This window comes from Marinomonas profundimaris (assembly GCF_000508165.1).
GTDB classification, from domain to species: domain Bacteria; phylum Pseudomonadota; class Gammaproteobacteria; order Pseudomonadales; family Marinomonadaceae; genus Marinomonas; species Marinomonas profundimaris.
In genome coordinates this window covers 1-115,343 of the sequence record NZ_AYOZ01000012.1, presented here as the reverse complement: position 1 = coordinate 115,343, position 115,343 = coordinate 1, and the positions used below count along the sequence as shown (strand labels likewise).

Below are 115,343 nucleotides of genomic sequence, written 5' to 3'. Positions count from 1 at the left end.
AAGCTTAAGCTCAGTCCGGGCAGTACTCGTTTATGGCGAGGCCGGGTATCGGCTGCGCTTAAATGTGTTGCCATGTATTTGCCTATTATGGTCTCAAGAAAAGTGTGTCAAAGCGCGTGTGCCATTATCGTCGACATCCAGCAATAAACGGATTGCTCAGAGACAGAAAAGCCGGACACGCAAGCGTATCCGGCCAGTTGTTCTCTATTCTGATCTTAGCGGCGCTGAAGTTGGTCTAGTTTACCACCATTTTTAAAGATTTCTTTAGTCGCTTTTGGCCAGCCACCCGCAATCTCTTCTACGGTTAATAGCGTGACTTCAGGGAATTTATCCGCAAATTCGGCTTTAACAACATCGTTATGGATGCGGTAGTTAAAACCCGCAAGAAGACGCTGTGAATCTTCGCTGTACAAGTAATTCAAATATTCATGAGACACGGCTTCTGTACCGTGTTTCTTCGCGTTCTTAGCGACAACGGCAACTGGGAACTCGGCCAAGATAGACGTTTTTGGTACAACCACTTCGTATTTGTCGGCACCGTATTGATTACGGATGTTGTTTACTTCCGATTCAAAGGTAATCAACACATCACCAATGCCACGTTCAACGAACGTTGTTGTTGCACCACGGCCACCTGTATCAAATACAGAGACGTTTTTCAGGAAAGTGCCTAGAAAGTCATCGATCTTAGTTTGATTGTCTTTACCAAAGGTTTTTTGCGCATAACCTTGTGCCGCTAAATAAGTATAGCGACCGTTGCCCGAGGTTTTAGGGTTCGGGAAAACTAAGGCCACACCATCACGGGCTAAATCGCCCCAGTTTTGGATGTTTTTCGGGTTGCCTTTACGAACAAGAAACGCCGTTGTTGAATAATAAGGCGAACTTGCATTCGGAAATTCGTTTTTCCAATCCGCTGAAATCATTTTCGCTTTGTCATGCAAAACTTGAACATCGGTGACTTGGTTAAAAGTCACCACGTCTGCTTGCAAACCATTCATGATGGCATTGGCTTGTTTTGAAGAGCCAGCATGAGACTGTTTGATTTCGATGGTTTTACCGGTGGTTTCTAACCAGTGTTTTTCGAATGTTGGGTTGTAAGTGGCGAACAATTCACGAGCGATGTCGTAAGAGGTGTTCAGGATAGTTTGATCAGCAGCCGACGCTTGAACGGCTCCGCTCAACAATAAAGAGCCAACAACGGCTTTTAAAAAACGTGGTGTAGATTTCATAATATCCTCGGGTATTTTTAACAATCATTCTTAAAGGGTGCACAGATTAATTAAATGATTTAGTTATTACAATGACCGATATTAAACTTTTTTGGAATATAGATAAGGCTGTTTTTCAAAACAGATAGGTTTCAATCACTTGGCTAAAAGACGTTTATTTTTTCTGTGTTTCTGCCACGATGAGTTGCAGCCAATCCATGAACACAACCAAGCGTTTTGGTGGCTGTCGGCGTGATGGGTAAAGCAAAGAAACGGGCATGGGTTCGGCTTCGTATTGAGGCAAAATTGCAATAAGAGAGCCTTCTTTGATCAAACTTTCCACGCCAATGGCGGGGATTTGAGCAATGCCAAGTCCAAATAAACAGGCGTTCAAATACGCGTCGGTGCCATTCACGGCCAAGCTGCTCGGCATGGGTTCTTGTTTTACCTTTTCCCCTTCCATGTATTCAAATTGCGCATCGAGATTGCCCAGTGTGTGGGAATATTCGATCAGTTTATGATTCGCTAAGTCGCCAAGGGTGCGAGGAACGCCATGTTGCTCTGCATAGTGTGGCGATACGCAGTTGAGGCTTCGGTATTGCGTTAACGGTCGGGCGATTAAGCTACTGTCGTCCAGTTCACCCACTCGAATTACGCAATCGATACCTTCTTTTATCGGATCCACACGATAATCTGCGCTGCTGATTTTCAAGCGGATATTCGGGTAGTGCTCGATAAAATCGGCAAGATGAGGCATCACCACGGTGCTTGCAAAGCGGCTGGGCATGTCGATTCTGAGTACGCCACGAACATCATTTGGGTTGCGTTGAAACTGGCTTCCGACCGCGTCTAATTCTGCCAGTAGCGCTTGGCATTGTGGCAAGTAGGTTTCGCCGTCTTGCGTTAAGGTGATGCTGCGTGTGCTGCGATGAAAAAGCCGAGTACCGAGAGACTTTTCGAGCCCTTGTACCGCGCTGGAAATACTCGATTTTGGCAAACCCAGTGCGTCGGCGGCCTTGGTAAAACTGCCAGACTGAGCGACCAAAACAAAACGTTGCATGGCGTCGAATTTATCCATAATCCCCTCCTCTTTTTTTGTTCGTTTAATCCGAACAATGATATCACTTTATGTGTGTTTATTGATCATAATCTAACGCCTATTCTACACACACTGCAGAAGGCCAACGTGGCTTAGCAGCGACATCCTTCCGATAAAATAGTGTGGAGAAAATGATGAACAAGTTAGCAATCATTACCGGCGGCAGCCGTGGTTTAGGCAGAAGCAGCGCGTTGGCATTGGCGGATAAAGGCGTAGACGTATTATTCACTTATCACAGCAACAGTGGGGCGGCGCAAGAAGTGGTCGAAGCCATTCGACAAAAAGGTCAAAAAGCCTATGCAATGCCATTAGACACACGCGATGTGTCGGCATTTACAGCGTTTACCCAGCAGGTTAAAAGTATATTACAACGGGAATTCGGTCGAGAGGACTTCGATTACTTACTAAACAACGCCGGCACAGGATTGCACGCCAGCATAGAAGAAACCACGTACGCTGAGCTGGAAGACATGTTGGCGATTCACGTCAAAGGCCCATTCTTTTTAACGCAAGCCTTGTTGCCATTCATGAAAGACGGCGGTCATATTTTGAATGTGTCGTCGGGTTTGGCGCGTTTTAGCTTGCCGGGTTCCGCCGCCTACGCCATGGCAAAAGGCGCAGTCGAAGTGATGACGCGCTATATGGCGAAAGAGCTCGCCGCGCGACAAATTCGAGTGAATACCATTGCACCCGGTGCAATCGCAACGGATTTCCGTGATGGCAATATTCGCGACAATCAACAAATGAACCAAATGGTGTCATCGATTACGGCGTTGGGTCGTGTGGGTGAAGCGGAGGATATTGGCGGTGTGGTTGGGTTGTTCTTCAGTCAAGAAGCGGGCTGGATGACAGGACAACGAATCGAAGCGTCCGGCGGCATGTTCTTGTAACTACACGCTGCCTTCTTTTTCTATCACCAAAATGCGCGCCTCGCCAATGGGGTGCGCAACGTGTTCTGTACCAATTGCCGCGAAGAAAATATCGCCCACCGACATTCGTTGAACGTGCTCTGCATTGTCTTTTCGATAATGCATATTCACCTCGCCATCCAGCACCACAAACACTTCCTCACCATCATTGATATGCCATTTATATGGCTGATCCGTCCAATGCAAACGTGTTGTCACGCCATTCATATTGGCAATGTCCAACGCGCCCCAAGCGCGATCCGCCGTGAAGTTTTTGGCTTTGATGAAAATCATTGTTTTATTCCTGAATGATAGAGACACCACGAAGTTAGAATGTCATAGCAATGAAGACAAGGCGGTAGTATCGCTTAGGTTAAAATGGTGGCGATAAAAGTTAAAATACGGGCTGGATACGGCAAAATGTTGGAATGGTTAGAGGAGAGGCTTTTGGTAAAATCCAAACTTTAATTTTTATCACTTTATATGGTTGCTTACTCTTCTTAAATTCTATACTGTACTAGTACGTGAATACATAACGGTTTATCAGATAGAAGTGCCTATGAAAGACTTGGTCCAGTTTTTAACCGAAGCCGATGACAAAGCGGTGTTGGAGAAGCGTTTAAAAGCGCTGCTCACGCCGAATGAAATCAATGAGATGCAGCACAGGTTGCAAATATTTTCCCTGTTGGAACAAGGCGTGCCGCAGCGCGAAATTGCGAAGCAGTTGGGCGTAGGTATTGCCACGGTGACCCGTGGTTCCCGAGCATTTAAGGAATTAAAAGAAGCATGAGTCAATCCAATAAAAAGCCGGAGCGTATATCGCTACCGCGCAAACCTAAGTACGTTACCATCAGTTCTGACTGTGATTTTTTTGACTTGTTTAAGAAGGTCGAAAAGCGATTTGAGCACTGTTTTATGCTGGAATCCCTTGGCGAAGAGAGCTTTATTTCCCGCCATTCGATTATTGGTTTTGACCCTGAAAAACTCATCTGGGCGGAAGGCAAGCAGTTGTTTATCCAAGAGCGTGATGGCAGCACGGAATCTTACGAATCCGATAACCCTTATTACTTGCTGCGCAGCATTGTGCCACAGAATATTTTGTCTCGTGGTTTTGCGGGCGGTTTAACGGGTTATATCGGTTACGACAGTATGAACTATTTCGAGCCAAGTTTAGACCTTCAAGCCAGCGAGATGTTTGATGCGTTCCGTTTTGGTTTGTACAAAGATGGCCTAATTCTGGACAAAATGACGGGCGAAGTGACGTACTTCTACTATGAGGAGTCGGATGCTGGCGGCAATCGTTTAGACCTTGTGCAAGCCATGATGGCGGAACCAACGCCGGAAAATGGCGCCTTCGTTGTCACGCCAGCGGGTGAATCCATGAGTAAAATGGATCACGCGGATGCAGTGGCTAAAGTGAAGCAAGACATCGTCGAAGGTAAGATCTTCCAGTGCGAAGTCGGCTTCAAAAAATGGTTTGATATGGAAGGCGACACCATTAACTTGTACGAGCAATTACGCGAAGTGAATCCGTCACCGCAAATGTATTATATCAAGTTTGGCGAGCAAAAAGTCATCGGCGCGAGCCCAGAATTGTTGTTCCGCGTTCGCCAAGGGGAAATGGAAACCTTCCCGTTAGCGGGCACGGCGAAGCGTGGTGTAGACGAAAAAGAAGACACGGCGTTAGCGCGTGCGTTGTTGAATGATCCGAAAGAAATCGCTGAACATAATATGATTGTCGATTTGCATCGCAACGACATTGGTCGTGTGGCGCGTTTTGGTACGGTGAAAGTTCGCTCTTTGATGGACATTAAACGTTTCAGTCACGTTCAGCACATTTCCAGTGAAATTGTCGGCATCATGGCCGAAGATCACGATATGTTCTCGGCGTTGGCGAGTAACTTCCCTGCAGGAACCTTGACGGGCGCGCCAAAAATCGAAGCGATGAAAATCATCGATGATTTGGAAAACGACGGTCGTGGTCCTTATGGCGGCGCGGTGGGTCAGTTCTCGTTTAATGGCGATTGCATGTTTGCGATTCCGATTCGCACCGTGTTCGCCAATGGCAACAAAGCCTACGTACAAACCTGCGGCGGTAACGTATACGACTCAAACGCAGAAGACGAATACGAAGAAATCCAACGCAAATTTGCTGGCACCAAACGTGTGTTAGACAGCTTCGCGCCAGTATCCAAAGCGTAAGGGAATCAGACATGAAAGAAAGACAGATGAAAGTGTATATTATCGACAACTACGACTCCTTCACTTACAACTTGTATCAGTTTATTGGTGAAGTGTTGGAAACCGAGCAAAGCCGAGGTGAAATTGACGCTTTTGAGGTGATCGTAAAACGTAACGACGAAGTGACATTAGACGACATTCGTGCCGCCGCGCCAGATCGTATTATTATTTCCCCTGGGCCTGGTTCGCCTGACGACAAAGCGTATTTTGGTATTTGTGCTGATGTGATTCTGGCGTTCGGTAAAACCGTTCCTTTGATGGGCGTTTGCTTGGGAATGCAGGGAATTTGTCATGTGTTCGGCGGTAACGTCGTCAAGGCGCCCTTGCCGATGCACGGGAAAACTAGCCCGATTACGCACAACGGCGAAGGCATCTTCCACGACATTCCAGACCAGCTAGAAGTCATGCGTTATCACTCATTAATCGCCGAAGCGGAAAGTTTCCCCGATGTGCTAGAAGTCACGGCCTCGGTGGGGGATTTAAAAGAAGTCGACTTCAACGATATCGCGACGATTCACCAAGGCGGTAAGTTCGAACTCATGGGCATTCGTCATAAAGAATACCCGATTCAAGGGATTCAATTTCACCCAGAATCCTTCGCCACAGAAGGCGGCAAAGACCTGATTAAGAATTTTTTGTTTCAGGTTTGATTCATTAGGAATTCACTACCTTTAAAATATTAAAAAGCAGTGTCCAGTGATGGGTGCTGCTTTTTTTTATTGATAAAATAGGCTTAAGGCTATATAGTTTAAAAGCTATTATTTTATATAAAAGGGAATTTATGTGGAGTAAGAAACAACGGATGTTTTTGATGAATGGTTTGAAACTCTGGAAGACATTGATAAAGAAAACGTGTTGGCAACATTGCTTTTGCTACAGCAAAAAGGACCTCAATTATCTAGGCCTTATGCTGATGCTGTGAATGGCTCGAAGTTCAGCAATATGAAAGAGCTAAGAGTGCAAAGTAAGGGCAACCCTATCCGCTCGCTCTATGCATTCAATCCAAGCAGAACCGGTATTTTATTGTGTGCTGGGGAGAAAACAGGGAAAGATAAGCGATTTTATGAACAGATGATTCCAGTTGCAGATAGAGAATTTGAAAAGCATCTACTGAATCTAAAAAGTCGAGGTGAGTAATGGCTAGAACGCTTGATAAGTTAATTTCAGATCAGAAGCCTAAAATAGTAAAAAATGCCCGTAAAAAAGCGGCAGACATGGTGCTTGGCATTCATCTCGCCCAGTTACGTGAACGCATGCATATCACTCAAGAGGATATGGCAAACACGCTTGGCGTGAAACAACCAACGATTGCAGGCATGGAACGCAAAGGCCGTGATGTAAAGCTATCGACTTTGAAGCGTTATGTTGAAGGTGCTGGTGGCAAACTAACCGTGGATGTTGAATTGCCCGATGGCAGCCATTACGAGTTTAATTTATAAGGCAGTGTAACTATAAAAGCTTACTTTTAGCACAAATTTCCGCTTTAAAATCTGCCATCTGAGTATTGGCTTCTTCGTTTGATACAAATACAGCAAGGCCGTTTTCCATATTCTCGAAAGCGGTGTTTATTTGCTGTGTTAACCAAGTATCGTGAGATATTGGGTCATCTCTCTTATCCGCTTCAAATGTCATTTTAGATGTCATTGCTTACTCCTTAATCCATTGCCAAGTGCGCCCAAGCCATTCGTAAAAAGCGCGTTCGCTTTTGTAGCTGGCATTGGCGTTGAGTTGCCAATCGCTTTTTTCGGATCCTAAGTACATGGCGGGCGCGGGTATGGTGTTTATTCCCGCTTGCTTGAAGAAGATAGTAGCCCGTTTTAAATGTGATGCTTCGGTGACTAAAGCGACGCGTTTTCCTTTCAAGTAAGGTGCCATGCTATAGGCTTCGTCTTGGGTGTCTTTGGCGAGTGGGAAGGTGCGGATCTTATTCGGGCTCACGCCCAATTCTATTGCGGCGTTGCGCATGACGACGGCGTGGGATTCTGACATACCACCTGAATAACCAGAAACGAACAAGGTTGCGTTGGGGTTGGCGGATAAAATGCGTAATCCTTCCTCAAGACGAAACAGGGCGCTGCTTCCTAGCTTCATCACAGCAGGCGTGTTGTTTAAGTCTTTGTGTCCGCTGCCGAGCACTATAACGACGTCGACTGGTTTTTTGATATCAAAGATGTACATGTCTTTTTCAACGGTCGAAATAAGTCGATCTGCCATCGGATTCCAACTGGTTAATCCCAATAAAAGTATCCCGCAGAATAAGAAAAACTTGGCGGTTTTAGGGCGCTTTCTCATGAGTAATAATGACAAGCACATTATCAACAGTGTTAGCGGAATCGGCATTAACATCATGCCAACGGTTTTTTTGATGTAAAAAAGAATAATGCCCACTGTGCTATCTCTTTAATGATGTCGTTTTAGAGTGCAGAGATCATAAAGGAGTATGGTTTTGCCTTAAAGCTTAAAAGGGTTCTATTAAGCTTTGTTTTTCAGGTTGTTTTGTCGGTATTATTTTGACCATTAAGTTTTTAACGTTAAGGATGCGTCATGTTTTCCATTCGCCCTGCCGATTTCCCACAAGACAATGACAATGTGTTAGCTATTTTTCGTGAGTATATTGCGTCAGCTCCGGTGAGCTTGGACTACCAACAAAACGAACAAGAATTTATTGCTCTGGATGGTAAATACTCGCTTCCCAATGGTGTGGTGTTACTTATCTGGAAATATAGTGAAGTGGTTGGCTGTGGCGCCTTTCGTCGAGTTGATGCTGCTGTTTGTGAAATGAAGCGAGTTTATATTCGTCCAACTGAACGTGGTCATCGTTTGGGCGAGAAATTAGTCACTAAGCTTATGTCTTGTGCCAAGGGAAATGGCTATCAACGTATGTGTTTGGATGTGTTAGCGGATTTTGAAACCGCAAGACGCTTGTATATTCGCTTGGGGTTTGAGCCTTGTGATCCGGTAAGTTTCAACCCGATTCCAGGAACGCACTTTTTAGGACGTAATTTATGATGGAAAAGCCAATTAACCAGTCAAAGTGTTTATCGGTTACGCCAGCTCCACAAGACACGGTCTGGTGGTTGCCTCGCCATGAAGCAAAGCTCGCTGAAAAAAATACGATGGATCGTGTGGATCTGGTGTTTCTTGGGGATTCCATCACGCAAGCGTGGGAGAAAGAAGGCGCGGATGTGTGGGAGGCATTTTATCAACCAAGGCACGCACTGAATCTTGGCTTTAATGGAGATCGCACTGAGCATGTTTTATGGCGATTGGCTCATGGTGAAATCGACAATATTCAGCCTAAGTTATTGGTTTTATTAGTTGGAACCAATAACGCGGGTCATCGTATGGATAAAGCGGAAGACACTGCGTTGGGCATTAAGACAATATTAGATGTATTGGGCGAGAAGCTTCCGCGCACCAAAATATTGCTCTTGGCGGTCTTTCCTCGTAGCGCAAAGCCAACACAGAAACTGCGGGTGTTGAATGAGCAAGTGAATCAGATTATTCGCACTTATGCGGATGAAAAACGTGTGTTTTTTCTTGATATTAATCACCAGTTTTTGGATGAAAATGGTCGGCTGACCAGTGATGTGATGAATGATTTTCTTCATCCTAACGCTAACCAATATCGTGTCTTCGCCGAGGCCATTGAATCCCATTTACAGCGTCTATTGGCATCGCCTTTCTCTTAATTTAATTTCGCATTACTACGTAGTAATACGGAGCCCTGTAAGTGGTTTCCGCGTTTTTACTCGGTATTCGTACGAATTGTTTGCACTTTCTATACGCGCGATTATCCATCCTGCTTAACTATGTTTTATAAAAATAAATACAGAACAGGATGATAAAAACAATGAAATCCTTAAAAATCACGACTCTGGTTGCCGCCGCTGCGGTTGCTGTTAGTACTTTTTCCCTGCCTGCTTTTTCAGCGGAGAGAGTGTATAAATTGAAGATGGCAGAAACATGGTCGTCTAACTTCCCTATTTTCGGTGATGCCCCACGAAACATGGCGCGTATCGCTGACGAAATGTCCAACGGACGTTTGAAAATCACCATCGATTCTGCCAACAAACACAAAGCGCCTTTGGGTGTGTTTGATATGGTGCGTTCTGGTCAATACGACATGGGTCATTCCGCGTCTTATTACTGGAAAGGCAAAGTGCCTAACACTTTATATTTCACCACGATGCCATTCGGTATGATCACGCCAGAACAGTACGGCTGGTTCTACTACGGCGGCGGTATGGATTTGATGCAAAAAGTGTATCAACCGTTCGGTCTGTTGTCGTTCCCAGGTGGTAATACTGGTAACCAAATGGGTGGTTGGTTCCAAAAAGAAATCAATTCCCTTGATGACCTACAAGGTCTGAAAATGCGTATTCCAGGTTTTGCTGGTGAAGTCCTAGCGAAACTGGGTGCAAAACCAACCAATATCGCGTCTGGTGAACTTTACACCGCGCTTGAGCGTCGTACGATTGATGCGTTGGAATGGGTTGGACCGTCTCTTGATTTGCGTATGGGTTTCCACAAAATTGCGCCTTACTACTACACAGGTTGGCATGAGCCAGCAACGGAACTTCAGTTCCTTGTGAACGAGCGTACGTGGAAAAAATTACCAGACGATCTTCGTGAGATCCTTCGCACTTCTATGAAGCTTGCGTCTTACGACATGTACATTCAGTCTTACCATGAGAGCGCAGAAAACTGGGCGACCATGAAAACGGAATACCCGAATGTTCAAGTAAAAACCTTCCCGAAAGACGTGCTGATGGCGATGAAAAAAGCCAACCAAGAGCTTCTTGATGAAAAAGCAGCGGAAGATCCTTTAGCGAAAGAAATTTTGGATTCTCAAGCGAAATACCTGAAGAAGGTACGCGTTTGGACCAATATTTCTGATCGTGCCTACCTTGATAGCGTAGATAGCTTAGCAGAATAAAACCTCTAAACAGGGCGGGTGCTGAGCATCCGCTTTGTTTTGTCTAGGAGTTCGTCATGTTTTTAATTCACCTAGAACGAGGCATTGCGCGTTTTTCAAACGTGCTTGGTGTCGTCTCCACGGTCTTGTTTATCGCTCTGCTGTTCAATGTGTTTTACGACGTTTTGATGCGTTATGCCTTTAACGATGTGTCCATTGGTATGCAAGAGTTGGAATGGCATCTTTATGCGGCCATTTTCTTGTTGGGTATTCCTTATGGTATTCAGCATGGCGGGCATGTTCGTGTGGATCTAATTTATGAGAATTTGTCCATTCGAGGCAAAGCATGGATCGATTTATTTGGCTGCGTTTTTTTCCTAATGCCTTTTACCTTACTAGTCGGCTATTACGGCGTAGGGTTCTCATACGAAGCATTTTCTCTTGGTGAAACCAGCGGTGACCCAGGTGGTTTACCTTATCGTTGGATTATTAAAGCGGTTATCCCTTTTGCCTTTTTCTCTATGGCCATTAGTGGCTTAGGCATGATTATTCGCTGTATTAATGTGCTGCGTGGCGTGAGCGAAGACGGTTTCTCACATCCGCCTATTCAGCATTAATTCTTGTCACCATTTTAAACTTATAGGTTGTTTATGATTGGTATAATCATGTTTTTTGTTGCCTTAGTAATGCTATTACTGGGCTTCCCTGTTGCCTTCACTTTTGGCGGTATTGCCTTGATTTTCGGCGTGTTTGCCGAAGGTTTCGATATGTTTGCCTTCATGCCTTTCCGTATCCAAAGTTACATGGAAAATACGGTCATGATGGCGGTGCCTTTGTTTGTCTTTATGGGCATCGTGTTACAGAAAACCAGATTAGCCGAGCAGCTACTAGAAGCCATGGGGAAACTCTTTGGCGGCGTGCGAGGCGGTTTGGCCATTTCGACTATTTTAGTAGGCGCGCTATTGGCCGCGTCGACCGGTGTGGTTGGTGCCAGTGTGGTAGCAATGGGTCTTATCTCGCTGCCAGTGATGCTGAAATACAACTACAACAAGTCCTTAGCCTGCGGCACCATTTGTGCTTCTGGCACCCTGGGGCAAATCATTCCTCCGTCCATTATTTTGATTATTCTAGGCGACGTTTTAGGTATTCCAGTGGGCGATCTGTTCCAAGCCGCGCTTATGCCGGGCATGGTGTTGATTGGTTGTTACATTGTTTATATTTTGATCCTGACTTTTTTGAATCCTGAGATGGCGCCGGCCATGCCTCAAGACTTAGACAAGGAGACACGCGCGGAACAAATTCGCAGCGCGCTGAAAGCGATCATTCCTCCTTTGGCGCTTGTTTTAATCGTCTTGGGTTCTATCTTTACGGGTATTGCGACACCGACGGAATCGTCTGCATTAGGCGGTGTTGGCGCAATTATTTTGGCGCTGATTTACCGTCAATTCAGTTGGAAAATGCTTTACGACAGTGGTTTGGAAACAGTGAAAGTCACCGCGATGGTGTTTGCTATTTTGATGGGCGCTACGGCGTTTTCGATGGCATTCAGTTACACCGGTGGCGATTACATTGTTGAAGAAGCATTGCTGAGCTTACCGGGCGAAAAATGGGGCTTTATTATCTTGGCGATGATTGCCATTTTGATCTTGGGATTCTTCATCGATTTTGTTGAAATTGCTTTCATCATCGTGCCAATTTTAGCGCCAGTCGCGGAAGCCTTGGGCATTAATATGGTGTGGTTTGCGATCTTGATCGCGATGAACTTACAAACCTCGTTTCTCACGCCGCCCTTTGGATTTAGTCTATTCTATCTCAAAGGGGTTGCGCCTAGTTCGATCAGAACCACAGACATTTACAAAGGTGTGATGCCGTTTATTTTGATCCAGATCCTAGTTTTAGCCAGTATTATGGTCTTTCCGACTTGGTATGGCATGGGCTGATCAAAATAGTGTTATACAGGGAAAACGAAAAGCGGGTGGTTACCCGCTTTTTTTGCTGTTTTTTCTGAGTGGGAAAAAGCCCGCTGGTCGTGTGATGTCGGCAACATGAAAATAATAAAGAAGGTCTCTTCCGTGCGTTTAAAAAGTAAAATTATCTTACTTGCCATTGCACCCTTAATTGTTGCGACGGCGATTATTACTTATTTGGGGCTTCAGTCTGCCCGTGATCTTGCTTCGCAGGAATTGTCTATTTACGAATACAACTTGGTGAATGCCAAGAAACAAGCGCTGAAAAATCACGTCAATATTGCCATGTCGGCGATTCGTCCGGTGCTAGAGAACGAATCACTAAGCGAAGCGGAAGCGCAATTTCAAGTTAAAAAAATTCTCGCGAATTTAAGTTATGAAGACGACGGCTACTTTTTTGCGTATGAAATGTCAGGCGTTAATTTGGTGCATCCGACTCAGCCGGATTTTGTTGGTAAAAACCTGTGGGAATTTCAGGATCGTTCAGGCAATCACTTGATCCAAGGCTTAATCAAAGCGGCGCAAGCGGGTGGTGGTTATCATCGATACATTTGGGAAAAACCGCCATTAATGAAGCAAGAAGACAAGCTTGGTTACGTCATTTCCATTAATCGATGGAATTGGATGATGGGAACGGGCTTGTACTTAGATGATATTTACGCCGAATTAGCTAACACCCAAGCGACGATGAACGACAACATTCAACGCAGCTTTTTTAGTGTGATCGTGGTGGTGGTGATTACCGTGATCTTGGTGATTCTGCTGGGGTTGGCGATCAATCTTCATGAACATAAGTTGGCGGACTCGCGGCTCAAAGAATTGGCGCAGCGTTTCATGCGCTTGCAGGTGAATGAGCGTCGTGGCTTTTCGCGTGAATTGCACGACGGCATTAATCAATTGTTAGTGAGTTGTAAATTCCGTATTGAATTGGCGGGAAATAAGCTAAAACGTGAGCACGATGAAACCATTGTTCAATGCGAGTTAGACAAGGCCAGTGATTTGATTGGCCAAACCATCAAAGAGGTACGACAAATTTCCCATAATTTGCGACCCACGCTGCTGGACGATTTAGGTTTGGATACAGCAATTAAAGCGCTGATCGACCAATTTCTGGAACGCACAGGGATCGATGTGGTCTACCACTTTCAAGTTCAGAGTGTTATTCCTGATGAAATTGAAATTACGCTTTATCGCCTGACGCAAGAATCGTTAACGAACATTGAGAAACACGCACAGGCAAAGCACATCGAACTGCAAGTGTGGCAATCTGACCGACATATTGTGTTCGACTGCTTGGATGACGGCGTCGGTCTTTCGCATAAATCGGCCATGTCGTCCGGTATTGGTTTGATCAATATGCGGGAACGGCTTGAGTTAATTGGCGGTGATTTCATGCTGGAATCGCAACGTGGAAAAGGCACAAAAGTGCATGCACTTTTGCCCCTTGAGCAGCCGTATAAATAATCGAGAAAGAGCGAAAATAATGATAAAAAAAATTCGAGTTCTCTTAGTGGATGATCACATGTTGGTCTTGGATGGGCTTCAAGCCCGTTTGGAAATGGAAGACAACATCGACATTATTGCCACCGCGTCGAATGGCCAAGAAGCCTTGGAAAAAGCGGGTGAAACACAACCTGACCTTGTCCTTATGGACGTTTCTATGCCGGTATTAAATGGATTAGAAGCCACAAAACGATTTAAAGCCGAGCAACCGAATGTCAAAATCCTCATGCTCAGCATGCATCATGATAAAGAATACATTTTGTCGTTGATCCAATCGGGCGCAAATGGTTATGTGCTGAAAGACGTGTCTTCGGAAGAACTTGTTCAAGCGATTAACACTGTTCATCAAGGCGGCACGTATTTTAGTTCTGGCGCGTCGGACTCGTTGTTTTCTCAGGCGCCGTCACCCAAACAATGCGAAGAACTGACCAAGCGCGAAGTCGCCGTATTAAAAGAAGTGGCGGCAGGCTTGTCGAATAAAGAGATTGCTCAGTCGTTGAGTATTAGTGTTCGAACGGTTGAAACCCATCGTCAAAATGTCAAAAACAAACTGAACATTCATACCTCGGCTGGTTTGATAAAGTACGCACTGGAACATAGACTAATCGATTAAATGCCGCACCTTATCCAGTTGGAAGACGTTATTATCGACAGCGTAACCAGCATCAAAACGCTGGCGTTAACCATCGTACCAGGCTGTTTATGTGAAGGGGATTTGTAGGGAAAGACAGTTAATTCAGCTTAATTCCGCCACTTTTAAGCCTTTCCTGACATAACCGCGTAGAGTAGAGCCCACGACAAACCTTGTCGTGGGCTTTTTTGGCCTTTCAACGATATGGAGTCCACCATGCGCGTTTTACTCTTTCGACTCACGGCGTCGTGTTTGCTTCTTTTGTCTTTTCTTTCTCCTTTATATGCAGCGGATTGGTATCGTCCACCGGTTTCAGTGACGTGGCAGTGGCAACTTGATGGTGTCGTCAATGAAGGCTACGACGTGGATGTGTATGACATCGATTTATTTGATTCTCCCGCTGATCTTATCGAACGTTTGCATGCTTCTGGTAAAAAAGTCATTTGTTATTTTTCAGCGGGATCCTATGAAGATTGGCGGCCCGATGCCGCGGTGTTTGCCGCTAAAGATTTGGGCAAAACCCTGAGCGGTTGGGACAACGAGCGCTGGTTAGATATTCGCTCTCAGTCGGTGCGGGATGTCATGATTCGTCGCCTTGATCTCGCGGTTGAAAAAGGCTGTGATGGCGTTGAACCCGACAATGTTGACAGTTATCGCACTAATACGGGGTTTTATTTCCATCAAAATGACCAATTGAAATTCAATCGCTTTTTAGCGACACAAGCGCATCAACGGGGCTTGGCCATTGGTCTGAAAAACGACCCAGATCAAACGAGAGCCTTGGTTGATGAGTTTGATTTTTCTGTTGTTGAGCAGTGTTTCGAATATTCAGAGTGTCGTTCGTATTCGATTTTTATAAAAAACAACAAACCTGTATTAAGCGCGGAGTATCGTAAGATTTATGTGGATGATGTGTCGCAGAAAAATACGATGTGCAAGCAATCTTTAGCGCTCAAGTTCAGTACTTTAGTGTTGCCTTTGGAGCTGAATGATGCGTTTAGATTGAGCTGTTTACCGTAATGTCACTATACTCTGATGATGTTTTTCACTGACAGGACGCCTTGTGTTTCCTTATTGATAATGTGGCATTTATATAGTGTTGTATCGTTTAAATAGGAGTTTTTATGATTCGTCACGTATTGTTTATTCACTATAAAGATCAAGCCAAAGAAGACGATATTGCGACGTCATTGCGTAATTTCGAGCAGATAAAAAACAAAATAGACGGCATTGAAGCCGTTGAATGGGGATTGAACAATAGCCCTGAAGGGCGCAATAAAGACTATACCCATTGCGTCTTAATGACGTTTGTTGATGAAGCGGCTCGTGATGCTTATATTCCACATCCAGAGCACGACGTGCTAAAAGCACAGTTAGGGCCAATTTTAGAAGACATTACCGTCTTTGATTACAAAGTATAAACGCGTTTGGTTACGAGCGTGTTTTACCATTAAAAATCCCACCTTCGGACGTCATTACCAAGGTGGGATTTTGGGTTTATGGTCTTTATTTCTAAAACAAGGTGTTCAGTGATAAACATGGCGCTACCTTGTGAAGTGAAAATAATGTTTGATTGGCTGGATTGTTCGCTTTTTGTCCGGTTATGATGCGATAAATGAATCTATTTTATAGGGATGTCTCATGTTATATCGATTGGTGTTAAGTGTGTTCCTTGTGTTTTGTTTGTCGACTTCCATTGCAGCAACCTCGGCTTCAAAGGAGCAGCAAAAACTGGCGCAGACCGTTTTTGAGCTTGAGCGAAACGTAGCGATTTTACAAATGTCTACGCTGAGCTTAGAAGATTACCAAGTCATCGACGAAAAAATGGCACAAGTGCTTTCGTTAGAGTATCGCGTAAACTTTCTTGGCAACCTGACATTTTTATTGTGCATGGCGCTGGTGGTGTTCTTTTTTCAACTGCGTAAGCAAAACAAACGTTTATTAGCCCTCGAAAAAAGCAAAGGAAATACGGATGAATCATAACGCGGTCTTGATGATTATTGACATGCAGCAAGGTATGTCTTGGCCACAAGCTGGAGAACGAAATAACCCCAATGCGGAACATGAAATCGCGGAGTTGATTGCCCATTGGCGAGCGAGCCATGCGCCTATTGTTCATGTTCGACACATTTCCACAGAGCCTGAATCTTTGTTCTGGCCAGAACAAGATGGGGTTTTATTTCAGGATGCATTTCAGCCCCTTGAAGATGAAAAAGTCATCGAAAAATCCGTTCCGGATGCGTTTACCTATTCGGACTTAGAATCTTGGTTACGTGAGTTGGACACCAAAGCGCTTGTGGTCGCTGGTGTCAGTACCAATAATTCAGTGGAGTCGACGGTAAGAAGCGCTGGTAACTTAGGCTTTACGACATATGTGGTGGGCAGTGCTTGTTTTGCGTTTGAGAAAGAGGACTTTTTTGGTCAGTCGCGCAGTGCCGATGAAGTACACGCCATGTCATTGGCGAATTTGCATGGGGAATACGCCACGGTCATCACCCAAGACGAAGCGTTTGCCTTATTACCGAAAGAACACACCTCGCTACGCGATTAGATTTTTCCTCTTTTGTTTATCATAAAAAAAGCCAACGGAAATAATTCCGTTGGCCATCAAAAAGGGTTTCTTTGCTCTTTCTCGAGCTCGAATTAGAACTCAGTAGAAAGCGACAACTTGATCTCGCGTGGGTTACCTTGTGTTAGGTAGCCGCCAACCGCCGATGCCCAGTAACCTTCATTCATCAGGTTAGTGATGTTCAAGCGCCATGTTACATCCTGTTGAGCAATGCTTGATTCATAGCGTGCATTCAAATCTACTCGCGTCCAAGGATCCACTTCAAGCGTGTTGCTCGCATTTAAGTATTGCGGCCCACTGCGAATGATTTTTCCACCTAAGGTTAGTCCTTCAACAGTTCGTAGATCGTATTCACCACCAAGTGCCAAGCGATATTTAGCAACACCAACGGCATAATTTCCATCGTTTGTACCATTTTTGGTTTTCTCTAGCTTTGGATCTAACCAAGTCGCAGAAGTATTAATGCGAAGTCCGGTTAGAGGTTCTCCGAACAGGCTTAATTCCAGACCACGGTTACGTTGTTCACCGAAGTAGTCATAAAGACCACCTGACTCACCATAGGCTTCTGGCTTTGTTATTTCAAAAATGGCTATGCCAGCCCCTAATGTTCCGTCTTCAAATTTCATACCAATTTCATTCTGCTCAGAGCTATAAGGCTTTAAGACCTTTCCTCCATTAGAATAATTGTAAAAAGAGTGTTTGGAAACCAAGCCGCCTTGTTGTAATGCTTCAATGTGATTGGCGTATAGAGAAATCTTATCGGATGGCTTGTAAACGATGCCATAAATAGGCGATGTGATTGAGTCATTAGAAGCCGTATCGAAAGAGCCGTCGTAGTTGTAGTAGTCGACGTTAACCTCTTGATAGCGCAAGCCTACGGTAACTAGGAGTCTGTCGTCCATAAAGCCTAGAGTATCTGCGAAGGAAAGACCTTTTACATCGGTTTTAGACTGGATGTTAGGGTTGTCCATGTTTCCTTCACCAGAAGAACTAGATAAGTATTCGATGTCAGTGGGATTGTATATATTGGTGTTACTAATATTACCAGCACTAGTATCTGACATTGTATAGGCCGTGTAGGTTTTATTCACAAAACCCGAATAGGCTGCATTTAGTTGATGAGTGACTTGCCCCGTCGTAAGATCGCCTAATAGGCTCACAGAAGAAGCAATCGTGTTATATTCATAAGGAACCGAGATTCGATAAAGTGTAGAGTCACCATTCGCAGAATTAACTGTTGGTGAGCCATAATCGCCATATTCTTTGTTCTTGTTGGCACCAAGAGCGGCGTTTAATGTCCAGTTTTCATTCAGTTCATAATCGCCCCTCACCATCGCGAATACACTTTCTAGTTCGGATCCAGCCCAAGATGGCGCATAGTTAGTGGTGGCGTTAGGCGCTGTAGGCACTTCAGTTATGGTGCCAGAATATACCACGGAGCGACCAGCATCGATGGTTTGCTTTTGATATCCAACATCTGTTGAGACGTTGAATTTTTCAGCTTGGTAATCGACATCGACGCTGATTGAGGTTTCTTCACGATTTTCGTCATCGATGGCACTGTTGCCATCACGTTGTAAGGCATTTACACGTACACCCCATTGGTTTTTATCGCCAAAACGTCGAGCAACATCAGTACTGATACCTACTTGTCCTTCCGCCGTTGTGTCGAGTGTTAGCGCGGTAAGGTCTTTGTCAGCGCGTTTTGGCTCAAGGTTGATCGTGCCACCAACGCCAGAACTTCCTGGCGTTACGCCGTTTAGAAATGCGCTCGAACCTTTTAGTAATTGCACGCTTTCTACTGCATTAGTCGAAACGATTTGGCGAGGCAAAATACCATATAGGCCACCGTATGAAATGGCATCACTGTCTAGTGCAAAGCCACGAACCATGAACTTTTCCGCGTAGTTACCAAAGCCATGCCCAGCTTGAACAGTGGCGTCACTTGCAAGTACTTCGGCGATGCTTTCTAGTTGTTGGTCTTCAATGGCTCGGTTCGTGTAAGACACGACACTGAAAGGCACATTAGCGCTGTCTTGTTCGCCAAAGGTGCCTAAACGGCCGCCGGACTCAATTTGTCCGCCTTTGTATTCCGTTAGCACGCTGTCATCAATTTGCTCGGCAGAAACGGCCAAACCAGACATTGTGTAGTTACTTTGGTCCATGAGGCTGTAAGTGCCATCTGGGTTCGCCGTCATGATAAGCCCCGTGCCTTCAAGCAGCGCATCAATCAATTCAAGAGGCGAGAAATTACCCGAAACCGCGGTGTTTTTAAGGTCTTGTGTTAAAGCAGGATCAAATGACAATGCAATACGATGACGCACGGCAATATCAGTCAATGTTTTACCAAGGTTACCCGCAGCAACGGTAACTTGTTCACGGGTTTCTTGCTGTACTGTATTTTCAGCAAAAGCAAGAGAGCTGACACCGGCACTCACCACAAGGCCAGTACTAAAAATCGCGGCACTAATGGCGCGATGTAAACGAGTTTTCAAAAAGCGATTTTTCTGGGCAGCCACAGCTACCTCCTTATTTATAATCATAGGGTTATTTGTTATCTACTTAATAAGCCACGCGAAAATAAAAAAGGTATCAATAATAATGAAAATAATTGTCATTAACTTTTGTGGGGGGTGAATAGATCGTGTTTTGCAGGGGAGGGATTCTGCTTTACCTCTTTACTAAACGGCTTCAAGTGTGACCCAGTAACCGCCTAAATGTTGTGTCGCTTTAATGGGGTACGTGTGAGTGAGCATGGTCAAAATGGTGTCTGTATTAGACGTAGGGAAAGACCCTGATACCATTAAATTTTCCACATCAGGCGAGACACGTAAAAAGCCATGGCGATAACGAGAAACCTCTTGAGCAAATTCTTTCAGTGGCATTTTATTAGCGGCCAGCATTCGATCGATCCATGCATTGGTTTCTGGCGTAATTAACTGGCTTGATAAAAGCGCGTAGCTGGATAATTGTGCCTGATAGCCAGATTGGATAACCTTGTCATCCGTGGCGGTGGCGAGTCTAGGTGCGACGTGAACGTCGCCTTTTACAGCGGCAAGCTGAGTGGTTCCTTCACATTGTCGAATGGTTAATAAGCTGCCATGTGGTGACAATGTGCCTTCATGCGTTTGAATGCGCAGTGGGCCAAATTCATTGGCGTTTACAGACGCGGCTTGTAATCGTATTTCACCTTCTCTTAGCGTGATTAGGCGAGAGTGGCGATCAAAGTTCATATCAAACGCGGTCGCGGTATTCAGCTTTACTAAGGAGCCGTCAGGCAATGTGATGTCTTGAACTTCGCCCTTGGCGGTGCGGTAATCGGCGGTCCATTGCTGAGTTTCAACAGTTTTATAACTGCCCCAAATAACGGGGCCAGCGGCGAGTAACAGCGCAAGTTTACCGATGGCAACACGGCGAGCTTCATTGTCTGGGCGGTTAAGCACCGCCGCGGCGATGTCTTTTGGTAAGGTTTCTACCTGCCCCATGAGGCGCTGTGCGCGCAACCAGGCTCTGGTGTTGTCTGGACTGGCCGCTTGCCATTGTTCTAGTTGTGCTTGTTCTTCTGAGGACAGCGGTGCTTCTTCTGATTTCATTAGCCATTCGGCGGCTTTTTCAAGGCTATGCTTTGCGACAGTGGTGTTCACTTTATTCAAAAAAATCATCCTCCATTAAGGTTAAGCACTGTACATAGGCTTGTTTCATATAGCGTTTAATACTGATCAGGGAGAGGCCCATTTCATCGGCGATTTCTTGGTACTTTTTGCCTTCGATCTGAGACATCAAAAATACTTTTTTTACATTATGAGGTAAGTCATTGAGAAGTGTATCAACCTGTTCGAGGGTTTGTAATACGATGTGAGCGTGTTCTTGAGAGCGTGTCACAGGATCAGGAAGTAAGGCGACATACTCTAAATACGCGTCTTCTAGCGACTTTCGACGATAAAAGTGACTAATAATGCCTTTTGCAACGGTGACAAGGTAGGCGCGAGGCTCATGGATCTTGTCTGCTTCCTGCCGAGAGTGAATACGCATAAAGGTATCCTGAGTTAAATCTGCCGCATCGAATTGATTGTCTAAGCGCTTACGTATCCATGTATACAGCCAACTGTGGTTATCTGAATAGAGTGCGTGCATTGCATTTTGCTGCGCTCTTGGATCCGCATTTTGCGGCATGAAATCGCTCCTATAACGAAAATTATGAAACCTAAATGATAATGTGTCTCATTAGACTGTATTGTTGTTTTTTTGTCAATGTTGGGCGTTTTTATCGAAGGTGAAAGTGCGACAGGATAAGGTTTATTCCACCACGCACATTGGGGTTTTCGCGATAGGATCTTGATGGATTTGAGCGTTCAATGAAAAAACCGTCTTTAGCATGTCTCTTGTGAGAACAGAGTCAGGCGAACCTTGGGTAATGATTTCCCCTTCTTTCATGACAATTAAATGGTCGCAATAGCGTGCTGCTTGGTTGATATCGTGCAGCACCGTGATGATGGTTTTGCCTTGCTGGTTTAGCTTTCGCAACAAGTGCATGAGCTCGACTTGATGGCTGAGATCCATGTAGGTGGTGGGTTCGTCTAGCAATAAATACGGCGTATCTTGCGCCAATGTCATTGCCAGCCAAACACGCTGACGTTGTCCACCCGACAATTCACTCACGAGCTGATCCGCCAATTCTGTGACTTCTGTTTCTTGCATGACGCGATCTATAATGCGCTTATCTTCAGTATTTAGCCTTCCCCAAAAACCAGTGTAAGGGCTGCGGCCGTAGGCGATTAAATCGAATACTTTAATGCCTTCTGGAATCGGTTGGGTTTGCGGCAATAGTGCTAAGCTTTTCGCCAATTGGTTGGACGGAATCTTATGTAGGTTTTCGCCGTGCCAATGGACCTGCCCAGACAGGGGGGTCAAAATGCGTGCGATGGCTTTTAATAGTGTGGATTTACCGCAGCCATTTGGTCCAAGCAGTGCAATGAATTTGCCATCGGGAATGGACAAATTCACCTGTTTGACGATGGCTTTATCGTGATAGCCAACCGATAAGTCATGAGTGCTAAGAGACATAAATCATTTTGTCCTAAGGAGAAGCCAAAGAAAATACGGAGCGCCGAGAATGGCCGTCATCAATCCAGCGGGCAGTTCGATGGGCGGATCAATGGTTCGTGCAACCAAGTCCGCCAAGAGCAACAAAGTCATGCCGACGACAATGGCGCAAGGTAAGAGGATTTGATGACGTCCGCCGACCAAGCGTCGCGCCAAATGCGGTGCGACAAGTCCCAAAAAACCAATGGGCCCACAGATAGAAACACAAGCCGCTGTCATACCAACCGAAATAGCCAAGACAAATAAACGGGTAACGGGAATGGATACGCCTAAGCTGGTGGCAACGTCATCGCCTAATTGCACTAGGTTCATGCGTTTCGCCAGCCAGAAAGCCACAGGCACTAAGCTAAGCCAAGGCAAAATCATCGCGACCTGATCCCAGCCTCGTCCCCATAAACTGCCTGTTAACCAGAGTAAGGCGTTGTTTATTTCTAACGGTCGAGTCAGCATCAAAAAATCGACCACGCTGCTGTAAAGTGTGGCCATGGCGATCCCGGTAATCGCAAGCTTAATCGCACTGCTGTGAGAACCGCACAATAACCAAAGCAACAACGCGGCGCATAAACCACCGCACAGTGCCGCCCACGGTAGCCAATACACAGACACATGGGGAAACAATGTCATGAGAACCACAGCGGCCAACCCGGCGCCATGACTGACGCCCAGAATATCGGGTGAAGCCAATGGATTGCGAATCACACCTTGGACTAACGCGCCAGACAGCGCCATCATGCCGCCAACCAATACGGCCAATAGCGTTCGGGGGAGTCGATATTCATGAATGGTAAAATAGAATTCAGATGAGGGCGAAAAGCCGCTGATGATCTCATTCAGCGACAAGCTAACGGCGCCAAAAGACAGGCTCATCGCGACCAATACCAGTACCATGAGAAACAAAAGAAAAGACAGCGCCATTGGTTTCATGCGGTTCGAGTCCTGACCATGTAGATGAAAAATGGTGCACCAATAAGCGCAATAATCGCCCCAACGGGGGTTTCTGTTGGGTAAATAATGGCACGACTGAGAGTGTCGGCCATGACCACCAATGCCGCCCCCATGATGGCCGTGAGAGGCAAAATTTTCCGGTTGTCTTGCCCCACTAAGGCTTTCGACATATGAGGAACGAGCAAACCGATAAAAGCGATCGCGCCAGCAATGCTTAACGCACTGCCCACCAGAACTAAGACAAGAAGACTGCAAATAACCCGCGTCCAACCTAGTTTGGCGCCTAAGCTGCGAGCGTTGTCATCCCCTAAATTTAACAAGTTTAAGGTCGGACTCATCAGAAACGCACCGAGTAAACTCAACGACGCGATTGGCCAAAAATGCTGCCATTGATGCCAACTGGCACCAGCCACACTGCCAGCGAGCCAAGTCAACACGGCCGAAGCTTGATCTTCATGAAGGATGATCATGGCTTTCATTAGAGCCGCGCACAACGCCGAGACCGCCACGCCGGCCAACACCAAGCGACCATGCTCGTTGCCACCACGCCACGCGGTTCCTAATAACATGACGATTCCCCACGCGATGGCTCCGCCTAAAATGGCCGCCGTAGAAATGCCGAAAAAGCCAAGCCAAGGTGTTACGGTTGACACTGCCGCCATACCGAGCGCCGCGCCTGCATTCACACCCAATACAGAAGGCGATGCTAATGGATTGCGAGTAAGGCTTTGCATAATGGCTCCGGCAACGGCCAAGCAAGCTCCGACAAGGCCCGCGATCAAAACGCGCGGTAGACGAATGTCCAGTACGATATGATGCGCAATAATGGCGTCATCGGGGGCCATTATCGCCATCAAGGCTTGAGACGCACTCACTGGCACAATTGACCAAGTGAATAGCGACAGCCAGGCAAAGAGCAATAACACCAATAACAACACCACGCATTGTCTTAGATAAGATAAGTGTTTAAAACGCAGCATACGTTATGGGGTAAAAATCTTTGTTAGATCTTCCGCGATGCTTTCGGCCGCCATAATGCCTCGACAACGTGACCAGACATTACCATTCACTTTAAAGACATGTTGGTTACGAGCGACTTTAAGCACCGACCAAAGCGGTTCTTTTTCCCATTTATCGATAATGTTTGGCGACACATACGTACCAACAATAAGATAATCCGGGTTGATAGCGAGCAATTGTTCTAGACCAATTTGGCGACTGGACTGTTTGTCGTCTTTTTCTAAAGACGGGTTTTTCAATCCCAGTGCTTTGATCACACCGCCCGCGTACGAATTAGCAGGGTGCATGAAAAGATCGTCTGCTCTCGCCACGACGAATTGAACGCCGATGTCTTTGGGCAGTTGAGCTGCATAGTGTTTCATGATGTTCTTATGCTCGGCCAAACGTGCTGTCATTTCTTGGTCTTTGCCAACCACTTTGCCAATAACCGCGGCGGCTTTTAGGTTGTCTTCGTAGGTTTCACGACGCGATGGCAGAATGAGAGTCGGTGCGATTTTTTTCAAATCTTCGTACACGCCTTCATGGCGACCGATGTCCGCAATAATTAGGTCGGGCTTGAGTGACGAAATCACTTCAAGGCTGGGTTGTGAACGGGTGCCTACGGATTGCCATTTCCCAATGACATCCCGTACTTGTTTGAGCACGCGTTCAGGGTCTTTGTCGTCGGCAATCCCGATGGGGCTCACGTTCACCGATGCCAAGGCGTCAGCAAAGGAAAACTCTAAGACGACAATGCGTTGTGGAATGTAGTTAAGGGTGAAATTTCCTTTGCTGTCTTGTACGGTAACCGCTTGGGAAAGGGAGCAAAAACAGATGGAAAGGGCAGTGAATGCGAGGCAAAGCAAGCGCTTCATGAATAGCAGCCTTAGTCGATATCAGAAGTGATGGAAAGATTCCGCTAATGATAACACTTCTCAGTTTCATGAGAAGTGGTTTTGTTTTAAAAGGCCGTGTTTTGACGGTTTGCTTTGGCGTTTGCGGTTCCCTTAAATACTTTCACCCGGTTCGATCTGAAAGGGTAAGTTGATAATTTTCTGTGAAACAGGATTGCCTTGTAAGCGAGACAGTAAATGCTCTGCGGCTAAGCGCCCCATTTCTTCCCGTGGCGTGATCACGGTGGCTAAAAGCGGCACCATGACTCTGGCGATATTGTGACCATGAAAACCGGCGATGCCCATTTCTTCGGGGATTTTGATGCCCGCTTTTTGGCACGCGTAAAGCGCGCCGATGGCCAAGTCATCGTTGGTGCAGAAAATACCGTCGGTATCGGGCTGTTTGGCTAACGCTTCTTTCATGAATTGTTCACCCAGTGTAAACGATGACGCGCTGTCTGTACTGAGACACATCTCAGTTAAGCCGTTATCGTGCATGGCTGTTTGATAACCGCGTATTCGTTGCAACGTCCTTTGGTCCATTCTGGCCGCGAAATAGACAATTTTCCGATGCCCCTTTTGGATCATGCATTCGGTCATGGCGTACGCGGCGGCTTGGTTATCAATTCCGATGGCTTGTTCGATGGCGGGAGACACCGAATCCATAATTTCAATCACGGGAATACCGGCGACGCTGAGCATCTTACGCACACGTTCTGTGTGGTAGCTTTCGGAAATGATCAAACCGTCTACATTGTAAGACAATAAAGCCGCTATTCGCTTTTCTTCTGCTTCTTTGCTGTAACCATAGTGAGCCAGCATGGTTTGGTAACCTGCAGGTTCTAATACGGATTCAATACCACGAATCACTTCCGCGAAGACTTGGTTGGTTAACGATGGCACCAAGACACCAATGGCATGGCTTTTTGACTTGGATAAAATATCTGGCGCTCGGTTTGGAATGTAGCCGAGATGGTCTAATGCTTCGCCGATTTTGGTTTGCAATGGTGGTGAAACCTGATCGGGGTTTCTGAGATAGCGGCTGACCGTCATCTTAGTGACGCCAACTAAATCTGCAACGTCTTGTAGAGTGGGGCGTTTGTTTTTCATACCTGAGCTTTTCATATCAAGAGGCGTATCCATGAATTGTTACCTGTAACATTATCATAAGCGATTCATGGCTAGAAACAAAAAAACAGACAATAGTGATCAGGAAGTAAACAAAAATAGGAAGACTCATCGACAGTGAGTGTTTACTTATTGTCAAAAAAAGAGGCGCCACCTAATTGGGAGCGCCTCTTTTTTGGATTTTCTATCGGCAGCTATTCTGCGTCATTTGGTTATTGATTCGCTAACAACGCCAGCGCTTCGTTCAATACCGCATCCGGTTCTTGAGAAATATCAATCACCAGCGCTTCGTCTTCCGTTGGTTCTATCAAGGTGGCAAATTGGCTTTCTAACATGCCGCGACCATTAAAATAATGACCATCGCGCTTTTGGTGGCGCTGCCAAATTGTGTCGATGCTGCCTTTTAGATAAATCATGGTGACATTGTCCAAACCGCGACGCAGCATGGCGCGATATTCTGGTTTTAATCCAGAGCATGCAATGACGGCGGTTGGGTTGTCGATTAAGAGTGTGTTGAGCGTGGCAAGCCAGTCTTTACGGTCTTCATCGGTGAGTGGAATGCCTTGGCGCATTTTGTCGACATTGGCTTGACTGTGAAAGTCGTCGCCATCGAAAAAACGGTATCCCAGTTTGTCGGCAATGTTTTTGCCAATCAAAGATTTGCCTGACCCCGAAACACCTAATACTACAATTTTTTTTGTCATCTTCTTAAATCCTTGTCGCCTTGCTGTTATCAGCAAGGCTGTGTCGTTCAAAAAGCCGTGTTGAACGGCATGGTCTCAATGGATTATTTCCACCAAAGGGCCAGCTCAGGGAAGAATATGACCAAGGCGAGTACGGCAATTTGCATTCCGATAAAGGGAAGCAAAGAGCTGAATATCTCACCGAGACTGATGTCTTTTGGTGCCACGGATTTAAGATAAAATGCCGCAGGGCCAAAAGGCGGAGAGAGAAATGAAACCTGCATGTTCAAACAGAACACCACACCAAACCAAATCGGGTCTAAGCCCAGCCCGCTAATAATAGGAACGAAGATCGGCATAGTCAGTAATGCAACGCCCACCCAATCTAGGAACATGCCCAAGACAAGCAATATCAGCATCATGATCATGATGGTGCCCATCACGCTGCCACCGCTTAACGCCAGAATGGTTTCTTCGACAAAGTCGATGCCACCCATTAGGTTGTAAACACCGACCAACGCGGTTGCCCCGATGCCAATCCAGATGATCATGCCACAGGTGCTCATCGTCGCAGTGGCACTGTCTTTCAGCATCGAGAAGTTCAGTTCGCCACGAATCGCCGCACTGATAACAATACCCACAACACCCAGCGCAGACGCTTCCGTTACCGAGGCAACGCCAGTATAAATACTGCCCAATACCATCATGACCGTCAGCAATGGGAAAAGCAGTGCTTTAAAGTAGTTAACGTCTTCGTCTGCGGCGAGTTCTTCTTCCGTTGGCAATGGCGCGTATTCAGGATGAATACGGCAGATAATCAGCACGTAAGCCATGTAGGCGAACGCCAGTATAAACGCCGGTAAAAACGCGGCTTTGAACAGATCGCCAATGGAAACACTGGCGGTCAGGCCATAAATAATCAGTACAATGCTGGGTGGTAACATGGTGCCTAATGCGCCACCGGCACACGTGGTACCAATCGCCAGCTTGCGGTTGTAACCAAGGCGCAGCATTTGTGGCAAGGCTAAGATGCCAAGAAGCACGGTTTCGCCACCGATTACACCCGACATAGACGCCAGCACGATCGCAACCAATAGCGTTTGTACCGCGACGCCACCGCGTAATTTACGACCAAATACTTTCATCGCATCAAAGAGATCGCGAGCAATGCCGGATCGATCTAAGAGCGCGGCCATTAACACAAACATAGGCACAGCAAGGAAAACATAGCTGCCGACAAAACTGTATAATCGGCTAGTGATGAGTGGCAAAGCGCCAACACCAAACCAACCAACCGCAAACACCAGCGCCACTAACGCGGTAACGAACGCTAATTGCATTCCTGTTAGCAGTAATAAAATCATAGAGCCGAGCATCAGTAGGCTGCCGTAGCCTATGCCCATAGCGGATAAATCAAACATTGTCGCGTTTCCTTAAGCCATTCAATTCTTGTATTAGGTGCAAGGAGAACTGCACAAACATGATACACAGTGTCATAAATATCATGCCTTTAACCAAAGCAGGAAAAGCGGGATCCCAAGCGGATCCAGAGGTTTCTAAGCGAACATCGCCAAACGGTGTGAACCAAGAATCTTGCACCATCTGATACGCAGCCCAGCTGAGCAAACCTGAAAAAATGAGTCCCATGATGTGATGAAAAACATTCAACCAGCGTCGAGTGGTATCAGAGACAATGTCGTAGATAAGCACGACACGAACGTGCTTATTCGTCGCCAAGGCATAAATACCGCCATAGACAAACAAACAACCACCTAAAAAAGAAGCCGTTTCATGAACCCAAATAGTGGGCGCGTTAAACACATAACGCATCAAGACTTCGTAAAAAGAAATGGCAACCGTGAAAAGGAATAACAGGCTCAGAAGATTGCCAACCTTAAAAATAGTACGGTCTAAACCGTTTCTAGGTTGATCTGAACTGTCAGGTGTTTGAGGATGAATTTCGTCTTGCATGATCATGATCCAATGGAAAACAGGCGTTTAGGAATAAACGCCTGTTTTTTTTAGCTTAAAGGACGTTCTTAAGAGTTTTACAACGCTTATAGAAGACCATTATTTTCTAGGTAAGACGTAATAGAATCGTACACTTTTTGCGCGTTGTCAGAGCCTTTAGCAAACTCTTTCCACTGTGTGCGAGCAATAGCACGGAATTTTTTACGTTCGTCTGCAGACCAATCGTGAATTGTGATGTTTGGATCTGCTTTTGCAATTTTCACTGCCGCTTGATCAGCAATACGCAGTTGCGTAGTGATGTCTTCGGCGAAGTCACGTACCGATACCGTTAGGATAGACTGAATGTCAGCCGGTAACTTGTCCCACTTTTTCTTGTTCATTGAAATGTCGATCAATGGCAAAGAGTGGAAACCTGGCTGAATTGGGTGTGTCGCAATGTCGTTCATGCCGGCTTTTTGGTTCGTTGAGAACACGGTGTAATCCGCGGCATCAATAACGCCTTTGCTTAGGCCAGTGAAGACCTCTGAACCCGGTAGGTTAACTGGCGCGGCGCCCGCTGCTGCGAAAACACGCTGAACCAAACCTTCAGGGGCGCGAAGCTTCAGACCTTTCAGATCCGCCACGCTGTCTAGAGGAACACGAGAAACAAAAGACTCAACGCCCGTTGTAGAACCACCAATGAATTTCACGCCGTAAGGTGCGTAAAGTTCATTCATCAGCTCATAACCACCGCCGTAATTAATGTATTGAAGCAGTTGCTGAGTATTCGACCAAGCACCTACAGTGTTGCCAATCAAACCAAACGCTGGATCTTTACCAGAGAAAAACTCCGTTGCAGTCACTTGGCCATCCAAGATGCCCATTTTGATGCCGTCGAGTGTTTCAGTGTGTTTGAAAATACTGCCAACAGGAAGCAAATCGATATGAACACGGCCTCCGGTCATGGTTTCGACGCGTTTAGTCCATTCTTTTTGAACTTGGAAGTTCTTATCGCCGGCTGGGTCAGACGACTGAAACTTGAAGTTGTAATCCGCTGCAATAGCCGATGTAGATAGGATGCCGGCCATAGTGGCGGTCAATAGCGTGGTGCTGAATTTACTCATGATATTGCTTCCCGTTGATTATTTTTTTAATAACAGTTTTTAGGAAAAAGGTCTTAGATTTTGGTAAATGTTACCGGTAACTAAGTGGCTAATGTTACCGATAACATTTCCAGTTAGTCAAGCCTTTGTCGGTAGGAATGTATTGGGTAATTATAGATGATTGATATTTAAAGAGATCTTTTTATGAGAACGCCATGGTAACTAGACATTGGTCTAAGAAGCGTTTTGTTCACTATGATAAAAGACTATCTTAATGATCGGTGTAAATGCGCTGACTTAATAATGAGAATAATAAAATGGCTGCCATAGATATTCCTGAAGTCCATAAGTTCATCGAAACCATTCCGCCTTTTTCTGGTTTGAGTGTCATAGAGCGAAAACAACTACTGACCGGTGTGACCATGCTGTACGTGCGTCATGGGCAGACACTTGTGCTGAAAGACGACGCCGCCACGGTGCATTTGATTCGTCGCGGCGCGTGTGAAATCCGAACGCCAAAAGGTGGGCTGGTGGACCAGATTGCCGATGGCGAATGCTTTGGGGTGTCCAGCGTGTTGACACAAAATCCTGATGGCTTGCAGGTGGTGGCGATGGAAGACAGTCTAGTGTATCGATTTGATAAAACTCGTTTTATAGAAACGCTTGAGAAGAGCGACGCCTTTGGGTTGTTCTTTGAGCACACCCAGCACAATCGATTACGAAAACTTTCCCGTAGCCAGAGTAACGAGTTGGCTTCCCCCGCGTTGCAATTATCGACGCACATTGCGCACATTATGACGCGCGAACTCATTCAAGCGACCCCCGATGAAACCGTGCAAACCATCGCTATGCGCATGACAGATGCGCGTGTTAGTTCTATTTTGGTGATTGAAGAAGAGCGCTTGCAAGGCATTGTTACTGATCGGGATTTACGCTCACGCATATTGGCCTTGGGTGGTTCTTCGGATTCGCTGGTGGCGGATGTGATGACAGCAAACCCTGTGACCTTGCCGCCAGATGCTTTGGTAATGCAGGCACAAACCTTAATGAGCGAAAGTAAGATACATCATTTGCCGATTGTCGATGAAGAACACCGCGCGGTTGGCATGCTAACGGCCGCAGATTTACTTCGACATCAAGAACTCAGTCCGCTTTTACTGATCAATCAAATTCATCGCCAGCAGACCGTTGAAAGCTTGGCGCATGTTTGCAAACAATGGCCGACCTTGATTATTAATTTGATCGTGACGGACATGAAGCCGGCGGATGTGGGCAAAGTCTTGGCGACAGTGAGTGATAATTTAACGCGCCGTTTGATCGAATTGGCCTTAGAAAAATTTGGCCCAGCGCCGATGGTCTTTCATTTTTTGGTGTTTGGGTCTCAGGCACGACGAGATCAATCGCTTGGCAGTGATCAAGACAATGGCTTGATGCTCGAACGTAAGCCGACCGCAGAAGAGAAAAACTATTTTATCAATTTGTCGGAATTTGTTTGTCAGGGATTAGGTGCCTGCGGCATTCGGCTTTGCCCCGGTAATATTATGGCGAGCAACCCTGAATGGCGAAGGACAAGCGAAGGTTGGCAGCAAGTCTTTTCTCGTTGGATTAAAAGCAGTGCGCCCAGCGATTTACTTCACGCAAGCATCTTCTTCGACATTCGCTGTGTGTATGGCGAAGGCGATGCAGTGAAAAAATTGATCAAGTCTATGCAGCAGGAAGTGGCGAAAAATAGCGTCTTTTTAGCCACATTGACGCGCAGCGCCTTGGTGACAAAACCGCCATTGGGCTTCTTCCGACATTTTTTATTGGAATCCTCTGGCGAGCACAAACATCAGCTCGATTTAAAGCATCAAGGTTTGGCGTTGATTAATGATTTGGCACGCCTCTATGGTTTGTCATGCCAAACGTATCGTGTCGGTACGTTGGATCGGATTGAACAGTCTGTACGTGAAAAATTGATGAGTGTGGATACCGCTCGTAACTTGATGGATGCATGGGACAAATTAAACGGCCTACGCTTAGAGGCTCAAAGTCGTCACTGGCAAGCAACGGGCAAAGCCAGTGCGTACCTTGACCCGAAAGATTTGAGTCCATTAGAACGCAAGCATTTAAAAACCACCTTTAGCATTATTAGCGATGTACAAGACGTTGCTCAGCAGCGTTTTCTAAGGGGTTATAGCTAATGATAATACGGTTTATGCATAAGCTGAAAGCGTGGTATGTGGCGCGTCAATCGGTGAAGCGGCTCTGGTCTGAATGGAATTATTTGGTATTGGACATCGAAACGTCGGGCCTAAATGCGAAGCAAGATCACATCGTTAGTGTCGGTTGGGTGTGCATTAAAAATGGCGTGATTGAGCTGGATAGTGCGCGTCATATCGTGCTTGATCATGCGGAAATTGGAGACAATGTGGGTATTCACATGATCACCGATTCCGATGTACAGCAACATGGTAAACGACAAGAAAGCGTGTTGCGTTACTTACGACATTTGCTCAGAGATCGGGTTCTCGTGGTGCACCATGCGCCCATGGAGCTGGGCTTCTTGAAGCAGTCTTGGCAAGAGCATGCTTTACCGACATTTTATGTGAATTGGCTGGATACCTTAGCGATAGAAAGGACAAAAGCGAACAGAACACAGCAACCGATTCAAGATGGTGGTTTTCGTCTTGATGCGTGCCGTGAACGTTATGGTTTGCCAGATTACCAAGGCCACGATGCGCTAACCGATGCCTTAGCCACCGCTGAATTGTTGCTGGCACAAGTCGCCTATCAAGGCAAAGATTGTCGACTACACGACCTAAACCAAATGGGTGGCGGGCGAGTAAGGTTTCCTTGTCGTTAGTGGTTTTTCGTATCATAAAGGGATCTGCCCCCTTTATCCTCTTAACCCTTAGCTCCTAGAGGGCAGCGGCGATAATTCCCAATCTTCTTTTGGTTCTGAAACCAAAAATCGTGGATTCTCTGACCAATGAAGTAGGCTCATTTCCCCCGCGTTGGATTCGGTTAATGCCGTGCAATGCTCGACCCAATCTCCATCGTTACAATACAAAATCTCGTCTTTGATGCGAAACGAAGCAAAGTGAATGTGGCCACAAATGTAGCCATCGACTTTTTGGTTTTTTGCGGATTTTAGTGCCGCGGTTTCAAAGCGTTCGATGAATTCTTTAGCCTTGCTGATGTGGCTTTTTAAATAGCCCGCTAATGACCAGTAAGGTAGGCCAACAAGGCGTCGAATACCGTTAATCCATTGATTGAGAGACAACATGAGCCCGTGCGCTTTGTCGCCAATGGCGAGCATAAGAGGGCTGATTTTTACCATCTGATCGAACTCATCTCCATGACTAACATGGAAGGTACGACCATCGGCGGTTTTGTGGCGGGCATTGAGTCGGATGTCGATGCCAGACAGGGTTTGACCAACAAATTGACGGAAAAAGGCGTCGTGGTTGCCAGGAATGTAAATCACCTTGGTGCCAGAGTTTGCCATGGCTAAGATTTGCTCAATGACCTGATGGTGAGATTCCACAAAATACGCGCGATGACGCATTTCTTGAAGGTCGATAATGTCCCCTACCAAATAGAGTTTGTCCGTTTTAATGCTTTTTAAAAAATCTAACAAATGCAATGCCTGGCAGGCTTTGGTTCCCAAATGAACGTCAGAAATAAACACGGATCTGAATGTTGTCTGCATAAACACCTCCAACTGGTTAATTGTTAGGTTAGTCGGTGTTTATGACAGGCTTGTGTGTTCTTTGTGACAGTTTTTTGATGGCAATTTGGGGTGGCCGTTACATCACAATGGAGGATAGCATGGGCTCTGCTGTTTCATGGAGCTGAGGCGGCTGAAGATACAAGTGGTTGCCGCCTTGCTGCTTGGCAACTTTTTTGGCTTGTGCCGCGAGTTCTGCAACTTGGTGATGGTTGTTGCATTGCTTTGGGTTGGGTTTGACCACGCCGATGGCTAAGCTCAGTATTGGATGAAAAAGCGTTTGACCTTGACGGTTTTTGGTCCACACCCCGCCTTCTTGGAGTGTTTCTTCGGAATAAAATTCGCGTACTTGTCGTGAAAATTCCGTTAAGATTTTTTCACACTGCTGTTGCCAGTTCTGGTCTCCGAAGATAACCACAAAATCGTCTCCGCCAATGTGACCAATGAAGTTATGGTCAGGCGACACCAGTTCTTTGATCAAATAACCAACGAGCTGAATGATGGCGTCGCCTTTTGAATAGCCGAAAAAGTCGTTGAAGGGTTTGAAGTCATTCAGGTCGAAATACGCCACGTGAAAGTTTTCGTTCGATAAAAGTCGACGACTGACTTCTCGATGTATTGGCACATTTCCGGGCAATAGCGTCAGTGGATTTGAATACGTGGCATTTTGAATTTTCAATTCGGTGATGCGTTTCAATAGGTCTCTTAAGTGACCTGTGCCAATGAATTTACCGTCACGAACCACAATGATTTCGTTGTTAAGGGTGTCGGCTTCTTGGTTGGTCATGAGTGTGGACACGCTCGATAAACTCACATGATTTTCAACGATTAAGACGTCGCTGCTCAGTAAGTTTGTCACTGGTTTGTGTTCATAAAGCGCACGACCATAAGGCGTCGAAAAGAGCTCGTGCAATTGATTGCGTCGCACAACTCCAATGGGTTCATTTTTGCCGTTCACGATGGGAATGGCCACCAAATCGGGTTGTTTTTTAAAGACCTGTGACGCGTCTTCTAGCAGCCTATTTTCTTGTAAACTCGCTGTTGGTCGACATAAGGTTTGAACCGTTTCAGAGTGGTCTTCTTGAAACTGCGAACGTCGTCGAGCCTGTTTGACTAAATAAGGGTGCGTTGAAAAGGCCGGTGTTTCGGTTGGTCGACCCAGAAAATAACCTTGCCCTAATGTCACGCCAATCTCAATCAGTTGGTCGAGTTCTTGCTGTGTCTCAATGCCTTCGGCAATCAGAAGGCAATTTAGGCGTTGTGCGATGGTTAAAATGGAGCGCACAAATTCGCGTTTTATTTCGTCTTTGTCGATGCCTTTTATAAAGTGTTTATCTATTTTTACGATGTCTGGCTGTAGCTCAGACCAAAGCTGTAATCCAGAATAGCCGACACCTAAATCGTCAATGGCGACTTGAAATCCCATTTTTCGATAATGGTCGACGCTGCTTCTTGGTAAGCCATTGTGGTCGTAAGGGTGCTGCTCAGAAAGCTCAATCACGATGTCTTTTTGATCTAACCCAAGCTCATTAAGAATGGCTAAGGTCATACCAGATTGATGATCTGGTGAGCTTAGTAAAGACGCACTGACATTGAGGAATAATCGTCCTTCTAATGACAGTTTTGCGAATTTCGATAGGGCTTTTTCACGACACAATAATTCCAGCTTATGAAGCTTTTCTTCTTTTAACGCTAAGGCGAATAATGGATCTGGAGAAAAAAGAGATGAATTTTTAGGGCCGCGTGAAAGTGCTTCATGCCCATAAATTTCCCCGTTTGTGAGGTCGTAAATAGGTTGGAAGTAAGGTGTAATTAATCCATTGATAAGGATTTTTTCAAGCAGGACAGTGTTGTCTATTTGGCTCATTTTTTTCTCAAATACATCTAGATTTAAAAAAGTGGCTAGACGGCATGTTATGTCATATTTATGACATTTTGATGACGGTATATGAGACGTAAATTAAGAGTGGTAGTGTGTTCGGGGTAGAGTGATTAACGGTGTTGGAAGACCCTGTTACCGGATCGATTTTTTATTCTTGCCGTTCGATCATCGGGAACATTAGGTTCTTTATTGTCTGCTGTTTATTTGTTTGTCAGCGGCTGTTCTATCTAGTGTAAACACACTCTGACAGCGGTAGAAAATACAAATAATTGAGACGGTAAAGCGTTCGGTACTTAGTGCTGTGGTGCAGATTTCATTGAACGGTTTGCAGTCAGGTTTGCAAAAAATGCTTTTACACTTGCTTTGATTTTTTTGAAGGCAGCAGCGTAGTATGCACGGCGTAATTCGTACGCTTTTTCTACATAATAATCGGCATCAAGGTTTCCAAAGCTGTCGTATTTGTAATCGTTTTTCATCATGATTCTCCTAAGAAATAAGTCATATTTAACGCTGTCTATAATAGGATTTGACCAATCATTCAGCAAACGATCAATTCTCAGCTTATAGATTAGAAAAATTCACCATTATTGACGATGACCGTGGCATTTATCAAATAGAAGGTTGGTTGCTCAGTGCACGAAATTTCCCCGGTGGGATGCCCGCTGACCGCTTAAAAAAACGGGAAAAATAGCCTGGATCTTTGAACCCTAAGTCATAACTTATTTCTTCTACGGAGCGTGCTGTATAGATCAGACTGCGTTTGGCTTCGATTAACAATCTGTCATGAGCAAGGTCGAGTATGCTTTGATTGAACGCTCTTTTACTGACTCGGTTTAAGCGGCTGGTGGAGGTGCCTAATGCCTGTGCATATTGATCGCTGCTCCAGTGTTGCCGATAGTTCTGTTCAATTAATTCTTTGAGGTGCTGCGCGTGGCTGCCTTCGGCTTTGTTACTAATGCTCGTGACTCCGCTGATACGTTGGCGGTGCAGCAATAATAAGATGGCTTTAATCAGGTATTCGCTCATTAGCGCGCGACCTTCTCGTATCCGCGCGGACTCGTTTTCAAGTTGTTGGATTAACGGCCACAGTTCAGAAAATAGATTGCGATGACCGTTAAAATTTATATAACACGGCTGGCTGAGTAGCGGTTTGATAAAGTTGGCGGCTTTTTCTTGGTAAGCCTCTTCGACTAATGGCTCTGCAATACTGATGACTCGGCCGTCTGTATCAGGCGCAAATCGAAAACCATGGACGACGCCTGCGGGCACGATGATGGCCCACGCGCCTTGCAGTTTGTGCTGCTGCTCATCCAATTGCACTTTTGCTTCTCCTGATTTCAGAATGAGAATCTGAAAAAGCTGTGTGTGACGATGCGGGTTTATTTTCCAACCAAGGTTGCTGCTGCGTGATTCAATGTCTTCAATATGAAAAAACTCTGGGTTGTTGATCCAGCTGGATTCACCGTAAAGTCCAAAATGAGGAATGTTCGCTTTTTTCATGTTTTTCTTCTTTTGCGAAAGGTGCAGGAATGTGCTTCAAATGTTTTTATGCAATATCTAATAAATGCGATAAAAACACCCGTTAATATGGTTTTTTTGCGATAAAATCGCATAAATTTCGTTTTTTATCTATTTTGAAATGTATTTATTAAAATACGAATTGATCAAAAAGTACAATTTTTTGAATAAAAAGCACCTAACGTTTGCATCATTAATCTTCCACCATGGCATCACTGCTATGCTGAATACGTCATCAGCATTTAGAAAAACAATAAATTAAGGTGAGAGAAGATGAGAACTCAAGTTGCCATCATTGGTGCTGGCCCGTCGGGTCTATTACTGGGTCAATTGTTGTCCAAACAAGGCATTGATAACGTGATTATTGAACGCGCATCTGGCGACTATGTCCTTGGGCGTATTCGTGCTGGGGTGCTTGAGCAAGGCATGACGGATTTACTGCGCGAAGCCGGTGTTGGCGAGCGTATGGATCGAGAAGGCCAGGTACACACGGGCGTCGAGTTAGCCTTTAATAACAAACGTGTAAAAATCGAACTGGAAAAACTGACGGGTGGCAGCACTGTGATGGTGTATGGTCAAACTGAAGTCACACGGGATCTGATGGACGCACGTTCAGGCGCTGGTTTAACAACGTATTATGAATCCAGTAATGTGGTGTTGAACGATGTAAAAACCGATTCTCCTTATGTCACGTTTGAACACGGTGGCCAAACACACCGTTTAGATTGCGATTATATAGCGGGTTGTGATGGCTTTCACGGTGTGTCTCGCCCAACCATTCCAGAATCTTCTCGTAAAGAATTTGAGCGTGTTTACCCATTCGGCTGGCTCGGTGTTTTATCGGATACGCCGCCGGTAAACGATGAACTTATTTATTGTAAAACGGATCGCGGTTTTGCGATGACCAGCATGCGTTCTGCTACCCGCTCGCGTTATTACCTCCAAGTACCTTTGACCGACAAGGTCGAAAACTGGAGCGATGATGACTTCTGGACAGAATTAAAGCGTCGTCTCCCTGACGATGTTGCCGAAAAACTGGTGACGGGCCCGACGATCGAAAAGAGCATCGCGCCGTTGCGTTCTTTTGTTTGTGAACCGATGCAATACGGAAATTTATTTTTAGTCGGAGATGCCGCGCATATTGTGCCGCCAACTGGCGCGAAAGGCTTGAACCTCGCTGCGTCTGATGTGGCGACACTAAACAAAATATTCACGCGGGTTTATAAAGACGGCGACAAAGACTGCATACATCAATATTCCGAAATTTGTTTGCGCCGAGTCTGGCATGGTGAGCGTTTTTCTTGGTGGATGACGAACATGCTGCACGATTTCAGTGATGACAGCGGAAACAACACAGACGCAGAAACGCACGGTCGATTTATGAGTTCGGAGCTGAATTTCTACACGGATAATGAGGCGGGTCGTAGAGTGATTGCAATGCAGTACGTCGGGCTGCCTTATGAAGATCTGATTTAAGCAATAAAGGTGTGCTCGTAGCAAAAAAAGCGGCAATGTAATGTTTATTACAGCCGCTTTTTTTAGAGACTTGATAGGCACATTTATTTAAAACAAACCATCAAGCTAAAATGCTTAAACGGGGGGATTTTAGCCGCAGCATTTTTTGTATTTTTTATTGCTACCACACGAACACGGGTCGTTGCGTTGTGGTGTTTTTTCAACAAGTTGAGTAACAGGTTTGTTTAATAAGAAGTCCAAAGACGTAATGTCCTCCTCAATCTCACTGTTAATGCTAATGTTGGCAATTAAGTTGTTAGCGACCAATATGGCGTTTATTTCACGTTCACGCTCGGTGCTTTGTACTTGTAAAATTAGCGGGTTTTCTTCGCTACCAGATTTTACTTTAGGCTTAGGCTGATAATTGCCTTGGTTATGCTTACCCATGATATCGGGTCTACCACGATAAAAGAATTTTGACACTGGTGTTCCTAATGATATGTAAAACCACTCACAGCGAGTGACTCAAGACTGCGCAGTTTAACAGAGTTTAGAATGGTTAGCGCGTACCTTTAATGCCGCTAAAAGGTGTGTTTTTACACTGGGGGTGGGGCATTCTTCATTGGTTGTTTCGATGTGATGCCCTTTTATAAAATGATTAACCCATCACAAGGAATATGCTGAAAATATCTCTCGATGTTTTCAAATAGGGGGATACTTCAGGCCTTGTGCTTTATGAAAAAATGAAAGGGGTGTCTTTTTTTTAAACATCGCTTAATAATATAAATTATTTAATAATATCAATTAATTATAAATTAATGTTGGCTTTTTTAGGCGGCTGGAAACGATTGGTTTCTCAAAAAAGACAATAGTGCTATCCAATTTTTCAATACCTCTCACTTATAATCAATTACCTTTTCGATCATTAGGTTGTTAATCTCATAAAGGTAAATCAGTTCTAAAAATTGTATAAAAAAACAATAAAGCTATTTTGGGAGTCGATCATGATAAAAATAATCAAGCAGGCCGCAATCACTGCTGTTGCCGCATCCGCCATTGTTAGCGCTCAAGCTAACGCATCCGCTGAATATACTTTGCGTTTCAGTCACTTCTTTCCAGAAGTATCAGGGCCAAGTAAAAATTTATTTATGAAATGGGCTGAGGCCGTAGAAACGGAATCGAATGGACGTATTGATGTTCAGATGTACCCATCCAGCACGCTTGCTAAACCACCAGCGCAATACGATGCCGTTAAAAATAGCATCGCCGATGTGTCTGTGTCGGTTCAAGGCTACACAGCAAACCGTTTCCCGCTAACGCAAATTGTTGAGTTACCCGGTGTGTCTCAAAATGCGGCACAAGGTTCTTGTATCGTTCAGTCTTTGTACGATGAAGGCCTGATTTCAAACGAATACCGTCAAACCAAACCTCTGTTCTTGTTTACGCATGGGCCAGGCGGCATTCATACCACCAATAAAGAAATCAAAGTACCGAAAGACTTAGAAGGTTTGCGCATTCGCCGCCCTACGGCTGTGGTTGCAAAATTGCTTGAAGGTCTAGGTGCTCAGCCTGTTGGTATGCCAGCACCTGCGTCTTATCAGTCTACTCAACGTGGCGTGATTGATGGTGTTGCTTTGCCTTGGGAAGGGGAATACACGTTCCGCTTGAATGAACTAACACCACACCATACGGAAGTGGGTGGTCTTTATACACTTGCCTTCATAATGACCATTAATAAATCTTTTTATAACCGTCTTCCAGCGGATCTTAAAAAGGTTATTGATCATAACTCAGGCATTGAATGGTCTAAGAAAGCCGCGACCGTATTTGATGATTTGGATGCGAAAGGTCGTGCTCAAGCCATTGAAATGGGACACAAAATCAACGTCATTGAAGGCGGTGCAGAGAATCCTTTATGGAAACCAGTTCTTTATCAAGCAACAGAAGATTACTTGAATGAACTGCAAGCAAAAGGCTTACCTTCTTATAAGGTATATGCTCGTGCCGTTGAATTGTCTCAGTCCGCTTGTAAATAACGAAAGCGTATAGATATGACCAAGAGTTGTGGTAGTTGGAGAGTTTTAATGAAGGTAATAGCTCAATTAATAGAGCGTATCACGCATGGAATGCATTTGTTGGGCGGGGTGTTTTTAATCACAATGATGGTGGTTACCCTGTTTGATGTTTTCACCCGAGGTTTGTTTACTATAACGAATGGTTCAGTGGATTGGACTATTCTCGGTGGCATTGAGTTGGTGAAATACAGTCTGCTGTTTACCGTGCTCTTCATTCTTCCGCACTCTGTTAGCCGTTCACAGGTCATTGTTGACCTGTTTACGGAACGGCTTCAACCGCGAACGAAAAAAGTACTGGAAGCTGTTTATATTTTTTGTTTTGGGTTGATGGGCGCGGGTATGAGTTACAGCTTTTATCACTTGGTGGGTGAAGCTGAGATGAGTTATGAAACGACTCAGGACTTATTGATTCCATTGACGTATTTTTATGCGGTGGCTTGTTTTGCAACCTTTATGCTTACTGTGTCAGCAGTAACGTATACGTTGTCGTTATTATTTTCTAAAAAGGCCGAGTCATGAGTACTTCGATGATAGGTATTATTTGTATCGCAGCCATGCTGCTGCTAATTGCACTGCGTGCACCTGTTGCCTTGACGATGGCGTTGGCAGGTTTTGTGGGTTTTGGTTGGATTGTCGCATTTGATCCCGCTGTTTCTATTCTTGCCAGTGGGCCTTTTGAAACACTGTCTAATTATAGCTTTAGTCCCATTCCCATGTTTATTCTTATGGGGGTGTTTGCGTCCAAATCTGGGATGTCGCAAGAGCTATTCCAAGGCGCAAGGGCGATGTTTGGTAGCTGGCGTGGTGGAATGGCGCTGGCAGCAGTGACGTCTTGCGGGATTTTTTCCGCGATTTCAGGTTCATCAATGGCGACTGCGGCCAGCATGTCGCGTGTTGCGCTCCCTGAAATGGAAAAAAATGGCTATGCACCAACGTTAGCAACCGGTGTGTTAGCGGCGGGTGGCACGTTAGGCATCATGATTCCACCTTCAATCGCTCTGCTATTGTACGCCTTGATCACCGAGCAGTCGGTCGGCGCCATGTTTATTGCGGGTGTAATTCCAGGTTTGCTTGGGTTGGTCATGTACGGTCTAACAGTGGCGGTGTTGGTAACGGTTTTTCCAAATATTGCGCAACCAGGTAAAGCGACAACCTTAAAAGAAAAGATTCTTGGCCTTAAGGGGTTAGTGCCTTTTACTGGCGTCTTTGTGTTTATTATCGGCGGTATCTATAGTGGTTGGTTCACACCAACGGAAGCGTCTGCCGTAGGCGCGGGAGCCACCTTATTGATTGCTATTGTACGTGGCATGCGCTTCGAACAGTTTAAAGATGCGGTCGGTGAAACCTTGGTTATGTCTGCGATGATCTTCTTTATGATCATTGGTGCTGAGGTGTTTGGCTATTTTCTTTCTGTGTCACGGATCTCATTCTCTTTGGTTGAATATGTCGACAGCCTGCATTTAGGGCCTTACATGGTGCTATTTTGTGTGTTGATTCTGTTTATGGTGCTGGGTTGTGTCATGGACAGCATCGCGATGTTGTTGCTTACTGTGCCTGTGGTGTATCCGCTCATTCAAGCGGCTGGCTTTGATCCCATTTGGTTCGGTATCGTGGCGGTGATCACGGTGGAGTTAGGCTTGATTACGCCTCCGGTGGGCATGAATGTGTTTGTGATTAAATCGGTGGCGCCCCACATATCCATTGGCGATATGTACAAAGGCGTTATGCCATTTGTGATCTCAGACTTACTTCGCTTAGCGCTGATTGTGGCGTTTCCAATGTTGGCCATTGGCTTGGTGTAACGGATTGATAGAACGACCCTGTTTCGCTTATAAACATTGAAAGCACAAAAAACGGCGCCTACTGGGGCCGTTTTTTGTGCGTGTTTTAGCGCTAATCCAATTAGGTTTAATCCAAACGGGTTAACCAGGTGAACATGGCTTCAATGGCTTGATTCGCCCAGTTTAATGTCGCTTTTTCTTGAGCACTTTCTAAGCGCTTGGCGATACCTCGAGAACTGACGGTCCAAGAAGCCAGTCGAGAGCCAGTTGGGTCCATGAGTTCCAGTGTGCCGTCTTCAAAGACATAAAAACGCCCACCTTGTGTTTCGTGGTGTTGCTGGGTTCGGCTATTGAGTTTGAAAAGAGAATTGGCTTTTGGCGTTAATCCAAAATGTGACAAGGCGCTGGCTAACGCGTCTGCTTGGTTTGTTTTAGACGTATCAAAGCCAAAGCTGGCTAATGCTTTACTCAGTTGCGCTTCAATAATTTGAATGTCTGCGTCGGCTTGTCCAGCCAAAGTACGCTCGGTGGAGTACAGGCTAAGCTCTTCTGCGTACGCTTTACGTTGAGCAAAGTGTGGAATAAGTTGCATATACACTTGCCAATCTTGTACAGCGGGTGGCTTAGGCAGTGGCGTGGTCAGGATAGACGCTTGTTTACGGATTTGATTATCTGTTTCGTTGATGGCGAACGTTAACTTGGCGACAATACGAGTGCGATCAATCGCTTGCAGTGCGTAAACGTAATTTTGTCCAGTGAAGCGTTGTTGGTTGATGGCTTGTTCTAGCTCAATCGGTGATGTGGTGACTTGGGTGTAAGCGGTTTGTATCTTTGAAACTTGCTCACCACCTTGGCCTGATCGGACTTGAGTATCTTGTGTGTTGACTTGGCTCACTTGAGTTCGCAGCTGTTGTGCGATTTGAGCGTTGCCGTTTTGCTCTGCTTGAGTAAACGCCAAAGCAATGTTCTCAATGCGTGGTGCACTGCCAACGCCATACAAATGGGTGCTGTCTTTTGGGGGAGACGACACCCAATTTGGCATCGTCTCTTGTGCTTGATCAGATTTGGTATTGGAGCCTAAACACCCTGTCAGAGTGAGTAACAGCCCCGTTACCATGATCCAGTTTAACGGCATTGGAAGGACGGAAGATTTCATTATTAGAAGAAACCTTTGTCTGCCAATTTTTTAAGTTTCTTCTGACCATTCCACACTTCGCGGTTGGTTGTCATATCGATCAGTTTTAAATCCACTTGGTAGAAGCTAACACGTTGGTCGCCGTTTGAGTCCACGATGGAATTGATGGTGCCGGATAAGGCAAACCCTGCACCTTGTTCTAGACCGAACTTCGCTACGGTATCTGGTGCCGCGTTCAAAGCTTGTTCTTCGCGCTCAGTACGAATTTCGTCTCGTTCTGCGCCTGACACAACAAAATCTACTTTACCGGCGCGCAGTAGGCTGCGTTTGATGTCGTTGATAAAGGTGTCGACTGGAATGTGCTCGGAGGTTTTGTTACGAATCGTCTGAACGATCACCGTTGGATTGCCTTTTTGACTGAAGTTGTAGTCACGGAACCAAGGGAAGGTCAGCATGTCCCCCATCATTTCTTCCGCTACGAGACGGGAATCGGTGTCATTCCAACGGTCTGATAGCATCACATCCTCATTGGTATCGATGCGTTTTACACTGCCAGAACAAGCGGTTAATAATGCGGCCATAAAGAGCGTGAACATGCTTTTCCATGACAGAGAAGCCCATTTAGACAATGTTAGTTTATCAATGTACATAGTATTTTCCTTACGTCCTTTTACCTAAAACTAGGCATTTAGTGTAATCAATTTAATTCGGATTGCGTAGATTCCAAAGCGTAATTTTATTCGCTTCTAAGTTCACTTTGCCAAGAGAGAAGGTTTTCTTATTCACCGTATAGTCTGGCGTGTATTCTCCTGGTGGCAGCGGTTCTCGTGTTAGCCTGACTTGCGCTGGCAGTGTGAGCCAATTTCGAGTATCGGCGGCAGACGACGCAAACACGGCAACTTGTCCAATAAGGTTTAATATCAAACTGGCGCTTTCATCTTGAACATTGGCCGCCACTTGATACGCCAACCAACTGCGCAATAATTCTCGGATTAAACCTTCATAAATGTCTCGTTGCGCTTGTGCGAGTTGTTCTTGAAACGAAATGTCGGCGAGCGATGTCATTCTTACGCTGTGATTTTTAACCTTGGCCTTGGGGTTATTCACTTGCAGTGTGGTTTGATGTTTGTCCAAAGTGAAGCGACCATAGTAAGGCACGGTAACACGAATGGTTTGTTGGGTAAGTAATGTATCGACCTTGGCAGAGTTAAGTTGCTGCCAAACTGGACGTCCAAGAATGACTCGTTTGGTAAAAATGCCGGAAAAGGTGCCCCACGCGCCGCCCGTTTTGTAGTTGGCAATTAGGTTGAGTGGATTAATATCGGCATAGACCATGGTAAACCAACGAAAAGCGTCATTCGCTTCGATGCTGCCTCCGCCGTGAAGCGGTTCCAAAACCAATGAGTATGCGCGTGGATCCGCGTACAGCAATAATGTCATTTCACGCTTATCGGGAATAAAGCCTTGGTGTTCTAAGACAACCAATTCCGCATCGCCGCTCTGATATTGCTTGAGTGTTTCCTGCATCTCAGCTGACAGCTTGGCATTGACTTGTTGTTGGATTTCACTCTGGCTAAAACCGCCTTTTTGCATCATACGGATAGTGTCTAACCATGCGCGCTCTGACGTGACTGTTGGTAAGTCGTATTGTTTTGCGTAGCCATCTTCGTACAAATTGGCGGCTTTTTGATAGCTGATGCGCGCGTCGTCGTATTCGCCATTTATTTCGTATTGTAGGCCTTCCATATAACGCGCCCACGCGTCATCACGGTAGAGGAATTGGTCTGTATCTCGGCCGCCAGTATAAAAATCTCCTAACCAACTTAATGCCTTCATGTAGAAGGCTTGGTTTTCTTTGGCGTTCAAATCTTGATAACTGGGATTTTGTGCGCGAATTTCATTGAGTTTAATATCAATACGACGAACTTCAACCAAGGCGGCGTCGTTCAAGTGACGTTTTTTTGCAGTGTTGTTTTCACCTGCCGCTAAGGCGAGGTAATTCATGGATTTTAGGTAGCTGATGTAAACTCGCTCCATGCCGCTACCGTGGTAATCACTTTGTCTTGGATTGCTTAATAACGCCCAAGAGCGATTCGTAAAATTCTCTGGGAAGAAGGTGTCGCTCATTCTTTCTGCTTGTTCTAGCAGGGCGTTGCTGCGTTCAAAATCGCCTTGGTTCTGGGCGAGCGCGCCAATCTCCATGTAATAAAGTAGCTTGTCTTGTGAGTTGTCTAATACACCTTCTAGTTTCGCTTCGGCTTCTTTCCATTCGCCTTCTTTCGCTAGGCTTAATCCGGCTTCAATGTCTTGTTTGTAGGTGGCGCAACCAGCCAAAAAAATCACGCTTAAGCAAAGAAAGATCCACCGCACATTACATTCCTTTATTCAAAAACTGATTGGCGACCAATATGGCGAGCAAGGCAAAGCAGCCAAGGTAGAGGAGTAACCAGCGAGCTTTTAAGCAATTCGGACAAGGTTTCTTTTTCTTTTTCATCACAGTTTCCATATATAGGCGAACTAAAAGTACTGGAGATACTAAAAATACGGGTGATACTAAAAGGCAATCTGTCTTTATTATGCATTAAAAAAGGAGGCGCGTGGCCTCCTTTTTTTACACGTCAATATTATCTATTGAGTGGTTTCAGCTTGTTGCTTTTGAAGGCTTTCTAGATAAAGCGCATCAAAGTTGATTGGTGCAAGCATAATGGCAGGGAAGCTGCCTTTTACAACAATCGCATCGATATTTTCACGAGCGTATGGGAACAATGTTGCTGGGCAGAATGCACCCAAAGCGTGGTGTAATTGTTGATCATCAAGGCCAGAAACAACAAATAAACCGCCTTGTTGAATTTGCACTAAGTAACCTGCTTCGCCGCTGTTTTTTACGGTAACCGTAATTTCCAATACGACTTCGTAAACGCTTTCGCCTACTTGACGGCTTTTGGTGTTCAGTTCCAAGCCAACTTCAGGTTTCCACTCTTCTTGAAAAATCATCGGTGAACGAGGTGATTCAAAAGAAATGTCTTTCAAGAAAACACGCTGCATAGACAGTTGTGGTGTAGGTGCTTCTTGAGTTTCTGCAGCTGTGTTCGCTTCTGTTGTATCAGACATAAATGTTCCTTTTTTTATATTTTAAATATTACGTTATCGCCAAATGAAATAGGCAAGTAAACGATTATTGAGCAAGTAGATCATCGACTTTTTTCTGGCGTTCAAGATCAAAAAGATCATCGCAGCCGCCAATGTGGTGTTCGCCGATCCATATTTGAGGAACCGACGTGCGCCCACTTTTCTGTGTCATTTCTTGGCGCAGTTTGTTGTTGCCATCCACGCAAATCTCATTGAAGGCGACATTTTTAGACGATAAAAGTTGCTTTGCTCGTGTGCAAAATGGGCAGTAGTTGCTGGAATAAATAGTAACAGTGGCCATGATTTTATCTCTTATCCTTTCACTAATGGCAAGCTAGAAGATTGCCATTCAGCAATGCCGCCTTGAAGTTTGTATACCTTAGCGAAACCTTCTTTCTTCAAGTCTTTTGCACTTGCGCCAGAGGTTACACCAGATTTGCATACTATGATGATTGGGGCGTCTTTGTGTTTCTCAAGACGTTTAAGATTTTCTTTCATCTTAGTCGCAGGGATATTTAAAGCGCCGGTAATGTGACCTGTTTTGAACTCTTTCTCAGGACGAATATCAACAACAACAGCGTCTTCGCTGTTCATTAAACTCGTGGCTGCTGAAGGGGTTAGTCCTTGTGCGCCGCCTTTGCTTTCAACAAAAAGTAAGGTAGCAAGAATCGCTAAAAAGACAGCGACCATTTCCCAGTGGTTAATAGAAAATTCAATAAGTTGGTTCATCATAATCGTAAGGCCCATATTTAAACTGCCAGCATTATACACGCCGAGTGGAATCGGTACATAGTCTCAGACAAAGGTGACAAATATATGATGAGGGGAGGCGTGGAAATGATAGAGAAACAATGAATTACGAGCGCCTAGCCCCCGTAATCCTTCGTTTCATGGAAATCGCAGTGCTATTTGGTATTGGTGGAATCAAAAATTTTATCCGCGTTACCTTCGATAAAGCTGTCAAATAGCGTGCCGTCTAACATGGTGTGACGGCGAGCAAACTCATAAAAGCAACTTGGAATGGTTTTTTGTGATCCATCGGAAAAGGTGTAATCCACTTTATCGGCCATGGTCGAAGATTGTTCTAGGAAGGATTGCGGCGTGCCTTTTACTAGGCCGCCAACTTCGTTCAGCGCATAACCTTCATCGATCAGCATTTGGTTAACGGCTTCGATGGTTGGGTATTTCTTAAGATGGTTAATGCTGACAGTAAAGTGGTTCGCTTGTAATCCCATAGTGGACAACCAAGCGGCGTATTCACTGTGTTCTGCGAGCGCTAGATAATCCGCTTCGGTAGGTGTTTTCCATAGTTTTCCCGCCCAGAAAATAGCAGGGCTTTGCACCGCATCGGCCGGAATTTGTTCGATAAACTGATTGATAATGGCTTGGCACGACTCAGGCAGTTCTTCTACTAATAATTCAGAAAGGAAAACCTTAGGGGAATTTACGTCTGTTTCGTGTTTATAACAACGGGCTTTAAGGTGCTTGCTCTCAAAGCGAAACGCGCCGTATGCCTTGTAACCAATGGCTTCCAGTTGAGGTTCTAACTTTTCCAATGATATTGGTGAGTTATTAAAAGTACGAAAGGCCACATGATCGTTTAATACGGTTTCGCCATGGCTTTCGAAAAGTTGTTGAATACGCTGAGCTTGTGGGGTGATTTGTGTGTAGCTGTCCCATAAAGCGCTAAAAAAATCATTAGGTGTCATACAGTGTCTCGCAATGGCGTTAAATCGTTCAGTTACTTTAGTTCAGGGATAAGCCGTAACGCAAAAGGTAAAAATGCATTTCATGATGCGTAAAAGTATTATGAGCGACCTTTATACAGGGCTTTTATTAACAAGTAATTGCTGTTTGGCCGTCAAAATCGTGTTTATCAAGTGCGCTGGAAAGCTGCGTTCTTTTTTATGCGCCAATCCGACCACACGTTTCAACTTCACGTCGTTCAGTGGTCGTAGGCAAAGGTCGTTGCGTCCGCGAGAAGAATGCTCGGGAATCAATGAAATCCCCAATCCCGCTGCGACCAAATCCAGCGCGTATTCCTCTGTTTTGACTTGCGCCCGAACGTCCGTGGTGAGCTCTTGCTTTTGCATCAGGTAATTCCACGATTCTAAAATGTCGCATGGTGTTCGCGATATAAAAGGCTGTTTGTCGATTTGCTTGATGGAAATAGAAGGGAAATCCGCCAGCCAATGATCCAACGGCATCGCGATCACGTAATCGTCTTCCCAGAGCGGATAAAACACATCTTCTTCTGTTGTGTAACGACTGCAAGTAAAGCGCAGATCGGCGCGTTCAGATTCATCGACCAGCTTGAGCGTTAAGCCTGATACTTCATCCAGCATGGTTTTGATTACTTGGCTGATCAAAGCGCCAGACAAAAAAGGCGTCAAGGAAATCGACAAAGCCAATGGTGCGGGCGAATCAATAAACAAACTGCGCATGGCGCTGAGATCACTGACCATCTTGCACGCGTGTGGATAAAGCTGCGAGCCGCTGTCGGTTGGCGATACACCTTTTGAATGGCGCACAAACAGCTTGGTGCTGAGGTCTTCTTCCAGTTGCGCCACCGTGGTCGAAATCGAAGGCTGAGCAACAAAGCAGCGTTTGGCGGCGGCGCTTAGGCTGCGCTCTTCGTAGACGGCAATAAAGTAACGTAATGATCGAATGTCCATGTGGTGCTCTTTTAAGTGTCGAATAAAGTGTCTTTTCAATATACCTATAGACGTGCAATCCAGCCATAGGGAAAAACTAGACCACTGGCAGGAAAATGGTATTTCTCAATATAACGTGAGCTGGTTATGGTGGAGGACGTTGAGTTTTATTTCTAAACACATTTTAAGAGGTTTCATATGTCATTGGCTTGCTTGGACACATTGGGCATCAACTCCCTAAAACAGGGCGATACTTTCTTCAGTCTTTTAACAGGCAATACCATGGTGCTGGGTGAAGGGCATCCTTTTTCGGCTCACAGTCCGATTGATGGTGTGATGCTGTCTACCTTTAACAATGCGACACCTGCGCAGCTGGAAAAAGTAACAGCAGAATTAAAAGACGCGTTCAACGTATTGCGTACGATTCCGGCGCCACGTCGCGGCGAGTTGGTACGTCGAATTGGTGACGAAGCGCGCAAATATAAAAATGAATTGGCGCAAGTGATCTCGCTTGAAGCGGGAAAAATCACCCCAGAAGCGTTAGGCGAAGTGCAAGAATGGATCGACGTGTGTGACTTTGCCGTTGGTCAGTCTCGCATGTTGCATGGTTTGTCCATTGTGTCGGAACGTCCAGGGCATCGAATGATGGAGCAATGGCAGCCACTGGGTCCGGTTGCGGTGATTACTGCGTTTAACTTCCCGATGGCCGTGTGGGCGTGGAATGCCATGTTGGGTCTTGTTTGTGGTGATCCAATCCTACTAAAGCCGTCTGAAAAAGCCCCATTGTGTGCCTTGGCCATGTATCAAATCGCACAAAATGTCATTGCTGATATGCCTGATATCCCTAAAGCGGCGGTGTCTGTGATGATTGGCGATCGTGATTTGGGCGAAGCCATTGCGGCGAATGCGACGTTCCCGTTGGTGTCGGCGACAGGTTCGACGGCAATGGGTCGCGCCGTGGCACAAACGGTCGCGGGTCGTTTGGGTCGCTCTTTATTAGAACTTGGCGGCAACAACGCCATGATCGTGTCGGACACGGCGGATTTGGATCTTGCGTTGCGTGCCATTGTGTTTTCGGCGGCAGGAACGGCGGGCCAGCGTTGCACCACGTTACGTCGACTTATTACGCACGAAAGCATCGTGGATGGTTTGGTTGAGCGTTTGGCGAAATCGTACGGTTCATTGTCGATCGGCAACCCATTAACGGATGGCAACCTTGTTGGGCCATTAATCGATGAAGGCAGTTTTGGTCGCATGCAAGCGGCATTGGAAACCGCGAAACAGCAAGGTGGCAAGATCATCTGCGGTGGCGACCGTGTCACGGAAGGCGTTCCAGCGGGGGGCTTTTATGTGAAGCCCGCGATCGTTCGTATTGCACACGATGCGCCGATTGTTCATGAAGAAACCTTCGCGCCGATTCTGTATGTTTTGACCTACAGCGCTTTTGACGAAGCGATCGACATTCAAAATGAAGTGCCTCAAGGATTGTCGTCAGCGGTCTTTACCGAAAGCTTGCGTGAAGCGGAAATGTTCATGTCTCCAGCGGGTTCGGATTGTGGCATTGCTAACGTTAATATTGGTACATCGGGCGCGGAAATTGGTGGCGCGTTCGGAGGGGAAAAAGACACAGGTGGTGGTCGTGAATCGGGTTCCGATGCGTGGAGAAACTACATGCGTCGTACCACAAACACGGTCAATTACGGTGGTGATTTGCCGTTAGCGCAAGGCATTGTATTTGAATAGAAGTTTAGTGCTCGAATAAAGGCGTTTAGCACGACGAGATGAAAATCTGGTCGTGCGTTAATTATGGATTTTTGTTTCCTGATCGTGGTCGCTTCTGGAGTGGTCGTTATGTCTGAATTATTGTGTGATTCCTTGTGGCGAGCCAGTGCGCCAGCCGCGCCGGTGCTAACGTCATTAGAAGGGCGTTTGGATGTGGATGTGGTGATTGTTGGCGGCGGATTTACAGGGTTGTCGGCGGCATTGCACATGGCAAAATTTGGTCTGTCTGTTGTGGTGGTTGAAGCGCATGAAATTGGCTTTGGCGGTTCAGGGCGTAATGTCGGACTGGCCAACGCCGGATTATGGTTGGAACCCGATCAGTTGGATAAAACCATTGGCGCAGAAGCTGGCAAGCGGCTTTATGACGCCTTGGCTGTGGCGCCTGATTATGTGTATGGTTTGATCGACGAATACGGTATTCAGTGCGAAGCCACTCGACACGGCACCTTGCACGCCGGTGTTGGTAAAGCGGGATTGGCGCAATTAGAACGTCGTTACGAGCAATTGGTTCGACGCGGTGCGCCCGTTCAGTTATTGGATGCGGCGCAAGCGCAATCTCGAATTGGTTCTGATAAGTTTAATGCGGCCTTGTTTGATCCGCGGGCGGGAACGATTCAGCCATTGGCGTACGCCAGAGGCCTTGCGGACGCGGCGTTAAAAGAAGGCGCGAAATTGTTCGAATATTCTCCCGTCATTAAAATCGAACCGACACCAAGTGGTTGGGCGATTCATACGGATCGCGGAGAAGTGCACGCGGAGAAAGTCATCTTGGCGACCAACGCGTACAGCGAGCAGGGCGTAAAAGAGCAGGCACGAAAATTCGTGCCGATTTTTTATTCTCAGTTGGCGAGTAAGGCACTGACGGATGCGCAATTGGCGAGCATCCTGCCGAACAAAGAAGGTGTTTGGGACACCTGTACTGTGATGAGCTCTTTTCGTCTTGATCAACAGGGGCGTTTGGTTTTCGGTGGTATGGGCGGTGAAGGCAGTGTGTTGTCGAATTGGGCGTGTCAGCGTGTTAAAGCGCTGTTTCCGATTTTGAATAAAGTAGAATGGGACTATTGCTGGACGGGAAAAATTGCCTACAGTGAGGATCATTTGCCTCATTGTCAGCAGTTGCAAAATGGCTTGTTCAGCGTAGCCGGTTACAGTGGTCGAGGCATTGGTCCCGGAACAGTGGTGGGGGCGGAATTGGCGCAATGGTTTGCGGGGCAACGGGAAAGTTTGTCGATTCCCACTACCTTGTTAAGAGACATTCCCTTTAGAGAGTTAAAACGCATGTTTTATGAGGTGGGTGCGCATACTTATCATCTTGGTCAACAATCCCACGCGTTGGACTAATTGGTTGTTTTGATGGTGTATTTAAATGTTAAAAACGCATCTTTGTGGTGCGTTTTTACATTTAACTGTTTGGGAATAAGCGTGATATAGGATACAGTTATTACCTTCCTGTTTTTACTTTCTTTTTTTGTGAGCGAGTAACGTCACCATGCGCCGTTATATCCCTTCTTCCACTGCGTTAAAATGCTTTGAAGCTTCAGTTAGGCACTTAAGCTTCACTAAGGCTGCGGAAGAGTTACACCTAACCCAAAGTGCGGTCAGTCGACAAATTCGTAACCTCGAAGAGTTTTTGTCCCGTGATCTTTTTATCCGTCTCAATAAACGATTGGTTTTAACTGGTACGGGCGCTGCGTATTACAAAGAAGTGGTGCCATTGCTGGATGGCATGGAAAACGCGTGTCTAAAAATGCTACACCGTGAAGACGAAAAAACCACACTGACCATTTCGGCATTACCAACCTTGGCGTCATATTGGTTGATGCCGCTGCTGGCGGAGTTTCAACTCGAGCATCCTCAGTTTCAGATCAAAGTACGTTCCTTGGACGACGCCGCAAAAATTGACCCTGAAAATATCGATATTATTTTGCATTATGGCGGCGATCATTGGCCGCGCGCGATTTCACATCAATTAATTCGAGAGCATGTTATCGCGGTCAGCTCACCTGAGTTGTTGTCGCGTATTGGTGATAACGCGATCGGTGAGTGGCGAGTGGAAGATGTTACTCAGTTTCCATTTTTGCATTTATCGTCACGGATGAATGCGTGGCCAGATTGGATGGTGTCTCAAGGGTTAGAAAGCGGCTCCTTTGCGGGCGCCTCATTTGCTCACTTTCATATGCTACTGGAAGCAGCAAAACATGGAATGGGCATTGCAATATTGCCAACGATTCTCGCTGAACGTAGTTTAAACACAGGTGAGCTGGTGGCGCCGTTTGGCAAGGCGGTATCGACGCCACACGAATACCTTTTGTCCTACCCTGTGGACAAAGCAGATCTTGAGCAAGTCGTGATTTTTCGTGATTGGTTGTTGGCAAAACGAAATGAATTGTTCTGCACTCATTAATGAAACTTATAGCCTGAATAGATACGCGAACCTGTAACAAAATTACAAGCCTGTGATAGTATCAAATGATAATCACGATCAACTTACGGGATAGATTAAGATGAACAAAAAGACCACCGCCCTTTTCATCCTTGATGGATGGGGATACAGCGAGACTTCTACATCGAACGCCATTGCTGCTGCCAATACTCCAAACTGGGACGCGCTTTGGAAAAACCATCCTCATACTTTAATTAAAACGTCTGGCCTTGCAGTGGGTTTACCTGAAGGCCAAATGGGCAATTCTGAAGTTGGCCATATGAATTTGGGTGCTGGTCGTGTGGTTTATCAGAACTTTACCCGTATTGGAAAAGCCATTGATGATGGCACTTTTTTTGAAAATGAAGCCTTAGTCAATGCCGTTGATAAAGCGGTCGCGGCGAACAAAGCAGTGCATATCCTAGGTTTGTTATCCAATGGGGGTGTTCACAGTCATCATGAGCAAATCATGGCAATGTGCGAAATGGCCGCCAAGCGCGGCGCGAAAGCCATTTATGTTCATGGCTTTACCGATGGGCGGGACACACCACCTCGTTCTGCTCAAACACCGACGGCGGAATTAGAAGCAAAGCTGGCTGAATTAGGCGTAGGTAAGATTGCCACATTGACGGGCCGTTATTATGCAATGGACCGTGATAACCGTTGGGATCGAGTGAAAACGGCTTACGATGCGATTGTGATGGGCAAAGGTCAGTTTCAAGCGGACACTGCGGCGCATGCCATTCAGGCCGCATACGATCGTGATGAAAATGATGAGTTTGTAAAAGCCAGTGTGATTGGTGCGCCAGCACCGGTTCAGGATGGAGACGCTATTATTTTTGCTAACTTCCGCCCAGATCGTGCTCGTCAACTTACTCGAGCCTTTACGGATGCAAATTTTGACGGTTTTGAACGTACGGTTTATCCGAAATTTTCATCCTTTGTCACCTTCACTGAGTTTGCGTCAGACATCAACGCTGACGTTGCGTTTCCGCCGATTGCATTGAGCAATACGCTCGGTGAGGTGTTGGCGAAAAGTGGCAAAAAACAACTTCGCATCGCAGAAACGGAAAAATACGCGCATGTTACTTTCTTCTTCAACGGCGGCGAAGAAGCCTTGTTTGATGGAGAAGAGCGCGAATTGATTCCATCGCCAAATGTCGCTACTTATGATTTGAAACCAGAAATGAGCGCGCCAGAAGTGACAGATAAGCTGGTAGAAGTCATTGAAGCGGGCAAATACGACACCATCATTTGTAACTTCGCCAACGGGGACATGGTCGGACACAGCGGCATTTTTTCTGCGGCCGTACAAGCGGTTGAAGCGGTCGATGCTTGTTTAGGTCGAATTATTGCGGCGTTGAAAGTGAACGGCGGACAATGTTTGATTACTGCGGATCACGGAAACGTAGAGCAAATGTTGAGTGACGACGGTTCTCAGCCTTTGACATCGCATACGATTGGACCTGTTCCATTGGTTCTGTTTACTCCGACAGAAGGTGTTGGCATTAAAGAAGGCGCATTGTGTGATCTTGCACCGACTTTGTTGGATATGATGGGAATGGAAAAACCCGCTGAAATGACGGGTGTGAGCTTGCTCACGCGTGGCTGAGGCTAGGATGACCTTATTGTCTCGTTGTCTTGTTTTGTGTTTTCTCTTGTTGTCCAGCGTTAGCTGGGCGGCAGGTGAACCACAAACTCCGGAGGAAGCGAAGCAGCAGATTCAAACTTTGCAGAAAGATTTGAAGAAGCTGAATGGCTGGCTAAAGGATCTTAAATCTGAGCGATCTGATGTAGAAAATCAGCTTGAAGGTAAAGAAAAAGACATTCAAGAGTTGCTCAAAAAGATCCAAAATATCCAAGACAGTTTGAAAAAGGGAGAAAAACAGCTTGGGGAATTAAGAACCCAGCAGCGATCACTTCAACTCAGTATTCAACAACAAAATGAACAAATAGCCGCCCAATTAAGGGCGGTTTATCGTTCCGGTGATGAAGAAAGCATTAAGTTCTTATTGGACGGCGACCGCTCTGAAGATACTCAGCGTTTGGTGCAATACAATCGTTATTTTTCGAATGCTCGTCAGTCTCTGATTAATGGATTCATTAATGAAGTGAGCGATTTGAATCTGGTGGAAAAAAGCATTCGCAGTCATCGTGCTCAGCAAGCCAGAGAAGAAGTGTTATTAAAAGAAGAGCGCAGTCGACTGACAGGGCAACAAGCAGACCGCCGTAATTTATTGGTCAAATTAGACAAGGACCTTGCCAAGGGCGATAAACGCTCTAAGCAGTTGTTAAAAAATCAGCAAGACTTACAAGAAATGCTCCAGCGTTTAGAAGAGGCTTTGGCGGATGTGCAAATCCCGGATCAAGATGTGCCTTTTTCCTCTCAGCGCGGCAAGTTGGTTCGTCCTTTAAATGTTGTTTCTGCGCTTTCCACGAGCGGCAGTATTAATTTAGGGGGCGTGACGTTGCGTGCGAAAGAAGGCGAACCTGTTCATGCAATATTCCAAGGCCGAGTAGTGTTTTCGGATTGGATGCGAGGGTTTGGTTTTTTACTTATTTTAGACCATGGTGATGGTTACATGTCATTATATGGTTACAATCAGAGCTTACTAAAAGAAGTTGGTGAATGGGTCGGAGCCAACGATACTGTTGCCATGGCAGGCAGTACTGGTGGTCGTCCTGATACGGCTTTATTTTTTGCGATTCGCCATAATGGCACACCACTTAAACCCCTTTCTTGGGTACGTGCTGGTTGATTTACATGACATGCTTAAACCAGCGGCTAGTAAAAAAGTGATAGGAATAAATATGATCAAGATTCTACGTCAGCGAATTCCCTTGGTATTTATGGTGCTATTAGCGACGCCTGTTCTTGCGATAGATACTCAGGATCAATCGACATTGCCCACCGCTGAAATTCAGTCTTTTGTTGAAACCTTTGAAACCATCCGCGAAGGCTATGTGGAAGTCTTGTCTGACGAAGACATTCTTCATAAAGCATTAAAAGGCATGGTGTTAGGGCTTGATCCACATTCAGAGTATTTTACAAAAAATGAATTGGTCGATTTCAATGAACAGACGTCTGGAAACTATGCAGGCATCGGTGTTGAAGTCGAAATGAAAGACAATCATTTGATTATTGTGACACCCGTTGATGCTTCTGCCGCGTCTGAAGCGGGTATTTTACCGGGTGACATCATCGTTAAAATTGACAACACGCTCATCACAGACCTTGGCATGCAGGATATAATAACGCTCATGCGCGGCGAAGTGGGTTCCACCGTGGCATTGGATATTGAACGCGATGGGGAAGTGAAACATTACGAGCTTACGCGTCGCATGGTGGAAGACGATAGTGTGTCCGAAAAATGGTTAGGCGATGGCATTGCCTATTTTCGTATCAGTCAATTCCAAGGTGACAGCGGAAATGAATTTTACCAAGCCATCGATAGATTGAAAAAAGAAGGCGATATTAAAGGGGTTGTTTTAGATTTACGGAATAACCCTGGCGGTGTTTTGCAAAGCGCAGTGAACATCGTTGATGCGTTTATTGATCAAGGCATCATTGTTTACACAAACGGGCGTCATGAGATATCGAAGAGTCAGTTTACGGCAACCAAGAAAAACACCAGGCTGGCGAAGATTCCACTTGTCGTACTCGTGAATGAAGGTTCTGCGTCCGCGTCTGAGATTGTCGCTGGGGCTTTACAGGATCATCAGCGCGCGGTGATCATGGGAACGGAAACGTTTGGTAAAGGCTCGGTGCAAACGGTGGTGCCGCTTTCAAATGGTGATGCCGTGAAATTAACCACCGCGTTGTATTACACGCCAAATGGACGTTCAATCCAAGCGCAAGGTATTACCCCAGACCTTGTTGTGCCTCAAGCGTCTTTGACCTTTGAGAAAGGGCAGTTCATTGTTAAAGAAGCCGAACTTAAAGGACATTTAGGCAATGGTACGGGCGGAAAAGAACGAACCAGTGCCGATGTTAAATCGGATATTGGAGCGCTCGCAAAAAGCGATTTCCAACTTTTTCAGGCGGTTACCATTCTGAAAACTTTGCCTAAGCTAATTCAGAAGCCGTAATTTTTTATTCTATGTATTTTTTTGGTAAGCAGTCGTTTGGTTAATTTTAAAATAGTGTTTGTCGTTATTGGTTTGTTACTGTGTTTGTCTGGATGGGCGAATGAGTCGAATTCCGTGGATACGGCGACAGGTATTGATACATCTGTATTGGTGAATGAAGACGTTGAAGTTGTGCCACTTGACGAGAGTCAGGCCACCGAAAAGGAAGAGCAAACATTTTTTAATGTGCCTGTTGTCCTTCCTGAGCACTTGGGGCCTGTTTTAACCCCTAAAAAACAGACTCATTCTGTGAAAAATACATCGTCACAACCGTCAGATCTTTCTACAAATCCGCACCCTCAAATATTACCAATCGCTCCAATGTTCGATGTTGTGAAGCCTTGGTCGCCAACCATTGTTCCTTTCCTAGACGCGCCAATCGGTCATCTCCCTGAATCTGATACTAAGCCATTACCCGTACTCAAGGTGGAGTCTGAAGAAAAATTGCCTAATAAAGCGGTCGTTCCTGCGACTATTCAGGCCGTTGATGTGCATCCAAAAATGCCAAGAATCGCGATACTTATTGATGATCTTGGTTATAATCGCCAAGGAATGACGTCTTCTTTAGCGTTGCCTAGCGAAGTAGCATTGGCTATTTTGCCAGAAACGCCTTTTGCTCGTGCAACGGCATTGACCGCAAAAGAACAGAAACGCATTACCTTGTTGCATGCTCCAATGGAAAACCAACGTGAATTGAAACTTGGTCCCGGTGGTTTGTACGCCAAGATGACAGAACAAGAGTTAAAGGCGACCTTGAATAAAGATCTAGATGGTTTGCCTGGTATCCAAGGTGTGAATAACCACATGGGCAGTTTGTTAACCACCAAAGAAGACTCGATGAAATGGGTGATGGAAACATTGAAAGGGCGCTCGCTGTTTTTTATAGACAGCTTAACCAGTCCTAAAAGTGTGGCGAGAAAAACGGCACAAGAGTACGGTTTGAAAACGGTCAGTAGGGATGTTTTTTTAGATAATATTCGTACTGAACAGGCAATTGATAAGCAATTCTCTCGTCTTATAAAATTAGCAAAGCGCCACGGAAGTGCTTTGGCAATTGGGCACCCTTATCCAGAAACAATGGCGTATCTTAAAAAACGTCTGCATCATTTAGAGCGAGATGGCGTTCGACTTGTCCACTTATCCGATGTGCTGGTTGTGAGACAGAAAAATATTCAGAGTAAGTAATCTTGAATATTCTGTGTCGATTCAGAGTTTTTTGATAAAAAATCGTAGTTTTTTGCAACTTTTATTTCTTTCTTTGTAATACGTTATAGGTGTTGCCTTATTTCTACTCGTGGGTAGTCTATATACACCGCATCACTTCAGAACGAATCCTTTCTTATCTTGCTCTCACCTAGTGCAGAGAAATTCTCTTAGAAGTATAAAAAACTATATAACCTTTGATTGTTAGTGTTTTATTTTGCCTTTTTACTGCCGTATAGCGTTTTCTTTATGTAATTTGCATTATTTGTACGCACTACTATTGACCAAAGTTTAGTCTAATATTACTGTGTAGCCTCGTAGCGGTGCACATTTTTTGAATAGTTACTGTGAAAGTTCCAAATTATATGCCTTTTGATAAAGGCTAATGTTTTTGGAACGCTTCTTGCTTTTGAATAATAACGATAAAACACAAAACGAGTAGAGGCTTTTCTTATGTCAAATGCGGTTATTAGAAAAACATTAATATCTCTTGCTGTCGCTGGAGCGGCAACACTGGCTCAGGCTGATGTGGTCATCGGTGTAGCAGGTCCACATACTGGTCCTTATGCAGCTTTTGGTGAGCAACTGTGGAAAGGGGCTGAAAAAGCAGCGGCAGATATCAACGCTGCGGGCGGTCTTAAAGGCGAAATGATCAAGCTTGTGAAAGCAGATGATGCCTGTGAGCCAAAACAAGCGGTTTCTGTTGCCAACCGTTTAGTCGATTCCGATGGTGCTTTAGCGGTTGTTGGACATTTCTGTTCTTCTTCGTCTATCCCAGCGTCAAGAATTTATGAAGAAGCGGGCGTGTTAATGGTAACGCCAGCCTCTACAAACCCAACACTTACAGATCAAGGTTTACCAAACGTTTTCCGTGTATGTGGTCGTGATGACCAACAAGGTGACGTAGCGGCAAGCTACATTGTTGACGTTCTTAAAGCAAAACGCGTTGCGGTTATTCACGATAAAGATACTTATGGTAAAGGCCTTGCCGATGCCATGAAGTCGACACTTAACGCGTATGGCGTAAAAGAAGTGATGTATGAAGGTTTGACGCGTGGTGAGAAAGATTTCAACGCGTTGATCACTAAGATTCGTTCTGTTGATGCGGATGTTGTTTATTTTGGTGGCCTTCATTCAGAAGCCGGTCCATTGGTTCGTCAGTTACGTGAGCAAGGATCAAAAGCCATTTTCATCTCTGGTGACGGTATTGTATCGGATGAGTTTGTATCCGTTGCGGGTTCACCTAAATACGTAGACGGTGTACTGATGACATTTGGTGCGCCACCATCTTCTTATCCTTCAGGTAAGAAAGTGATCAAAGAATTCCGTGATAGCGGTTATGAGCCAGAAGGCTATACGCTGTATTCTTACACAGCGATGCAAGTCGTTGCAGCGGCTTTGTCTAATAACAATTTAGATCCTGTAAAAGGTTCTGAGTGGTTGAAGTCTCATTCTGTTAATACCGTAATGGGTAAGAAAGACTTTGATGACAAAGGTGATTTGACGGTTTCAGATTACGTTATGTATGAGTGGGATGCTCAAGGTAAATATCATCAAGTAAACTAATTTCATTTAGTTTAATTTACTTGTTTACTGGCGCAAGGACGGTGCTGGTAAACAAGCCCTCTCTATTAAAAAATCCCCACGAGGTCTTACGATGGATATCGTTCTCCAGCAGCTGGTAAACGGTCTTACCCTTGGTTCTGTTTACGGACTCATTGCGATCGGTTACACCATGGTATACGGCATTATTGGCATGATTAACTTTGCCCATGGCGATGTTTACATGGTGTCTGCTTATATCACGGCAATTGCAATTGCCCTTTTAACTTTTTTCGGTATCGAATCTTTTCCCATCATTATTATAGGTACGTTATTTTTAACGGTTGCTGTGACAGGCGCTTATGGTTGGGTGATTGAGCGTATTGCATACCGTCCACTACGAAACTCTAGTCGCCTTTCTGTACTGATCTCGGCGATTGGTATGTCTCTTATTTTACAAAACTATGTACAGCTTAGTCAGGGTGCGAACCAACAAGGTGTTCCGACGCTTTTGACGGGCGCGATTCGCTTTACTGTGGGTGATGGTTTTGTGCAAATTACCTATATGAAACTGCTCATTTTGTTCATCTCTCTTCTTGGGATGGGCGTATTAACGTATGTCATTCAAAAAACAAAATTAGGCCGTATGTGTCGTGCGACTCAGCAAGACCGTAAAATGGCGTCTATTTTGGGCATAGACACAGATAAAGTAATTTCGACAGTATTTGTTATCGGCGCCATGATGGCGGCTTTGGCAGGTGTTTTGGTGACATTAGATTACGGTGCATTTGATTTTTACGTCGGGTTTATTATTGGTATTAAAGCCTTTACGGCCGCAGTATTAGGCGGAATTGGTTCTTTGCCTGGCGCCATGTTGGGTGGACTGATTCTTGGTTTGTCAGAAGCCTTGTTTGCTGGATTGATCAGCTCTGACTATAAAGATGTGTTCTCTTTCTCTTTATTAGTCCTCATTTTGATAATTCGCCCAAGTGGCCTTCTCGGCAAACCTGAAGTGGAGAAAGTATAAATGAGCCAATCCGTAGGAATAAATTTTAAGAAAAGCAGTATTGATGCCTTGGTCGCTGGTTTTTTAGCGCTCATCTTGTTTGGCCCTATTGTTGGGGTGCTACTTGATGGTTATGGATTCAGTGCTGAGTTTGGGCGAGTGGCCTGGATGGTTGCAATTGTTGTTGTTGGGCGTTTTGTTATGTCCTGCTTTTTTCAGACTGAAAAGGGCGTGGCAATGGCATTTCGTTATGCAAATAACGATGAAGGCGCCACGGTTTTATCTCCTAATCATAAATCGAAAATGGTCTGGATTATCCCTCTGGTGATTTTGGTTGGTCTTTTGGTGCCGTTTGTCGCGTCGAAGTACGTATTAACCGTGGTCATTCTTGGTTTGATCTATGTACTTTTGGGTCTTGGCTTAAACATCGTGGTTGGTTTGGCTGGCTTATTGGATCTAGGCTTTGTTGGTTTCTATGCCATTGGTGCTTATGGTTTGGCGCTGGGTTATGAAAACTTAGGACTGGGTTTCTGGTCAATGTTGCCTATTGCGGCGTTATTAGCGGCGTTTGCGGGGGCGATTCTAGGTTTCCCTGTATTGCGAATGCATGGGGATTATTTGGCGATTGTGACCTTGGGTTTTGGGGAGATCATTCGTCTGATTCTCACTAACTGGGCTTCATTCACCCATGGGCCGAATGGAGTGTCTGCACCATTACCGACCTTGTTTGGTTTGGAGTTTAAGCGACGGTCAAAAGACGGCGAAACCTTCCATGAATTTTTCAATCTTCCGTATGATTCTGCTTATAAATACATGTTCATTTATTTGATTCTGTTCGCAGTGGTATGGGCCGTGCTGTTCATCAAGCATCGTTTAGTGAAAATGCCAATAGGTCGTGCTTGGGAGGCGCTTCGTGAAGATGAAGTGGCGTGCCGCTCACTTGGCTTGAACCATGTTTTAGTGAAGCTTTCTGCCTTCATGCTAGGCGCGTCTACTGGCGGCTTAGCCGGTGTGTTTTTTGCCACTTACCAAGGCTTTGTGAATCCATCCTCGTTTACCTTCTTCGAATCTGCATTAATTCTAGCCATCGTGGTGTTGGGTGGAATGGGCTCAACATTAGGGGTCGTAATCGCCGCTTTCTGTTTGACGGTTCTGCCTGAGATGTTGAGAGAGTTCGCTGAATACCGAGTTCTGATGTTTGGTATTTTGATGGTGGTTATGATGATTTGGAAACCTCGAGGTATTGTTCGTGTAACACGAACTGGTTTTGCAGCGAGAAAAGGGGCAGTAAAATGAGCCAAGAAAATATTCTAAAAGTTGAAAACTTGGTGATGCATTTTGGTGGTATTAAGGCGCTTAATGACGTGACCTTTGATATCAAGCGCGGCTCGGTGTCAGCATTGATCGGACCAAATGGCGCAGGGAAAACGACGGTGTTTAACTGTCTTACCGGTTTCTATAAAGCGACAGGTGGTAAAATTGTGCTGTCGGCAGCAGGCAAAGAAACCAGTATTATTAAAGTATTGGGCGAACCGTTTCAGGTCTCGGATTTCTTTTCTCCGATCGCTTTTTTTGGGCGCCTTAAATACAAAATGTTTGGTGGTTCTCATTTGGTGAATCGCGCTGGCTTGTCTCGTACTTTCCAAAACATTCGCTTGTTCAAAGAAATGTCGGTGGTGGAAAACTTATTGGTTGCTCAGCATATGCGAGTAAACCGTAGTTTGATATCAGGTATTTTGAATACCAAGGCGTATCAAAAATCCGAAGAAGAAGCATTAGAGCGGGTTTTCTATTGGTTGGGCGTGGTGGATCTTGTGGATTCCGCTAACCGTTTGGCTGGTGAACTTTCTTATGGTCAGCAGCGTCGCTTAGAAATCGCTCGTGCCATGTGTACGAACCCTGAAATTGTTTGCCTAGACGAACCGGCGGCGGGATTAAATCCTTCCGAAACGGAAGCGCTTACTAAAATGATTCGAGTGTTGCGTGATGAACACAATACAACCGTATTATTGATCGAGCATGACATGGGAATGGTCATGGATATTTCAGACTATATTGTTGTGCTGGATCATGGTGAAGTGATTGCAAAAGGTGGCCCTGATGACATTAAGAACAACCCAAAAGTGATTGCGGCGTATCTTGGTGCAGAAGAAGACGAAGAGGTGACCCTATGACATCTTTGATGGAGTTTAAAGAGGTTGATGTCCATTACGGGCCAATCCAAGCGTTAAAGAAAGTCTCTTTGACGGTGAATGAAGGTGAAATTGTTACCTTGATTGGTGCCAATGGTGCGGGTAAATCCACGCTATTGATGTCTATTTTTGGTCAGCCAAGAATTTCGTCTGGTGAGATCATTTATCGTGGTGAGGATATTTCGCAAAAATCCGCGCACTATGTTGCGTCGAATGGACTGGCTCAATCGCCAGAAGGGCGACGTATTTTTCCAAGCATGTCAGTGGAAGAAAACCTTTTAATGGGGACAATTCCAATCGGTATGGACCATGCTGAAGAAGACATGCAGCGGATGTTTGAGTTGTTTCCTCGGTTGCTTGAGCGACGCAATCAGCGGGCCTCGACCATGTCAGGTGGTGAGCAGCAAATGCTGGCCATTGGCCGTGCATTAATGAGTCGTCCAAAGCTATTGTTGTTGGATGAGCCGAGTTTAGGGCTTGCACCTATTATCGTGAAGCAGATTTTTCAAATATTAAGAGATGTTGCGAGCTCGGGGATGACAATCTTCCTTGTCGAGCAAAACGCGAACCACGCTCTTAAACTGGCAAATCGTGGCTATGTGATGGTGAATGGTGAAATACGCATGACAGGTTCAGGGCAAGAATTACTGGTGAACCCAGAAGTACGCGAAGCGTATTTGGGTGGCCACTAACCTAGTGTAATACGTAATTTCCCTTAGTTTTGCTTAGTTATAAAAGCGGCGTTTCATTTATACATTTAATGAAGCGCCGTTTTTTTTATTGCTGTGGATAAAAAGGCGGTTTTGCACAGAAAGTGCGATAAATACCGTGATAAAGCGAGCAATGGATCATTAGGCTCTAAAAAGTGTGTCCGTCAAAATGTCACGGACTTGTGAAGGCTGGGCGGCTTCTCCAAGTGAAGCATTGAAAATGGCATCAACTTTGTCTCCAAAGTAAGCACACACTTCCTCTACACTCATGGCTGGCGGCAATCCGGCAGGATTGGCTGAGGTAGACACAATAACACCTTGAAACGCCGCACAGAGACGCTGCACTGGCTTGTGTTGTGAGAGCCTTATCGCCACGCTTTGATGGTCGCCTCTTATCCAGGTTGGGGTGATTGTTGTGTCTGGTACAACCCAAGACGTCGGTATTTGATTTTGACTAATTAAACGCTGTGCCGAGTCATTGTCGAGTGCATTACACCAAGGCAAAAGTTCTGCTTGGGCGCCTGCAACAAGGATGAGCCCTTTCGATTCTGGTCGTGATTTTAACGATAAAATACGGCGTACTGCTGATTCATTAAAAGGGTCACAGCCCAATCCCCAAACCGCTTCCGTAGGATAAGCAATAATGCCACCTTCTCGTATGATGTTGGCAAGTTCGGTTTCAGAGGTGATAAGACGCATAAAAATAAAGGCTCGAATGGCGGTGGGTGCGATAAACGCAGAAGATTGTAGCGGGATTTTTAGGGAGGAGCTAGCAGGTATTCCTTGCTATTTGTTAGGTGAAACTAAACACCCAGACCAATAAGAAGGAACGCCTGCTGCAAGTCAAAACAGTCTTATTTCATTGCTTCGATCTTTTCTTTGATTTCATTTATCTTGCTATTAACCACTTTTTCTAAATGATCAAGTTCTTTGACTAAATCTTCTTTTGTGATTTTTACTTCATGTTGTCTACCAACAATTTTTTCTAGTTCTTCCATTGCTCGCAATACAATAAGAGAAGGCTCTTGCACTTGGCGGTAGGTTTGTTGTCCACCGTCTGCTAATACTGTTTTTGTTGAGCGACCAAATTTGAATTTTTTGCTCTTAGGCAGTAAAGAACCTTTTTCACGACGGTAATAGATTTTTAAGACGTCATGACCGCCTTCGAAGCGTAATGTGAATTTCTCAATGTCCTGTATGCTTGTGATACCCATGGACTGAAGTGTTGGATACATAACAGTTTTCCCGTTTTATTAATGATCATTCAATAGACATTAATTAGTAGGGGATTGTGGCATTAAAAGCAAGTCAAAAATAAACGAAAGCTGAGATAGTGCAGGCAAGTCGTGAATAGCCTTACCTGCACTATTATTTTCCACGCAATACGTGATTAATCTTCGTCTTGTTCAGCGTGATCAATGTTTAACTCTTTGATTTTACGCGTTAACGTGTTGCGTCCCCAGCCCAGCAAAAGAGACGCATCTCGACGACGTCCACCGGTATGAGCCAATGCGGTTTCAATCATAATGCGCTCGAATTTTGGTACCGCTTGATCAAGAATGCCTTTTTGTCCGGTGGCAAGTGTACTGTCTACCCAGTTTTTCAGTGCTTCTTCCCAAGAAGAGAAAGGCTGCTCGTGAGGTATGGTAGAGAGTAATTCTGGTGGTAAATCTTCTACCAATACTTCTCGACCTGATGCCATGACAATCAACCAGCGGCAAGTGTTTTCCAGTTGGCGTACGTTGCCTGGCCATTCTAGTTGAGTCAGGTAGTTTTCGGTTTCTTTTGTCAGTAGTTTGGGTTCTACAGAAAGCTCATCTGCCGCTCGACTTAAGAAATGGCGCGCCAATTTCGGAATGTCTTCACGACGTTCTGCTAACTTAGGCAAATGAATGCGAATAACGTTAAGGCGGTGGAATAAATCTTCGCGGAACGACCCCTTTTGTACTAAATTTTCTAGGTTTTGATGTGTTGCTGCGATGATACGAACATCCACTTTTACGGGGATGTGGCCACCGACACGATAGAACTCACCATCTGCTAGAACACGTAAAAGCCGAGTTTGAGTTTCGGCAGGCATGTCCCCAATTTCATCCAAAAATAGGGTGCCGCCATTGGCCTGTTCGAAGCGACCACGGCGTTGAGTGTTCGCGCCAGTGAAAGCGCCTTTTTCATGGCCGAAGAGTTCAGATTCGATTAAGTCATGTGGAATCGCGGCCATATTAAGAGCGATAAAAGGGTTGGCGGCGCGTGGGCTGTGTGTGTGCAATGCTTGAGCGACTAACTCTTTACCAGTACCCGATTCGCCGTTAATCAATACGGTAATGTTTGAATTAGCAAGGCGACCAATCGCACGAAAGACTTCTTGCATTGCAGGTGCTTCACCGATGATCTCTTTATCGACTTGCGGTTCGTTTTCTTCTTCCATGTCGTCGGTAGTGGGGCGTGCATTTTTATGATGCAACATGGCGCGTTTAACTAAACTTACGGCTTCTTCTACATCAAACGGCTTGGGTAAATACTCAAAAGCCCCTCCTTGATAAGACGCCACCGCACTTTCAAGATCAGAGTGTGCTGTCATGATGATGACAGGTAGATACGGGTGATCTTTTTGTAGTTTTTCAAGCAGCGCTAAGCCATCCATTCCTGGCATGCGAATATCACTGATGATGGCGCTTGGTTGTTCTTTGTCCAGCATGTGGACTAGGTTTTCAGCTGAATCGAACAAGCGGCATTGGATGCCTTCTTGCTCTAATGTTTTCTCTAATACCCAGCGAATAGAACGATCGTCGTCAACAATCCATACGGTTTCTTCTGGTGTCATGCGTGTTTCTCCTGGTCTTGGACTGTCGTCTCGATGGGAATTAAGATATTAAATTCGGTTTTTTTAGGGTAACTGTTGCACTCAACAATCCCGTGGTGCTGATGAATCACGGATTGTGCAATGGAAAGGCCCAGGCCTGTTCCATCTGCTCGACCACTCACCATGGGGTAAAATAATGTTTTTAGGATGGCTTCAGGAATCCCTGGCCCATTGTCAATAATACTGATTTTGCAGACCAGTCTGTGTCGCTTGGAGCCAATGGTGAACTGGCGTAATGTACGAGTGACCATTTGGATGCTTTTATGATGGTTGTCTTCATCTTCCATCAGGGCTTGCATGGCGTTTCTTGTGATGTTGAGTAGCGCTTGTATTAGCTGTGATTCGTCGCCAATTAGGTCTGGAATACTGGGGTCATAGTCCCGAATTAATTGAATCTGATTGTCCGTTTCAACAAAAATAAGTTGTCTAACCCGTTCTAACACTTTGTGTATGTTCAGCGGTTTGATTTTTGGTAGTTGTCTTGGACCTAATAGTCGGTCAACAAGGTCGCGCAAACGGTCTGATTCTTCAATGATGACTTGTGTGTAATCATTGAGAGCTTCGTCGGTAAAAGCACGACTAATCAGTTGCGCGGCGCCACGTATACCGCCTAATGGGTTTTTAATTTCGTGAGCGAGACCGCGTACCAGTTCTTTACTGGTTTCATGATTCGCGATGATCTCGTCTTCTTGCGAGATGCGCTTCATTCTGTCTCGTGGGTATAGCTCTATAATCAGGCTTTCTGTGTTGTTCGAAGTGCCCATTATTGGTGTGACGGTGTAGTCACAGAAAATTTTTCTATTACTGGTGCACTCTATTTCGGCTTCACGTTTGGTAAAAGGGTGTCCTGATTCTATGGCCGATTGCAGTGCTTCAATGCTGTCTGCGCTTTCTCGAAAAGCGGCACTTAAGCCATGACCATAAATTCGACGGCGACTGACCGCAAGTAGCATTTCAGCAGCCGGATTTAAATACTCAATCTCAAGCTTGTCATTCAGCTGAACAACAGCAGTGGATAAATGGTCGATTAATAAGCTATACACAGCATGCGCCTCTCTATACTCCTGCTTTTATTATTCCTTGGGCTAATGGTTGCAAAAAGCGAACCAACATCGGGCGATCAGAACTCGCTTGTTTATTAAGGTTTTTGTCTGTGTGAAAAAGTGTCTTGCACAATTATAGTGCATGGGGTTGTCGTGGTGGTGTTTAAATTCGTGCATGAAAAAGGTAGAGCAAAAAAAAGCCTCGATTTGCATCGAGGCTTTTTTGTGTTTATTTAGCGATTTTGAAATTAAACGCTGTAATAAAGTTCGAACTCAAGTGGGTGAGTCGTTGTAGAAATACGTAACGCTTCGGCAGATTTAAGGTCGATGTAAGCATCAATCATGTCATCAGAGAATACGCCGCCTTGAGTCAAGAATGCGCGATCTTCGTCTAGGCACTTAAGTGCTTCTTCTAAGCTACCAGCAACTTGAGGGATTGCCGCTGCTTCTTCAGCTGGAAGGTCGTACAAATCTTTATCTGCTGCATCGCCAGGGTGAATTTTGTTTTTGATGCCGTCAAGGCCAGCCATCAACATAGCGGAAAATGCTAGGTATGGGTTAGCGGTTGGATCAGGGAAACGCGCTTCAATACGTTTGCCTTTAGGGCTTGCAACGTATGGGATACGAATAGAAGCAGAACGGTTACGAGCTGAGTAAGCCAACATAACTGGAGCTTCAAAACCTGGAACAAGACGCTTGTATGAGTTTGTTGATGCGTTTGTGAATGCATTCAACGCTTTAGCGTGCTTGATGATGCCACCGATGTAGAACAACGCCATTTCTGAAAGGCCGGCGTATAAATCACCAGCGAATTGGTTTTCACCGTTTTTCCAGAAAGATTGGTGAACATGCATGCCAGAACCGTTATCGCCAACGATTGGCTTAGGCATAAATGTCGCTGTTTTACCGTAAGCGTGAGCTACGTTATGTACACAGTATTTAAGAATTTGAACTTCATCTGCTTTCTTAACCAGTGTGTTGAATTTAGCACCGATTTCATTCTGACCGGCCGTTGCTACTTCGTGGTGATGAACTTCGATAACCAAGCCCATTGTTTCCATTGCGCCACACATTGCAGCACGAAGGTCATGATGGGAGTCAACTGGTGGTACTGGGAAGTAGCCGCCTTTAACGAAAGGACGGTGACCCATGTTGCCACCTTCGATTTTCTTGTTAGAAGACCAAGCTGCTTCTTCAGCATTGATTTCAACAGAACAACCTGACATGTCAGTTTTCCAACGAACATCATCAAAGATGAAGAATTCAGGCTCTGGACCAAAGAATGCTGTATCACCAAGACCGGTTGATTTTAGAAACTCTTCAGCGCGAAGAGCAACAGAGCGTGGGTCACGGTCATAGCCTTGCATTGTAGAAGGTTCAATGATGTTACAGCGAACAATAATGGTTGGCTCTTCAGTGAAAGGGTCGATAATTGCTGTATCGTCCTGTGGCATCATGATCATGTCGGATTCATTAATGCCTTTCCAGCCAGCGATGGAAGAACCATCAAACATTTGACCGTTTTCAAAAAATTCTTCATCTACCGTAATAGCTGGAATAGATACGTGTTGTTCTTTACCTTTAAAATCGGTAAAGCGAAGGTCAACCCACTTCGCGTCATGCTCAGCAATCAAGGCAAGGGTCTTGTTTGACATAGTCGTTCTCCAGTCGTAGTTAAAGCGAAATTATTTTTCGTTGTATAAAGGTACTTTAATATTTAATACAAAGCGCCATTTGTCGAGTTTTTAACAAACAATAAGTAAGCACAACTTGTGCCAGAATTTTGTGCGGTCATATAATTTCATACATAACAGTAAGATAGGCGCCGTTGTATGATTTTCGTGCCCCATAAAAACCAGAGAAAGGCTTTATGAAAACATAAATGCACCATTTTGGTTCGATATATATTCAATCTGTTTTGTTTTGGTGCGAATTTAGCATTTTCGTATCCTTTGTCTTTTCTTTATACTATGCGCCTTTCAAATATCCGGTATAAATCTCAAGCCCTATGAAATTCATTGTTAAGTTCTTTGCCGAAATTACCATTAAAAGTCGCCCCGTTCGAAAAACCTTCATCAAACAGCTTAGACACAATATTAAGTTGGTGCTTAAAAAGCACGATGTCGATGTGGATGTATCTGGAAATTGGGATTTCATCGAAATATTTTCTGACAAGGATGATTTACGGGAAGAGTTCATTGACGCGTTGTCTAATATAGCGGGCATTGCGCACTTTCAATTTGTTCGTGAGTTTCCGCTTGTTGACCTCGACAATATTGTTGAAGAGGCGGTGGTTTCATATGGTGATGCCATTAAAGACGCCGTTTTCGCAGTGCGAGTCAAACGCGTGGGCCATCATGACTTTACGTCAGTTGAAGCAGAGCGACATATCGGCGGATGCTTAAAGGCTCGTTGTGGTGCGTTAGCGGTTCGATTGAAAAATCCAGAAGTGCTTGTGCCAATTGATATTCGAGACGACAGAGTATGGATGATTGAGCAACGTGTTGAAGGTTTAGGTGGTTATCCACTAGGATCACAAGATCCTGTTCTTTCATTGATGTCAGGTGGTTATGATTCAACGGTGAGCTCTTTCTTAACCATGAGTCGCGGCCTAAAAACACACTTTTGTTTTTTTAATCTCGGTGGTGATGCACATGAAATCGGTGTGAAACAGGTTTCTCACTTCATTTGGGAGAAATATGGTTCTGCACTGAATGTTAAATTTATCTCTGTGCCTTTTGAAGCGGTCGTTGGGGAGATTTTAACAAAAGTTGATAACGCTGAAATGGGCGTGATTCTTAAGCGCATGATGCTACGCGCTGCGTCTCAGTTGATGGAGCAAGTTGGCGCGAAAGCCTTGGTAACAGGCGAAAGTGTGGCTCAGGTCTCTAGTCAGACTTTGATTAACTTAAAAGTGATTGATCAAGTCACGGAAGAATTAGTGCTCCGTCCTTTAGTGACAACCAACAAACAGGAAATTATCGATAAAGCCATCGAAATAGGAACGGCTCCGTTTGCAGCGAGTATGCCTGAATTCTGTGGTGTGATTTCCGTGAAGCCAACTACACGAGCGAAAATGCACCGTGTAGAAAAACAAGAGTCTAATTTTGACTTTGACGTATTAGAGCAAGCGATTGCCAATGCGAAGACGATGTCTATTCAAAATGTGATGGACGATGTCGCAAAACAGTATCAAGGCGAAGTGCCTCTGATTCGCATGCCAGTGGGCGACGAAATTATTATTGATATTCGTCATCCAGACGAAGCCAGTAACCGCCCATTAAAAGTAAGTGGCCGACCAGTTAAGGTTATTCCGTTTTTTGCGCTAGACTCTAATTGGTCTGAATTGGATTCTTCGACGACGCACCTGCTTTATTGTGGGAAGGGCGTGATGAGTCGAATGCATGCTTCTTACCTGTTGGGTAAAGGCTATGAAAATGTCGGTGTTTATTTACCTTAATAAGCACTTAGAAGCGGTAGCATTTATGTAGTAAATGGATGCTATTGTTTTCAACTGAATGCGCTTTGTTCCCTTGTTGAGGTATTTTTGTAGACTTTTTTCTACACTTTAATGGGATATCTTTCAATATAAGGGTACAATTGCGCGAATTTTACCCCGCACCAAGATCCGAGACGCTTGAAGAGCATACCCGCCCGTATCAAGCGGCGGTATATCTTTTTGCTCAAATCAAATGCAGAGAATTATAAATGTCTAATGATATTAGTAAGTTACGCAATATTGCCATCATTGCGCACGTTGACCATGGTAAAACTACCCTAGTTGATAAGCTATTAAGCCAATCAGGCACGTTAGATCGTAAAGATGAAGGTTCTGAACGAATCATGGATTCTAACGATCAAGAAAAAGAACGTGGTATTACCATATTGGCGAAAAACACGTCCATCAAGTGGAATGATTACCGTATCAACATCGTAGACACACCTGGACACGCCGATTTCGGTGGTGAAGTGGAACGTGTACTTTCTATGGTTGATTGCGTATGTCTATTGGTTGATGCGGTTGACGGCCCAATGCCGCAAACACGTTTCGTAACTTCTAAAGCATTTGAGCAAGGTTTGCGTCCTATTGTTGTTATCAACAAAGTTGACCGCCCTGGTGCTCGCCCTGATTGGGTTATGGATCAAGTTTTTGATCTTTTTGATAACCTAGGTGCAACGGAAGAACAATTAGACTTCCCTGTTATTTATGCGTCTGCCATCAATGGTCAAGCTGGTACTGATCCAGATAACCTAGCAGATGATATGACACCACTTTACCAAATGATCGTTGATAGCGTACCTGTGCCAGACGTTGATCCAGAAGGTACCTTCCAAATGCAGGTTTCTGCATTGGATTACGATAGCTACGTTGGCGTTATCGGTGTAGGTCGTATTACACGTGGTAGTTTGTCTCCTAACCAACAAGTGATTGTAAAATCAGCGGATGGCAAAGAGCGTAAAGGTAAAGTATTAAACGTGAAGGGCTACCATGGTCTAGCGCGTGTTGATACAGACAAAGCCTCTGCGGGCGACATCGTTTGTATCAATGGTATTGATGGTCTAAGTATCTCTGATACCTTGTGTGATCCTACTTGTGTTGAAGCGCTTCCTCCTTTATCGGTTGATGAGCCAACAGTAAGCATGACTTTCATGGTAAACGATTCTCCGTTTGCTGGTAAAGAAGGTAAGTACATCACGACTCGTAACATCAAAGATCGTCTAGACCAAGAGCTTATTCACAACGTTGCATTGCGTGTTAAACAAGGTGAAACACCAGATAAATTCATCGTATCTGGTCGTGGTGAGCTTCACTTGTCTGTATTGATTGAAACAATGCGTCGTGAAGGCTTCGAAATGGGCGTATCTCGTCCTGAAGTAGTTATCAAAGAAATCGACGGCGTTAAGTCTGAACCGTTCGAAATGGTAGTAATCGATGTTGAAGATCAGCATCAAGGTTCTATCATGGAAGAAATTGGCTTGCGTAAAGGCGAGTTAACAAACATGGAGCCAGATGGCAAAGGCCGTACGCGTCTTGAGTTCATGATGCCTTCTCGTGGTTTGATCGGTTTCCGTGGCTTGTTCCTAACATTGACATCTGGTTCTGGTATTTTGACGAGTGTTTTCGATCACTACGGTCCAGTTAAAGATGGCGAAGTTCAAAGTCGTAAGAACGGTGTATTGGTCAGCATGCTGACAGGTAAAACAGCCGCTTACTCTTTGTTTAACTTGCAAAGCCGTGGACGTATGTTCCTAGGCCATGCGGTTGAAGTTTACGAAGGTCAAATTATCGGTATTCACTCACGTGACAACGATTTGGCTATCAACCCTGTTAAAGGTAAGCAGCTGACTAACGTACGTGCTTCTGGTACAGATGAAGCATTGACGCTGACGCCACCTATTCGTCAAACGCTAGAACAAGCGCTTGAGTTCATCGAAGACGATGAATTGGTAGAAGTAACGCCAGAAAGCATTCGTGTTCGTAAGAAATTCCTTACTGAAAACGAACGTAAGCGTAACGGCCGTAAGTAAGTCGTTCAATAAAGCGATTTGACTGAATCGCTTTAAAAAGAGCAGCAGCAAATGAGTTCATGTAAATGAATTCAGGAGCGACAGAGGCGCCTTCGGGCGCCTTTGTTTTATCTGGCTTTTGAAAAACCTCGATAACGTCTGATTGATAAGGGAGCGGAAATGAAAGTTTTAGTTCAGCGAGCATTGAATGCCAGCGTCGTAGTGGATGGAGAAACCATTGGTGCGATTGAGCATGGTCAGCTTGTTTTAGTTGGAATCGAAAAAGGCGACAGTGAAGCAGATGTGCAGCGATTGGCCGATAAATTACTAAAATATAGAATGTTTGGTGATGCAGAAGGCAAAATGAATCTCAATGTTCAGCAGACTGGAGGCGGTGTTTTGTTGGTCTCTCAGTTCACCTTGGCTGCAGAGACAAAGAAAGGTTTGCGTCCAGGCTTTTCAACCGCAGCGATTCCAGCGGAAGGTGAGCGTCTATTTAATGATTTTGTCAGTAAGGTTCGCGCGCAATATGACAAGGTTGAAACAGGGCAATTTGGCGCTGACATGAAAGTCTCTTTTACCAATGATGGCCCTGTTACCTTTATGTTAGATTGATGCGCTATTGTATGGAGCGATAGACATGATATGCGCTGGCGACATCCGCTAATGCAGTGCCTACCGATTTAAACAGCGTGGTTTGGCTGTTATTGAGTCGACCTTTTACCTTACCAACACAGAGTTCAGCAAGCTCTCCTTTCACATGATCCTTTTCTATCGTTCCTTCTTCTAGCGGTATTAATATCTCTCCCGCTTCGTTAAATACGTTTAAATAACTGTCCACAATAACGCGAGACATTTTTACCGTTGCTGAATCGCATTCACGGCAGGTTTTGTGGTGATTGCCTACCAAATCGATATGCGTGCCAGCCGCCAGTGAAATGCTTTTAAATAACGGGGTCGGGCTGCCAGTTGCGCAGCTGACAATATCAACGCCCGTAATAACATCTTTATAGTCAGCACAAACTTGTACGTCGATATCTGGCCTTGCTGCAAGAATGGCTTGTTGTGTTCTAAGGGCTTTTTCTACTGATCGTCCGTGTATGTAAATCGTAGTGATAGGGCGAACGCTCGCATGAGCAAGCGCCATGTAGGGTGCTAATTCACCAGTGCCAAAAAGTAATAATGAGCTTGCGTCCTCTCGAGCCATGTAACTTGCCGCTAATGCAGACACAGCGGCAGTGCGCCAATAAGTGAGACTTGTGCCATCGACGAGCGCGATTGGGCTGCCTGTTTTTCTGTCAAACAATAGAACTTGCGCAGCGACGGTAAGAAGGCCTTTATCAGGGTTTTCAGGATAATGTGTAAAGGACTTAACACCGAGCACGTCCTTTGTCCAAGCGGGCAGTACGGCAAAGGTATCGTGCTTATCGGATGTGCCGCCGGGTAATGGGTACATTTGTCGCTGGGGCATACCAAAGTCATCGCTAAAAGCGGCTTTAATGGACGGGATTAGAGTATCAAAAGATAAGATGTGACCGACATCTTCCGCGCTGATGATTTTCATAGGAGCCCTTGGTGTTTTTATGGAATACAGGAGAATACTAGATCTGATTGTATTAAAGAAAGGCTTGAGAAAGATGTTTCTGAAAAACATAACACCTCAATAGGGTTGAAGTGTTATGAATCTTGGTAAGGAAACTTAATTTGCGCTATTAGGCGCTTCGCTTTCACTGTCTTCTTCACTGTCGTCTACGACGACTTTGACGGTTCGTCCAGCAATGAGTCCGAGCTCAAACAGCATCCACATTGGGATGGCAAGAAGGGTTTGAGAGAATATGTCAGGTGGTGTGATCAACATGCCAACGACAAAGCAGCCAAGGAAAATATAAGGGCGCTTCTTGGAAAGCGCTGCTACTGTGGTGACACCGGCTTTAATGAGTAAATAGGTCGCGACCGGGATTTCAAATGTTACCCCAAAGGCAAAAAACAGCTTCAGGACAAAATTGAGATAGTTATTAATGTCGGTCATTACTGTCACTTCGCCGGGCCCAATCGTAGTGAAAAAACCAAAGATCAGCGGTAATACCACGTAGTAGGCGAACAATACACCAGCATAAAATAGAAAAATACTTGATACCAACAGCGGAATCGCGATTTGTTTTTCATTCTTATAGAGTGCTGGAGCGATAAACGACCAAGCTTGAAATAAGGTATAAGGAATCGACAGTAAAACGGCGACCGCAAAGGTGAGTTTGAGGGGGGCAAGAAAAGGGGAGGCAACCTCGGTGGCAATCAATGAACTGCCAGCGGGTAACAGCAAACGTAATGGTTCAGAGACAATCAGATACAAGTCATTAGCAAAAGCATACAAGCCAATAAAAAGCAGTAAAATGACGAGAATGGCCTTTAATAAACGGTTTCTCAGCTCGATAAGATGGGCGACTAGCGGGGCTTGATTGGAAGAATTTGTACTCATAATATGTCACAGATCCGCATGTTTAAGGCTTTGGCAAGCCATGTTAAGAATGGCTAAGGACGAGATGTAGCTTTAGGTGCTTTTTCAACATCATTCAATGAAGGCGCCTCAGTATCTGTGTGTTTGTTAGTTTCAGGTGCTATTGGTTGTAGATTGTCCGTGTTAGGGTTCTGATCCATTGTCGCTATATTCACCTCTTCAGCAGTGCCTGGTTTTAGTGGCTCCGGCTGCTTTTTTTCCTGCCTATAATCTTCAGGAAAGGGAGTGATGGTGTTTTGAATGACTTGGTCTTCTTTTAAGAGGCGCTGGTTGGTTTCGCTGATTTTCTGCTGTAGCTCTTCTTGATCAAGTTGAGCGTTAATTTCTCGTTGCACGGAATTAATACTTCGACGGATTTTACGAATCCACAGTCCCGCTGTTTTGGCTGCATGAGGTAAGCGATCGGGGCCTAAAATCAATAAGCCCACAACGAAAACAACGAGAAGTTCAGAAAAGCCGATATCGAACACAGGTTAGGCGCTCTTATCGTCTTTCTTTACGTCGGAATCAATGACTTTGCTTTGAGTCGTTGCTTCTTCCGTTTTGGTTTCGCTTTTGTCGTCTTTATCTACGGCTTCTTTGAAGCCTTTGACGGCATTGCCTAGATCAGAGCCCAGATTCTTTAATTTCTTAGTACCAAAAAGAAGTATTAAAATCGCTAAAACAATTAATAATTGCCAAATACCAATTCCGCCGAACATATGTTTCTCCTACAACTTATTTGGAACGACTGGCTTTTTCGTCCAAGCCAGACAAATTAAACCGACGTGCTAATTCATCGAGTATAGCATCAGGGCCAATATCTAAATGAGATAACATGACAAGTGTGTGAAACCAAAGGTCCGCAGTTTCATAAATCACATCAGATTTATCGCCAGAAATAACGGAATCTTTGGCCGCAATAATCGTTTCAATGCTTTCTTCACCGACTTTCTCAAGGATCTTATTGAGACCTTTGGCGTGAAGGCTAGCGACGTAAGAAGAGTCTTCTGCCGCGTTTTTACGTTGTTCTAGTGTGGCGGCTAATTCAGCCAGTACATCGGTTTTCATTATAGTCTCTCAAATGTTACGGTTTTAAGACGAGTAAGTATAGACCCACTAAAAACAAGCCTAAAGTCGTGATGTCAGCGTCTTTTATGTGTGTCATAGAGCTTGGGTCAGTCATGATCCAGGCCGCGCCTAGGCTGAGTAAGCCAAGTAGTCTGAAAGGCAGATTGAGTCGGCCTTTTTTGAGTTCTTTTCCGAGTCGATCGATCGCATCTGTCTGCGCTTGTATGCGCTCTTCTTGGTGCGACATTTGCGATAATGCGGTAAAAATTAAATTGGGGATCTGGGGAAGTTGCCCAGCCCATTGTGGTGCTTGTTTACGAACTTCTTCAATGACGCGTTTTGGCCCCATTTGTTCGCGCATCCATCGTTCAAGGAATGGTTTAGCGGTGACCCAAAGGTCAAGATCTGGATAAAGCTGACGACCTAACCCTTCAATATTGAGCAACGTTTTTTCCAATAGCACCAATTGAGGCTGAACTTCCATATTGAAGCGGCGGGCGGTTTGAAACAGGCCGATCAATACTTGACCAAAGGAAATGTCTTTTAACGGTTTGGCAAACATCGGCTCACAAACGCTTCGAATGGCCGATTCAAACGCGTGAACGGGGGTGCCTTTCGGAACCCAGCCACTTTCAACGTGTAATTCCGCCACTAAGCGATAATCCCGTTGGAAAAATGCCAATAGATTGCGTGCCAAATAACTTTTGTCTGCATCGTCTAGGCTGCCCATGATGGCGCAGTCAATCGCAATGTATTTGGGTTTTTGAGGGTTGGTTACATCAACAAAAATGTTACCTGGGTGCATGTCGGCGTGGAAAAAACTGTGTGAAAAAACTTGTGTAAAGAAAATTTCAACACCACGTTCTGCCAAGCATTTCATATCCACATTGGCGTTATTTAGTGCGGTAATGTCGGCAACAGGAATGCCAGAAATGCGCTCCATCACCATGACATTACGGTGGCTATAGTCCCAATACACTTGTGGTACATAGAGCAGGTCAGAGTTGGTGAAATTTCGTTGCAATAGGCCTGTGTTGGCGGCTTCTTTCGCGAGATCCAACTCATCTAAAATGGTGTATTCGTAATCGGTTACCACTTCAATGGGGCGTAAACGGCGGCCGTCTTCGCTTAAGTTGGCCACTAGATGCGCTAAGGTGTAAAGCAGGCTGATGTCTTTATTGATGGTTTTTTCGATTTTTGGACGAATGACTTTTACCACGACGTCTTCACCTGAATGAAGTTTCGCAGTATGAACTTGTGCGATGGATGCAGACGCCAGAGGCGTCGTAGAGAATTCCGCAAAGAGTTCGCTAACCGGCGCTTTTAAATCTCTTTCAATGATGGCTTGAGCGACATCACCAGAAAAAGCAGGGACTTTATCTTGAAGTTTTGCTAATTCGTCGGCGATGTCATCGTCGAGTAAATCACGTCTGGTGGACAGTATTTGTCCGAATTTAACGAAAATAGGGCCGAGGGATTCCAGTGCCAAACGCAGGCGCTCGCCCTTGTTGGCGCTTGCGCGTTTTCGGCCAATAGAGCAAATAGCGCCGAGTGTATAACGGATATACCAAGGTAAAAGCGCGAAAGGGATAAAGACATCAAGACGAAAGCGCATGACGGTAAAGAGTATGCGCAGTAAACGAAAAGCACTGGTCAACATAGTTAGAATTTAAACCCTTTGTGAAGTGCAACAATGCCACCTGTTAAGTTTTGGTAGCTTGTGCGTTCAAATCCAACGTCGTCCATCATGCCTTTTAACGTTTCTTGATTTGGGTGCATGCGGATAGATTCGGCCAGATAGCGATAACTTTCTGCGTCATTGGCGATCAACTTCCCCATGGCAGGTAGCAAACGGAAAGAATACTGATCATAGACCTGAGAAAGTAATTCAGATTCTGGTTTGGAAAACTCAAGCACCAATAAACGTCCGCCGGGCTTTAGTACTCGGTACATGGACGCAAGTGCTTTGGATTTATCAGTGACATTGCGCAGGCCAAATGCAATGGTGATGCAGTCAAAGGTGTCATCTGGAAAAGGTAAGGCTTCTGCGTTTGCTTGGACAAATTTGACGTTGCCGACAATGCCTTGATTGGCCAATTTATCACGGCCAACCTTCAGCATAGAATCGTTAATATCCGCTAAAATGACTTGCCCTTCACTGCCAACAAGTCGAGAAAACTTCAAGGTTAAATCACCGGTGCCACCTGCAATGTCGAGTACGCAGTTACCCGCTCGAACGCCGGATTGACTGATTGTATGGCGCTTCCAAAGACGATGAACACCACCAGACATAAGGTCATTCATAATGTCGTATTTTGCCGCGACCGAATGGAAGACTTGGGCGACGGCTTGAACTTTCTCATCGGTAGGGATTTCTTTGAAGCCAAAGTCGGTGGTTTTTTTCTGATCGTCTTGCATAAACTACTTCATCCTAGTGGTGGCATCGCACGCCACTTTACTTTTGTAACCGCTCTTTTGCAGCGTTTGACAAGGTTGTGCTTAATGTGGGGTTATTGTAACCGCGACGGCAAGGCTCTGGTACCGCTTTATCGGTACTATTTGTCCCCCATCACTTTATTTCGACCGCCTTCTTTTGCGAGATAGAGTTGTTTGTCGGCGCGAGAAAATAAAGATTCTGGGTCTTCTTGAGGTTTGAGTTCGGCGATGCCAATTGAAACAGAAATCGAAACAGGTTCACCCTGCATATTGAAAGGCGTTTTTGCTACGGCAAGACGAATGGCTTCAGCGCGTTCGATTGCTTGCGCAAATGTGGTGTTTGGAAACGCGATGACAAACTCTTCACCACCGTATCGGAACATAAGGTCTTCTTTTAGCAACGCGCTGCGTATTTGTTTTGGCACAAGACGAAGTACTTTGTCGCCAGCAAGATGCCCCCACGTGTCGTTAACCTTTTTAAAAAAATCGATGTCACAGACCGCTAAGCAAATTGGTTTTTTTGTTTTTTGCATGATTTTGCAAAGCGGCAAAATAGTGTCTTGGTAAGCCGTGCGGTTGGGTAAGTCTGTCAAAGAATCTGTCATGGCTTGAGCCAGTCTTTCTTTGAGCATTGAGCGAAGCGATACACTGTCTTTTTCCATTCTTGTCACTTTGTTTTTCAGGGACGTGATGGATTGTGTTGAGTGCTTTTCTTGCTCTTGCATTTGTGTTTTGTATTCTGTCATCGTACTTGAAATGGTCGACAGACGATCATTAATGAGCGTTTTTAAGCTGTCGAGATCATTAATGCCGTTGATGGCTTGGGTTGTATCTTCCACTTGCATTTGAAGTTTGGTGTTAAAGCCTTCTCTGCTCTCTGATAAGGATTTTTGAGAGTGATAACTTGTGGTAATAGATTCATTAATGCTGGCGAGTTGTTTGTTTAATTGAGTGAGGTAGTTCGTCAGGCTTTCTTGGGTTTTGCCGATGGCAATCATGATCAAGTTGATGACTTCATCCAGTAGGCCTGGAAGCTGTTGAAGGTTGTTGTTTCCTAGTAATGCTCTTTTTAGGTCGACGATGTCTTCATCGTAAAGGCTTGGAAGTGACAGGTTGTTCATTAGCCCAGCAAGAGTGTGGCTAATTTGTATCATGATTTCTTGATCGTTGGTTTTGAGTTCTGCGTCACGGTTTCGGTTGAAAATCCGTTTAAAGAATGAGCTTTTAGCTTGTTCCGCTTCGCCTTCAGATTGATTGAGCGTGTTTTCTGCTAGGGTGAGAAAGCCTTTTAGTAGGTGCGGCCATTGCGATGAAATTTGCCAATTCGAACGAATTTGCGCTTCGAGTTGTTTTTTCTCACTTTGAGGAACGCGTTTGCTTGTTTGTCTTTCAAGTAAATCAATCAGTTCTTGTAGTGTGCTTCGGACTTGTTTTGCCCGGTTTGTTTGTGCTTCGTCACTTTTGATTAAAAGTGGCTCGGCGTTGTTAAGCACATCTTGTATTTCTTGGGCATTCGCGCCTTTGGTCATGGCTTGGCGAATTTGGCGAACAACGGAATCAAGTTCAGGGTCGTTTCCTTCTGCCAGCATGCTGGTTCTAGAAACGGCTTTACGTAACACCTCTATCAGTTTGTCACTCGATGATTCCGTCATATCGCCTCATTATGTATTATTTTTGACGTTCTTTTTCGATAAGAAAATCAACAACGTTATAAATGTTTTCATTGCCGTTGGCTGTTTCTGCTGTCACTAGGTATTTACCATTCACGATTAACCCAGGAACACCGCGAGCGCCATAAGCACGTATTTTAGCATCGGCTTGGCTTAAACGGCTATTTACAGCAAAAGAGTTAAATTGTTTGTGAAATTCGTCTTCACTCACACCATAGTTCACGAAGAAGTTGGCCAGCGCGTCTTCAGAGTTTAGATTACGACGCTCAACATGGATAGCATTAAAAAGATCCGCGCGGAGTTTATCTTCAATACCAAGAAGGTCTGCTACATAGAAGGCTTTTGCATGCGCTAACCAACCACGACCGAACACCGCAGGTAAGAATTTAAAGTCTACGTCACTTGGTTTGTTTTGTTCCCAAGCGTGCGTAATCGGTTCTAGTTTGTAGCAATGTGGGCAACCGTACCAAAAAATTTCAGTGACTTCTATCTTGCTTGGATCACTGGTACGAACCGGTGTTTTGATTGTTGTGTAACCATTACCATCACTGTACTCAGCGGCCGCTGCTGTAAGTGGGATAAGGAAAGAAAATATCAGCGCTGAAAACAGCTTTATCATGCATTACTCCTAGTCAAATTTATCAATGTGTTTTTTATATCATGCACAGGATTACAATAGAATACGATTCCATCAAAGGCTGAAGGTTCTGGTTTTTCTGTAAGTTTACATAAAATTTACATCGAAGATATCCATAGACGGTGCTTCTTTCGCCTCTGCTTTCACAATCCGTAAACTGAATTGATCTAAAATGTAGTGAATTGCTAGGATTCCGTCGACTTTCGTGGTTTAACATGGCATATCATCGTATTTGCTGGCATTATATACAGCTTGCGAAATTAATATAAATGCCAATCTGAATTTACTGACGAATATCAACTTATGACCCCTTTTGACTCCACGTTCCAATCTGCACACTTTATTAAAAGTGCTGAGAAACTTTCTCAATGTCCTCTAGACCAAGGTGTAGAGGTTGCATTTGCAGGTCGCTCTAATGCAGGTAAATCGACTGCGTTAAATACCCTTACGAACCAAAAAAAGCTGGCTCGTACTTCCAAAACACCGGGTCGTACTCAGCTTATTAACTGCTTTGGGCTGAATGTTGAAGATCGTCGTTTGATTGACCTTCCAGGTTACGGTTTTGCGAAAGTGCCGATTGCCATGAAAAAAGTATGGCAAGCACACATGCAAGATTACTTGATGAACCGTCGCTCTCTAGCGGGTGTGGTGTTGGTTATGGATATACGCCATCCATTAAAAGAGTTTGATGAGATGATGCTCGATTGGGCTCGGTCCAATCGAATGACCGTGCATATATTGTTAACAAAATCCGACAAACTAAAGCGCGGTCCAGCAAAATCGACCATGCTAATGGTTCAGAAGAGAATCAAAGAGCAAGGGGTTGATGGCACAGTCCAGACTTTTTCATCCCTAAATGGTGACGGAGTGGATGCTTTGCGCATCAAGCTAGCGGAATGGTTGGTGTTTGATAATCTCGAAGTGATTCCCGTGTCACCTAATGCATAAACCTGTGATTGGGTGAACGAAAAAAAGCCTCTGATGAGGCTTTTTTTATGTCTATAACAACGAAAAGTGTATTATTGAGGTGTTAAATAGGCCGCTAGGAATGTGTCGAAATCGACTTCATCCGCTGCTTCAATGGCTTCTTGCTCACGCAATGAACGTTCCGCTTTTTCCATAAACGTTTTTTTCAAATCGTTGGATAATGGGCGTGACATCCAATCTTTTTGCTGCTCTTTCGATAACGCTAACATGGCGTTCTGGTAACCCTGTTCTGCTTTGCTGCGTTCTAACAGCTGGGCAGAAGGAAGCAGCGCTTCGTTGTTCAGCTTTTCCTTTTGTACTTCAACCGCTTCTTGGTAAGCAGGGTTTCCTGTTTGGGCGGACAAAAAGGCCGCCACTTCCGTGAGGTTGTTTAGCATTGTGTCTGCTTTAGTGCGAAGTTTGATTGGGCCTTGGCCAAAATCAAAATCCATGTCCAAATCACGGCCATGAGACGCAATCTCTTGCTGCATTTTACGTAACTGATTGCATTCTGCGCTGCCTAGGCGTTCGTCACCGCGTAACATGCAATACAGCAAGAACACATCAATGAAGTATAGGGTAGAAGACTGCATGCCAATGGAGGAGCCCGGGTCTAAGTCCATAATGCGCACTTCAATGTATTCTACGCCTCGTGCTTGCAGTGCCGCACTTGGGTGTTCGCCAGGTTGTGTCACGCGTTTAGGGCGAATGTCGCTGTAATATTCGTTTTCGATCTGTAAAAGATTGCTGTTCAACTGACGGTATTGACCATCGACTTTGACACCAATGTCTTGGTAGCGCTGATAAGGTGTCTGTAATGCCTTTTTGACCGTACTGATGTAAGTATCCACTTCGTTATAACAAACGTATAAGTCTGCTTGCGCCTTGTTTTGATAACCAAGATCGCTCATACGAAGCGAGGTGGCTTTTGGGCCAAACCATGTGTTTTTTTCGAGCTTTTCTAAACTGTCTGGCTTCTTAGGTAAAAAACTGTCGTCAATGGTTGGCGATGCGCCGAACAATAAAGAGAGCATCCAAGAGCTGCGACGGAAATTACGAATCAAGGTGAAATAGCTGTCAGATTGGAAGGCTTGTTTTTCCGCTTGAGAAAGGTCGGTTTTGCCTTTGTAGCGTTCTAAAAAAAACCAGAAATCTTGATCGAAGGAGAAATTGTAGTGCATTCCCGCGATGCATTGCATGATACGACCGTAGCGGTTGGATAACCCTTCACGGTAGGCGCGTTTAAGCTTTCCGGTGTTCGATTCGCCGTAATACGCGATTGGAACGTCTTCATTGCCTGCCAAATAACAAGGCATACTCGCGGGCCACAAACACTCATCTTGCTCGTGAAGTTCATGGTTGACCAAGTTATGAATATCTTCTAATTCTTTAATGACGCCTTCCACGCTAGGGTGAACCTGCGTAATGAATTCCATCAAGGATTCAGAGTAATCTGTGGTAATAGAACTGTGCGTTAACGCAGAGCCTAGCGCTTTGGGGTGAGGCTTATGCGAAATACGGCCTGCGGCACGGTCAACTCGTAGCGCTTCTCGTTCCACGCCACGATGAAAAGTTAATGCAGACGTTGTGGCAGCTTGTTGGCAATGAGTTGCTAACGCTTGCAAGGCATCAGTTAAGGTGGTCAAGAAGTCTTCCTTCTATTGAATACGGCAAAAGTAAATTTTAAGGATTGTACTCGGCGAAGGTTCTTCGCAGCAAGCAACAGATTCCACGTGCACAAAATATGCAGACTTCTCGACATATATAAAAGAAGTTTGTCGCGCTTAAGACCGACCTACAAAAATTAAATCACCTGTAGGTCGGTCTTTAGGCCGACAATTATTGCTATAGGAGTGGATTAAAGGCGCATTTCAATGCCCGCATCGGTCATGCGTTGTTTGGCTTCTTGAATGCTGTGTTCACCAAAGTGAAAAATGCTGGCGGCAAGTACTGCATCCGCTTTTCCTTCAATAACACCTTCCACAAGATGGTCAAGGTTGCCCACACCACCGGAAGCGATGACAGGAACGTGAACCGCTTCGCTGATCGCTCGCGTTACACCAAGGTCAAAACCATTTTTGGTGCCGTCACGATCCATACTGGTTAGGAGTATTTCGCCCGCGCCGTATTCGACCATTTTCTTCGCCCATTCTACCGCATCTAGACCGGTTGGTTTGCGGCCACCGTGGGTGAAAATTTCCCATTTATCCGCTTCACCTTCGGCGCTGACTTTTTTTGCATCAATCGCTACGACGATGCATTGTGAGCCGAAGCGCTGCGCGGCTTCACGGACAAATTCCGGATTAAATACTGCAGCAGTATTAATGCCGACTTTGTCGGCGCCAGCATTTAACATACGACGAATGTCTTCGCAGGTACGAATGCCGCCGCCAACGGTTAAAGGAATGAAGACTTGGCTGGCAATGGCTTCCACCATATGAACCGTGGTTTCTCTATCATCAGAGCTGGCGGTAATATCAAGGAACGTAATTTCGTCGGCACCTTGTTCATCGTAGCGTTTTGCCACTTCGACAGGGTCACCTGCATCACGAATGTCGAGGAATTGAACGCCTTTGACGACTCGGCCATTGTCCACATCAAGACAAGGAATAATACGTTTTGCTAAGCCCATTATTGGCTCCTAATCTTTGAGCAACCTTTTCCTGTTATGTTGTGAAAAGGTTGCTCTTGGCGGTTAAGGCTTACCATCCCAATGGATGAAGTTTTTATAAAGCTGAAGGCCGTCTTTGTGGCTTTTTTCTGGGTGAAATTGCACGGCAAAGACGTTGTCGCGAGCAAGCGCCACACAAAACTCCAAGCCATAATCACAAGTGCCTGCGATTTCGTTTATATTCTCTGGCACAACATAAAAACTGTGCACAAAGTAGAAGCGAGCGTTATCAGGAATGCCAGCCCAAAGAGGGTGGTTTATCGTATGTTTGACCTGATTCCAGCCCATGTGAGGCACTTTTAATTTACTGCCGTCATGGTCTTTGTGTTTCTCGCCAAAGAAAAGCGCGTTGCCTTGAAAGTGATTCAAACAATCGACACCGCCGTTTTCTTCACTGTGTGACATCAATGATTGAATGCCCACACAAATGGCGAGAAACGGTTTTTCAGCCATGGCTTTATGAATACTAGGAACCAAGCCAGCGTTGTGCATTTCGCCGATACAATCGCGGATCGCACCAACGCCAGGAAGCAACACACGATCTGCCGCATCAATCACGGCTGGGTCACTTGTCACAATGACGGTGGTGTTTTCGTCCGCGACGTGTTCAAGCGCTTTGGCAACCGAGTGAAGGTTGCCCATGCCGTAGTCGATCACGGCAACGGTGGATTTTTTACTCATACTCATATTGCTCATACCAAGAGGATCCTACAAACAACCTTTCGTGGAAGGCATTTGGCCAGCCATGCGTTCGTCAACTTCTAATGCCATGCGCAACGCACGACCGAACGCTTTAAAGATGGTTTCTGCTTGGTGGTGTGTGTTCTTACCACGAAGGTTGTCTAGGTGCAGTGTGACTTTTGCGTGATTGATAAAGCCGTGGAAGAACTCAGAAAATAAATCCACGTCAAAACCGCCCACAGAACCGCGAGTAAATGGCACGTGCATTTCTAAACCTGGACGGCCAGAAAAATCGATCACAACGCGTGAAAGCGCTTCATCAAGAGGGACGTAGGCGTGGCCATAGCGTTTGATGCCTTTTTTATCGCCAACGGCGATATCAAAGGCTTGGCCTAAAGTAATGCCTAAATCTTCCACTGTGTGATGCGCATCAATGTGAAGATCGCCAACCGCGTGGATGTCTAAATCAATCAAGCCATGACGTGCTACTTGCTCAAGCATATGGTCAAGGAAAGGTACGCCTGTGACGCAGTTAAATTTACCGGTACCGTCTAGGTTAATCGACACCTTGATCTGAGTTTCAAGCGTATTACGCTCGACACTGGCAATGCGATCGGACATTGATTGGTTTCTCCACAGTAATGGTGACGAATCGTCGTCACTTTATAAAACATAAGTCGCCCATTATAGAACGAGCGCTCTTTGGCTTCTATGCTTAATCTGAGTGTTTTTTGATGAGTTATTTCTATTGGACAGGGCTTTGCATCGATAATGTTCGACTTCAAATGTTATGATGCGCTCACCTACTGAACGCCAACGTGGTTAGTGGTACGGTTTAACACGATTAAGAGCTTGCGCAGCAACACATTCATTAAGGAGTGGTTCATGATTTGGATAAAGCGACTTTCATTTATAGTGGCCGGGTTATTGGCATTTATTGTCGCACTGCTGGCGTACGTCATGCTGTTTGTGAACCCGAATGACTTTAAGGATGAGCTAAAAAGCGTGGCGTTAGAAAAAGCCAATGTGAATTTGCGCTTGGACGGAGATATCCGCTGGTCATTCTTTCCTTGGCTTGGTCTTGAGCTTGAAAACATCGGTGTGGCATTGGGCACCGATGCGGAAATTCTACAATTTGACCGTGCTGAGTTTGGTTTGGCTATTTTGCCTTTGTTAGAGCAAAAAATTCAGGTCAACAAAGTCAATCTGGTGAATCTAAAAGCCAGCTTGAATAAAGACGCACAAGGGCAAGGCAATTGGCAATTGGATCTTCCGCAAACGGATGCATCTACTGTCTCCGATACATCTACTGTGGCAACGAGTTCAGCGAACGCGGGGTCCACGGAAGACAGTGAACGCTTTACCGTCCCTGACATTCATCTGGATGAGTTGCGCATTGAAAACGCACAAGTCACTTACCGTGATGAACAGACCAAGCAATTAATTAACGCGATCATCAATGTAACATTGAATAATGTCCAATGGGACGAAGCGTGGCCAATGGTCATGGATGTCGCATTAACGCAAAGCGATTTACAAGGCGGATCGCCACTGAAACTAAAGGCGAAGCTGAATGCGAATTTGGCTGTCTTTCCGGAGCGAGAATCGTTGTCGCTGGATTCTTTGGTTTTGGCTGGGGAAGTGTCGAGTGAGGCATTACCAGCAAGCCCAATAGAAGCCAAATTGAGTGCGGCGTCAATCGACGTGGATTTACCACAAGAAAACGTACAAGTTGAAGGGCTCGCGCTCAGTGTATTGGGGTTGAACCTTGATGCAAAGATTCAAGCTTACCAAGTGTTGAGTGATCCACAGTTTTCAGGTGTTCTGTCGCTGGGTGAGTTCAATCCTCGCTACTTGATGACGCGTTTAAATTTACCGTTGCCGGAGATGTCGGACGAAACCGCGATGACAAAAGCGCGGGCCAATATTACCTTTGAAGGCAGCTTGGCCTCGGTTACGGCTCAGCCGATCTCTATTGTGATGGACGATACGACAATGGAAGCCAATGCCGTGGTGGATTTATCGCCATTGCGTTGGGATGTTCAAGTTGCCGGTAAAAACTTGAACCTAGACCGATACTTACCAACACCGGTTGAAGACAACACAACAGGATCCAAGGAAGCACTAACCTCCGCTCAAATTGAAGCGCAAGCGACGGAAGACTCCGGTGAACTGATTCCAGTAGATGTCATTCGAGGGCTGAATGGTCACGTGGGGTTTGTGTTTGAAAACCTGACGGTTAAAAAATTGAAAATCGACAAAATTGAGCTGGATTCCACGCAAGCCAACGGCTTAGTGAAAGTCTCCCCGTTACGCGCTTCTTTATATAAAGGCAGCATGTCGTCAAAAATGAGTTTGGATGTGCGTGGAAAAACGCCCGTTATCGATGTGGTTCCGTCCGTACAAGGTGTACAGATTCAACCGTTATTGGTTGATTTTATGGACATGGACAAAATTGCTGGTGCAACGCATCTGAATGGCGAGCTGACGGCAAAAGGCAATCGAATGAACAGCCTAATGGCATCGTTACAGGGTGACTTACTGGTAGAGATTAAAAACGGTGCCTTGGTGGGAACCAACTTAACCAAAACTGTCTGCCAAGGCATTGCGGCTACGCGAAAAGAAAGTATCAACGAAGATCAATTTGGCCCAGATACCCCATTTGAAACCATGCGTTTCCCTGCTCATATCGTGAATGGCAACGTGTCGACGCCTGGTTTAAAAATCAGCTCGGCAGGCGTTCAGGTCACAGGCAATGGTGTGGTTTCTCTGCCAGATTCTTCTTTGAATTATCAAGCCGATGTGAGTGTTGCGGGAAGCTCGTTGGACAAGGCCTGTCGTGTGAATGCAAAAGTCACTCAGTTGGCGTTTCCGATTGTTTGTAAAGGCGAATTCAGTGATGACCCTGCCGGATTGTGTCGTCCTGATATAAAAGGCTTCGGGAAGATTTTTGCGGCGTTGGCAAAAGACGAATTCGCGCTTAAATTGGAAGAAGAGAAAGTGCGCCTAAAGGCGAAAGCGGCGGAACTGAAAGCTGAGTTAGACGCAAAATCTAAAACGGAAAAAGCGCGATTAAAAGCGGAACTGGAAGCCAAGCGTAAAATTGAAGAAGAAAAGCTGAAAGAGAAGTTAAAAGAAAAACTTAAAAGCTTGTTTTGACCTTCGTTGGAGTAAGCGGCTGTGAACGTGAGATAAAAATGCAACCAGTTAAGAATTTTGCCCCCCGTGTTTTAGCGTGGTTTGACGAACACGGGCGCAAGAGTTTGCCTTGGCAAGAGAACAAAACGCCGTACCGAGTTTGGATATCTGAGATCATGTTGCAGCAAACGCAAGTGACCACGGTCATTCCTTATTACCATAAATTTATGACGTCGTTTCCGACGGTTGATGCATTGGCAGAAGCCGAGCAAGACGATGTATTGGCGCATTGGAGTGGATTGGGTTATTACGCTCGAGCGCGAAATATGCATAAAGCCGCCAAAATGCTGGTGGATGAATTTGATAATGAATTCCCACAGAGTGTCGAGGGTGTTTGTGAGTTACCCGGCATTGGTCGTTCTACTGCTGCGGCGATTTTATCGATTTCTCGTGGCGTCCAAGCGGCAATTTTGGATGGCAATGTAAAGCGTGTGTTGGCGCGTTTTCATGCCGTGCCCACGTGGCCTGGTGAGAAAAAAACAGAAAACGCCATGTGGGACTTGGCAGAATACTACATGCCAAGCGAGCGCTGTGGGGATTACACCCAAGCCATGATGGATTTGGGGGCGACACTGTGTACTCGTTCTAAGCCGCAGTGTTTAATTTGTCCGCTTGAAAGCGACTGCGAAGCTCGTCAAACGCCTGATCCAACACAATTTCCCATTCGTAAACCCAAAAAAGCCGCGAAACCAGAAAAGAGCATTCAGTTGTTGGTGCTTGCGAATAAACAAGGGCAGCTCTTATTGGAAAAGCGTCCGCAGACGGGAATTTGGGGCGGCTTATGGAGCTTGCCAGAATTGGCGGTTGACGAATCTGTTGTGCTGCATATTGAACAAAGGTTCGCGACTCAAGTCACGTCTGTAACGTCCTTGTCATCTTTTCGACATACGTTTAGCCATTACCATTTAGATATTTCCCCAAGCCACATTCAGCTCGCCTCGGCGGACTGGATAATGGAAGGCGATAAATATCAATGGTTCAATCAGCAGGAGGCGTTAGCGTTAGGTTTGCCGGCGCCAGTGAGAAGTATTTTAGAGAAAATATCGTAGAAAACGAACAGATAACCTTCATCGGAAGTGATCATGACGAACCAACCACCGCGCTATTTACAACGTTTGTTAGACGTATTTACGTCGTTTTTATTGCTTGGTTTGACCAGTTTTGGTGGGCCAGCGGCGCATCTTGGGTATTTTAATCAAACCTTCATCCAGCGAAAAAAATGGGCCAGCGACGCCCAATATGCACAATGGGTCGCGCTGAGCCAGATTGTACCGGGTCCAGGGTCGAGTCAGGTTGGCTTTGCTTTGGGGTTCCATCGTGCCGGTTATTTGGGTGGTTTGGCGGCGTTTATTGGTTTTACCTTGCCGTCGTTTGTTGTCATGGTGTTATTGGCTCAATTTGGTGAGCACTGGCAAGGTAGTGTCTTTTTCGATGGCATCGTCCATGCTTTAAAACTGTTGGCAGTGGTTGTGGTGGCGGACGCCTGTGTCAGCATGTGGCGTTCTTTTTGCCAAACGAAGGCAACGGCGGCCATTGCTGTGTGCAGTGCGGCGTTTATTGTGTTGTCTCCATTCGGTCTTGCGAGTTTGTTGGTTTTATTGGGGGCGGCTTGCTTCGGTGTGTTTACTCGATCTGCACATTCGGACGCAAGTGAACCTTTGCCTACCGTTCGATTGGCTGGTGGTTGGTTCGTCTTGGTGGTCGTCCTCTTTCTGATCGGTTTTGTGTTCAATACTGGCTTAAGTGGTTTGTTTGCAGACTTCTATCAGGCAGGTGCCTTGGTGTTTGGCGGTGGGCATGTTGTGCTTCCAATGTTGTCTGCGTTTGTTTCTGACCGTGTTTCCGATGTCAATTTACTGCTAGGGTATGCGGCGGCCCAAGCGGTGCCTGGACCTATGTTTACGATGGCCAGTTTCCTTGGTGCATCGGCGACACCAGAAGGTGAAAATCCTTGGCTGTGGGCAGCGGTCGCGACCATGGCTGTGTTCTTGTCGGGTTTGTTGTTGATGCTGAGCGCTCAATCTGTGTGGCAGACATTGTCTCATCATGCACGCTTTCGTTCGGCTGTGAGCTGTGTGAATGCGGCAGTGGTCGGTATATTGGTGGCAGCCTTGTATCATCCTATTGGCACATCAAGTGTTGTGAATGGCTGGGATATTCTTTTTGTTGGCGTCGGATTTGTTTGGTTGAAGTACAAACACCCCCCCATCTTTCTTTTGATTAGTGCATTTGTCCTGCTTGGACTCGCTCGAAGTTATTTGTAGTGGTTTTGACCCCCTCCCAACCTCCCCCTTAACAGGGGAGGAGCTTCGTAATGTTCCCTCCCCTTTCTTCAAGGGGAGGGTTAGGGAGGGGTTACTATCTTGACTTATTCACATGAAGCCTTGAATTTTGCTGTGTGAGCGCCATTATTTATCTCATACTTTATGATGGCGAGTGATCTTTATGGCGAATACTGTTTTTTGTAAGAAGTTTCAAAAGGACATGGAGGCGCTGGACCGCGCTCCATTACCAGGCGCGAAAGGCCAAGAGATTTTACAAAATGTCTCTAAGCAAGCGTGGCAAGAGTGGCAATTGCTGCAAACGATGATGATTAATGAAAAGCAGCTGAACTTGATGCAGCCAGAGTCGCGTAAATATGTCATGGAGCAGATGGAGAAATTCTTTAATAACGAAGTGACCGACAAACTGTCTGGCTATGTTAGTCCAGATGATATTACTGAGTTATAACGCGTTCTAGTACGAATGTGATGTAAAAAAAGCGTCGCTTGTTGGTGTTATATTACACAGCAACAAGCGACGCTTTTTTGTTGTTTAGTTCACTTAAGTGCGCCTTTTATTGAGTCACGAAGCTGGCAAATAAAATGTCTTTAACTGGGGTGATGCCCGTTTCTTCTTCTAGTGCGTTGTTTACGGCAAGGGCGGCTTCTTCACGGGTTTTTTCTCGTGCGATGGCGCCGGTAACTTGTTCTGTTGTACGCGAACTAAGAAACATGACAATGGCGTCTCTGACTAATGGCATGTTGGCTTCAATCAGTTCGGTTTTTGTCGTGTCTGTGCGAATGCTAATGCTGGTCTTGATGTATTTTAGTCGAGCATCATCTCCGATGTGGTTGACGACAAAGTTGGGTTTTAATTCAACATACGCTGGCGTCGGCACACCTTCTTCTTCCGCATAACTCAGGCTGCTCATTGCGCTGCATAGTAAAAGAAGCGCTAAGACGCGTGGCTTATTGCATAGTGACATCATCAATGACATGTTCGGCTCTCGTATTCATTCCAATTGACAGTATACTAACTGGCATTAAAGCTTTCTGTCAGTAGGTATTTTGCACTTTCCTATTTTCCTACTGTCTCACGTTTTATTATTCGATTAAAAATGTCTATTTGGTCAGTTAAGGGATCTTCATTTATGTTCGCGTTTTTATCTGCTCGTCGTTTTCATGGTTTGGTGGCATTGGTAGCGTTTGCTCTCTTGGCTGTCGCGTTTTACATGGAATATCAAATGGCGCTAGAGCCTTGTCCTCTATGTATGTTGCAGCGCGTTGTCTTTTTCTGTGTGGGTGTGGTGTCGTTGGCGTCTTTCTTAACGTCCAACCAAGGCGCTCGAAAAGTCTGTTCATGGTTGGTGGTTGTTTTGTCTTTAATTGGCGCAGCCTTGGCGATTCGTCATTTGTATCTACAAAGTCTACCAATGGATGAATTGCCTGCGTGTTTACCAGGACTTAGCTACATGTTTGAGGTGTTCCCTTGGCAGGAAATTATGGAAGCCATGATAATGGGGACGGGTGAGTGTGGCGATGTCGTTTGGACCTTCTTGGGTATTAGTATTCCAGGCTGGACCTTGGTGGCGTTTGTGGGCATGGCCATTGTGAATCTCGTCATTGCATTACGTGCGAACAAAAAAACATTTTTCTAATAAAAGGTTACAAATCCCCTCAAGCGATTGCCTTGCAGGGGGTAACGTATCGGAATATGCTTGAAACGAATGACTATTTACAATAATGAACGTCTGATGGAGTCTGCATATGTTAGAAGGTTGTAAAACAGCCCAAGAGCGATGGGGTGGCGTGCACGACATTATTGATCGTTGGTTAGAGCAGCGTCGTCAACTTATTGAGTTGTCAGTCTATTTACGCGAACGCGGTGAGTTCACACCGACAGACACGCCGAAAATTTTAAACGTGTGTGAAATGTTGATGGATTATGTTTCTGCTGGCCATTTTACGGTTTACGAGCAGCTCGCATTAGAAGCAAAGGAATTTCATGATGACGGTGCGGTTGTGCTGTTGCGTGAATTGTTACCGCTTATTGACAGTTCAACAGAAGTCGCGATCGAGTTTAATGATAAATACGATACGAAAGAACATTGTAATGCTCAACTGGAAGCGTTGCCTTTTTCTTTGCAGGCTTTGATGTTGGTGATGGCTGAGCGGTTTCAGCATGAAGACAAATTGATTGAGGAATTGCATGAAGCGCACAGTGAAAAAAGCGCTTGAGCTGGGCAGTGTTATTTTATGCTCTATCGCCTTATTAGCTTGTTCTGGCGAAGCACCCGTTCGAACGGCAAAGTACGCCGAGCAAGGTCTATATTCTGCGGTGTTGAGCGACGATGGCTCGTCTTCTTTAGTGGGATCTATCCAACATGGTGGCAGTTATTGGGTGAACGCGGTTAATGAGCGCCGTTATAACTGGAATCATGTGAAAGGGGATTATACTTCCTTGATTGGTGTGGATATTGATCCCAGTGGTCAATATGCGGCAACAGGTGGTTCGCGCTCGTTGGTGTTGTGGAACACAACAACAGGTAAATCCGATGGATTTTGGACAACGCCTGGCGATGTCCAATCGGTAAAGTTAACGCAAAATGGCGATTACGCCTTGGTTGGCTTAAACGATCAAACCGCACGTTTTTTCGATGTGAAACGAGGCGGTATTAAGCAAACCCTGCAAACAGGCGCAACGGTTCGAGAAGTCGATATCACGCCAGATGGTTTACTGGGCATTACAGGTGATGACGCATCCAACGTGATTCTTTGGGACATGCAAACGGGCGAGAGAAAATTCCAATGGGCGTTGAGCAATCGGATTGGCAGCGTCGCATTGTCTTCCGATGGTAAATACGCCTTTGGTGCGGCTCAATTGGGCAATGCCAAAATTTGGTCTACTCGAACAGGTAAAGTGCTAACGAATATTGATACTGGCGCATTGAAATATCGCAACATTTCGATTAGCCAAGCCGTTTTTTCAAAAGACGATCGCTCCATTCTGATCGGTGAAGTGAGCAGTAAAGTCTCACTTATTCAGGTGAGTACAGGCGTTGTTCAAAAAGAGTGGAGCCTTTATGCGCCCAAAAGTCGTCCTGCTACCGTTCTCGCGTTGGCATTTGGTGCGGGCAAGCGTTATTACGCCATTGGCAGTAATGGTTATTTAAACGTTCTGGAATAATGCATGTCTAATCAAGAAAATCGCGGCTTGGCGCAGTCTTCCACAAAGGGCTTATCTAAGTGGGCGGCTATTTTTGCCACTCAAGCTGGATTGTCTGTAGCGGCTGGAGCGTTTGGCGCCCATGCCTTGAACTCTTTATTGGACGCTAAAGCGCTTGGCTGGTGGCATACCGCGAGTCAATATCTTATGTATCATGCACTTGCGGGTCTTTTGGTTATTTCGCTCTCTAATTTCCTATCTTCTAGTCAACGTCTTTTAGTCTTGCTCTTCCTTGGAAACGTGATTTTTGCGGGCAGCTTGTATGTCATGGCTTTAACGGGCTACGCCTTTTTAGGCGCGATTACCCCGCTCGGCGGCCTGTGTTATTTGCTTGCTTGGTGCTTGTTTGCAATGCAACTTTGGCGATCCGCAGGCAATAAAATGAAAAAAAGTGAATGAAATGCGTCGTAGTGCCAGCCGACAAAGCAGGACATAATCGGGTTTATCGGGTAGTATTGCGAGCCAAATTAATGGTGAGTCGATTAAGGCTAGATGACAGTCGGTGTCGTCTCATCAAAATAGAACACTCTTAAGCGATACGGAACCATGTCAGAGCAAAACATGTCAGAGCAAAACTTAGAAACACAAGAGCCGATTAAGAAACGTACCATCCGTAGTTTTGTTGTACGTGGTGGCAGAATGACGGAAGGCCAGCAAAAAAACTACGATGCGAACTGGGCCATTTATGGTTTGGATCTTGCGGATGGCCGAATTGATTACGCTACCGTATTTGGTCGTGAATCCGATGTGGTGCTTGAAGTGGGTTTCGGCATGGGCGCGTCGCTTGTTGAAATGGCAAAAAATGCACCAGAGAAAGATTTTATCGGTATTGAAGTGCATCCGCCTGGCGTAGCGAAGTTGATGATGCTAGCGAAAGAGGAAGGTGTTACTAATCTTCGAGTCTATTGTGATGATGCCATTGAAGTTATGGCTAATTGCTTGCCGCAGAACACCGCGAGTGCATTCCAATTATTCTTCCCTGATCCTTGGCATAAGAAAAAGCACAATAAACGTCGCATTGTTCAGCCTATATTTGCTCAACAAGTTGCGAATGTTTTAAAAGCAGATGGCTACTTTCATATGGCAACGGATTGGCAGCCTTATGCAGAGCACATGATGGAAGTGATGGAAGTTCAAGATGGCTACCAAAATGCCGCAGGGAAAGGAACGTATCACCCTCGACCAGAATGGCGTCCATTGACCAAATTTGAGCAGCGCGGTGAGCGTTTGGGTCATGGTGTCTGGGATTTGATTTATACCAAGCACGCCGATTAAGGTCAGACGTTTCGGTAATGCTTAGACAATAAAAAAGCGACTCATGAGTCGCTTTTTTATTATCTGTAATACCAGAAATCAAATTATTTGATTTCTACGCTATCACGGCTGTTGCCAGCATCAAAATACGCTTGGAATACTTTTGGTGTACGGCCACGGCCAGTCCACTCATGAGTTTCACCTTCAACCGTTAGGCGGTATTTAGGTTCAACGGTTTTGCCTTTTGTTGCGCCAGCTTTAGGTGTGGTTAGTAGCGCCACTTCTTCCATTGTTAGGCCGCTTTTAGCGATTAGGTTAGCAATTTCTTCCGCACGAGCTGATTTAAGCGCTCGTTCTGCGTCATATGCTGCCGCTTCTTCTTTTGCTTTTTCTAGTGCATTGTTGAAGCCTGCAATTAGGTTTTCTAGCTGCGCTACGCTCAATTCTTTTGCGGCTGCACGTGCTTTTGCTTTATTGCCTGCTAATTCTAGTAATAAACTCATTGGTGTCCCCTATTTTGTCTGTTAAGAACTGGTTAAATGCGGTCCAGCACTGAAAAAGAGATCCATCCTTTACACTCAGTGGTGTTAAAATTAAAAGATTCGAAACATCCAAGAATGGAAAAAATAAAACATTGTCATGTCTGGTTGGGAAAATAGTCTCAATAAGACAACCCTGTTTTATCTCGTGTTGCGAATTCAATATTAATTTGTACCTTTAAAACATTGAATTACTACCACAACATTAGGTGTGATTTTATACAATTTCAAGTTTGTGCGAGGATTTTAATAAAAAACGCCCAAACATGCTAATAAAATGATGTGTTTAAACCGTTAGAAAAGTGTAAATAATAGGGTAATAAATGAATTCTATCTCCGATAACTTAAGTCTAGAATTTTCTATATTAAAAAAATACAGTCATAATATTATTCAATTGTTCGAAGAGGGGGCCACAGTGCCCTTCATTGCTCGATATAGAAAAGAAAATACCGGCGGTATGAGTGACATAGATTTGCGCTCTTTTTATGACCGCTGGCAGTATTTGGTTGAATTAAAAAAACGCAAAGAAAGCATTCTTTCTTTATTGGCGGGTGATTCAAGTGTTTCTGATCAAATAAGAAAGAAAATCAATAATGCGATTTCTAAAAATGAACTCGAAGATCTCTATTCTCCTTTTAAAAAAGCACGAAAGACCAAAGCGGATGAAGCAAAAGAGCAAGGCCTCCAGCCGTTAGCGGCACAGATTTGGTCAGGCCAGCGCTCCGATAGCTTGTCTGCTATTAACGCATGGTGTCAGCAGCATAATATTGTCATGTCTGCTGAACTGGCTTTAGCAGGCGCGACAGAAATACTAAATGAAGCGATTTCAAATGACAGTGAGGTTCTAAAGCAAGGGCGTCTTGAACTGCTTAAACACGGAATGCTGAATAGTCGAGTTTTGCGAGGGAAAAAAGAGGAAGGTGAAAAGTTTCGCGACTATTTTGAGTATCAAGAAGCCATTAATAAAGTACCGCCTCATCGTTTACTTGCTCTTTTTAGAGGGAAAAAAGAATCTATATTAAAGCTAAGTGTTTCGCTGAAACATGAAAAAAATTATCCAGACGCATTGGTTTTTACTCATCTTAATCAAATACTGGATTTTTCTGCATCAGATTCTCAGCGAATAACATCGTTACAGCGTCGATATTTAAATATTGCGTGGGAAAATAAACTGCTTCCTAAACTTGAAACAGACGTTTTAGCTCAACTAAAAGAACGAGCGGAAGACGGTGCGATTCAAGTTTTTGCGGACAATCTTAACGACCTGTTAATGGCGGCACCTGCAGGAGCACATCGAGTATTAGGTGTTGACCCTGGTTTTCGTAATGGGGTTAAGCTTGCGGTAATCGATGAGCAGGGCAGCGTATTGGATCATGGTGTGATTTACCCGCATGGACCTCAAAACCGCGTGCAAGAAGCCACTGGGATATTGTCTAAGTTGATTCATCAGCATGGTGTTGCTTGGGTTGCCATTGGCAATGGTACCGCATCACGGGAAACAGAAGCGCTCGTCAAGTCGCTGATCAGCGACTCAAACCTAGATTGCCATGCTGCGGTTGTCAGTGAGGCTGGCGCGTCGGTGTATTCTGCTTCTCCTATCGCCATTCAAGAATTTCCTGATTTGGATGTCACTATTCGTGGTGCGGTGTCGATTGCACGACGTTTTCAGGATCCGCTCGCTGAACTGGTAAAAATCGATCCTCAAGCGATTGGTGTCGGGCAATATCAGCACGATGTGAAAGTGTCTCAGCTGTCCAAATCCCTTGCTAATGTTGTGGAAGACTGTGTGAACCGTGTGGGTGTGGACATTAACCTCGCGTCGGTTTCCTTGCTGTCTTATGTGTCCGGTTTGACCACGCGCCTGGCACAAAACATTGTTGACTATCGACAGAAAAAAGGCCGGATAGAGTCGCGTTCTGAGCTGTTAAAAATCAAAGGTATTGGCGATAAATGTTTTGAGCAATGCGCGGGTTTTTTAAGAATCCGAAACGGCAAAGAGGCCTTGGATCAGTCTGGGGTGCACCCAGAGTCTTATCCATTGGTGCAGCAAATGGCCGCGCATTTAACTCTAAAGGCGAGTGCGTTAATGAACAATACGGCGGCGTTACAACAGCTAAAACAGTTGGCTCCGACGTTTGCTCAAGCAGGGGACTTCACCTACACCGACATCTTAAATGAGTTGGCCAAACCGGGTCGAGACCCTCGTCCAGAATTTCGTTATGCGGCGTTTGATCAGGGCGTTCAAAAACTGGAAGACCTGCAAGAAGGCATGACGTTAGAAGGGGTTGTGACGAATGTGGCGGCGTTTGGCGCGTTTGTTGATCTTGGTGTGCATCAAGACGGATTGATTCATATTTCACAACTCGCCAATCGATTTGTGAAAGATCCACGAGATTTTGTGCGAGTCGGCCAAGTGGTGAATGTGACGGTATTGGAAGTGGATGTGCAGCGCAAGCGTATCGGGCTGAAAGCCAATGGCTTGTAACGGTATTGTCTTAAAACACATGGCTTGTCGCTGTGTGTAACAAAAGAAAACCGATTAGATTACTCTAATCGGTTTTTTGTGCCTGACAAAGGGCAATATCTACAAAAGGGAATCGGTAGAAATTAAACAGCAACCGCGATTTGCGCTTTTGCTTTATTGAAAGACGCTTCACCAGGTTCGCCCAGTGCTTGGCCGCCTGCAATGAAGGTTTCTTTTACGGTAATACCAACAAAGCCCAAGAAAGTATTTAGGTAAGGCACTTGGTGATCCATTGGTGTTTCCGCTAGGAAGCTGCCACTTGCTACAAATACATAAGCGTCTTTGTTAAGCAAACCAACTGGGCCAGTTTCTGTGTATTTGAAAGTACGGCCAGCGCGAGCAATGTAGTCGAAGTAAGACTTCAAGGTAGACGGAATACCAAAGTTGTACATAGGAGCAGAAACTGTAATAACGTCAGCGGCTTCTAATTCACCGATCAATTCATCGCCGATCGCAACAATGGCTTTTTGCTCTGCAGTGCGATTTTCTTCTGGAGTGAACATGGCACCAAGTGTCACGTTAGTGAAGTGTGGGAGTGGGTTTGCATCAACATCACGAACCACAACTTGGCCGTTAGGATTTTTTGCTAACCATTTTGCAACGAATTCGTTTGCTAGTTGGCGTGATTTTGAGTTTTCGCCAGAAGCACTAGAGTCAATACGCAGTAGAGTAGCCATAATAATTTATTCTCCATCATTATTTGTTGAGCCTATTGGGCTCTTGTTTCTTGAAAGTGAAATCATCATATAACCAAATTATTCGATAAAAAAGTGACATTTTTTGAAGATATTGATCGAAAAATACGATACTTTGTTTGCTCATACTATTCATAAAAGAGAAACGCCGTGAAAGCCCCAAGAGTAACCCTAGAGCAGTGGCGAGTATTGCAATCCGTGGTCGACAAAGGTGGCTTTGCTCAAGCGGCCGAAGCGCTGCATAAAAGTCAGTCGTCCGTTAGTTATACCGTGGCTAAACTGCAAGAACAGTTGGGTTACCCTTTGCTGATTATTGAAGGGCGCAAAGCTAAGTTGACGGAACGCGGTGAAGTCTTGTTGCGTCGCTCTCGTCATCTCATCAAAGAAGCCGTCGACCTAGAAGAGTTGGCTCATACTTTGGGGCAAGGTTGGGAGCCTGAGTTAGAGCTTGTGGTCGATCAAGCGTTTCCGACACCGGCTTTATTGCGCGCATTGCAAGCCTTCGAACCACAAAGCCAAGGCACGCAAGTGCAATTAAAAGAAGCGGTACTAAGTGGTGGCGAAGAAGCGTTGCGAAAAGGCAGTCCAGATTTGGTGCTCAGCGGAATGGTGCCAAAAGGCTATCTTGCGGATCCAATTGTTGAAGTGGAAATGATCGCCGTCGCGGGAAGCGGGCATGTTTTGCACAAAGAAACTGACCCTATTAACAACGAGCGACTCAGTCGAGAGTTGCAAATTGTCATTCGAGATTCTGCATCCGAATCCTCAGTGGATGCGGGTTGGTTAGGCACTGATCGACGCTGGACAGTATCGAGCGTTCAATCAGCTTTGGAGATTGTCACCAGCGGTATTGGCTTCGCTTGGTTACCAAAAGCTGATCTAGAATACGCGTTGCAAAGTGGCAAACTGAAAAAATTGAAATTGGTGTCTGGTAGCGAACGCAGTTTTCACATGTATGCCATCTTTGGCAAAGGGGAACGCACTGGACCGGCGACAAGGCTACTTGTCGAGCTGCTTCAAGCAGAGTGCAATGTTTGTCCAAGCCGTACGGGCATGAAGCCCTTAGTGTAGAGTGAAAACCACGTCGTCCAGTGCATAAAAGAACCGCATAAAAAAATCACCCAAAGGTGATTTTTTTATGCGGTTCTTTTGTGTTTCTTATTCGGCGGTGCCTGTTTGCTCTTGAATAATGCGCAACAGGGAAGGCAGGAAGGTGCGGTCTACTTTGTTGTCTTCGCTCCAAAGCTTGGCAATGGCGATGGCTTTTGGGCAATGAAACAGTAACTTATGCACGTCAATTTTGACCACAAGCTTAGGTGGTTTATTGTTTTCTGAAAACAAGTCCAGCAATTCACTGTCAGTGTGTAGGCTCGCGGTTCCTTTGACGCGAACCACCTCGCCAATACCGGGAATCATGAACAGCATACCGATTTCCGGTCTTTCTACGATGTTGCGCAAGCTATCCAAACGATTATTGCCAGCGGAATCTGCAAAGGCGATGGTTTTTGAATCCAATACCTTTATAAATCCTGCGTCTCCTCCACGAGGTGACACATCGGCAAAGCCATCTTTGTCAGACGTCGATAAAATCACAAACGGACAATTCCCTATGAACGTAATGGCGTGTTCTTCTAGCGCTGGAATTTCTTTGATCAGTGCTAAAGGATGAACCTCGTTGTAGCGTTCCGTAAGTTGCTTTAGGTCGGTAATTTGACTCATGCCAATCCTTTCAAAAATGGGTTTCGTTGGGTGCGATCAATGGAGTATTGGCCAGACATACGTCGGTGCTGTCTCGATTGAAGAGTGTGCTTGGAACGCTATTTTATACTAGCTTCGCCGCCACGTAACGCCTCATCGTCGTATTGATTATTTTCTGACAATATTCTTGTTCTATAGGCTTCAAATGGCTATAAATTATTGGTTTATGATTTTGGAAAGAAATTGTCATTTTATTTTTGACAATTTGGGTTGAGGCGTTTTTGGTAAAAAGGTCTAATAGCCATATCTTCAATGTATTCATTATTCAAAGACGCCATACAAGGACGCTTCATGACTCAGGACATCGTAATTCTTGCTGCCGGAAAGGGTAGCCGAATGAAATCGGCTTTCTCCAAGGTTTTGCACAAAGTAGGTGGTATCGCCATGGTAAGGCGAGTGCTTTCCACTGCCAGCCTATTACCCAACGCCAAACTGCATTTGGTCGTAGGGCATCAGGGCGAACAAGTCGAAGCCAATTGTCAGGATTTTTCGGCCAATATCGTTTGGCAAAATAATCCTCAAGGAACCGGCGATGCACTACGTCGTGTCGCTCCTTTTCTTCAGGCGGATGGCGCAACGCTCACACTTTATGGCGATGTTCCGCTTATTCGCGCTAGCACGTTAGAGAAAATGACCGCGCTGTCGACGTCTAATAGCTTGGTCTTGTTAACCATTTCACTTGAAAACCCAACAGGCTACGGACGCATTGTGCGGAATGAACAAGGCAAAGTAACCGCCATTGTCGAACAAAAAGACGCGTCAGAAGGCCAACTTGCTATTCAAGAAGTCAACACGGGCATCTTGCTTGCGCCAAACAACCATCTACAAACGTGGTTAGCGGCATTAACGAATAACAATGCACAAGGCGAATACTACCTGACAGACGTGATTGCCATGGCAGCCCGTGATGGCGTCGACATTGTAACGGTTAACCCAGAAAGCGAAGCCGAAGTGGCGGGTGTTAATGATCGAGTACAGTTGGCGGCCTTGGAGCGAGAGCTGCAGCATCAGCAAGCCATTGTCTTAATGCAAAACGGCGCGACGTTATTGGACCCCTCTCGTATTGATGTTCGTGGTGAATTGATCACTGGCAATGATGTTATTATTGATGTGAATTGCGTTTTTGAAGGCAAAGTCGTATTAGGCAGTGGTGTTGAAATCGGCCCAAATTGTCATCTCAAAAACTGCACGGTTGGCGATAACACCATCATCAAGAGCAATACCTTAATCGATGACAGCCAAGTGGGCGAACATTGCGACATCGGGCCATTTGCGCGCTTGCGTCCAGGAACACAGCTGGCAAATAACGCCAAAATCGGCAACTTTGTTGAAACCAAAAAAGCCATCATTGGTGAAGGCAGCAAGGTCAACCATTTAAGCTACATTGGCGACACCGAAATGGGCGCGAATGTCAACGTCGGTGCTGGCACCATTACCTGCAATTACGATGGCGTCAATAAACATCGCACTCAAGTGGCCGATAACGTATTCATTGGTTCTAACACTTCATTGGTAGCGCCGGTGCAAGTGGCGGAAGGCGCGACCATCGCCGCGGGTTCAACCATCACCAAACAAGTGGGTGAAAAGCAGCTGGCCTTCGCCCGTGCGCGTCAAACCAACAAAGACAACTGGCCTCGACCGATTAAAAAATAACGGATCGCGGTGAACAAATGACAAAAGGGGTCAGATCCCTTAAACGAATGTTTTCGAATTGTATGAACACTTTATTTTTTTAAGGGATCTGACCCCTTTCGCAGACTCAAAGAAGGATTCTCTCATGTGCGGAATAGTTGGCGCCATTGCTCGTCGTAACGTATCAAAAATTTTAATCGAAGGCTTAAGCCGCCTTGAATACCGTGGATACGATTCATCCGGTATTGCGATTAACAACCAAGATGGTGTGTTTTCCCATCGCGCGGTCGGCAAAGTTCAAGCTTTGAAAGACAAGTTCGACGCGCAGCCTTTAGACGGGAAAATGGGCATTGCTCACACGCGCTGGGCAACGCACGGTAAACCAACCGAAGCCAACGCGCATCCACACTTTTCAGGCGATGATCTGGCGTTGGTGCATAACGGCATTATTGAAAACCACGAACCGTTGCGCCGTGAATTAAAAGCCAAAGGCTATGAATTCAAATCGGAAACCGACACGGAAGTTATTGTTCACCTTATCCACGATGCATTAAAAACACAGCCAGATTTACTGAAAGCCGTACAAGCCACGCTAACAAAATTGCACGGAGCGTTTGCTCTGGGAGTGGTTCAAAAAGACGATAACGAACGCTTTATTGCCGCTCGTAAAGGCAGCCCGCTTGTTGTGGGTGTTGGCATCGAAGAGAACTTTGTTGCGTCTGACCAACTTGCGCTACTGCACGTTACTGACCAATTCATCTTCCTAGAAGAAGGCGATGTTGTTGATGTTTCTCGCGACAAAGTCACTATTTATGATGAAAAAGGTGAACAGCAAGATCGCCCAATCAGCGTGTTTAATCACAATGTGGATGCCACGGACAAAGGTGAATTTCGTCATTACATGATGAAAGAAATCTACGAGCAACCGAAAGTGATCAGCGCGTGCTTGGAAGGTCGTATCAGCGAAACAAAAGTACTAACCAGTTGTTTTGGTGCCGATTCCGGCTTTCTAAAAGAAGTGGAAAACATTCATATCGTCGCGTGCGGTACCAGTTACCATGCGGGTATGGTTGCCAAGTATTGGATCGAAGATTTGGCTGGCATTCCATGCAGCGTCGAAGTCGCAAGCGAGTACCGCTATCGTAAAGTCGCTGTGCCGAAGAAAACCTTATTTTTGACCTTGTCACAATCGGGTGAAACCGCCGACACGCTGGCCGCTCTACGCATGGCCAAAGAGCAGGGTTACTTGACAACCTTGGCCATTTGTAACGTACCATCCAGCACCTTAGTGCGTGAATCTGCGTTGACGTTATTGACCAACGCCGGCCCAGAAATTGGCGTCGCGTCCACCAAAGCGTTTACCACTCAATTAACGGCTTTGCTTATTACCAGCGTGGCCATTGCGGTGGAAAATGGGTTGTCTGCTGAAAAAGAGAAAGAGCTTGTTCAAGCGATGCGCTCTTTGCCAGCCTACGTAAACGATGCTTTGCTACAAGATGCTCACATAAAAGCCGTGGCGGATCGATTTGCAAACAAGAACAACGCCTTGTTTTTGGGTCGTGGCACCATGTTCCCAATCGCGTTGGAAGGGTCGTTGAAACTGAAAGAGATCTCATACATTCATGCTGAGGCTTACCCAGCAGGTGAATTGAAACACGGGCCATTGGCCTTGGTGGACGAGGACATGCCAATCATCGCGCTCGTTCCGCACAACGACATGTTGGATAAACTGAAATCGAACCTGCAGGAAGTCGCAGCGCGTGGTGGTGAATTGTATGTGTTTGCCGACAAAGACACCGACCTGCACAACGAAGAAAATATCATCTTCACCGAAGTGCCAAAAGTCGACAGCATTCTTGAGCCGATTGTTCATACCATTCCACTTCAGTTGTTGTCTTACCACGTCGCGGTTGTGAAAGGCACAGACGTCGACCAACCACGCAATCTAGCGAAATCAGTCACGGTCGAATAATTATTTTAATATCAATATCTTGAGAATTTGAAAGAATAAAAAGCCTAGCCATGGACCATGAACGAAACATGGCTAGGAAGAAAAAGGCTAGGCAAAACCGTGCAGAGTAACGCGTTGAAAAAGTCGGTGTTTTACAGTGTGGCGAGGTAAATGGCCGGTGTGCCATTTACATCGGAGCTGTAAAGCACAGACTTGTTGTCCGGTGAAAAAGAAGGATGAGGATGGTTGATTTGTCGATCGCCATTCAGTACTTTCCAGCTGGTGTTGTGTTCTGTAATAGGGCGAATACTGGCGTCTGTTAAATCAATCAAATACAGGTTCGGGTCATTTTCGATGCCGTGGCCTGTGTTATCAGCAACGTCTACTGGCGTGCCAGAACCGTCTCCCACCACCATTGTGCCGTCGTTATTGCTCATCAAATGGCTGCACGCGGGCATTTCTATTTCTACTTTAAAATCCAATGTGGAAGCATTCACAGAACACAGCTGGCGCTTGTCGGTATTTGGGCGATAAGACACAAACATCATTTTCGAGCCGTCTGGCACAAAGAATTCGTGCGTGCAGGATTCTTCTTCGCTTTGTTCATACACCTTGCGCATGTTGTCGCCGTTTTCATCGATCATCCACATGCGAGTTTCAATCAAGTCATGCGGGCCTTCGTGGCAAAAGGCGACGGTGTTGTCGTCGTTTGGTCGATAAAGTGGATGGCCCAACCAGATATTCTCTTCAAAAACAGTGGTGCGTTGACCGGTTTTTAGGTTGATGGAGATCAATCGGCAGCGGGGTTTTTGATGATAAAACTGCGCAAATTTCCCCCAGCTGTCTAGCTCCATGTAATCGCTTTCTTTTATTTCGATGCCTACGACTTTCGTGCAGGCCGTATTGGGCACCCAAGTGCCATAACCTACCCAGCCTTTTGCCACTTCGTATAACACCGAATGTTCTTGGGTTTTCAAATCGACTCGCATGAGTTGCAGGTTGTTTTTGACGAATATCAGGGCGTCATCTTGCGTGGTTAAAAAGCCACCGAAGACGTTGTCACCTTTGCCTTCAGTGAGTTGCGTCGCGGTTTCTGTTTGTAAGTCGAGTAAATGATAGTTTCGGTGTGCATCAAAATCGGCGGAAATAAGCAGCTTATTGCCATCGTTTGTGAAGCATTTTTGATAGAAATAATTGCGATTGCATATGTGGCTGTCTGGTGTGAGTTGAGTAACGACCGAGCCTGTATTGACGTCGGTCGTGCGCTGAAATGCCAAAGCCGTTGTTTTACCAAGTGACATGATTTCCTCTCTTATTGTTATTGGCGCGTTGAAATTGTTCGTACGAAGGACGGGTTACCGTCCTTGTTGGTTCTGTTCGTATGGTTCAAAAAGCGTGTTACGAACACAGTATCATCAAAAAAAACCATTATCACCAATAAAAATGAAAAAGTGTTTTGAAAATATAAAATCATCGTTGTTATTTTTAATTTCTTCTTCTAGTATGAGCTCACAACATCAAATAAAAATAACATTTAGAGTTGATCCTTATGTATGAAAATCATCGTTTAGGTTTGCTGTACATCAGTCCATATATTATTGGGTTGTTGCTTTTTACTGCCTTTCCCTTTCTGTCGTCATTGATTATTAGTTTTACCGACTATGACCTAATCAATCCCCCGGAATACATTGGTTTAGATAACTATCGTTACATGATGGAAGATGAAACGTTTTATCAGTCTATGTGGGTGACGTTTGCTTATGTTTTTCTGACGATTCCTCTCAAATTGGCGTTCGCCTTGTTTATTGCCTTCGTACTGAACTTCAAGTTACGCGGCATTAAATTCTTCCGTACGGCGTATTACATTCCTTCCATTTTAGGCAGCAGTGTGGCGATTGCCGTGCTTTGGCGCGCGATCTTTTCGCTCGATGGCTTGCTGAATAACTTCTTAGGAATTTTTGGCGTCGAAGCCATTTCCTGGTTGGGAGAACCTGTGTTTGCCATGTTTTCTGTGACGTTATTGCGAGTCTGGCAATTTGGCTCGGCCATGGTAATTTTCTTGGCGGCGTTGCAAAGTGTTCCGCAGTCACAATACGAAGCCGCGCTGATTGATGGTGCGTCTAAATGGCAGATGTTCACCAAGATCACCATTCCGCTGATCACGCCGGTGATCTTCTTCAACTTCATTATGCAAACCACTCAAGCGTTCCAAGAATTCACCGCGCCTTACGTGATTACGGGCGGCGGTCCGGCCAAGTCGACGTATTTGTTCTCGCTGTACATCTATGAAACGGCATTTAAGTATTTTGATTTGGGCTACGGCAGTGCGCTTGCTTGGGTGTTGTTTGTTGCGGTGGCGATTTTTACCGCGATTTCTTTTAAATCCTCCAAGTATTGGGTGTTCTACTCTGGCGATAAGGGCGGAAAATAATAATGAATAAAATCTTTCCCGAGAAAGCCGCGCTGGCGGCGGACATGAAAAATAATCCTTTATTAAGAGCGGAGCTGCGCAAGCAAAAAATTGGCGCGAGCATTCGTTATGTCATTTTGGTGTTTTTTGGATTGGTGATGCTGTACCCGTTATTTTGGATGTTTTCGGCGGCGTTCAAACCAAACCACGAGATTTTCAGTTCATTGAGCCTTTGGCCAAAAGAGTTTTCTTTTGATGGTTTTATCAATGGTTGGAAAACTGGAACGGAATACACCTTCGGACGCTTTTTCATTAACACACTGTATTACGTGGTGCCGAAAGTCATTTTGACGGTCATTTCGTCGGTGATTGTGGCGTATGGCTTCGCCCGTTTTGAGATTCCTTTTAAGAAGTTTTGGTTTGTGACCTTGGTCGCAACCATCTTGTTGCCTACGTCGGTGTTGTTGATTCCTCAGTACTTAATGTTCCGTGAAATGGGCATGTTAGACAGCTACTTGCCCTTGTATCTTCCGATGGCGTTCGCGACGCAGGGTTTTTTTGTCTTCATGTTGATTCAGTTCCTGCGTGGTTTGCCCACGGACATGGAAGAAGCGGCGCAAATTGACGGTTGTAACTCGTATCAGCTGCTTTGGTACATCGTGGTGCCAATGCTGAAACCGGCGATTATTTCCGTGGCGCTGTTCCAGTTCATGTGGTCTGTGAACGATTTCCTTGGCCCGCTTATTTACATTTCCAGCGTAGAAAAATACCCCATCGCCTTGGCGTTGAAACTGTCCATCGATGTGACAGAAGGGACTCAGTGGAATGAAATTTTGGCGATGGCATCGATTGCCATTGTTCCGTCAATTGTTGTTTTCCTCATCGCACAGAATTACTTCGTAGAAGGTATTTCGTCCGGCGGCGTTAAGGGATAGGTGAAATAGTATGTCTAAAGTTGTCTTTGAAAATTTAACCAAAGTGTATTCGAACGGCTTCAAAGCGGTTCATGGTATTAACCTTGAAATCCAAGACGGTGAATTCCTCGTGGTTATCGGGCCGTCCGGTTGTGCAAAATCCACCACGTTGCGCATGTTAGCGGGGTTGGAATCGATCACGGGCGGTTCAATCAGCATTGGTGGAAAAGTCGTGAATGGTTTGCCACCGAAAGATCGTGGCATTGCCATGGTGTTCCAGAATTACGCCTTGTACCCCCACATGAGTGTGCGAGAAAACTTAGGTTTTGGTTTGAAATTGGCCAAAGTGAGTAAGGCGGACATCGAAAAGCAAGTCAATGAAGCCGCCGAGTTATTGGAGCTGACGGACTTGTTAGACCGCTTGCCGCGTCAATTGTCGGGTGGGCAAGCCCAACGTGTGGCCGTGGGGCGCGCCATCGTAAAACGCCCGCAGGTTTTCTTGTTTGACGAGCCGTTGTCCAATTTGGACGCCAAATTGCGAGCGTCCATGCGAGTGCGTATTTCGGATTTGCACAAAACACTGAAAAAAACCAATCGTTCAGCAACCAGCGTCTATGTTACGCACGATCAAACCGAAGCCATGACCATGGGCGATCGTATTTGTGTGATGAAAGACGGCCATATTATGCAGGTCGATACCCCCGCCAACTTATACAAATACCCGACGAATTTGTTCGTCGCGGGGTTCATCGGTGCGCCCGAAATGAACATGATTGAAACGCGATTAGACCGCGCGGGCGAAGGCAAGTGTCATCTGGCGTTAGCGTCACAGATCTTGGCATTACCGGATGAAAAACTGCAAAAGGTCTTGGTCAATTTTACCGAAAACGTAGTGTTCGGCATTCGCCCTGAGTTCATCAAATTGGCCGACGAAACGTCACCACAAGACGAAATTATCACCGGAACCATTGTTCGAATGGAAAACATGGGCGCGGAGTTTTATGTGCATTTCACCGTAGAAGGCCGAGAACTCTGTACGCGAGTGCCGTCCGATGTGGTGGAAGCCAAACTGCAGGACGCCATCGGCAAAGAACAAACCTTTCATTTCGAAATGAGCAACGCGCACATTTTTGATAAAGAAACGGAGAGAAATATCTCTCTTTAATCACTAACGAGGAAAAAAGGCATGAAAATAAAAACAATCGCTTTCTTAGTTGGCATCGCTTCTGTTGGGTCGATGGTGAGTGTAAATGCAAACGCTGAAGAACTACGCATGTCGTGGTGGGGCGGAAACTCTCGTCACGCGGCCACCAACGACGCGGTAAAAGAATTTGAAAAGGCCAATCCCACTATTTCCGTAAAAACGGAATACACGGGTTGGGGTGGTCATTTAGAGCGCTTAACCACGCAAATTGCCGGTAATACGGAACCGGATGTGATGCAAACAAACTGGAATTGGATGCCCATTTTCTCGGCTCGAGGAGATGGTTTTAAAGACCTTCTTGACTACAGCGATGTGCTTGATTTGTCGCAATTTGACGAAAGTGCCTTAGCGGCTGGAACGAATGACGGCAAGTTGAACGGTCTGCCTATTTCGATGGCAGCTCGCGTGTTTTATTTCAATAAAGACACATGGGACAGAGCGGGATTGGCGTACCCAGTCAGCTGGGATGACATCATGAAAGCGGGGCCGATTTTCAAAGAAAAACTTGGTGACGAATACTTTCCAATCATCCTAGAAGGTCGTGATGTTATCGCGATGAACCGTTCCTTTATGGTTCAGAAATACGGTATTCCAATGGTGGATGACGTGAATAAAAAAATCGCCTATTCCGAAGCGCAAATGCTGGAGTTTTTCCAGATGTACGCGGACATGATCAAAAACCATGTGGCGCCGAGCAGCAAATACGTTGCCGGTTTTGGCAAGGCGAACCTGTACGAACATAAGCCGTGGATCAATGGCCAATGGGCGGGCGTGTACATGTGGAACTCCGCTATCAATAAATACAACGACAACTTGAAACCACCTATGTCGTTGGAGTTGGGCTTCTATCCGATGCTAAAAGGCTCTAAAGACGCGGGTTTGTTTTATAAGCCTGCGCAAATGTTTTCGATCGGTAAGAATTCTGAGAATCCAGAAGACGCGGCGAAGTTGATTAACTTTATCTTAAATGAACCAGCGGGTTACAACGCGATGGGACTGGCGCGTGGTGTGCCACTGAGTTTGGCAGCGCGTCGAGCATTGTCGTTGGATGGCACCATCAAAGACGACGATTTATCGGTGGCGGGTTTGTCACAAATTAACGATTTGCCAAAGCATATTTTGACGTCAGCGCATTTTGAAAACCCAAGGTTTTTAGGTTTGTTCGAAGAAATGATGGAAAAAATGGACCAAGGTGACATCAGTGTCGAAGACGCCGCGAAAGACTTTATGTCGAAAGGCAACCGTATTCTACGCAGAGCAATGCGATAGCAGAGAAGCGTCATTCCTTTGAAAAAGGGATGGCGCTTTTTCGTGATTTAAAAAAGTGACTAGGTGAGATGTATGCAAGAAATGTTTGATTTGAGTAATAAAGTGGCGATTGTCACTGGCTGTAATACCGGATTGGGCCAAGGCATGGCGCTGGCGCTGGCCAATGCGGGCGCGGACATTGTGGGAGTCAATCGCAGTGTTCCAACAGAAACCATTGAGCTAATGGCAAAAACGGGTCGGAAATTTCACAGTGTTATTGCGGACATGAGCAAACTGGACAGCGTTGATTTAGTCATGAAAGAAGCGGTGTTGGCGTTTGGTAAAGTGGACATTCTAGTGAATAACGCCGGTATTATTCGTCGAAATGATGCGATTGATTTTACGGAAAAAGACTGGGACGACGTGATGGATCTCAATATTAAAGCGGTCTTTTTTATGTCTCAGGGCTTTGCTAAGCAAATTATGGCTCAGGGAACGGGCGGTAATATTATCAATATTGCGTCCATGTTGTCTTATCAGGGCGGCATTCGAGTGCCTTCTTATACTGCTTCCAAAAGCGGCGTGATGGGCGTGACGCGTTTGATGGCAAACGAATGGGCGCAACATGGCATCAATGTGAACGGCATTGCACCAGGTTATATGGCGACAGACAACACGTCTGCATTGCGCGCCGATGAAGATCGCTCTAGCGAAATTTTGGGACGTATCCCAGCGGGTCGATGGGGAACGCCTGGCGATATGGCGGGGCCAATTGTGTTTTTGGCGTCAGAGGCGTCTCGTTATGTAAACGGTTACACCATTGCGGTGGATGGTGGCTGGTTGGCGCGTTAGTGGTCATATTTTTGTAGCGATAGCGGTCGATTCGGTTTCATTTTGTCATCTTGGGATTTCTATGTATAAAAAATTACTCTACAATCGCAAAATCACATTTCAAAAAAAATGAAACTTATTATGAAAGAAGAGAATAATCAACAAATCGAACCCGTATCGTCGGTCATGAAGGTGTTTGCCATCTTAAATGCGCTGGCGGATCACAAATCGTTGGGCGTTACCGAACTGTCCCAAATCGTTATGACGTCTAAGAGTACTGTGTATCGTTTTCTGCAAACGATGAAAATGCTCGGATTTGTTCGTCAAGAAGGCGACGATGATCGGTATTCTTTGACGCTTAAGTTGTTTGAAGTGAGCGCCAAAGCGTTGGAACACGTAGATTTGGTCGCGTTAACCGAACCTTACATGGCGGCCATTGGTGAGCAAACAAAAGAAGCGCTTCACCTTGGTATTCGTGACGGCGACAACATTGTGTATATCTTCAAGGTGGACGCTCAATATAACCTGCGCATGCAGTCTCGTGTTGGTGGTCGTAATCCGTTGTATTCTACGGCAATTGGTAAAGTGCTCTTGGCAGAACGACCAGAAAGCTATGTACGAGACGTTCTGGCACAGACGGATTTTGTGCCTTCTACCTCGAAAACACACCGTTCAATCGATTCGCTTTTAGTGGAATTGAAAGAAGTAAAAGCCTTGGGCTATGGCGTGGATAACGAAGAGCAAGAAGAAGGCCTTCGTTGTATTGGCGCGCCTATTTATGATCGTTTAGGCAATGTGATCGCAGGACTGAGCTTGTCTTTTCCTACCTTGCGCCATACACCTGAAAAGTTTGAAAAATACGTTGGCTTGTTACAAGAAGCGGCAGCGAAAGTCTCTGCAAAATTAGGCTATACCAAGTAATTCTTCTTTAGCGCTTCTAAAAAGCAGGAACGATCTCGTTACCTGCTTTTTTTATGCGTTAAAAAAATAAATGAAACGGCTTTTCATAAAAGATTGAATAGTGTTTTCTAATGCTGCTATAGTGTGAAGGTCTAAAACAAGAATACAAAGAGTTGTCCTATGTTTGTCTACAATAACGATGTTCCTCTAGAAGATCTGGGTGCAGGTGTTTCACGCAAAATAATGGCGTATTCCGATAACATCATGGCCGTTGAAGTGCATTTTGAAAAAGGCGCAGTCGGCCCCTTGCACAAGCATCCACATGAACAATTAACCTATGTTTTATCCGGTAAATTTGAGTTCACAATTGGTGACGAAACCAAAATCGTCACGGCAGGTGATGCGCTCTATAAAGAGCCAAATGTGATGCACGGTTGTTTGTGTTTGGAACCGGGTGTTTTGCTGGATAACTTTACGCCGGTACGCAAAGACTTTTTGTGATACGGCTTGTTCCCTTTTATTAAGAACCAATCCATATTTAACGAATTCTAAAAACGGAATTCTGGAGTGAATAATGAAAATTGCACTGATGATGGAAAACAGCCAAGCGGGCAAAAACCCAATGATCTTGGAGCAACTTAATGCGGTTGCCGCGCCACTGAATCACGATGTTTATAATGTTGGCATGAGTGACGATAACGATCATCACCTGACGTATATTCATTTGGGTATTATGGCGAGCTTGTTATTGAACTCAAACGCAGTGGACTTCGTCGTATCGGGTTGTGGCACAGGCCAAGGGTCGATGATGTCGCTGAACGCGCACCCTGGGGTTTTGTGTGGTTACTGTCTAGAACCTTCGGATGCCTTTTTGTTCAACCAGATTAATAACGGCAACGCGATTGCGATGGCGTTCGCAAAAGGTTTTGGTTGGGCAGCCGAATTAAACGCGCGTTATATTTTCGAAAAAGCCTTCACGGGGCCACGGGGCGAAGGGTATCCTGTTGAACGTAAAGAGCCACAAGTGCGCAATGCGGGTATTTTGAATCAAGTCAAAGCGGCGATCACCAAAGACAATTATTTGGATACATTGAAAGCCATCGACCAAGAATTGGTAAAAACAGCGGTGACGGGTGAACGTTTCCAAGCGTGCTTTTTTGAAAACGGTCAGAGCCCTGAAATCGAAGCGTACGTGCGCTCCTTGTTATAGTTTTTATTATTAAAAATAATTACAAGGTGAGCGCGAAAAAGAAAGAGAGAATGCTGTTACGGCATTCTCTCTTTTTTTGTTTATCACTTTCCCCGAAGACCTTGCTGGTTTTTAACTGAACGCCTTGAAATAAAAAGCTGTGATAAAAAATACATTAGAAAATCCGCCATGGAAAAACAGGAGCAAAGCATGGATGTCTTTCACGCCGTTGTGTCTTTAGAGGATCAGCCCGATCATTTTGCTAGTCTTCAAGCCGCACTGGACGCCGCGCCGAAGGATGGCTCGCTTTATCGCATTCATATTCACGCAGGCCGCTACCATGAGCGCGTTTGTATTCGGCGGGATAACGTCGAAATCGTCGGCGCGGGCGCAGAATCAACGATCATCTACGCACAAGTGTGTGCTGGCATGCTGGAACACGGCGGGCAATTGGTCAGCACATTGGGAAGTCGTGTGGTCGAAGTCGCCGCCGTTTCCATTACGCTGAAGAAACTGTCTATAGTGAATCAATGGGACTACATCAAAAATGCATTAAAACACCCAGATGATCCGACAAAGACAATGCACCCTCAGGCCATCGCACTGCTTTTGAGTGATAAAAGTGACCATGTTTTTCTGGAACACGTAAACCTAGAAAGCTATCAAGACACCTTTTGCACGCAAGGCAAAAAAAGCCATCTCACCCATTGCAAGATCAGCGGTAATATCGACTTTGTGTTTGGTTGTGGGGAAAGCCTGATTGAACGCTGCGACATTGTGTGTCGAGCGTGGCCGAGCCAAAGCAAAGTGTGGGGTTATATCGCCGCGCCAAGTACCTCGATTCATCAAGATAACGGCCTGACGTTTTTGCGTTGTCGCGTGATACGAGAAAACAACCAAGTGCCAAAGCACAGCTACGCATTAGGCCGACCTTGGCACCCAACCAAAACATTTGATGATGGGCGTTACGCCGACCCAGACGCCATCGGCAAAGCCGTGTTTATAGAATGCGAACTCGACGACCATATTTACGGCTGGGACAAAATGCACGGACTCGCCAAAGATGGCAGTAAACGATATTTTCAGCCCGACAAAGACGCGAGGTTTCATGAAGCGAATAATTATGGTTCTGGTGCGAATCAAAACGTCGGTCTTCAGGCCGACAAAAAGCATCCAATCTTTACAAAACTTCCTTGTCGCGATAAATCACGACCTACATAAAGATGAATCACGACCATAAAACAAATCACCTGTAGGTCGGCCTTCAGGCAGACCCCATCGCTTCCATGACGCGCTCAAGCACGACCTACACACAACCCTTGTCGCGCTAAAGCACGACCTACACAAAACCCTTGTCGCGCTAAAGCACGACCTACATAAAAGATGAATCACGA

General features: G+C 45.4%; 116 protein-coding genes (1 of these 116 running past the window's edge). 61 read left to right on the top strand and 55 right to left on the bottom strand.

What is annotated here, in order from left to right; translation table 11 throughout:
* The 3 genes from cysT to D104_RS26780 all read right to left on the bottom strand — a co-directional run.
* Positions 1-74, bottom strand: the beginning of a protein-coding gene (gene cysT, locus D104_RS26790) for a sulfate/thiosulfate ABC transporter permease CysT (RefSeq protein ID WP_024023730.1). Its footprint begins 787 nt before the window's first position; the window shows 74 of its 861 coding nt (coding positions 1-74); its start codon is at positions 72-74; its stop codon lies off the left edge, out of view.
* A gap of 141 nt (positions 75-215) precedes the next feature.
* Positions 216-1,229: a thiosulfate ABC transporter substrate-binding protein CysP gene (gene cysP, locus D104_RS26785; RefSeq protein ID WP_024023729.1), complete on the bottom strand. Its 1,014-nt coding sequence runs from the start codon at positions 1,227-1,229 to the stop codon at positions 216-218.
* Between the two features lie 154 nt (positions 1,230-1,383).
* The gene (locus tag D104_RS26780; RefSeq protein ID WP_024023728.1) at positions 1,384-2,286 is read right to left on the bottom strand and encodes a LysR family transcriptional regulator; all 903 of its coding nucleotides are present in this window, start codon (positions 2,284-2,286) and stop codon (positions 1,384-1,386) included.
* A 155-nt stretch (positions 2,287-2,441) separates the two neighbouring features.
* On the opposite strand from D104_RS26780, the gene D104_RS26775 reads away from it, so the two are divergent.
* Entirely contained in the window at positions 2,442-3,197 is a 756-nt protein-coding gene (locus D104_RS26775; protein ID WP_024023727.1) for an SDR family NAD(P)-dependent oxidoreductase, read from the top strand.
* Here D104_RS26775 and D104_RS26770 read toward each other — a convergent pair whose 3' ends face one another.
* A complete protein-coding gene (locus tag D104_RS26770) occupies positions 3,198-3,509 on the bottom strand; it encodes a cupin domain-containing protein (protein ID WP_024023726.1) in 312 nt (103 codons plus the stop codon).
* A gap of 265 nt (positions 3,510-3,774) precedes the next feature.
* On the opposite strand from D104_RS26770, the gene D104_RS26765 reads away from it, so the two are divergent.
* The 5 genes from D104_RS26765 to D104_RS26745 all read left to right on the top strand — a co-directional run bounded on the left by D104_RS26765 (position 3,775) and on the right by D104_RS26745 (position 6,895).
* The gene (locus D104_RS26765; RefSeq protein WP_024023725.1) at positions 3,775-4,005 is read left to right on the top strand and encodes a Trp family transcriptional regulator; all 231 of its coding nucleotides are present in this window, start codon (positions 3,775-3,777) and stop codon (positions 4,003-4,005) included.
* Positions 4,002-5,417: an anthranilate synthase component I family protein gene (locus D104_RS26760; protein ID WP_024023724.1), complete on the top strand. Its 1,416-nt coding sequence runs from the start codon at positions 4,002-4,004 to the stop codon at positions 5,415-5,417. Before D104_RS26765 ends, D104_RS26760 begins: the two co-directional genes overlap by 4 nt.
* Before the next feature lie 26 nt (positions 5,418-5,443).
* Positions 5,444-6,106, top strand: coding sequence for an anthranilate synthase component II (locus D104_RS26755; RefSeq protein ID WP_031214723.1), 663 nt, complete (start codon positions 5,444-5,446; stop codon positions 6,104-6,106).
* A 202-nt stretch (positions 6,107-6,308) separates the two neighbouring features.
* Positions 6,309-6,593 carry a type II toxin-antitoxin system RelE/ParE family toxin gene (locus D104_RS26750; RefSeq protein WP_024023722.1) on the top strand — a complete coding sequence of 95 codons (285 nt, stop codon included), beginning with the start codon at positions 6,309-6,311 and terminating at the stop codon, positions 6,591-6,593.
* Entirely contained in the window at positions 6,593-6,895 is a 303-nt protein-coding gene (locus tag D104_RS26745) for a helix-turn-helix domain-containing protein (protein WP_024023721.1), read from the top strand. Before D104_RS26750 ends, D104_RS26745 begins: the two co-directional genes overlap by 1 nt.
* Before the next feature lie 10 nt (positions 6,896-6,905).
* On the opposite strand, the gene D104_RS26740 is transcribed toward D104_RS26745, so the two are convergent.
* Positions 6,906-7,100: a hypothetical protein gene (locus tag D104_RS26740; protein ID WP_024023720.1), complete on the bottom strand. Its 195-nt coding sequence runs from the start codon at positions 7,098-7,100 to the stop codon at positions 6,906-6,908.
* A 3-nt stretch (positions 7,101-7,103) separates the two neighbouring features.
* Entirely contained in the window at positions 7,104-7,844 is a 741-nt protein-coding gene (locus tag D104_RS26735) for an ElyC/SanA/YdcF family protein (protein ID WP_024023719.1), read from the bottom strand.
* Positions 7,845-8,000: 156 nt separating this feature from the next.
* Between D104_RS26735 and D104_RS26730 the strand changes: the two genes are divergently transcribed.
* The 11 genes from D104_RS26730 (at position 8,001) to D104_RS26680 (ending at position 17,026) form a co-directional block, all read left to right on the top strand.
* On the top strand, positions 8,001-8,465 hold the full coding sequence (locus D104_RS26730; protein ID WP_024023718.1) for a GNAT family N-acetyltransferase: 465 nt from the start codon (positions 8,001-8,003) through the stop codon (positions 8,463-8,465).
* The gene (locus tag D104_RS26725) at positions 8,462-9,148 is read left to right on the top strand and encodes a platelet-activating factor acetylhydrolase IB subunit (protein WP_024023717.1); all 687 of its coding nucleotides are present in this window, start codon (positions 8,462-8,464) and stop codon (positions 9,146-9,148) included. The genes D104_RS26730 and D104_RS26725 overlap by 4 nt, the downstream gene beginning before the upstream one ends.
* A 161-nt stretch (positions 9,149-9,309) precedes the next feature.
* A complete protein-coding gene (locus D104_RS26720) occupies positions 9,310-10,395 on the top strand; it encodes a TRAP transporter substrate-binding protein (RefSeq protein ID WP_024023716.1) in 1,086 nt (361 codons plus the stop codon).
* Positions 10,396-10,451: 56 nt separating this feature from the next.
* Entirely contained in the window at positions 10,452-10,991 is a 540-nt protein-coding gene (locus tag D104_RS26715) for a TRAP transporter small permease subunit (RefSeq protein ID WP_024023715.1), read from the top strand.
* A gap of 33 nt (positions 10,992-11,024) precedes the next feature.
* Positions 11,025-12,314 (top strand): TRAP transporter large permease, encoded by a 1,290-nt coding sequence (locus D104_RS26710; RefSeq protein WP_024023714.1) that lies wholly within the window; start codon positions 11,025-11,027, stop codon positions 12,312-12,314.
* A gap of 132 nt (positions 12,315-12,446) precedes the next feature.
* A complete protein-coding gene (locus D104_RS26705; protein ID WP_024023713.1) occupies positions 12,447-13,805 on the top strand; it encodes a cache domain-containing protein in 1,359 nt (452 codons plus the stop codon).
* A 19-nt stretch (positions 13,806-13,824) separates the two neighbouring features.
* Positions 13,825-14,457 (top strand): response regulator transcription factor, encoded by a 633-nt coding sequence (locus tag D104_RS26700; RefSeq protein WP_024023712.1) that lies wholly within the window; start codon positions 13,825-13,827, stop codon positions 14,455-14,457.
* A 234-nt stretch (positions 14,458-14,691) separates the two neighbouring features.
* A complete protein-coding gene (locus D104_RS26695) occupies positions 14,692-15,495 on the top strand; it encodes an endo alpha-1,4 polygalactosaminidase (protein WP_024023710.1) in 804 nt (267 codons plus the stop codon).
* Positions 15,496-15,599: 104 nt separating this feature from the next.
* Positions 15,600-15,896, top strand: a complete 297-nt coding sequence (locus D104_RS26690; RefSeq protein WP_024023709.1) for a Dabb family protein — start codon at positions 15,600-15,602, stop codon at positions 15,894-15,896.
* Positions 15,897-16,116: 220 nt separating this feature from the next.
* Positions 16,117-16,458 (top strand): hypothetical protein, encoded by a 342-nt coding sequence (locus tag D104_RS26685; RefSeq protein WP_024023708.1) that lies wholly within the window; start codon positions 16,117-16,119, stop codon positions 16,456-16,458.
* Entirely contained in the window at positions 16,448-17,026 is a 579-nt protein-coding gene (locus D104_RS26680) for a cysteine hydrolase family protein (protein ID WP_024023707.1), read from the top strand. The genes D104_RS26685 and D104_RS26680 overlap by 11 nt, the downstream gene beginning before the upstream one ends.
* A gap of 92 nt (positions 17,027-17,118) precedes the next feature.
* Here the strand turns inward: D104_RS26680 and D104_RS26675 are convergent, their stop codons facing one another.
* The 12 genes from D104_RS26675 to D104_RS26620 all read right to left on the bottom strand — a co-directional run bounded on the left by D104_RS26675 (position 17,119) and on the right by D104_RS26620 (position 29,869).
* Complete coding sequence (locus tag D104_RS26675) at positions 17,119-19,563, bottom strand: TonB-dependent receptor (RefSeq protein WP_024023706.1); 2,445 nt, start codon at positions 19,561-19,563, stop codon at positions 17,119-17,121.
* 162 nt (positions 19,564-19,725) lie between these two features.
* The gene (locus D104_RS26670; protein ID WP_235075918.1) at positions 19,726-20,688 is read right to left on the bottom strand and encodes a FecR domain-containing protein; all 963 of its coding nucleotides are present in this window, start codon (positions 20,686-20,688) and stop codon (positions 19,726-19,728) included.
* A 1-nt stretch (position 20,689) separates the two neighbouring features.
* Positions 20,690-21,217 (bottom strand): sigma-70 family RNA polymerase sigma factor, encoded by a 528-nt coding sequence (locus D104_RS26665; RefSeq protein ID WP_024023704.1) that lies wholly within the window; start codon positions 21,215-21,217, stop codon positions 20,690-20,692.
* 123 nt (positions 21,218-21,340) lie between these two features.
* Complete coding sequence (gene fecE / locus D104_RS26660; RefSeq protein WP_024023703.1) at positions 21,341-22,108, bottom strand: Fe(3+) dicitrate ABC transporter ATP-binding protein FecE; 768 nt, start codon at positions 22,106-22,108, stop codon at positions 21,341-21,343.
* A 3-nt stretch (positions 22,109-22,111) separates the two neighbouring features.
* The gene (fecD, locus tag D104_RS26655; RefSeq protein ID WP_024023702.1) at positions 22,112-23,071 is read right to left on the bottom strand and encodes a Fe(3+) dicitrate ABC transporter permease subunit FecD; all 960 of its coding nucleotides are present in this window, start codon (positions 23,069-23,071) and stop codon (positions 22,112-22,114) included.
* Positions 23,068-24,033 carry an iron chelate uptake ABC transporter family permease subunit gene (locus tag D104_RS26650; protein WP_024023701.1) on the bottom strand — a complete coding sequence of 322 codons (966 nt, stop codon included), beginning with the start codon at positions 24,031-24,033 and terminating at the stop codon, positions 23,068-23,070. The genes fecD and D104_RS26650 overlap by 4 nt, the downstream gene beginning before the upstream one ends.
* A gap of 42 nt (positions 24,034-24,075) precedes the next feature.
* The gene (locus tag D104_RS26645) at positions 24,076-24,966 is read right to left on the bottom strand and encodes a Fe(3+) dicitrate ABC transporter substrate-binding protein (protein WP_024023700.1); all 891 of its coding nucleotides are present in this window, start codon (positions 24,964-24,966) and stop codon (positions 24,076-24,078) included.
* Positions 24,967-25,098: 132 nt separating this feature from the next.
* The gene (gene gntR, locus D104_RS26640) at positions 25,099-26,127 is read right to left on the bottom strand and encodes a gluconate operon transcriptional repressor GntR (RefSeq protein WP_024023699.1); all 1,029 of its coding nucleotides are present in this window, start codon (positions 26,125-26,127) and stop codon (positions 25,099-25,101) included.
* A 197-nt stretch (positions 26,128-26,324) separates the two neighbouring features.
* On the bottom strand, positions 26,325-26,816 hold the full coding sequence (locus tag D104_RS26635) for a gluconokinase (protein ID WP_024023698.1): 492 nt from the start codon (positions 26,814-26,816) through the stop codon (positions 26,325-26,327).
* Positions 26,817-26,899: 83 nt separating this feature from the next.
* Positions 26,900-28,216, bottom strand: a complete 1,317-nt coding sequence (locus D104_RS26630) for a TRAP transporter large permease (protein ID WP_024023697.1) — start codon at positions 28,214-28,216, stop codon at positions 26,900-26,902.
* Positions 28,209-28,766 (bottom strand): TRAP transporter small permease subunit, encoded by a 558-nt coding sequence (locus D104_RS26625; RefSeq protein WP_024023696.1) that lies wholly within the window; start codon positions 28,764-28,766, stop codon positions 28,209-28,211. The genes D104_RS26630 and D104_RS26625 overlap by 8 nt, the downstream gene beginning before the upstream one ends.
* An 86-nt stretch (positions 28,767-28,852) precedes the next feature.
* Positions 28,853-29,869 carry a TRAP transporter substrate-binding protein gene (locus D104_RS26620; RefSeq protein ID WP_024023695.1) on the bottom strand — a complete coding sequence of 339 codons (1,017 nt, stop codon included), beginning with the start codon at positions 29,867-29,869 and terminating at the stop codon, positions 28,853-28,855.
* A 296-nt stretch (positions 29,870-30,165) separates the two neighbouring features.
* Between D104_RS26620 and D104_RS26615 the strand changes: the two genes are divergently transcribed.
* Both D104_RS26615 and D104_RS26610 read left to right on the top strand, forming a co-directional pair.
* Positions 30,166-32,031: a DUF294 nucleotidyltransferase-like domain-containing protein gene (locus D104_RS26615; RefSeq protein ID WP_024023694.1), complete on the top strand. Its 1,866-nt coding sequence runs from the start codon at positions 30,166-30,168 to the stop codon at positions 32,029-32,031.
* Between the two features lie 14 nt (positions 32,032-32,045).
* On the top strand, positions 32,046-32,693 hold the full coding sequence (locus D104_RS26610) for a 3'-5' exonuclease (RefSeq protein ID WP_235075915.1): 648 nt from the start codon (positions 32,046-32,048) through the stop codon (positions 32,691-32,693).
* Between the two features lie 48 nt (positions 32,694-32,741).
* On the opposite strand, the gene D104_RS26605 is transcribed toward D104_RS26610, so the two are convergent.
* The 4 genes from D104_RS26605 to D104_RS26590 form a co-directional block, all read right to left on the bottom strand.
* A complete protein-coding gene (locus tag D104_RS26605; protein WP_024023692.1) occupies positions 32,742-33,542 on the bottom strand; it encodes a UDP-2,3-diacylglucosamine diphosphatase in 801 nt (266 codons plus the stop codon).
* Between the two features lie 97 nt (positions 33,543-33,639).
* Entirely contained in the window at positions 33,640-35,427 is a 1,788-nt protein-coding gene (locus D104_RS26600; protein ID WP_024023691.1) for a GGDEF domain-containing protein, read from the bottom strand.
* A 308-nt stretch (positions 35,428-35,735) separates the two neighbouring features.
* Positions 35,736-35,921: an RSP_7527 family protein gene (locus D104_RS26595; protein ID WP_235075914.1), complete on the bottom strand. Its 186-nt coding sequence runs from the start codon at positions 35,919-35,921 to the stop codon at positions 35,736-35,738.
* A 130-nt stretch (positions 35,922-36,051) separates the two neighbouring features.
* On the bottom strand, positions 36,052-36,942 hold the full coding sequence (locus tag D104_RS26590; RefSeq protein WP_024023689.1) for a helix-turn-helix domain-containing protein: 891 nt from the start codon (positions 36,940-36,942) through the stop codon (positions 36,052-36,054).
* Between the two features lie 291 nt (positions 36,943-37,233).
* Between D104_RS26590 and pobA the strand changes: the two genes are divergently transcribed.
* Complete coding sequence (gene pobA, locus D104_RS26585; RefSeq protein ID WP_024023688.1) at positions 37,234-38,436, top strand: 4-hydroxybenzoate 3-monooxygenase; 1,203 nt, start codon at positions 37,234-37,236, stop codon at positions 38,434-38,436.
* Positions 38,437-38,565: 129 nt separating this feature from the next.
* On the opposite strand, the gene D104_RS26580 is transcribed toward pobA, so the two are convergent.
* On the bottom strand, positions 38,566-38,898 hold the full coding sequence (locus tag D104_RS26580) for a PBPRA1643 family SWIM/SEC-C metal-binding motif protein (RefSeq protein ID WP_024023687.1): 333 nt from the start codon (positions 38,896-38,898) through the stop codon (positions 38,566-38,568).
* Between the two features lie 521 nt (positions 38,899-39,419).
* Between D104_RS26580 and D104_RS26575 the strand changes: the two genes are divergently transcribed.
* The 3 genes from D104_RS26575 to D104_RS26565 are packed head-to-tail and all read left to right on the top strand — an operon-like array spanning position 39,420 to position 42,292.
* Complete coding sequence (locus D104_RS26575; RefSeq protein WP_024023686.1) at positions 39,420-40,451, top strand: TRAP transporter substrate-binding protein; 1,032 nt, start codon at positions 39,420-39,422, stop codon at positions 40,449-40,451.
* A 48-nt stretch (positions 40,452-40,499) separates the two neighbouring features.
* Positions 40,500-41,009, top strand: a complete 510-nt coding sequence (locus D104_RS26570; protein WP_024023685.1) for a TRAP transporter small permease — start codon at positions 40,500-40,502, stop codon at positions 41,007-41,009.
* Positions 41,006-42,292, top strand: a complete 1,287-nt coding sequence (locus D104_RS26565; protein WP_024023684.1) for a TRAP transporter large permease — start codon at positions 41,006-41,008, stop codon at positions 42,290-42,292. Before D104_RS26570 ends, D104_RS26565 begins: the two co-directional genes overlap by 4 nt.
* A 106-nt stretch (positions 42,293-42,398) precedes the next feature.
* On the opposite strand, the gene D104_RS26560 is transcribed toward D104_RS26565, so the two are convergent.
* The 9 genes from D104_RS26560 to D104_RS26520 form a co-directional block, all read right to left on the bottom strand.
* Positions 42,399-43,427, bottom strand: coding sequence for an LPP20 family lipoprotein (locus D104_RS26560; protein WP_024023683.1), 1,029 nt, complete (start codon positions 43,425-43,427; stop codon positions 42,399-42,401).
* Positions 43,428-43,429: 2 nt separating this feature from the next.
* On the bottom strand, positions 43,430-44,056 hold the full coding sequence (locus D104_RS26555; RefSeq protein WP_024023682.1) for a penicillin-binding protein activator LpoB: 627 nt from the start codon (positions 44,054-44,056) through the stop codon (positions 43,430-43,432).
* A 52-nt stretch (positions 44,057-44,108) separates the two neighbouring features.
* The gene (locus tag D104_RS26550; RefSeq protein WP_024023681.1) at positions 44,109-45,776 is read right to left on the bottom strand and encodes a hypothetical protein; all 1,668 of its coding nucleotides are present in this window, start codon (positions 45,774-45,776) and stop codon (positions 44,109-44,111) included.
* 1 nt (position 45,777) lies between these two features.
* Positions 45,778-45,981 (bottom strand): disulfide bond formation protein B, encoded by a 204-nt coding sequence (locus tag D104_RS37620; RefSeq protein WP_268743896.1) that lies wholly within the window; start codon positions 45,979-45,981, stop codon positions 45,778-45,780.
* 53 nt (positions 45,982-46,034) lie between these two features.
* A complete protein-coding gene (gene secB, locus D104_RS26540) occupies positions 46,035-46,517 on the bottom strand; it encodes a protein-export chaperone SecB (RefSeq protein ID WP_024023679.1) in 483 nt (160 codons plus the stop codon).
* Between the two features lie 64 nt (positions 46,518-46,581).
* Complete coding sequence (gene grxC, locus D104_RS26535) at positions 46,582-46,836, bottom strand: glutaredoxin 3 (RefSeq protein WP_024023678.1); 255 nt, start codon at positions 46,834-46,836, stop codon at positions 46,582-46,584.
* Positions 46,837-46,847: 11 nt separating this feature from the next.
* Entirely contained in the window at positions 46,848-47,267 is a 420-nt protein-coding gene (locus D104_RS26530) for a rhodanese-like domain-containing protein (protein ID WP_036200796.1), read from the bottom strand.
* Between the two features lie 173 nt (positions 47,268-47,440).
* On the bottom strand, positions 47,441-48,244 hold the full coding sequence (locus D104_RS26525) for a DUF1338 domain-containing protein (protein WP_024023676.1): 804 nt from the start codon (positions 48,242-48,244) through the stop codon (positions 47,441-47,443).
* Between the two features lie 111 nt (positions 48,245-48,355).
* The gene (locus D104_RS26520) at positions 48,356-49,210 is read right to left on the bottom strand and encodes a LysR family transcriptional regulator (protein ID WP_024023675.1); all 855 of its coding nucleotides are present in this window, start codon (positions 49,208-49,210) and stop codon (positions 48,356-48,358) included.
* Positions 49,211-49,387: 177 nt separating this feature from the next.
* Between D104_RS26520 and amaB the strand changes: the two genes are divergently transcribed.
* The 12 genes from amaB to D104_RS26460 all read left to right on the top strand — a co-directional run bounded on the left by amaB (position 49,388) and on the right by D104_RS26460 (position 64,156).
* Positions 49,388-50,932 (top strand): L-piperidine-6-carboxylate dehydrogenase, encoded by a 1,545-nt coding sequence (gene amaB, locus D104_RS26515; protein ID WP_024023674.1) that lies wholly within the window; start codon positions 49,388-49,390, stop codon positions 50,930-50,932.
* A 108-nt stretch (positions 50,933-51,040) separates the two neighbouring features.
* On the top strand, positions 51,041-52,312 hold the full coding sequence (locus D104_RS26510) for an NAD(P)/FAD-dependent oxidoreductase (RefSeq protein ID WP_024023673.1): 1,272 nt from the start codon (positions 51,041-51,043) through the stop codon (positions 52,310-52,312).
* A gap of 148 nt (positions 52,313-52,460) precedes the next feature.
* On the top strand, positions 52,461-53,375 hold the full coding sequence (locus D104_RS26505; RefSeq protein ID WP_024023672.1) for a LysR substrate-binding domain-containing protein: 915 nt from the start codon (positions 52,461-52,463) through the stop codon (positions 53,373-53,375).
* 100 nt (positions 53,376-53,475) lie between these two features.
* Positions 53,476-55,005, top strand: coding sequence for a 2,3-bisphosphoglycerate-independent phosphoglycerate mutase (gene gpmI / locus D104_RS26500; RefSeq protein WP_024023671.1), 1,530 nt, complete (start codon positions 53,476-53,478; stop codon positions 55,003-55,005).
* Between the two features lie 7 nt (positions 55,006-55,012).
* Positions 55,013-56,152 carry a murein hydrolase activator EnvC family protein gene (locus tag D104_RS26495; protein WP_024023670.1) on the top strand — a complete coding sequence of 380 codons (1,140 nt, stop codon included), beginning with the start codon at positions 55,013-55,015 and terminating at the stop codon, positions 56,150-56,152.
* A 52-nt stretch (positions 56,153-56,204) separates the two neighbouring features.
* The gene (locus D104_RS26490) at positions 56,205-57,482 is read left to right on the top strand and encodes a S41 family peptidase (RefSeq protein WP_024023669.1); all 1,278 of its coding nucleotides are present in this window, start codon (positions 56,205-56,207) and stop codon (positions 57,480-57,482) included.
* Between the two features lie 36 nt (positions 57,483-57,518).
* Positions 57,519-58,706, top strand: coding sequence for a divergent polysaccharide deacetylase family protein (locus D104_RS36975; RefSeq protein WP_084546008.1), 1,188 nt, complete (start codon positions 57,519-57,521; stop codon positions 58,704-58,706).
* A gap of 471 nt (positions 58,707-59,177) precedes the next feature.
* Positions 59,178-60,290: a branched-chain amino acid ABC transporter substrate-binding protein gene (locus tag D104_RS26480; protein ID WP_024023667.1), complete on the top strand. Its 1,113-nt coding sequence runs from the start codon at positions 59,178-59,180 to the stop codon at positions 60,288-60,290.
* Positions 60,291-60,381: 91 nt separating this feature from the next.
* The gene (locus D104_RS26475; RefSeq protein WP_024023666.1) at positions 60,382-61,293 is read left to right on the top strand and encodes an ABC transporter permease subunit; all 912 of its coding nucleotides are present in this window, start codon (positions 60,382-60,384) and stop codon (positions 61,291-61,293) included.
* Entirely contained in the window at positions 61,294-62,568 is a 1,275-nt protein-coding gene (livM, locus tag D104_RS26470; RefSeq protein WP_024023665.1) for a high-affinity branched-chain amino acid ABC transporter permease LivM, read from the top strand. It abuts the gene before it with no gap.
* Entirely contained in the window at positions 62,565-63,446 is an 882-nt protein-coding gene (locus tag D104_RS26465) for an ABC transporter ATP-binding protein (protein ID WP_024023664.1), read from the top strand. The genes livM and D104_RS26465 overlap by 4 nt, the downstream gene beginning before the upstream one ends.
* Positions 63,443-64,156, top strand: coding sequence for an ABC transporter ATP-binding protein (locus tag D104_RS26460; protein ID WP_024023663.1), 714 nt, complete (start codon positions 63,443-63,445; stop codon positions 64,154-64,156). The genes D104_RS26465 and D104_RS26460 overlap by 4 nt, the downstream gene beginning before the upstream one ends.
* A gap of 159 nt (positions 64,157-64,315) precedes the next feature.
* Here the strand turns inward: D104_RS26460 and D104_RS26455 are convergent, their stop codons facing one another.
* The 5 genes from D104_RS26455 to glnA form a co-directional block, all read right to left on the bottom strand.
* A complete protein-coding gene (locus tag D104_RS26455; protein ID WP_024023662.1) occupies positions 64,316-64,873 on the bottom strand; it encodes an L-threonylcarbamoyladenylate synthase in 558 nt (185 codons plus the stop codon).
* Between the two features lie 155 nt (positions 64,874-65,028).
* Positions 65,029-65,409 carry a DUF3461 family protein gene (locus tag D104_RS26450; protein ID WP_024023661.1) on the bottom strand — a complete coding sequence of 127 codons (381 nt, stop codon included), beginning with the start codon at positions 65,407-65,409 and terminating at the stop codon, positions 65,029-65,031.
* Between the two features lie 155 nt (positions 65,410-65,564).
* Positions 65,565-66,998, bottom strand: a complete 1,434-nt coding sequence (gene ntrC / locus D104_RS26445; protein WP_024023660.1) for a nitrogen regulation protein NR(I) — start codon at positions 66,996-66,998, stop codon at positions 65,565-65,567.
* The gene (glnL, locus tag D104_RS26440; protein ID WP_024023659.1) at positions 66,995-68,080 is read right to left on the bottom strand and encodes a nitrogen regulation protein NR(II); all 1,086 of its coding nucleotides are present in this window, start codon (positions 68,078-68,080) and stop codon (positions 66,995-66,997) included. The genes ntrC and glnL overlap by 4 nt, the downstream gene beginning before the upstream one ends.
* Positions 68,081-68,328: 248 nt before the next feature.
* Positions 68,329-69,735 (bottom strand): glutamate--ammonia ligase, encoded by a 1,407-nt coding sequence (gene glnA, locus D104_RS26435; RefSeq protein WP_024023658.1) that lies wholly within the window; start codon positions 69,733-69,735, stop codon positions 68,329-68,331.
* A 353-nt stretch (positions 69,736-70,088) separates the two neighbouring features.
* Here glnA and thiI point away from each other — a divergent pair, with 353 nt between their 5' ends.
* The 3 genes from thiI to dtd all read left to right on the top strand — a co-directional run bounded on the left by thiI (position 70,089) and on the right by dtd (position 74,203).
* Entirely contained in the window at positions 70,089-71,540 is a 1,452-nt protein-coding gene (thiI, locus tag D104_RS26430; protein WP_024023657.1) for a tRNA uracil 4-sulfurtransferase ThiI, read from the top strand.
* Positions 71,541-71,788: 248 nt separating this feature from the next.
* Positions 71,789-73,609 (top strand): translational GTPase TypA, encoded by a 1,821-nt coding sequence (gene typA / locus D104_RS26425; protein ID WP_024023656.1) that lies wholly within the window; start codon positions 71,789-71,791, stop codon positions 73,607-73,609.
* A gap of 159 nt (positions 73,610-73,768) precedes the next feature.
* A complete protein-coding gene (gene dtd / locus D104_RS26415) occupies positions 73,769-74,203 on the top strand; it encodes a D-aminoacyl-tRNA deacylase (protein WP_024023654.1) in 435 nt (144 codons plus the stop codon).
* Positions 74,204-74,207: 4 nt separating this feature from the next.
* Here dtd and lhpI read toward each other — a convergent pair whose 3' ends face one another.
* The 9 genes from lhpI to D104_RS26370 all read right to left on the bottom strand — a co-directional run bounded on the left by lhpI (position 74,208) and on the right by D104_RS26370 (position 81,878).
* Positions 74,208-75,152, bottom strand: coding sequence for a bifunctional Delta(1)-pyrroline-2-carboxylate/Delta(1)-piperideine-2-carboxylate reductase (gene lhpI, locus D104_RS26410; protein ID WP_024023653.1), 945 nt, complete (start codon positions 75,150-75,152; stop codon positions 74,208-74,210).
* A 135-nt stretch (positions 75,153-75,287) separates the two neighbouring features.
* Complete coding sequence (tatC, locus tag D104_RS26405) at positions 75,288-76,064, bottom strand: twin-arginine translocase subunit TatC (RefSeq protein WP_024023651.1); 777 nt, start codon at positions 76,062-76,064, stop codon at positions 75,288-75,290.
* A 53-nt stretch (positions 76,065-76,117) separates the two neighbouring features.
* Positions 76,118-76,573: a Sec-independent protein translocase protein TatB gene (gene tatB, locus D104_RS37540; RefSeq protein WP_024023650.1), complete on the bottom strand. Its 456-nt coding sequence runs from the start codon at positions 76,571-76,573 to the stop codon at positions 76,118-76,120.
* 3 nt (positions 76,574-76,576) lie between these two features.
* Positions 76,577-76,804 (bottom strand): Sec-independent protein translocase subunit TatA, encoded by a 228-nt coding sequence (tatA, locus tag D104_RS26395; RefSeq protein ID WP_024023649.1) that lies wholly within the window; start codon positions 76,802-76,804, stop codon positions 76,577-76,579.
* A 16-nt stretch (positions 76,805-76,820) separates the two neighbouring features.
* On the bottom strand, positions 76,821-77,153 hold the full coding sequence (locus D104_RS26390) for a phosphoribosyl-ATP diphosphatase (protein ID WP_024023648.1): 333 nt from the start codon (positions 77,151-77,153) through the stop codon (positions 76,821-76,823).
* 16 nt (positions 77,154-77,169) lie between these two features.
* Positions 77,170-78,813 carry a ubiquinone biosynthesis regulatory protein kinase UbiB gene (gene ubiB / locus D104_RS26385; protein ID WP_024023647.1) on the bottom strand — a complete coding sequence of 548 codons (1,644 nt, stop codon included), beginning with the start codon at positions 78,811-78,813 and terminating at the stop codon, positions 77,170-77,172.
* Between the two features lie 2 nt (positions 78,814-78,815).
* Entirely contained in the window at positions 78,816-79,571 is a 756-nt protein-coding gene (ubiE, locus tag D104_RS26380; protein ID WP_024023646.1) for a bifunctional demethylmenaquinone methyltransferase/2-methoxy-6-polyprenyl-1,4-benzoquinol methylase UbiE, read from the bottom strand.
* A 137-nt stretch (positions 79,572-79,708) separates the two neighbouring features.
* A complete protein-coding gene (locus tag D104_RS26375) occupies positions 79,709-81,241 on the bottom strand; it encodes a GGDEF domain-containing protein (RefSeq protein ID WP_024023645.1) in 1,533 nt (510 codons plus the stop codon).
* Between the two features lie 16 nt (positions 81,242-81,257).
* The gene (locus tag D104_RS26370) at positions 81,258-81,878 is read right to left on the bottom strand and encodes a thiol:disulfide interchange protein DsbA/DsbL (protein ID WP_024023644.1); all 621 of its coding nucleotides are present in this window, start codon (positions 81,876-81,878) and stop codon (positions 81,258-81,260) included.
* Between the two features lie 321 nt (positions 81,879-82,199).
* Between D104_RS26370 and yihA the strand changes: the two genes are divergently transcribed.
* Positions 82,200-82,844 (top strand): ribosome biogenesis GTP-binding protein YihA/YsxC, encoded by a 645-nt coding sequence (yihA, locus tag D104_RS26365; RefSeq protein ID WP_024023643.1) that lies wholly within the window; start codon positions 82,200-82,202, stop codon positions 82,842-82,844.
* A gap of 71 nt (positions 82,845-82,915) precedes the next feature.
* Here yihA and gshA read toward each other — a convergent pair whose 3' ends face one another.
* From gshA to hisB, 4 genes are all read right to left on the bottom strand, one after another.
* Positions 82,916-84,508, bottom strand: coding sequence for a glutamate--cysteine ligase (gene gshA, locus D104_RS26360; protein WP_024023642.1), 1,593 nt, complete (start codon positions 84,506-84,508; stop codon positions 82,916-82,918).
* 212 nt (positions 84,509-84,720) lie between these two features.
* Entirely contained in the window at positions 84,721-85,494 is a 774-nt protein-coding gene (gene hisF / locus D104_RS26355) for an imidazole glycerol phosphate synthase subunit HisF (RefSeq protein ID WP_024023641.1), read from the bottom strand.
* A gap of 63 nt (positions 85,495-85,557) precedes the next feature.
* Positions 85,558-86,220, bottom strand: coding sequence for an imidazole glycerol phosphate synthase subunit HisH (gene hisH, locus D104_RS26350; RefSeq protein ID WP_031214708.1), 663 nt, complete (start codon positions 86,218-86,220; stop codon positions 85,558-85,560).
* A gap of 21 nt (positions 86,221-86,241) precedes the next feature.
* The gene (hisB, locus tag D104_RS26345; protein ID WP_024023639.1) at positions 86,242-86,835 is read right to left on the bottom strand and encodes an imidazoleglycerol-phosphate dehydratase HisB; all 594 of its coding nucleotides are present in this window, start codon (positions 86,833-86,835) and stop codon (positions 86,242-86,244) included.
* Between the two features lie 264 nt (positions 86,836-87,099).
* Here hisB and D104_RS26340 point away from each other — a divergent pair, with 264 nt between their 5' ends.
* The 4 genes from D104_RS26340 (at position 87,100) to D104_RS26325 (ending at position 92,142) form a co-directional block, all read left to right on the top strand.
* Positions 87,100-89,373 carry an AsmA family protein gene (locus D104_RS26340; protein ID WP_024023638.1) on the top strand — a complete coding sequence of 758 codons (2,274 nt, stop codon included), beginning with the start codon at positions 87,100-87,102 and terminating at the stop codon, positions 89,371-89,373.
* 38 nt (positions 89,374-89,411) lie between these two features.
* The gene (gene mutY, locus D104_RS26335) at positions 89,412-90,461 is read left to right on the top strand and encodes an A/G-specific adenine glycosylase (RefSeq protein ID WP_024023637.1); all 1,050 of its coding nucleotides are present in this window, start codon (positions 89,412-89,414) and stop codon (positions 90,459-90,461) included.
* Positions 90,462-90,494: 33 nt separating this feature from the next.
* Positions 90,495-91,676, top strand: coding sequence for a chromate efflux transporter (chrA, locus tag D104_RS26330; protein WP_024023636.1), 1,182 nt, complete (start codon positions 90,495-90,497; stop codon positions 91,674-91,676).
* A 181-nt stretch (positions 91,677-91,857) separates the two neighbouring features.
* The gene (locus D104_RS26325; RefSeq protein ID WP_024023635.1) at positions 91,858-92,142 is read left to right on the top strand and encodes an oxidative damage protection protein; all 285 of its coding nucleotides are present in this window, start codon (positions 91,858-91,860) and stop codon (positions 92,140-92,142) included.
* 106 nt (positions 92,143-92,248) lie between these two features.
* Here the strand turns inward: D104_RS26325 and D104_RS26320 are convergent, their stop codons facing one another.
* The gene (locus D104_RS26320) at positions 92,249-92,605 is read right to left on the bottom strand and encodes a flagellar basal body-associated FliL family protein (RefSeq protein WP_235075913.1); all 357 of its coding nucleotides are present in this window, start codon (positions 92,603-92,605) and stop codon (positions 92,249-92,251) included.
* 219 nt (positions 92,606-92,824) lie between these two features.
* Here D104_RS26320 and D104_RS26315 point away from each other — a divergent pair, with 219 nt between their 5' ends.
* The 5 genes from D104_RS26315 (at position 92,825) to trmB (ending at position 96,174) form a co-directional block, all read left to right on the top strand.
* The gene (locus D104_RS26315) at positions 92,825-93,331 is read left to right on the top strand and encodes a disulfide bond formation protein B (RefSeq protein WP_024023633.1); all 507 of its coding nucleotides are present in this window, start codon (positions 92,825-92,827) and stop codon (positions 93,329-93,331) included.
* Positions 93,332-93,440: 109 nt separating this feature from the next.
* Positions 93,441-93,911 carry an Rsd/AlgQ family anti-sigma factor gene (locus tag D104_RS26310; RefSeq protein WP_024023632.1) on the top strand — a complete coding sequence of 157 codons (471 nt, stop codon included), beginning with the start codon at positions 93,441-93,443 and terminating at the stop codon, positions 93,909-93,911.
* Entirely contained in the window at positions 93,883-94,860 is a 978-nt protein-coding gene (locus tag D104_RS26305) for a WD40 repeat domain-containing protein (protein ID WP_024023631.1), read from the top strand. The genes D104_RS26310 and D104_RS26305 overlap by 29 nt, the downstream gene beginning before the upstream one ends.
* A gap of 3 nt (positions 94,861-94,863) precedes the next feature.
* Complete coding sequence (locus tag D104_RS26300; RefSeq protein ID WP_024023630.1) at positions 94,864-95,298, top strand: DUF423 domain-containing protein; 435 nt, start codon at positions 94,864-94,866, stop codon at positions 95,296-95,298.
* A 162-nt stretch (positions 95,299-95,460) separates the two neighbouring features.
* On the top strand, positions 95,461-96,174 hold the full coding sequence (gene trmB, locus D104_RS26295) for a tRNA (guanosine(46)-N7)-methyltransferase TrmB (RefSeq protein WP_235075912.1): 714 nt from the start codon (positions 95,461-95,463) through the stop codon (positions 96,172-96,174).
* Between the two features lie 83 nt (positions 96,175-96,257).
* Here trmB and D104_RS26290 read toward each other — a convergent pair whose 3' ends face one another.
* On the bottom strand, positions 96,258-96,656 hold the full coding sequence (locus D104_RS26290) for an H-NS histone family protein (protein ID WP_024023628.1): 399 nt from the start codon (positions 96,654-96,656) through the stop codon (positions 96,258-96,260).
* A gap of 359 nt (positions 96,657-97,015) precedes the next feature.
* Between D104_RS26290 and D104_RS26285 the strand changes: the two genes are divergently transcribed.
* Entirely contained in the window at positions 97,016-99,178 is a 2,163-nt protein-coding gene (locus tag D104_RS26285; RefSeq protein ID WP_024023627.1) for a Tex family protein, read from the top strand.
* Positions 99,179-99,300: 122 nt separating this feature from the next.
* Here the strand turns inward: D104_RS26285 and D104_RS26280 are convergent, their stop codons facing one another.
* Entirely contained in the window at positions 99,301-99,894 is a 594-nt protein-coding gene (locus D104_RS26280) for an FMN-dependent NADH-azoreductase (protein ID WP_024023626.1), read from the bottom strand.
* Between the two features lie 168 nt (positions 99,895-100,062).
* Here D104_RS26280 and D104_RS26275 point away from each other — a divergent pair, with 168 nt between their 5' ends.
* On the top strand, positions 100,063-100,983 hold the full coding sequence (locus tag D104_RS26275; protein ID WP_024023625.1) for a LysR family transcriptional regulator: 921 nt from the start codon (positions 100,063-100,065) through the stop codon (positions 100,981-100,983).
* Between the two features lie 87 nt (positions 100,984-101,070).
* Here the strand turns inward: D104_RS26275 and D104_RS26270 are convergent, their stop codons facing one another.
* A complete protein-coding gene (locus tag D104_RS26270) occupies positions 101,071-101,631 on the bottom strand; it encodes an MSMEG_1061 family FMN-dependent PPOX-type flavoprotein (protein ID WP_024023624.1) in 561 nt (186 codons plus the stop codon).
* A 330-nt stretch (positions 101,632-101,961) separates the two neighbouring features.
* Here D104_RS26270 and glmU point away from each other — a divergent pair, with 330 nt between their 5' ends.
* Together glmU and glmS are read left to right on the top strand one after the other, a co-directional pair.
* Positions 101,962-103,323 (top strand): bifunctional UDP-N-acetylglucosamine diphosphorylase/glucosamine-1-phosphate N-acetyltransferase GlmU, encoded by a 1,362-nt coding sequence (gene glmU / locus D104_RS26260; protein WP_024023622.1) that lies wholly within the window; start codon positions 101,962-101,964, stop codon positions 103,321-103,323.
* A gap of 124 nt (positions 103,324-103,447) precedes the next feature.
* The gene (gene glmS, locus D104_RS26255) at positions 103,448-105,274 is read left to right on the top strand and encodes a glutamine--fructose-6-phosphate transaminase (isomerizing) (RefSeq protein WP_024023621.1); all 1,827 of its coding nucleotides are present in this window, start codon (positions 103,448-103,450) and stop codon (positions 105,272-105,274) included.
* A 131-nt stretch (positions 105,275-105,405) separates the two neighbouring features.
* Here the strand turns inward: glmS and D104_RS26250 are convergent, their stop codons facing one another.
* The gene (locus D104_RS26250; RefSeq protein WP_024023620.1) at positions 105,406-106,554 is read right to left on the bottom strand and encodes an oligogalacturonate lyase family protein; all 1,149 of its coding nucleotides are present in this window, start codon (positions 106,552-106,554) and stop codon (positions 105,406-105,408) included.
* A 248-nt stretch (positions 106,555-106,802) separates the two neighbouring features.
* Here D104_RS26250 and D104_RS26245 point away from each other — a divergent pair, with 248 nt between their 5' ends.
* From D104_RS26245 to D104_RS26205, 9 genes are all read left to right on the top strand, one after another.
* A complete protein-coding gene (locus tag D104_RS26245; RefSeq protein ID WP_024023619.1) occupies positions 106,803-107,684 on the top strand; it encodes a carbohydrate ABC transporter permease in 882 nt (293 codons plus the stop codon).
* 2 nt (positions 107,685-107,686) lie between these two features.
* The gene (locus tag D104_RS26240; protein WP_024023618.1) at positions 107,687-108,598 is read left to right on the top strand and encodes a carbohydrate ABC transporter permease; all 912 of its coding nucleotides are present in this window, start codon (positions 107,687-107,689) and stop codon (positions 108,596-108,598) included.
* A gap of 10 nt (positions 108,599-108,608) precedes the next feature.
* A complete protein-coding gene (locus D104_RS26235) occupies positions 108,609-109,742 on the top strand; it encodes an ABC transporter ATP-binding protein (protein ID WP_024023617.1) in 1,134 nt (377 codons plus the stop codon).
* Positions 109,743-109,763: 21 nt separating this feature from the next.
* Entirely contained in the window at positions 109,764-111,050 is a 1,287-nt protein-coding gene (locus tag D104_RS26230) for an ABC transporter substrate-binding protein (RefSeq protein ID WP_024023616.1), read from the top strand.
* Positions 111,051-111,122: 72 nt separating this feature from the next.
* The gene (gene kduD / locus D104_RS26225) at positions 111,123-111,881 is read left to right on the top strand and encodes a 2-dehydro-3-deoxy-D-gluconate 5-dehydrogenase KduD (RefSeq protein ID WP_024023615.1); all 759 of its coding nucleotides are present in this window, start codon (positions 111,123-111,125) and stop codon (positions 111,879-111,881) included.
* A gap of 120 nt (positions 111,882-112,001) precedes the next feature.
* Positions 112,002-112,781: a DNA-binding transcriptional regulator KdgR gene (kdgR, locus tag D104_RS26220; protein WP_024023614.1), complete on the top strand. Its 780-nt coding sequence runs from the start codon at positions 112,002-112,004 to the stop codon at positions 112,779-112,781.
* 159 nt (positions 112,782-112,940) lie between these two features.
* The gene (locus D104_RS26215; RefSeq protein WP_024023613.1) at positions 112,941-113,261 is read left to right on the top strand and encodes a cupin domain-containing protein; all 321 of its coding nucleotides are present in this window, start codon (positions 112,941-112,943) and stop codon (positions 113,259-113,261) included.
* A gap of 73 nt (positions 113,262-113,334) precedes the next feature.
* Entirely contained in the window at positions 113,335-113,970 is a 636-nt protein-coding gene (locus tag D104_RS26210; protein WP_024023612.1) for an RpiB/LacA/LacB family sugar-phosphate isomerase, read from the top strand.
* Between the two features lie 189 nt (positions 113,971-114,159).
* The gene (locus D104_RS26205) at positions 114,160-115,170 is read left to right on the top strand and encodes a pectinesterase family protein (protein WP_051997746.1); all 1,011 of its coding nucleotides are present in this window, start codon (positions 114,160-114,162) and stop codon (positions 115,168-115,170) included.
* Positions 115,171-115,343 lie beyond the last annotated feature (173 nt).

Coding starts and splice junctions, on each gene's coding strand:
- cysP (WP_024023729.1), bottom strand. CDS start 1,229: ATGAAATCTACACCACGTTTTTTAAAAGCCGTTGTTGGCTCTTTATTG.
- D104_RS26780 (WP_024023728.1), bottom strand. CDS start 2,286: ATGGATAAATTCGACGCCATGCAACGTTTTGTTTTGGTCGCTCAGTCT.
- D104_RS26775 (WP_024023727.1), top strand. CDS start 2,442: ATGAACAAGTTAGCAATCATTACCGGCGGCAGCCGTGGTTTAGGCAGA.
- D104_RS26770 (WP_024023726.1), bottom strand. CDS start 3,509: ATGATTTTCATCAAAGCCAAAAACTTCACGGCGGATCGCGCTTGGGGC.
- D104_RS26765 (WP_024023725.1), top strand. CDS start 3,775: ATGAAAGACTTGGTCCAGTTTTTAACCGAAGCCGATGACAAAGCGGTG.
- D104_RS26760 (WP_024023724.1), top strand. CDS start 4,002: ATGAGTCAATCCAATAAAAAGCCGGAGCGTATATCGCTACCGCGCAAA.
- D104_RS26755 (WP_031214723.1), top strand. CDS start 5,444: ATGAAAGTGTATATTATCGACAACTACGACTCCTTCACTTACAACTTG.
- D104_RS26745 (WP_024023721.1), top strand. CDS start 6,593: ATGGCTAGAACGCTTGATAAGTTAATTTCAGATCAGAAGCCTAAAATA.
- D104_RS26740 (WP_024023720.1), bottom strand. CDS start 7,100: ATGACATCTAAAATGACATTTGAAGCGGATAAGAGAGATGACCCAATA.
- D104_RS26730 (WP_024023718.1), top strand. CDS start 8,001: ATGTTTTCCATTCGCCCTGCCGATTTCCCACAAGACAATGACAATGTG.
- D104_RS26725 (WP_024023717.1), top strand. CDS start 8,462: ATGATGGAAAAGCCAATTAACCAGTCAAAGTGTTTATCGGTTACGCCA.
- D104_RS26720 (WP_024023716.1), top strand. CDS start 9,310: ATGAAATCCTTAAAAATCACGACTCTGGTTGCCGCCGCTGCGGTTGCT.
- D104_RS26715 (WP_024023715.1), top strand. CDS start 10,452: ATGTTTTTAATTCACCTAGAACGAGGCATTGCGCGTTTTTCAAACGTG.
- D104_RS26710 (WP_024023714.1), top strand. CDS start 11,025: ATGATTGGTATAATCATGTTTTTTGTTGCCTTAGTAATGCTATTACTG.
- D104_RS26700 (WP_024023712.1), top strand. CDS start 13,825: ATGATAAAAAAAATTCGAGTTCTCTTAGTGGATGATCACATGTTGGTC.
- D104_RS26695 (WP_024023710.1), top strand. CDS start 14,692: ATGCGCGTTTTACTCTTTCGACTCACGGCGTCGTGTTTGCTTCTTTTG.
- D104_RS26690 (WP_024023709.1), top strand. CDS start 15,600: ATGATTCGTCACGTATTGTTTATTCACTATAAAGATCAAGCCAAAGAA.
- D104_RS26685 (WP_024023708.1), top strand. CDS start 16,117: ATGTTATATCGATTGGTGTTAAGTGTGTTCCTTGTGTTTTGTTTGTCG.
- D104_RS26680 (WP_024023707.1), top strand. CDS start 16,448: ATGAATCATAACGCGGTCTTGATGATTATTGACATGCAGCAAGGTATG.
- D104_RS26665 (WP_024023704.1), bottom strand. CDS start 21,217: ATGCCGCAAAATGCGGATCCAAGAGCGCAGCAAAATGCAATGCACGCA.
- fecE (WP_024023703.1), bottom strand. CDS start 22,108: ATGTCTCTTAGCACTCATGACTTATCGGTTGGCTATCACGATAAAGCC.
- fecD (WP_024023702.1), bottom strand. CDS start 23,071: ATGAAACCAATGGCGCTGTCTTTTCTTTTGTTTCTCATGGTACTGGTA.
- D104_RS26645 (WP_024023700.1), bottom strand. CDS start 24,966: ATGAAGCGCTTGCTTTGCCTCGCATTCACTGCCCTTTCCATCTGTTTT.
- gntR (WP_024023699.1), bottom strand. CDS start 26,127: ATGGATACGCCTCTTGATATGAAAAGCTCAGGTATGAAAAACAAACGC.
- D104_RS26635 (WP_024023698.1), bottom strand. CDS start 26,816: ATGACAAAAAAAATTGTAGTATTAGGTGTTTCGGGGTCAGGCAAATCT.
- D104_RS26630 (WP_024023697.1), bottom strand. CDS start 28,216: ATGTTTGATTTATCCGCTATGGGCATAGGCTACGGCAGCCTACTGATG.
- D104_RS26625 (WP_024023696.1), bottom strand. CDS start 28,766: ATGCAAGACGAAATTCATCCTCAAACACCTGACAGTTCAGATCAACCT.
- D104_RS26620 (WP_024023695.1), bottom strand. CDS start 29,869: ATGAGTAAATTCAGCACCACGCTATTGACCGCCACTATGGCCGGCATC.
- D104_RS26615 (WP_024023694.1), top strand. CDS start 30,166: ATGGCTGCCATAGATATTCCTGAAGTCCATAAGTTCATCGAAACCATT.
- D104_RS26610 (WP_235075915.1), top strand. CDS start 32,046: ATGCATAAGCTGAAAGCGTGGTATGTGGCGCGTCAATCGGTGAAGCGG.
- D104_RS26605 (WP_024023692.1), bottom strand. CDS start 33,542: ATGCAGACAACATTCAGATCCGTGTTTATTTCTGACGTTCATTTGGGA.
- D104_RS26600 (WP_024023691.1), bottom strand. CDS start 35,427: ATGAGCCAAATAGACAACACTGTCCTGCTTGAAAAAATCCTTATCAAT.
- D104_RS26595 (WP_235075914.1), bottom strand. CDS start 35,921: ATGATGAAAAACGATTACAAATACGACAGCTTTGGAAACCTTGATGCC.
- D104_RS26590 (WP_024023689.1), bottom strand. CDS start 36,942: ATGAAAAAAGCGAACATTCCTCATTTTGGACTTTACGGTGAATCCAGC.
- pobA (WP_024023688.1), top strand. CDS start 37,234: ATGAGAACTCAAGTTGCCATCATTGGTGCTGGCCCGTCGGGTCTATTA.
- D104_RS26575 (WP_024023686.1), top strand. CDS start 39,420: ATGATAAAAATAATCAAGCAGGCCGCAATCACTGCTGTTGCCGCATCC.
- D104_RS26570 (WP_024023685.1), top strand. CDS start 40,500: ATGAAGGTAATAGCTCAATTAATAGAGCGTATCACGCATGGAATGCAT.
- D104_RS26565 (WP_024023684.1), top strand. CDS start 41,006: ATGAGTACTTCGATGATAGGTATTATTTGTATCGCAGCCATGCTGCTG.
- D104_RS26560 (WP_024023683.1), bottom strand. CDS start 43,427: ATGAAATCTTCCGTCCTTCCAATGCCGTTAAACTGGATCATGGTAACG.
- D104_RS26555 (WP_024023682.1), bottom strand. CDS start 44,056: ATGTACATTGATAAACTAACATTGTCTAAATGGGCTTCTCTGTCATGG.
- secB (WP_024023679.1), bottom strand. CDS start 46,517: ATGTCTGATACAACAGAAGCGAACACAGCTGCAGAAACTCAAGAAGCA.
- grxC (WP_024023678.1), bottom strand. CDS start 46,836: ATGGCCACTGTTACTATTTATTCCAGCAACTACTGCCCATTTTGCACA.
- D104_RS26530 (WP_036200796.1), bottom strand. CDS start 47,267: ATGATGAACCAACTTATTGAATTTTCTATTAACCACTGGGAAATGGTC.
- D104_RS26525 (WP_024023676.1), bottom strand. CDS start 48,244: ATGACACCTAATGATTTTTTTAGCGCTTTATGGGACAGCTACACACAA.
- D104_RS26520 (WP_024023675.1), bottom strand. CDS start 49,210: ATGGACATTCGATCATTACGTTACTTTATTGCCGTCTACGAAGAGCGC.
- amaB (WP_024023674.1), top strand. CDS start 49,388: ATGTCATTGGCTTGCTTGGACACATTGGGCATCAACTCCCTAAAACAG.
- D104_RS26510 (WP_024023673.1), top strand. CDS start 51,041: ATGTCTGAATTATTGTGTGATTCCTTGTGGCGAGCCAGTGCGCCAGCC.
- D104_RS26505 (WP_024023672.1), top strand. CDS start 52,461: ATGCGCCGTTATATCCCTTCTTCCACTGCGTTAAAATGCTTTGAAGCT.
- gpmI (WP_024023671.1), top strand. CDS start 53,476: ATGAACAAAAAGACCACCGCCCTTTTCATCCTTGATGGATGGGGATAC.
- D104_RS26495 (WP_024023670.1), top strand. CDS start 55,013: ATGACCTTATTGTCTCGTTGTCTTGTTTTGTGTTTTCTCTTGTTGTCC.
- D104_RS26490 (WP_024023669.1), top strand. CDS start 56,205: ATGATCAAGATTCTACGTCAGCGAATTCCCTTGGTATTTATGGTGCTA.
- D104_RS26480 (WP_024023667.1), top strand. CDS start 59,178: ATGTCAAATGCGGTTATTAGAAAAACATTAATATCTCTTGCTGTCGCT.
- D104_RS26475 (WP_024023666.1), top strand. CDS start 60,382: ATGGATATCGTTCTCCAGCAGCTGGTAAACGGTCTTACCCTTGGTTCT.
- livM (WP_024023665.1), top strand. CDS start 61,294: ATGAGCCAATCCGTAGGAATAAATTTTAAGAAAAGCAGTATTGATGCC.
- D104_RS26465 (WP_024023664.1), top strand. CDS start 62,565: ATGAGCCAAGAAAATATTCTAAAAGTTGAAAACTTGGTGATGCATTTT.
- D104_RS26460 (WP_024023663.1), top strand. CDS start 63,443: ATGACATCTTTGATGGAGTTTAAAGAGGTTGATGTCCATTACGGGCCA.
- D104_RS26455 (WP_024023662.1), bottom strand. CDS start 64,873: ATGCGTCTTATCACCTCTGAAACCGAACTTGCCAACATCATACGAGAA.
- D104_RS26450 (WP_024023661.1), bottom strand. CDS start 65,409: ATGTATCCAACACTTCAGTCCATGGGTATCACAAGCATACAGGACATT.
- ntrC (WP_024023660.1), bottom strand. CDS start 66,998: ATGACACCAGAAGAAACCGTATGGATTGTTGACGACGATCGTTCTATT.
- glnA (WP_024023658.1), bottom strand. CDS start 69,735: ATGTCAAACAAGACCCTTGCCTTGATTGCTGAGCATGACGCGAAGTGG.
- thiI (WP_024023657.1), top strand. CDS start 70,089: ATGAAATTCATTGTTAAGTTCTTTGCCGAAATTACCATTAAAAGTCGC.
- typA (WP_024023656.1), top strand. CDS start 71,789: ATGTCTAATGATATTAGTAAGTTACGCAATATTGCCATCATTGCGCAC.
- dtd (WP_024023654.1), top strand. CDS start 73,769: ATGAAAGTTTTAGTTCAGCGAGCATTGAATGCCAGCGTCGTAGTGGAT.
- lhpI (WP_024023653.1), bottom strand. CDS start 75,152: ATGAAAATCATCAGCGCGGAAGATGTCGGTCACATCTTATCTTTTGAT.
- tatC (WP_024023651.1), bottom strand. CDS start 76,064: ATGAGTACAAATTCTTCCAATCAAGCCCCGCTAGTCGCCCATCTTATC.
- tatA (WP_024023649.1), bottom strand. CDS start 76,804: ATGTTCGGCGGAATTGGTATTTGGCAATTATTAATTGTTTTAGCGATT.
- D104_RS26390 (WP_024023648.1), bottom strand. CDS start 77,153: ATGAAAACCGATGTACTGGCTGAATTAGCCGCCACACTAGAACAACGT.
- ubiB (WP_024023647.1), bottom strand. CDS start 78,813: ATGTTGACCAGTGCTTTTCGTTTACTGCGCATACTCTTTACCGTCATG.
- ubiE (WP_024023646.1), bottom strand. CDS start 79,571: ATGCAAGACGATCAGAAAAAAACCACCGACTTTGGCTTCAAAGAAATC.
- D104_RS26375 (WP_024023645.1), bottom strand. CDS start 81,241: ATGACGGAATCATCGAGTGACAAACTGATAGAGGTGTTACGTAAAGCC.
- D104_RS26370 (WP_024023644.1), bottom strand. CDS start 81,878: ATGATAAAGCTGTTTTCAGCGCTGATATTTTCTTTCCTTATCCCACTT.
- yihA (WP_024023643.1), top strand. CDS start 82,200: ATGACCCCTTTTGACTCCACGTTCCAATCTGCACACTTTATTAAAAGT.
- hisF (WP_024023641.1), bottom strand. CDS start 85,494: ATGGGCTTAGCAAAACGTATTATTCCTTGTCTTGATGTGGACAATGGC.
- hisH (WP_031214708.1), bottom strand. CDS start 86,220: ATGAGTATGAGTAAAAAATCCACCGTTGCCGTGATCGACTACGGCATG.
- hisB (WP_024023639.1), bottom strand. CDS start 86,835: ATGTCCGATCGCATTGCCAGTGTCGAGCGTAATACGCTTGAAACTCAG.
- D104_RS26340 (WP_024023638.1), top strand. CDS start 87,100: ATGATTTGGATAAAGCGACTTTCATTTATAGTGGCCGGGTTATTGGCA.
- mutY (WP_024023637.1), top strand. CDS start 89,412: ATGCAACCAGTTAAGAATTTTGCCCCCCGTGTTTTAGCGTGGTTTGAC.
- chrA (WP_024023636.1), top strand. CDS start 90,495: ATGACGAACCAACCACCGCGCTATTTACAACGTTTGTTAGACGTATTT.
- D104_RS26325 (WP_024023635.1), top strand. CDS start 91,858: ATGGCGAATACTGTTTTTTGTAAGAAGTTTCAAAAGGACATGGAGGCG.
- D104_RS26320 (WP_235075913.1), bottom strand. CDS start 92,605: ATGAGCAGCCTGAGTTATGCGGAAGAAGAAGGTGTGCCGACGCCAGCG.
- D104_RS26315 (WP_024023633.1), top strand. CDS start 92,825: ATGTTCGCGTTTTTATCTGCTCGTCGTTTTCATGGTTTGGTGGCATTG.
- D104_RS26310 (WP_024023632.1), top strand. CDS start 93,441: ATGTTAGAAGGTTGTAAAACAGCCCAAGAGCGATGGGGTGGCGTGCAC.
- D104_RS26305 (WP_024023631.1), top strand. CDS start 93,883: ATGAAGCGCACAGTGAAAAAAGCGCTTGAGCTGGGCAGTGTTATTTTA.
- D104_RS26300 (WP_024023630.1), top strand. CDS start 94,864: ATGTCTAATCAAGAAAATCGCGGCTTGGCGCAGTCTTCCACAAAGGGC.
- trmB (WP_235075912.1), top strand. CDS start 95,461: ATGTCAGAGCAAAACTTAGAAACACAAGAGCCGATTAAGAAACGTACC.
- D104_RS26290 (WP_024023628.1), bottom strand. CDS start 96,656: ATGAGTTTATTACTAGAATTAGCAGGCAATAAAGCAAAAGCACGTGCA.
- D104_RS26285 (WP_024023627.1), top strand. CDS start 97,016: ATGAATTCTATCTCCGATAACTTAAGTCTAGAATTTTCTATATTAAAA.
- D104_RS26280 (WP_024023626.1), bottom strand. CDS start 99,894: ATGGCTACTCTACTGCGTATTGACTCTAGTGCTTCTGGCGAAAACTCA.
- D104_RS26270 (WP_024023624.1), bottom strand. CDS start 101,631: ATGAGTCAAATTACCGACCTAAAGCAACTTACGGAACGCTACAACGAG.
- glmU (WP_024023622.1), top strand. CDS start 101,962: ATGACTCAGGACATCGTAATTCTTGCTGCCGGAAAGGGTAGCCGAATG.
- glmS (WP_024023621.1), top strand. CDS start 103,448: ATGTGCGGAATAGTTGGCGCCATTGCTCGTCGTAACGTATCAAAAATT.
- D104_RS26250 (WP_024023620.1), bottom strand. CDS start 106,554: ATGTCACTTGGTAAAACAACGGCTTTGGCATTTCAGCGCACGACCGAC.
- D104_RS26245 (WP_024023619.1), top strand. CDS start 106,803: ATGTATGAAAATCATCGTTTAGGTTTGCTGTACATCAGTCCATATATT.
- D104_RS26240 (WP_024023618.1), top strand. CDS start 107,687: ATGAATAAAATCTTTCCCGAGAAAGCCGCGCTGGCGGCGGACATGAAA.
- D104_RS26235 (WP_024023617.1), top strand. CDS start 108,609: ATGTCTAAAGTTGTCTTTGAAAATTTAACCAAAGTGTATTCGAACGGC.
- D104_RS26230 (WP_024023616.1), top strand. CDS start 109,764: ATGAAAATAAAAACAATCGCTTTCTTAGTTGGCATCGCTTCTGTTGGG.
- kduD (WP_024023615.1), top strand. CDS start 111,123: ATGCAAGAAATGTTTGATTTGAGTAATAAAGTGGCGATTGTCACTGGC.
- kdgR (WP_024023614.1), top strand. CDS start 112,002: ATGAAAGAAGAGAATAATCAACAAATCGAACCCGTATCGTCGGTCATG.
- D104_RS26215 (WP_024023613.1), top strand. CDS start 112,941: ATGTTTGTCTACAATAACGATGTTCCTCTAGAAGATCTGGGTGCAGGT.
- D104_RS26210 (WP_024023612.1), top strand. CDS start 113,335: ATGAAAATTGCACTGATGATGGAAAACAGCCAAGCGGGCAAAAACCCA.
- D104_RS26205 (WP_051997746.1), top strand. CDS start 114,160: ATGGATGTCTTTCACGCCGTTGTGTCTTTAGAGGATCAGCCCGATCAT.